This window comes from Butyrivibrio sp. AE3004 (genome assembly GCF_000703165.1).
In the GTDB taxonomy this organism is placed as follows: domain Bacteria; phylum Bacillota; class Clostridia; order Lachnospirales; family Lachnospiraceae; genus Butyrivibrio.
Genome location: NZ_JNLQ01000002.1, coordinates 113,149 through 227,449, shown reverse-complemented (window position 1 = coordinate 227,449; position 114,301 = coordinate 113,149). Strand labels below are relative to the sequence as shown.

Sequence of the window (114,301 nt, the reverse complement as noted above, 5' to 3'; positions counted from 1 at the left end):
GTAATAATATGTACTAAGTATCATTCCAGCAACGCATGATATCAGCAATAACAACGATGACAGGAGATACTCCTTCATGCTTTTAGCCATAAAAACATTCATTATGACAAATGCCGCAATAACTATCATCCATATAGGATTAATATCAGCTATTCCGAGCATATCCCTAATCACAAACATTACAAGGGGAATTAGATTTAACCACTTCAAGAACTTCACTTTTTTCCTCCGCCAACAATTATTCTTTAACAAAATATATCTCTACCATTTTACACCATTGCTATCATTACAAAAACTTACTTTTACCTATTTAAGGCATGCATATCCCAGACTGCCTGGAACATGCACACCCATTGTAAATAGCATATTAAAGCTTCAGGTACTTCTTAAGTTTTTTCAGAGCTCCATCAAGCGAAAGGGAAACCATCTGCTGTGATACACCCTCAGCTTTAGCGATTTCTTTTTCAGAAAGGCCATGATAAAAATACAGAATACATCTACGCTTTTGTGCAGGAGGAAGCTTGTCCAATGGCCGTAATCATTCATGATCCTCGTCCAGACAGCCCCAACTATTTTTCCGTCGTGGATCGCGACGAGGCAGTTGTCTCCAGACTTTGTACCGAAACCATCAGTGTATACGCGCAGTTCCGGTTTCTCTACAATATCTCTCGAAGGCGGCTCCACACCTTCCGGAATGAATATGGCTTCATATAAAAAGTCTTTGAGAAGGCCGAGTTCGTTTTCCCGAATACAACGGAACTCTATTGCGTTCTTCATACCATCTTTACACCTTATTTGGAATAGTTCTCAAAGCACCATTTTGCGATCCTTATGATCAGTGCTTCCGGTAAAGGCTGATCATAGGGGATCCGTATCGTGCCCTTGCTTACATCATAATCGGAGAGTTCCTCCGTAAATACAGCTGTAGCCTCATCACCGGGATAAATGCCCAGATGTTTCTTTGATGCTGCGAAATGAATGATATTACGACCTTTCCAATAAGTGGGCATCGACCAGGAAATCCGTTCCTCCGCGTCCGGCAGTGCATCACGAAGGATCTCCCGGATCTCCATTAATCTGGGCTTATATTTCTCATCCTGGGCAGCAATGTATTCATCAATATTCTGCGGTTTCACACAGTAATGGTCCTGGTTTTGTCTGCTGAACTCTCTGCCGCATTTCGGACATTTCCATGCCATGGCTTCACCTCTTCAAATCTCGATTTATAGACATCCCGACAAACTTGAATTTATATAAACGTATAACCTCTGAACCCGCGCACGGAATAGTACGAATCCGCCCCGTTATGGAATGTGAAAACCCTTCCGTAACGTCGTTCGCAGAACAATGCACCGCCCTTGTCGCGAATATCATCCGGCGTAGTGATCCAACTTGACGTTTTCAAATCAAATTCCCCGAGACTTTGCAGTCGGCGATAGAGTTCCTCCTTCATGATCAAAACGCCGATTTCTTTTGCTTTCCATTCGGCGCTGCCTGACGGCGGGTTTTTAGCACGCCCCTGTAATGCCTTTTCGTCATAGCACAGGTTTCTGCGCCCAGAAGGGGATTCCTTTGCGCAGTCGCAGAAAATTAGCTTTCCCGTCTTTTCGTCATAGCCGATGGTATCCGGTTCTCCGCCGCTCTCCTCCATCCTTCTCAAAACATCCATGGAGCCCTGATGCTCAAGCAAACGTTTCTCCACGTCAAGCCAACTCAGTTCCATATGAAGATTCTTATTAACCTGAAACCTCGCTTTTAATATTTCTAACATAGTTTCCCCCTCCAATCTCCGATTTGTCATACTCATTTATATTAAAAAATTAAAAAGAAAACATTTCCATGTAATAATCATAAGCCTTGTCACATTCATCAAATGATAATCCTGTCTCGTTCACTAAATAGGATACAGCTTCTTGCTTATCATCGAATCTTTTCAGCAGCGTGGTAGCCTCAGATATTCTTCTTAATGCATTCTGAAAATCATCAAAATTTATATCTGTAGGAGACATTTCGTACAGTCTATGTTCTAATAAACACAGCAGGTTGTCATCAGCTGCTTTCTTATAGTTTTCTTCGCAAAGGTATTCACCGGCGAACAATTCGTTGATTGAAATCTGTAATATATCACATAACTGCCTATACAAACTAGCATCGGGTAAGCATATTCCATTTTCCCAATTTGAAACTGAACGATCTGTTACACCAAGTTCTTCTGCTAGTTCAAGTTGTGTTAGTTTATGTCGCTTTCTACATGCTGCTATAAAAGCACCAATTTTCTTTAAATCCATTTTTCAAACTCCTTTATAGCAACATTATAAGCAATATTCATTAATAAAAACATGAAACAAAACTTGAATTTGTGCGATTAACTTCCGGTTTAACTTGTCACCTCAACAGGAATACACCATATTGTAATACTTCTAATCTGGTTGCTGACCATCATGCGCCTTCCATGCGCATTCAGTGATTTCCATATCTGTAAAAGCAGCCAAAAAAGATGACTCCTCGGCGCTGCATGCATAGATGCCGAAACGAATTTCCTTTGGAGCATTGAACATATGACATATCCTCATCTGTTTAAAATCTATTCCATCAAAAGAATTTTCTACACAGAAATCATCTTCCCTGCGACTTAGACGAAACCATACAGACTTTATTGCGGCGTCAACATCTGTAGATGCCCAATCAGAATAGCCATTATTTGTGACAACACTTCCTAATCTCTGAATCTTTTCATTTTCATATTCCATAGCAGCCTTAAGCCAATTGTCACTATCCAAGTACATGATTACCCCACTCTGATCATAGCGTACCTTGGAATCAAACTCTGTCCGTACCACAAACGAGAAAAATTGGTCTATTGTTTTCATTTGCAAGACAGGGGCATTGTCATTTCTGAAGTGATAATAGGTCCTCTGCCATAGATCAGTATGAGGTTCGGTCATGATTTCAACCTTATCCTTTGTGACCCGACATGATTTCGGTTTTCTAATCCATTCCATTGAACTTGCGTCAATCTTCATCACTTTTTCCTCCTGTCCTTAACCATACAAATTTGAAGTTGTCGGGTTAGCGGTCCGCATTCATCGATACCATTCTGTGATATGCTTCTTTGTGACTTTTTGACTCCTCATAAAAATCTGCCATATCATCACACGGAAAGTTATTGCAAAATGCGCAGAAATCGATCTCTTTTTCTTTGCAACACTTAACAGGCATACATATATCTTCTTCCGTCCACTGTGTATGCTTGCAGGAAGGACAGATTTTGTTAATGTAATCAGAACATGCAAAGCAGTTAACTCCGCAGTAGGCTATTTGGGTATTCATCACGCGCTCCTAAAATCCCGATTTGTCGTTCTGCATTGTTTTCCGGGAGAACTTGCTAACACTTCAGCCAGACCAATCTCATTTGTCACAAGTAGTTTACTCATGTATTTCCAAAGGAAGCCCGTCCGGGTCACGGAAAAACGTCATTTTTTCACCCGTGAAAGCATCCCGTCGTATCGGTTCACAAGGGATACCCATAGACTCCAATTCTGCGACGGTCTCATCTACACTATCTACACGGAAAGCAAGATGACGCAATCCGTAAGCTTCGGGAGAAGGACGGAGTGGATGATCCTTCATAATAAAAAGTTCAATTTCGCTGTCATCGAGCTTAAGGTCAATCTTCCAATCATCCCGTTCCGGTCTATAGTTCTCTCGCAGAATTCGAAAGCCAAGCTTATTATGGTAAAAGTTCAGAGCAGTGTCTTTGTCGGAACAAATCACCGCAATATGATGAATGCGATTTAATTTCATGAGGCGCCTCCTGTTTTAACCAGAAAAACCGATTTGTAGTTTTTTGGATTATCCTGAAATATTATACTACCATCAGCAATGTTCCGACTCCAATCAAGATACATCCTAAGATTCATTTTACTGTAAACTGTTCATGCAGGAACACGAATGCAAGCACCAGCGTAATCACCACACTGAGCTTGTCTATAGGCACTACTTTGGAAGCTTCTCCCATCTGCAATGCTTTGTAATAACATAACCACGAAGCACCCGTAGCTAAACCTGAAAGAATAAGAAATATCCAGCTTCTTTTACCGATCGTTGATAAACCGTTCTGTGCATGAGTTATAAAAACCATAATCCAAGCTATTCCTACCACTACCACAGTTCGAATGGCCGTAGCCAGATTAGAATCAACTCCTTCAATTCCTATCTTATCTCATCTATGAAAAGTATTGTCTTTCTTCCGTATCCACCCAGATTGTTCTTGGCTGTTTCAACTACAGACTCCATATCTTTTTTACCGGCTATCGTAGCATTGACCTGATGGAAGTCTGCCGAGGTAGTATTGGCAATCACTTTTGCAAGGGTTGTCTTTCCTACCCCGGGAGGTCCATACAGGATTATCGAACTAAGTCTGTCTGCCTTGATAGCACGATAAAGCAGCTTGTCTTCACCTATTATATCTTCCTGTCCCACAACTTCATCAAGTGTCTGTGGACGCATTCTTGCAGCTAAAGGCGCTTCTTTTTCTTTTCTGCCCTCAGCCATATATTCAAAGAGATTCATATCAGCATATGCTCCTTTGTTCAATTTCACTCTTTAAATTATATCATGCCTCGCACGCCCCATAAGCCATATCATGATTTACTTCAGCCTGGTAAAAGGCTCCCATTATATGGGCTGCTGTCCCTAAAGAGATAGCAAATGATCCCCACAGCTATACAGCCCCATATTCCTAGGACAATCTTCCCGATCCTGAACATATGCTGCAGCACAAATGCCAGAAGCGCAGTCACAGAGTTCAATTATTCTTCCTGCATAAGTAATTGTGTCAGATTCTTCCGTCATGGGATGAGCTTGTTCCTGGATAATGCAGTAGTCATATTTGCCATGAAGTATATTAAACCGTTCTGAAAAGTATTCCTCTCCCATATGCCATTTTAGTGATCTGGCCGAATATGCCAGCATGAATACTTCGCAGTTCTCGCCCGTAGCACTCTCTATCATTTCCCTGGTAAGCTACGGCATATCATTCATATATGTATGGCTATTACCAATAAAAAGAATTTTCATATGCAACAAACTCCTCTCAATCTGTCAGTGTTCTGACAAATTCATAGACCTTTTCAGACCATGCCCATATATCTTCACAGTCGTGGTCTATAAAATACATTTTACCAGTTAATTCATCCAGAACATGTGGTGCAAGCTCCCCTCTATATTCGGAAAGTGCCACAATAGCATATACCCAATCCTTTAATGCAACTTCATTTTTGACCTTTAGAGGAAGAACCCCCTCAAAAGTTGCATCAGGATGCCTGATTAGCTCCTCATATCTGAAAAAGAATCGCACTCCGGGTGTAAAACCAGTACTCAGATCCTTTGCAGCATTTCTGCTTTCTTTTTGTAACTGCAAAGCTGTCATATTGCGTGCACGCACCGGTGAAAGAAGGCTACCGCATTCCAGTATCTTAATGGCACTTTCCACGGGCGAAGTATGACAAACTAAATCCGTTAAGCAACCTTTATATTTGGGGCAGGCTGTGCATTCTGTTATCTTACCCGGAGGCGATACACGATACCATCCATCATATTTGTCCCTGTAATTTGCAATGTCACTTAGAATTGCATTATCTGCTTCTATATCACATCTACGCCCATTAGATGCTCAAGGATCCATAGCATCATGTTCTTCAAGTTCTATAATATGCTCTGTTACATCATTATTATCAGTATCATCTTCTACAGGGTGGTTTTCAAGTTCATCTTCCTCTCCTAAATCATAACCACCGGTAATTACAGGAACATAGATGCCATCACTGCCCCAAGGTTGAACCATGACGTAGCTTTCATAGAAAGCACCATCAGGGAAAAGCAGATTAATGACAACTCCTTGTTCTGTCTCCTCTTGAATCTCAATCTTAACTTTTGTTTCATCATCTGAAAGGTTGAGAAGATATCTTGCAGAAGCACTGGGATCAAACAACTTACTGTAGTATCCGTTTGTATCCTGCTTTGCGATTCCGTTAAGGATTTCACCAAGGCCGTTCTTAGTGTAATTAACAGCATTGAAATCCTCAGGATGCTCGCAATAAGCTTTGTTAAAATCCTTTACTGATTCGATATTTTCGCAGAAGTTCATCTCCTCGGAGTCCACCATTACTACACCTTCTCTGTCCTTGGCAAATTCCAAAGTCTCCTGCCATACATATACGTGAGGCTCTGAATCTGCAGCATAGTAGTGCACCTCTGCCTTATTATAATCATCTGTAACGATTATTGTTTTATTGGGAATTTCCTCACTTCCAAACATACTGGGCCATGGGCTTGAATATCCAAAGGATATGGATCCATCCGCATCAAAAAACAAAAGCTCCTCGTCCATCAGATTCTGCATTGCCTTCTCATTTGAATTAGAAACAATTGCATCCCCATTCCTGTCTTCGAAGTCATTAATCCAGTTAGAAAGCAGTTCATCATACGCCGCTCTTTCAGAGTAATCATCACTCTTTTCATTTCCACCAGAAGCACTTGTAAAGAAGCATCCATAGAGAGCAACGCTTACCGCGATCAACATTGTGATAAGCCAGAAGGAAGGCTTTCTATAATTGAATATCTGTTTAATTCTTGTTTTTACTCCCACCTCTCCAAAAGCAAGTGAATATGTGAGGGCATATCTTCTATGTGTACTGCAATTTAAGAGTGATGTAGCATAGGACTTCTTCTCTTCAAGTGACATATTCTTTATCACGCGCTCGTCGCAGGAAAGTTCAATGTCCTTACAAAACAGTGTAAAGGAAATCCACACAAGAGGATTAAACCAGTGAATTCCAAGAAGAATAAAGCCTATAAGCTTTCTAATGTGGTCATACCTTGCAATATGCGCTCTCTCATGTAAAAGCACATTACCGACAGTCTCCTCATCAAGACCTGAAGGCAGATAAATTGCAGGCTTTATAAATCCAAGAATAAAGGGAGTATCTATAGCATCACACACGAAAACATCATCATGTGCTTTCCCTGCTGCTTTTGCACCATCCCCACACTCATTGTTCTTACCAAGTTTAATAGAAACATTTATATCTTTTTTAATTGAAATAAAGCTCACAACTGCATATAAAGCCACTGCAAAAACGCCGATAATCCATACCATCCAAAGCCATGCAAGAATTTCACTTCTTACAGACAAAACCTCCAGCGCTCCACTATTTGCGCTGGTGGCTATGATCTGTTCATTTGGCAGATAGTCATACTCTGCATCAGAAGGCACTATCATATTATCGCCACCTATAGACGCAGCTCCCACTTCAGAAGCCGGAGTGTAGTCATGATAAGTAACCTCAGGCACTTCTTCATCTTTGTTATTTCCAAGCAAAAGAGATTCTACTGCCCCATTCACATCCGGGAAAATCCCAAACTGTGATTCAACCTGAAAAGGCATGATGAGCTTTAATGCTACAATAGCCCAAAGCACACCCATAAACCACTTAGGTGCCTTCTTTAAAGGAAACCTCAAAAGAATAACTGCTATCATGAGAAATGAGGCTGTTATGCTCATCTCAAGAATTTTAATAAAAACTGTCCCCATACATTTCCCTCCAATTTTCAAGTAATCCAGGTACTGTGAAAGCACCTATTTCTGTAATTCATTTATTTTCCTGCACCATATCCCAACAAAAGCAAGCATTTAATCCTTCGCCTTATCAATGATTTCCCTAATCTCATCAAGCTCCTTTTTTGAGAGCTTCTGACGAGAAGTGAAAGCTGCAAGAAAAGCAGGTAAGGATCCCCCAAATGTTTCCTCTACAAACTCCTCGCTCTTTCTCGTATAAAATTCTTCCTGTGAGATTTTGGATGAGACAACTCCATCCTCATTTTGAAATAAACCCTTCTCGCAGAGTTTCTTAAGAACTGTGTAGGTGGTAGATTTCTTCCACCCGAATTCATCGGTGCAAAGCTTTACAAGCTCTCCCGAACCAACAGGCTCCTTCTCCCATATAAGCCTGGCAAACTGCATCTGAACTTCCCCTAATTCAACTGCCATATTTACCTCCTTGGTCTATTCTGTGTAGACTTCATATTCTGAGTTTACTCTGAATAGACCAAGTTGTCAACCTTTATTCTCTATGGTTTATATGAAAAGATTTCCAGCCTTTTTAGATGAAGAAGTTATAAAAATACCCCAAAATAATACTCAGGTGCAAAAAGTGAAATTTCTGCGCATCAGTCTAGCCAGGAAGAAAAACGGCATCATTATCACCATCATTCCCATAACTGCTGTAGTTGGGGATGCGACCTTTTTATCAGAAAAAAGGTCGGCACTCCAAACAGTGCTGCAACACTGAAACAGATCAGCTGTCTTTTTGTCATATTGAACATCACCTTACTTTTGACCTTCGTGAGATCACGAGGCACCGAGATATATGATGCTGCCATGTTTGTTACCAAAAATCCTTTCTTTTGTTTTAGGGAACTTTTGTATTTATTTCTCCTGCATTTGTTCCCTATCAGTGTGCATGGAGAATTGATTTGGCAACTGCCCCTGTCTTAAAGAGCGTAAATGCCAATAGTATCGTGTAGCCCATGACTCCCCATAGAGAGCCGATGATATCTGTAGAAAACGTCACGGTCTGAATAAGAACCGCATATATTCCAACACATGCTGTCCACTTGTTACCTCCTACTTTTTTGCATTAAAAAGGACCATCCTTTGTTGAATGGTCCTGCACTACATCAATATTAAGTTGTTATAATTCCGACAGCTTTATCCTGTCATATGCACCATTTTTTGCATCTTCAGGATGTGGTTCCAACCCGATTATGGTTATCTCCTGCTGATCTGGTCCATATACCCAGTACATGCGACGCGCCCCGCTCTTTTTATTCTCAAGATATGACTGCCAGACTTTCATTCCATATCGTCTGGACAATTCAGTTATTTCATGAGATTTTAAGCCCGGGTACATAGGATCAAGGGATAACTTCTTCAAAGCATTACCCCATTTTTTATAAAGCTCGTCGTCTTTTTTACTGATAGTACCATCTCGGTACTGAGTCTGAAGAGAATTCCATAATTCCTCCATTTCAGGAATTCCCATCCTAATCGCATATCCCATCCAGGCAATTCCCCCCTAAAAATCAGACAGATCAATAGCGGGTGAAACATCTCCCATCTTGAAATTCTCTATTGCTCTATCCATATCTTTTAAAGTATTTGCCGAGATGCCATCAGGAACAGTTAGTTCACGCGGTTCAAGCATTATGCAACCATTTTCGTATTCTTTTACATTATAGTATTGATACAATGCACCTCTGAGGGTGATTCTCTTTTTGCTGTCAATGTGTACCGTATAATCTTTGATAGCTTCCATAAGGTCCACCTCCATATATGATAGGTGGGATATCCCACCTATCATTATAATACTCCCTAAGCGTCCTTATGTCAATGAGACATGCTTTTTTCCGATTCCTCCGGCAGATCAAAAAAGACCTGAAAGAAGAGGAACAAGTGTGGTTCCAATGAGGGCAACTCCACCTCCGGCCATGAGCTGTGTTATACCTAATTTGATGGAAATTTTTATGGTGTAGGAAGTAGGTAGAATAATAGCTACTTCCTACGTAGAAGTTATATAGAATTCATGATCACATAGCCTTTGCCACAGAATTGGCTGCAGCCATGTCTGATAGATTGTAAGTCTTAGATTCATCTGTTGGACGAAAATTATAGTGGATCTCCATTGAGATGTTCCTATCTCCGTCCTCTGTTATTTCCTCGTGAACAATGATTTTGTTGATAAGACGATTGAGAGTATCAGCATCAAGCTCTGTAATATCTGCATAGTCCTTGATAAGGTCTATCCACTTTCTGGCATTACCGCTTTCGCTGTCATTTTTTGAGAGACGCTTTTCATCTTCTGCAATCTGCTTTTCGAGATCTTCAGCTTCTGTCTTGGTTTTCTCGATCATTGATTCAAAGATATTCTCTGAGATTCTCCCTGAAAGAAGATCCTCATAGAGCTTGGATGTCATGCGGTCAAGAGTTTCAATACGGCTCTTTGCCTTCGCTATGTTCCGCTCCAGAAGCTCTTTCTGGTTCTCCCGCTCCTGCTCATAGGCATCTGCAAGGCTACGTGCAACCTCTTCCGCATTTGAACTGTTCCGGCCGTAACTGGCGGAGTTCATCACTGGAACGCGGCCAGGCAAAATGACCCTGTTCAACACGCTTGTATAAGAGAAGAAAACCATCACCTTCCCAAAGTAAGCCCTTGATTTTACTTGAGGATCTGCCACAGAAAAGGAAGAGTGTGTTTGGGACGAATAAATCAACCTTGTACTTTCTTTCGATTATGGCAGCAAGTGAATCCACGCCGTAACGCATATCTGTACGTCCGCATACAACGTATACAGCAGGGAAGTAATTGAAATCAGCATCTTTAAGCATGGCGCACCGCCTTTATGATGCTGGTTATAACATCATCAGATGCTTTTGAACCGATTTCTATACGGATATCTCCGAGGGATATGGAGATGGGTGATGATGTGGCGATTGTGTTGCGCGAATCGTGCGATGCGATACAAGGGAGATTGATCAACGATGAAGGTGAAGGGGCAACAGACGGAAGACTTGTTTGAGGAATTTCAGCTATAGGTACAATATCCGGCATCCGAAACAAAATGGAAATGCCATCCAACAGCATTGAGCCTGTCCATATATGCCGGGCAATATAATCCAACAACTGTCCCTTTTATATCAGTGTAATCAAAGAAGGTCTGATCTGTTTCAAGCACCTTTGCAAGAGGCTCATAAGGTTTTGTCTGAGCAAGTTCACTGCGAACATTCATTTCTTTAAATGTGCCGTCTATTCTGACCATGTAGAAGCGGTTGCTGCCAAATTCATTTACCTTCTGATCAAGAGCTCCTTTCAGAGCATCAATGTCCTGAACATCTGTAAGTGTTTGACTTTTATCATTATCAAAAAAAGTCACATCACAAAAGGGAATGGTCTCCGTATCCGGTACTGCTTCAACGCTTCCATCTCCGGCTGCTCTGTATATCACACCGTCTAACATTACAAGCTCACCATTAAGGCCATCAAAGGTGCCTATTCCAGTATCACCCAGAGCTTTCACTTCTTTTGCTGACAGACTTCCATTGTAATCACCAAATGTCAGCCCCTGTAAAAGAGATACCTGATTTATCGACTCTCTGTTATTAGTTTCAGATGTTCCTTGTTTTACAGCTTATTTAATTCTTTAAATGGAGAATATTTATAGAATTCACTGTTCTTGATATATTCAAGAGTATGCTCGGCAAGATTATACGAAATCAGTTTATTCCATAAATCTTCAAAGGTATCATCATAATCCGGCTTTTTAAAATAGTTCTTATTCGCAATGCCATCATTCTTGTTAGTTATTATGAATTTTCCATCAGCAGAAACAAACTGGATAAGTTTAGACTCATAATCAAACGTAACAGACTGATTGAATCTGTCAGAATATATAAAATGGACTTGATTGAATTCTCTCTTCTCATGATTGGTGTAATGCTGCTTCATTCTCTCAGCAACATTTGTAGACTCGCCAATATAAACCTTATTTCCATTTTCCAGGATATAAAGCATCGGCCAGTTCCCGAGATAATCATCATTCCCATAGTTGTCGCTTGGAAATCTGTGATTAGTTATGACATAAAGATTTTCTTTAGTTGTATCCGCGTTAACCATACAATTACTCCAGCCATCAACATAAACAAAACAACTATTTTAAGTATACTACAAATAGATTATTTCTAGATAATAACCCTTTACCTTTGTTATAGTGCTAAAAAAATCAGAGGCATATACAGCCCCTGATTTTATTCTCAAATAATCCAATTCTTTACGTGTCGCTATTAAATCACAATTTTTTCATTCCCTAATTTTATTTATGATGCATCTTGCTCCACCTCAGCATCCTCATCATATTCCTTATTCTCTTTTTTCTTACCACCACCGCTGGCTTTCACCGAATACAACTTACTCCATTGCAGCCCCGGTTTCATTCGTTTGTTATATACCACCAGCATTGCCTCCGCAAATCCAAGGGATCCTGGCCGCCGCTCCTTCGCATTCTTGGTGATATCCTTGACAGATACAACTCCAAGCTTTTCCTTGAAGGTGGTCTCCTTGAGTTCATCCCCAAAACTGTTCAATAGCCTTGCCACTCCGTTCATCATATTTGCTGAGAAGGACTTCTGCTCGCCTTCCCAGGTCATTATGATGAGTCTCAGCACTCGGTCCAGTACATCGTAGCCGTATTTATCATAGATATTTTCAAGAGCACCGACTGCACATATGCCTCCAACTCCGGCTGATGGAAGGATTTTAAGCTCATAGGACTCCACAAGCCCCTTGATCAGAAGCTCCTTATCATTACCCGCCTCGCAATTTGCATTGAATATTTCGTATGGCGACAAGGCTTTGACGTTCTTCATCTGATTAGCAAAGATATCTGCTTCTTCGTTGTATTCCAGATCATCATATATCATACACCAGACTGGTGTTTCCCTGCTCTCTGATACCATGGCTATTATTTCCGCAGTATGCTGTCCATTGAAGACATAGTTAATGCCATCTCTTCATCTTGCTGTAATCCTTGAAGGAGTCGATATCAAAATCAGGTCTGCTGTTAAGTGCGCTCTCTGCAAGCTCAGCAGCCTTGGAAGTAATGACATCAATATCGATTCCCTTTTCGTACTGCTGGTAAAGAGCTGTAGCATTGAGGTTAACACCGATGATGCTGTCCTCCGGCTTAACAGTGAGTGCCTCATATGAGGAATTCATCTTCTCCATTGTCCTGGCCTCGACCTCAACCTCCATTCCATACTTGGAATACATGATCTCCTTCACGCTGGAAGCAAGTTCCTCTTTGAATTGTTCAAAATCCATACATTTCCCTTTCTTCTTTGTTTTTTTGACATAATAAAAGCGCCACCCCGGCAGGAATACCGGAAGCAGCGCTTCACAACAGTTATTCTTTTGCAAAAGAAAAACCAAAGAATGAATCGATTTTGTTCTCTCGTTCATTCCTTGGCTCATTATAATAATATCATGCCCAAAACTGCATGGAAACTACCATTTGGGTGCCATTTGGGTGTCATCTGGGTGACATTTGGGGACGCTTTTTCAATTGGTAAATTATGCGCCAACCACATTAGTCATTTCTTCATTTGCGTTTCTATCTTCAAAAAGCTTTCTGATCCGTTCTTCCTGCTCTTTTTCAGACTGCTTTTCTTCTTTCTCCAGAAGTGCTTCGTGAATAGTCTCAAGTTCTTTATCAATGCTGTCCATGAGCTTATCCCATTCCTTTATGCTCATCTCCTGGCTGCCTATCTGGATTTTGATCTCAGTTTCATTATTGATGAGCTTGTAGTACAGCTCCATCCTGAACGCGCTGATCTGCTCTGTCAGTGCAATATTGTCCTCCTCTGACTCTTTCTCAGCATCAGGAGTTTCTGACTCTGCAGCTGCTTCCTCTGCAGTCTCAGCTTTCTCTTCTTCTATCTCCATGCGTTTTCTGGTGCAATGATTATACTCATGGATAGCACGCATTATGGCGTTGAGATCCTCTGGAGTGAACATACTCGCTGCCTTGGAGAGAGTATCAATGTTGTCCACGTTGACATGAAGGCTTCCACCACTAGGAAGGGCAATCTTAAGGACCTTATCCTTTTCATACATATTTCCGAGCGTTATGGCATTTTGCTTGTAATCACAGACAAAAGTAACTCCTTTGTACTGTATGACTCCATTCTTCGCCAGAAAGCTGTATGGACATTTTTTCTCAGTTTCAGCCTGTAGCTTCTGTCCAAAGCCTTCAGTCTCACTTATGACTGGAGTTGTCTCTTTTCCAGCTGCAGATCCTAATGGTCTTGTTAAATAATCATTTGCTATCGCTGCTATACCCATGATTGCCTCCAGATAACAAAAAACGTGCCCTTTCAAGGATGTTCATTCCATTGAAAAGACACGCATTTCCGTTGCTATCTTTTATATCGGCAATATTCTTTAAATGTTTATGGATAAAGTTAGATTAACTTCCGGTATAATGCTCATTCCAGCAAACTGGAATTGTTAGCACTCTGTCTTATTGCACCGGAGGCATAAAGCATAAAATACAATCGCCAGAAACTGTGATACCACAGACACAGTGACAAGATACACAGGATTCAAATCATACAGGGCACCGAGAAGCCAACTGCCCAGAAACCACGCAATACCAAATCCTGTCTCAAATATTCCGAAACCGGTGCTTCGCATGGAACGCGGGACGATTCCGCTGACAGCTGCTTTCATAATACTTTCCTGCGCACCCATTCCAATCCCCCACAGAATTATCCCAGCTCCGATCAACCAGGCATTTCCAGTCATAAAAACAAAATATGAGAAGAATGTGCTGCATAGTGTGGAAATGATCAGAGCCTTCAGCCCGACCTTATCATAAAGCCAGCCAAAGAATAGTGCAGCAAAGGCATCCACAGCCATTGCCCCAGCATATAGCAGGCTGAGCATGGATTCATTAAATGCTCCGGTATTAGCCGAATGAAGTGTGATCAGGGTGAAGTCTGCAAAGCCAAAAGCAAAAAAGCAGATGGCCGCCATGAACAGAACAAATGACTTCCTGAATTCAAAGCTTGCCGGTTTATCTTCCTGCTTTTCAAAGATCTCCGGATCAGGGTATCTTATCTTTGCTGTCAAAACAAGAGCTATGGTGATCATTGCAGGAACAAGCAGTATCGCAAAAGAGATTCTATATGTTGTAAAAAGGTCGTCTGTACCTTTTACAAGAGCTGTTACAAAAAGCAGTACTGGTCCGAGAAACGCGCCAAGCTGATCCAGAAACTCCTGATAGGCAAAGCCTTTTCCGGTTCCGATCTCGCTTGCCGCAAAGCTTACCAATGTGTTTTTGGCAGGCTTTTTTATCGCTTTTCCGATACGCTCCAGGATCACAAGACCGCAGGCCCAAATCCAGCCATGTTCAGGTACGAGTGCCAGTGCAGGAATCGCCAGAGCCTGTATTACATAGCCTGTGATAACAAATGTCCAGTATTTCTTCGTTTTATCTGCTATAAATCCGGATATGAGCCTTAGTGAATACCCGCACAATTCTCCTATACCGGACACAAATCCGATGGTTGCAGCGGATGCCCCTGCGAGGTTCAGATATTCGCCCAATATGCTTCTGGCGCCTTCATGAGTCATGTCCGAAAACAGACTTACGATTCCCATCAGGGTTATAAATATTATGGCGCCAGACAAAGCCCTTTTTTTATCCATGTTCTACTCCACTAATCCCGATTTGCTTATTTCATTATCCTGAAATTCAAAGTTTTATTATCGTCGCAAGTTTCTTTCCGCATAGAATTCCAAATATGCAGCAACAACAACTCAGTACCACATATAATCCGCCATTCATATATTGTTTCTTCTCAAACAAATTAAAAGCTTCAAGGGAAAATGTAGAGAATGTGGTAAAACCTCCACACACCCCTGTCTTCCAGAAAAGAATGGTATTATCAGATACACTTTCTCGGTTACTGGTAATTCCAACAACGAATCCAATTAGTATGGCACCGAGGATATTTGTAATCAGAGTTAATATCGGAAAATAAGTCTTAACAGGAATCAGACTTATTGCATATCGCGCTACTGCACCCAAGGCACCACCAAGTGCTACAAATAGAAAATTCATATCAACCTCTCTATTATCATATATACTGAAATATTATTTTCTTTTCCTAATCAAAACAACTCCTGCTGCAAGAAGTGCTAATCCCACAACAAGACCTATAATCAATGACCACGAATCTATTTTCCCTGCCAGAAATATTGAAGTAGGCCCGTCAGCACCACCTATAATTGAGGCAGAATGTGCCCTTCTTGTTAAAAGAGTTATTGCAACTACCACTATTCCAATAAGCACAGCAATTATTCCAAGCATTATAGTTATTGCCTTTGTAGCAATTCCTCTCCAAAGTAATACGCTTGATACTGCGCATATAACTATTCCAATCAAGAAAGGTACTGCTAAAACAAATGCTACTGATGGCGGCGCACTATTTCCATATTCTGCACCAGCTTCCAATCCCCGGTAATTATATGCCACCACAGCGCACATCCAGTCGGATAAAAGCACTGCTATTATTCCCAACAAAACAGATAATTTCTTCATACGTCCAAACACTTCCTAAATCTATCATTTCAGACAACTTATGAATAATCATACCTTTTTTCAGACAAAAATAATAGCCCCGGACAATTCCAGAGCTATCACTATCATCCCTCTTTTACTGCATCCAGAGGAAATGGTATTACATTTGACGGTTCGTGTTGCTGTGCAATCCACAGTGTCAGTTTCTGCTGCATGTTCATCCAGCTTTCTGCTGATGTATTGGTTGCCTTGCTTATTCTGATAGCCATCTCAGGACTCAGTGATGCTTTCTCATTAACAAACTCCGATAAAGCTTTTCTGCTGACTCCAAGCATTCTAGCCGCATCAATAACTGTAAGATTTAGTGGTTTCATCACATCTTCCAAGAATACATTTCCTGGATGTGTAGGTCTTCTAGTCATATATCTTTCCTCCTTCCTCAGTGATAATCCATATAGTCCACAAGATATGCATCCTGACCTTCAAAGTAAAAAGTCATTCTCCAATTGCCATTCACCGTGACAGACCACATATCCTGCTTATCTCCTTTAAGTGGATGCAATCTATAGCCTGGCAAATTCATATCCTGAGCACTAATGCTGGCATCCAATCGGTCAAGCATTCTTGCCAATTTGGGCGCATGATCTGGCTGAATCCCCTTCTTAGAGCCAGTTTCATAAAAATCCTTTAAGCCTTTATGTGCAAACGATTTTATCATATCAACATTATAACCTGTAACGTTACAGGTGTCAAACTTCCCTTTCTGAAAAATCTGTCCAATACTGCAGATTCCATATAGCAGCTATGATTGTTCCAATTGTAACCACGGTCATCTGCGCTGCCTTAGTGTCATAGTTCTTCCAGATTGAGCATAAAAAAGCAATAGTCATGCAACTGAAGACAGAAGCAAGTATCTTGGCAATTACAAACATATGCTGCAGTAAAAGCGCAAAGAACACTGTTATGCCGAAAATAATCCAGTTGGTTACTTTATCATAGCCCTGGTTTCTTACAAGAAATACAGGAATGGCTCCGATAAAAATGGAATTAGTGACATCAACTCTTCTGATCAGGTACATTGCTACCCTGAGAAGCAACATAAACGGTAATAGAAAAATATCTAGTACAGCTGCCATATTCTTATCCTCATTTTTTCAGCTTGTTAAACTGATTCACATAAACTGCAGCTCTGCAATAGAACTTGAGCTGCTCCTCTCCGTCTTTTATAGTTGTGGCTCTCTCGATTCCCTTGGCTGTGCCCTTCTTGACTGCCTCGTTGAACATCTTGCCAAGGCGTGCTCTTACCTGTGCAGGAGATTCCTTGATCTTGTACTCTACAAGGATCTCATTAACATCTGCAAAGGTAGGAAGATCTGCCAGAGTGAACTCTTTATCCATCTTCTTGGCTTCCTTGATCATCTCACCAACGGCCACTGTATAGTCGTAGGTAGTTCTTTTACCGAAGCGCTCTTCCAGCATCTCGCAGATAAAATAGTTTACTGTGATGTTCTGCTTCTTAGCTTCCTTCTCAATACAATCATACATATCCTGTGTAAGTGATAGATTTACTCTTGGCATGTCTTCATCCTCCTATGAGTGTTGAACAGTTATGTTATATTTTGATTATATGAGTGTTGAACATATATGTCAAATGCTCTACATGGCTCTGCATGCCTGATCATGACTTACCTCGGACTGATAGTAGCTGCCCATGGTGGTAGGAGCATTGAAAAGAGCTGAAAGCAGATAATTCTTTATATTCCGAACCTTGGTAGTATTTCCCCTCATGCAGTCCATTACGTACTCTAGATGCATGTGGTTGAGCTTAAGGAACTTGGACTTAACCAAGTTTGTAGGATACTCGTTCTTGGAAATCCAGATTGTTGGATTCTGGCAAAGAACTGTCTCAAGCACCAGATCATAGATTCCTTCGATGATTTCTGTATCATGAGGATATCTTTCAAGCATGGTATCAAGGCAGAGATTCTCCCTGATTATTTCGGAATAAGCGTTATACTCATCATTCAAATCGCTTTTCATCGAAGAGATATGATTAGTATTTATATTTCTTTTAGTATTATTAATATTAATATAATTAGGGTCGGATTCTCCGTGATCTAGAACCGGATTTTCGCTTGGTCTAGAACCCGAATTTTCCGTGGTCTTGACCCCGATATTTCCGGGGTCTGAAATTTCCATATTTGTTCCAGAACTTGGTTTTTCCAAGGTCTGAACTTCTTCATTTTCTCTTGAAGCAAAGTTCTTGAGATAGATCTTGGTAGGCTTCCCCTGGCCCTGCTTTTTGCGCTCTATGAGCCCATATTCCTCAAGACTCTTAAAAAGACATCTGATCTTATCTTCCCCACAGCCCAGCATTTCTGCGGCTTCCTGCTGTGCAAAGTATATATATGCCCTCTGAAGCTCATCAAACCAGCTATTTTTAAGGGATAATGACATTCTATCGAGCATAAGACCATAAAGAGTCTTAGCGAGCGCGTCAAGTCCGCTAAAATATGCGTTTGTGAACAAAAGCTTTGGTATTCTGTAAAAGGCAAGCATTTCTGATTCCTGACCGCTGAAATAGTCAAAAATGATTCTTTCGCTCACTCTTTTTTCCTCCCTTCAATGATTTTCTGTGACGTTCCATGGATTTAAGTGGTGCAATTTCTGCACTACCCAATCAGCTGAAATCTGCATCTACGATTGAAATTTTTGACGTAGATCTTGCTTGGCTTACCTTTTGCCTGTAACTTATATATAAGACCAAATTCTTCAAGTTCATTCATACAATCAATTATTGTGTGCTTGGAAAAATTGATATCTTCCTGAATCTTGCTTAACGGATAAATGATGTAGACTCTGTTATCATCATCAAACCAATTATGTTTCTTAGCTTCGCCCATGCGGTCCAAAAGAACTGCATAAAGCATTTTGGCCGAAGCCGACAGGGAAGAAAAGCTCTTCCCTGTAAGCAGCTCTCTTGGTATCTCTACAGAAGCAAATTGCTGTGCCTGGGCATTATAAAAATAGTCCATCATATTATTGTTCCTCACTTTCCTGCGATGCCTTCCATTGCTCCAAGAGACTTACGATAACTCTTTCAATCTCAGACTGTGAATAATAAGCAGGGAAGTACTTGTTGAGCTTACGTTCTGTAATAAGGATCTTCTTCCTAGTCTGTGGTGTGGATCTCTTTTGGATAAGAATGTCTATCATCTGTTCCTGTGTAAGAGAGTCATCATCACGATATTGACGAAGATCCATAAGCTGTTCCTGCTTGATCATGCCGTTTTCGTGGATGTATTCCCATATCCATTGCTGATACTTGTGATTCAAATACGAAATCTCAACAGCAACAAGAAATGACAACCTGCCTTCATCTACCATATCCAAAAGCTTAGGAATAAGTTCTGTAAGTCTGATATATCTAAATACTTGGGTTCTATTCAATCCATTTTCCTTTCCAATCAGATCTCCAGAATTTGACTTTGTTGCATCATGAAACAAAGTTCCTGTAACTTGCTTTCCCTGATGTTTAATCGCATCCATTTTCATCTTGAATACAGTCAATAATCACAAAATCATAAGTATTTCTGGCGTTATCCACATATTCTCTGAGAATTGTTTCCCTGCTGATAACTCCGGTCATGCTTATTTCCAAGCTTGAGAGCTCAATATTTCCCGGCATCAGATCAACACCTTCTGCATGGTGGATGATTCCTTTTGATACATCTACGGGCTCATCATTGATAATATTTACAAGTGCTGTGGCAAGAGAATAATCAAGTCTGTCCGGTTCATCGCATCCAAGACTTATTGACATGCTACCCTGAGGATCCGCATCTATCATGAGTACCTTGTAGCCTTCCCTGGCAAGCCCAATACCAAGATTCACACTTGTTACTGTCTTCCCTACCCCACCTTTTTGGTTTGCTACTGCTATAACTTTAGACATCTCTTTTCCCCCTTATTCATCAAATGACTCAATAAACGCGTCAATCTTTTCTGTGTTGCAGAGAACCACTCCCTTTACCTTTCTTGTGGCCTTGGCTTCCTTTGCAAGGCTTTCAAAAGTATGAAGCCCCATAGAATAAAGCTCTGCCCCTTCAGCGTACCTGACATATTTCTTTTTGCCTTCCTTAACGATTTCTGCTAAATCTTCGATTTTCTTTCTTCTAGCCATGAATACTTCCTCACTTTCATTTCCTTCTTCACAAAACTGTTCAATGTACTGTTCGATCAAGTCTAAATCCACAAGGGCTGTTTTCCGAAGCTTTATATTGGCCTTTGCTTCTTTTGCCAGAGTCACAAATGACCAATATGCCATGCTGTAAAGTCTGGCTCCGTCCTGGTAGGTGCAATATCGATGTTCTTTTCCGACAAGATACTTGTCTAAGTCAACTGGTGGGGATTTTCCACGATTCATCTGTAACCTCCGTTTCTGGTGTTACGAGATGCAATTAAGAAGATCAGAATTTTGGGTACAAAAAAACCACATCTTCTCTTCCTTCGAGAAATGTGGTCAAATATGTGATGTGTCTGAACCGATTATTCCTTTGACAATTACCCTGGGATAGAAACTTTTAAAAGTTCCTATCCCAAAATGCGTTTTTTTAGCAAGTAGAAATTGTCTTTTGACACACCACTGATGTCCTATTTATTTTAGATAAAAACTACATACAAGTCCAAATAGCTCCGTACTCGTCCAATGAATTCGTTGTAAAAATGTTGCATTTTTGGATAACATAGTACGTCTATGGATTTCAGTGATTCCTAATGAGTCCGTGTGTTACTTCTGTGATTTCAAGGTCGGGATTATTTCCGGTACCATCCTATCTGTTCTCACATGATACCTTCTCTTTCTTTTTTCCCTTTTTCAACACTCTTGTCTGGTGTTGCCTGCTGAAAAGCACGTGTTGCAAAATCGTTGTAACAAGATATTTTTTGTCAAATGTTCAGCACGAGGAGTCGCTTTTTAAAACAGATTGTCGAGCTTGCTTGCAAGCTTCAAAAACGATTCCTGGTTCTTTCTGCCAGTTGCCTGAGCATAAATGTTCATCGTTGTTTCGATACTCTTATGCCCCATTACTGACTGGATAACCTTGAGGTTATCCTCTGCTTCACACAGCCTTGTCGCAAATGTATATCTGAAAATGTGACATGTGATATGAGGGAGCAAGAACGGCTCTCTATTCTCTCTGGCTGCATTGAGCATCTCTTCGTGGTTGTAACTCTCAACTATTCTGCTTATGGTCTTATTAACCGACTGAGGATTAAGTACGTCTCCATAGCGATTCTGAAAAACGAATCCAGAAACACCATCAATCACTGTCTGGTTAAGCCCAACTGTTTCAAGCTGATCTTCTCTCTCCATCTCTAATGCGTCTTTTACTACATCGAGAAGCGGAATGGTTCTGATACCGGCTTTTGTCTTAGGAGTGTGGATATGATACTCAGATACTCTGGACTCTCTCTCCGGATAGTAGACAAGATTGTGATTAACGCTAATCTCATTGTTCTCGTAATCAATGTCCTTCCAGGTGATACCAGTGCATTCTCCGATTCTCATTCCGGTACCAAGAAGTACTGTGAAGAGCGGCCACCAATGATAAAAAATTGGATGAGATGCAACATAGTCCATGAATGCTCTCTGCTCTTCAACCTTAAGAGCGAATCGAAGTTCTTTATCATCATCAACTCTCTTGGTTACTTCTCGCATAACACCATGCGTGGGATTCTTCCTCAATATATCATCTCTCACTGCAAGGTCGAATGTTGGATGAAGCAGGCAGTGCACTGAATCAACAGTGGCCACTGCTAAGTTTTTCTCTTGTAAAAGATAGATGTAAAACTGCATCACATCCGAGCACTTGATATCAATGAGCCTCTTCTCTCCGAACCCGTCTCTCACATACCTGTCATAGGTATACTGATATCCGCTCATGGTGCTGTCCTTCAGCTTGTATTTAGTTGCCATGTACCTGTCAAAAGCCTGGTTGAGTGTTGACCTTCCAGCTGCATAGATATCAAGTCCATCCAACTGGTCTCTCATAAGTTTTTTCTCTCGTTCTCTGAGCCTCTGCAAATCCGTATCGTAAACATACCTCCTGCGCCCTAATGGATCCGTGTACGAATACATATACCGCATGTCAGATTTACGCTGGCATTCGCCCTTTCTCAGAGCACGTCCCTTATTATCTTTTCTTGATACTGCCATATAATCCCTCCATGTAAAAGGACCCGGCTTCTTATCTCGAAAAGCTCTCATAGGTACAATATTATTATCGCGCTTAAAGCCTTTCGGGGCAAGCATATTTTTGCTGTTGCCAAGTCCTGTACTTACCTTTCTTTTACTTCCTAAATGTCAACAGATATTCTTCAATTCGTTCTTTATCGAGCCAAACCATGTTGTTGTTCATCTCAATAACTGCCTCACAGTCGTTTGCTATTTTCATAAGCTTGGTTCTTCCTAATCCAAAGAAATCCATTGCTGCAGGCACTCTCATCAGTCTCATTGACTGCTGTCTTGCCAGTTTAATCTGCTCCTTATATCTCTCACTTGCTCTCATATCTTAAGCCGCCTTTCCCATTCTCAATTCTATAAGTTCTTTTGCCTGGATCTTCACCTTGCGGCGGTTTCGATACAGCCTCGATTTTACTGATTCATACAGGTTGCCTGTGGACTCGATGATGTCAACAATCGCCTTCTCTTTGTTGAGGACATCCTTAAGCTCATTCCTATCTTTCGGAGACAGAACACTCATAGCACTTGTGACTGTTGTGTAATCCCTACGCATGAGCTCCAATGTCTCAATCTCATCACGATGCCCCTCCGCATCATCTGTATATTCCAGAAGCTTATCAAGATCGCCTCTTCTGATATCAATGATGTTATCGTAGTGATTTGACGCCTGAGAAAAAGTCGGATCACTCTTTCTTGAGGTCTGGACTCTTACACCACACTCACCAATCTCAGCGCGTCTGTTGAACCTCTTTTCCTCAGTAATCTGATCACAGATGTTGTCTTCAAACATATCAACAAGATCAATGAAGTTTTCAAAATTCTTAAAGATAATCTCTACACGCTCATCAATTTGTGAAGAAGCATACCCCTGTACAAAACCATTCTTAGCTGCCATCGCACCCTCCTTTGCTGATGAAAACCAAAACATATTCTGTTGTCTTAAGACATTTATAATTGTAAATGTACGCACCCTGTCTGTGTTTCCCCACTTTAATAACATTTATCACGATTTGTGATAATACCTTGTTATCTACTCTCGTTTGCATTCCCTTTCTGCTCTATGGGGTAAAAAAATACCGAGCCTCCTATATTAATAGGAAGTTCGGCATTCTCTCTTCTCATCAATTACCAATCGATAACATCAAAGAACTCTTCAATATTGCTGTTTTTCTTATTCAATGCGTCCTCATCATAATCAGTCTTTTTGATGATGATATCAAAAGTCTTTTTCTTGATTTCATACTTATTTGAGACCAGCTTATCCTGCTTTCTGATAGCATCAAGTAAATTACTATATGATTTGTTACCGGAATTAAGGAACTCATAAACGTCCTCATTGCTTTTAAAAGCAGCTATATCCTTAAATTTCCAGACATTAGAAATAAAGTTCTTGGTGTCCTGTCCCTTATATTCGACATCATGCAGGCATGAAACATACTCAAAATCAGGATTATCAGCAATAAGGAAGTGAGGTGTATTTCCCTTATCATTCTGCAGCTTGCAGTATTCCAGGAGCTTAATGAAGTTCTCCTGCTCTCCAGGAATGGTCTTGATCCGGTCAGCGTCCACAATGATAAACTTTGCAAGATAGTTGGACTGAGCCTCCTTCTTGATCTGCCTCAGGAAATTGGAATAACCACCGCCATGCATATTTATCGGTTTCAGAACAAGTTCAACGCCCTGGTTCTTACGCATTTTATCGATATAGTTATACTCGGTATCGCCCTCGCAGAAAATGGCGTACCGTTTCTTAAGTACCCTCTCTTTCCTACTCAAAAGCTGTACCTCCCAATATTCCCTTCATGTAGAACTCATAGACCTTGGCAGTCTCATATCTTACCTCTGGAAAATCTGCAAGTGAATACAGCTCAGAAGTAAGACTATCCTTACTCTTTGTCACGAAATAGATCTGTTCCTTCATGTAGGTCTTCAGATTCAGATGAAGCACGTTGTGCGTGGAGAAGATAAACTGTCCTTTATGTTCCTCACCATTCACAAAAGCAACAACCCTGTCTGAAAGAATGGGATTGAGTACTCTGTCCATCTCATCAGCAAATACAACCCTGTTCTCATATACAACCCTGAATATCTGGACAGCCCATGCAAAGAACTCTCTTACACCGGTTGAATCCTGCTGAAGTTCTCTGCGTATTTCATTCCCATCTGCATCTTTTCTAATGATCAATGACTTACCATAAGGCTTGTCATTATCCACTTCTATACTGCAGATACTATAATCGACCATGCGGAATATATCCACAAAGCGGGGATCTCTCATTATCTTTATATCCTCATCCCTGCCTGCAGGATTTCCATCCTGGTCTTCCGGAACCGTACCCGGGAGAAGGATATTTTTGAACCAGCCTGTAGTCTCGATAGCATCCGCATTGCCAAGAAGAGCTAGCTTGCTGATAAAAAGACCATAGCTGTTGTTACTGTTCTTTAATGCAGTTCCAAGCTCAGAAGCTTTTCCTTCCTTCTTTTCATATTTCCCGGACTTATCCCTCATAACAGAAAAGAGACATGAGAAGGTTCCTTTCCTCTTACTCTGCTTATATAGTCCTTCACTTGTTATTCCATTAGAGTCTATTCCCAAACAATACTTGTAGATATGATTCTTTTCCGAAATGAAGCATATCTCAAATCTCTGTTCAGGATCTTTATCCGTAAGAAAACTGGATGCATTGACATATGCACCAACCGACTGTACCTGGGAATTGAAGTCTATAAGAGATTTCAAAAACTTAAGACTCCCGATAAAATTGGATTTACCACCTGCGTTTTCACCGACGATAACTGCTGTCTTCAGAAGATCGTAATCTACACCTGTAGAAGTATAGTTATCAGGATATCTCGTCTTAACCTTGCTGTTAGATGCCTCCATACTAAATTCGCTCTCAACATTGAATGAGCAGAAGTTATTGAATTTAAAGCTAATCAGCATCTGGCAACCTCCTTTTTAAACTGTTTCGTAGCTCTATTATAGCACAAAATCTTTTACCTAAACCATAATTCTGGTTTAGGTGAAAGATTTTCAGTCTCTTTTAGGTGAAAAAGATATAAAAACGCCCCAAAATAATACTCAGGTGCAAAAATGCGAATTTTCCACTTATCAGATTTTTTATTTCATCCCAGTATCGCAAGATTCCTTAGCTGCCTTATCGCAACCTGCCTTACTTCTGGTCGTCTGATACTAAGATACACCTTCTTAATCTCCTCCAAACCGCCAAGGCCATTCAGTCCCTTATCATCCTCTGATGTGGCAGGCTCACCCTTTAGGATCCAGTCAGTAGTAACTCTAAAATATTCTGAATACATAAGCAGCATCTCAATAGATAAGTTCTTCTTTCCGTTCTCATACATAGAAATCACTCCGTTGTGACGAACATGAAGCTCTCTTGCAAGCTCTGTCTGAGTCAGATCTGCATCCTCCCTCAGCATCTTAAGACGGTCTCCGATTGTTACTTCTTTTGTTTTGTTCATGGTATTTTCCATTCCTTTCCGGAATCCGAAAACGGAAAATGCCACAACTGCCTAGTGCTATATGTTTTCAGGACAACAAAAAAGAAAGCCTACAAAACGGTAATGAAAACAGACCATAAAATACAATGTTTATGGTATTTTCCGTTTTGCAGACTTCCCCTGCGTAATTTCAGCATCCAAGCACTAGGCAAACTCTTGGAACATGCATGGGCCGGTCAGTCAAATCCCATCACGGGATGCTATTTAGCACTCAAATGCAATGTTCCTCACAGTATGCAATTTTCAATCTCCCCAAATAAGAAAACCTTCAAACACTATGCAAGCGTTGTATTAGCAGAAGAACTCCGGTTTCTTCTAGCCTTGATCTGCATTTTAGCCGCATGGATGACCTCCATATGCCATCGCAGAATTGCACTCTGGTGGTAAGTACGCTTATCATCTTCAATAACAGTAACCTTGCTATCCTTGATGATTATCCTGTAAATCTTCTGGCAGTCATCACACCAAGCCCATCCATCAGCGGCAGTCGCTTCGTGTAACGGTATCCCATGATGAGGACACCAAGCAACAAATGTCTGTGCAGTTTCCATATTCAATTATGATTTTCCTCCCTCGTATTAAATGCTTTTCATCATACTTGTTTCCGAAAACATAGGTATTCTATCACATGAAAAAATAAATGGAATACCGAAAGTTCGTAGAGAGTTCGGAAAGAGTCCGCAGACAGTTCGTAAGTTTTTTGACACTTGCGTTAATTGAATAACAATTCTGTCAAAGCTCGTCTATTGGCGGAAGATCCTTGAGATTTTCCTGAGGCTTGGGAAGTTCTTTGTAAGGAATGATCCCGGCTTCCATATCTTCCTTCTGACGGCGAAGCGCATAAATCCACATGCTTATTCCAAAAAGTATAACTCCGATATCTCTTTTGGGATAAAAATCCGTCTTACAAACATCAAGCTTGGTGTAAATATCTTTATTAGTCCGGTATTCCTCATCAAAATAGCTCAATTTGACAAGCATCTTATACACATAGCCATTGCCGTTTCCTTTAAAATCCAGAACCTTGTCAAGAATATAGTCAATCTTGCCCCTAAACCATATCAGCTTGATAAGCTTATCAATAAGCTCCTTCTGCTCATCAATATTTTCCTCCGCAGGCTTAGTGAACAAATAAAGAAACAAATCCCGACACTCACGCTTACTGGCTTCAATCGCCTCCGGTGTCATCTCTTTAATCTCATCATCTGCTAATGCATTTAGGTATTTCTCCCGATAGGACTCACAGAGCAGCATACACAGCACATAAACTCGTCCTTCTGAAAAGCCTGCTTCCCTGCACTTTCTCGCTACCATTTTGTAGTCCTCTGATTTTCTGCCATTATACATATGAAAGCCCTCCTTCATAAGAAAATATAAACACAAAACCGGATCATATTAGGGATCTAATACGTCCGGTCTCACTTCTCATCATCATATAAAGCTTTTCGTTTAATAAATTCCGCCATATCTGCCATGAACAATTTGTACTCTTCATCAGTCAGCTCCTGCAAAATCCAATTGAATCTATGGCTCGGAGCAGTCCTCTCACCTGTGATAATGTACAGGATATTGAAATCTTTCGAATAGAGCTGGTAAAAACGTTCTCCAATGATTGACGTTTCACCACGCAGATACTTGTTCATCTGCTCCTTCTCAACCTTCCATTCCATGGCCATGCCTGTTTTGGAATAGGCAGATCTTTCCATGGCCTTCCTAAATCGCTCTGCAATTTTCTTAGTAATTTCGCCTTTCTTGTATCTCATACGAGTACCACCTTTCTTTAATTTTATAATTAAATGATAGGTAGTATCGGTACTTATTCGATTTTCAAAAATCCTTTTTGTTCCTAAGGTAGCAATGAGCTATGGTTCATATATCCTGGTTATTCCTATATCGAAATGGTCTCGAAGGCATAATAAAAAGACCGCCTTAGCGATCTTTTTACTCAATACTTTTTAGTCTTCTCTTCTAATAATCTCATCCAGCTCCTGCTTGATATAAATGATTCTTCCGTAATTAACAATCTCGGTAGTCTCAAGATGCCTTGCCAGGGCTTTTTTGAAATCCACCCATTTCCAGCCATATGCAGCATCTATATATTTACCTGCCGCACTGGCAGCTATGTAAACAGGATTGTCGGCGGCAAGAACTTTAGTAACATCCATATTGTATTTTATCTGGAGATTTACATTCACCGCTTCCGCAATTAGTTTGGGCAAAGTACAACAGCTCATGGCATAATGGTTTTCCTTCTTAGAAAACTCTGAATACCGTGTTGCCATAAAGTTCAAAACATTTTCTGTAAGGGATATTTTCTCAATTTCATCTTCCTTAAAAAGATAAACAAGAAATTTCTCATCTTCCTCACGATAAGGGCTAATAAGCCAGTTTTCGTTATACTCCTGCTTGTCCCTGATCATCTGCTCATCAATCCTATTGCAAGTATCAAAGAACTCATCTAAGTCTATCGCCCTTACTGCATCAAGAGAATTAACCAGCTTACTGTAATATGCCTTAGCTTTTTCCTGTCGTTCATGCCAGTCCTCAATAGCTTTTTTCTCGTATGGACAGTGGTATTTGTGACCATATAACAAAGACCACTTATCCCTGGAAGCGTCAGCACAGTCATACGTTATGCATTCATAATGATCAATATCTCTGATTATCCCTCCAGTTAAAGGGCAAACTTTCCGGCTCTCAGCATCAATATCAATATCGTTTTCATCTACATTTGCTATCATACCAAATCTCCATCAACTTTTTTCTTATTTCACCATATCGCTATATATCTGATCCACGACATTATCTACATTATTACTGCCAAGATACCCAAATGGAATCTTCCTCTCCCTGACTGCTGCAATGAACTTCTTGTAGCTGATATGGTTAATATAATCCGTGTAAAAGTATACCATATCTTTGTTCTCTAGCATCTTCCCATCCACAGTCTTATAGGCATCCGGAGATACGAACATCCAGTTAGGAAAAAGAGTTTTCAGCTTGTTTTGCCAGGCTACATGACCGCCCAGGATAACAATATTTTTATCAGCGATAGCAGCTTTCATATCCGGAATCTTATCTTCCTCTACTGGATCACTGTCATGTTCGGACTTATAAGCATACTCACGAAGAGCAATAAGTTCATCACGTTCTTCTTCATATTTCTTAAGAAGACCATTTGCTTCTTCAAAAGAGTTCCTTGCACTTCTGTACTGATCTCTAAGATATTTGTTTTCCTGTTCCTGCTCGTGGAGCTTTTTCCTGAGTTCAGCAATCTCCTTAAGATAGTCATCATCACTGACTTTACCATTACTTACTGGTGCTACATTTGTTAGTGGTTTCTTCTCCTCTTTCTTAGGAGCGTTCCTTACGGTAATTGCCTCCGGATGGAACCAGGTATCCTCATCCTCAAACTCTTCAACCTTATCGCCGGTTAGATAGCCGATCTCATACTCTACGCACTCCGCAATGTCCGTCATGGACGACACCAGATCATACATGTTGGTATACTGCTCGACTTCTTCAAATGTATATTCCTTGTTTGGATGCATGGTCTTTAATATAGCCAGAGTACGAGCCAGCTGTATACTGAGCCCCATGTTATTTTCCATGCACAGATATACGTAATCCTCTGCATATCCGCGGTTTCTTAAGCAGGCACCAACAAACTCGTTCTGCTCCCAGTATTTAGCATGCATCTTTTCGAAAGGAATCTTTTCCTTTTTCTTCTCATCAATCCATGCATCCACCTGTTCTTTACATGAAACGAACAGATCATGATCCCAGTCCATATATTCGCAGGAATCCTCTTCGTCAGACATCCACTCATCTCTGCGTTTTAAAAGAAGTTTGAACATTATGGAACAGTTCGGATCATATTCAATATGCATGAAAGGGCACATGCCCATTATCCTGCCGATTACCGGAAGGTCATATTCTTCATATTCATCTTCAGCAAGGCCAAAGATTTCCTGCGTTGTGATCTTATGAAATCTCTTAAGGCTGTTGTATTCCTTTTTATGATAAGTCTTGTACAGATATTTAATGAGTTCAACGCAATACTCATCACCAAGTTTTGCCCCGCTATAGATAAGCATCATGATTTTCTTATGCATGCACTCCAGCGTTTTTCTCGTCCTGTACTCTGTGGCTAGATAAATCCCTGCCTCATTGAACTCCTGGAGTTTAGCGCGGCACTTATTAAGAAAGTCCTGTTCTATCTCAGCGAAGTCCTGCTCCATGCTGCCGTTAATAAATTCCTGTAAAAAGAAGTAGTCCACTCCCGTAGTATCCGGAGCAACTACCTTCTCATCCTTATTTCTGAAAAAATCCTCAATCATGAGGCCTGCCAGTTCTTTTCTATTTGCCAGCTCAACCGGATCAAATCCATAATCATCAAACATATCTCCGGTAAAGTCTTTATCAAAAGGTGGTATCATAACATTCTTCTCCAATACTCGTTATTACGATGCACGTCTATATTGATGATAGCATAGAATCTGGCTATTCTTTTCCCTAAAACAGAAAGGATTATCACGATTTGTGATATTTCAGTTCCTCATCAGTAAACGGTAGTATTAATGTTGCACAAGGTGTTTCTTGTTTATGCTTTTTTTATTTTAAACTCATCTTTCTTTAGATTTTGCAACAGCTGAACATGCTATTATTACAGTAAAATCAGTTGTTTACGAGGATAACACCATGAAAAATATATTTTCCTTTGCTATTATTGCACTTATATTGCTTCAATCTATAGCATCCCCTTATACTTCAATTAATGCTTATGCCATTGGTTTAGATGATTTAAAGGATGCTGGTAATTCTTTACTAGACAATGCCCAAAAAGCCGGGGAAACGGCAAAAGATAATGCCAATAAAGCTGGGCAGGCTGCAAAAGAGGCTGTTGACAGCGCAGGCCAAACCATAAAAGAAAAAACTGATAGTGCTGGAAAAGTTATAAAAGAAAAAACAGACGATGCTAGCAAGGCAGCACAAGAAGGAGCCGAAAAAGCGAAGGAAAAAGCCACAGAAGCAAGTGAAGTGATATCCGAGAACGCTAGTAAAGCTTATGATTCTGCATCATCTAAAGCAAAGGATATTAGTGAGAACATAATCAATTATGTAACAAATATAGACACTGAAAAATTTGAAGCAGGTTGGGATTACGCATCAAAATATACTGGAACAGCCCTATCTTCCCTTATGGGAAAAGCTTATGTCAATTCAGTGCAATCTCAGATCGCAGAAACATCTAAAATGATGCAAAAAGAGCTTCGAGCCAAAGTCAAAGGAGGGCGCGGAATTCCTCAAGATGCCGGCTTTGCAGCTGAAATTTGGCATACTGATAGTTTTAATCTCGAAGCGGCACTCAATGGATCTGAATTTAGAGCCACTCGTCCTGATTCAAACGGTAAAGCTTCCCCTGATATCGTTATTTCTGGAAAAGATTATTCTCAAGATTATAGTTTAAAATATTATAAAAATGCTGATGAAAGTGCAAAGGCACAAGCAAAAACTTTCTATGAAGACTATCGGCAAAAGGTTTCTAAGGATACTAAAAACGGAAAGCCTCCCCTTAGTGCAGAAGAATATCTTGAACAGTATGATAAACCTTTGACCGCACTTTATGACTCTCTCTATGAAGGACAAGGCAAAATCATTCCTTCGGATCAACTCGATGACGCCAAAGATTACTTAAAAAGAAAAAAGGCAAAAAATAGTAATAGCACAAATCTTGAAAGACATAAGTTTTCTCCTGAGCTTCAAGAATCATTGGACACTCTTGCTGATAGAATAGAAGCTCCTGACGGTACAAAGTCCAGACCGCTTACAGAGAAAGAAGCCAAAGCACTCGTTGAACTAACCAGAGACGGAAAAGATCTTGATTTAGCTGATTTTAATGTAACCCCTTCACAGCTTATTACTACAAAATACATCCTAAAGCAGTCTATCAACGCTGGAACACAGGCTGCTGTAATAAGTACGGCCTTTGCAATTGGTCCTGATGTTTATGCAATCATTGTAGATGCGGCAAAAGAAGGAAAAATCGATGAAAAGAAGCTGAAAGAAACCGGGATAGAAGGTGTACTCGCTGGCAGTGAAGGATTCGTAGAAGGCTCAGTGAGTAGCGCTATTGTAATAGCATGTCAGTCCGGGAAGTTTGGCAGTGCATATACGAACATCGCACCTGAAACCGTTGGCACACTAACTGTACTCACAATAGATGCCATCAGATTTGGATATCAATTATCTCAAGGGCAAATTACAGAAGCCGAATATGCTGATCTTATGGCACAGGACATCATAATTGCCATAGCCTCACAGACATCCGGTGTTCTATTGCAAGCGTTATTCCCATTTATTCCTTTTGCCTATGTCGCAGGCAGTATGGCAGGTGCAATGTTAGCTTCAGCTGGATATGCTGCCGGAAAAGATATCATACTTGAAGTCCGTGGCGAAAATGGCTTTGAGACAGTAGTTCCAGAAGCGTTGGCTTCCGGGCAATCATTAGCAACAAGTTTCATGAGCAAATTAGATTTAAATGGAACAATCTCCGACTTTCAACATATGGCGGTAACAACCATAGGAAATGGAAAAATAAAAATATCGAGTTAAACGCATGCAGCGAGCTGTTTTTTGTATAGACAGCCCGCTGCATATATTAACAGTTTATTGTTGGTTCTCATTATTTGTGTTATTCTTCTCAAACCTTATTTCCATATCTCCCTTCGTTATATTTAGGCTATAGCCTTTATCCATAATATGATCAGGAATTTCAATAATCTGTTTAATGAATTCTGGGACACATGGAATCACGTACATCCCAATTAACCACCATATACTATCAGGAATTATTCTACCATTGGATGAGACACTTGTTTCTCTCAAATTTGTTTCCATATTGTGTTGAATCATAATACACCTCTTTCTCAGCATTACGCTCTTTGAATACATTTAACTGTTTCTTTACTCAAAGTATAGAAGTTTTTATATAATCCAACTAAGAAGAAAAATAGCGATTTTTTTATTTTTTATAATCGAATAGCATCTGTCCATATATATCCTTAGCATATCGAACCTTTTGCTTTGTCCAATGCTTTTCTGATACGAAGGCATCATTTATATCATAAGAATCAACAACACTAACCCAGTCTTCTTTATCAGTCTTTTTTATAAACCATTCCGCTAATGACATATCTTCAACCAAAATCGCAGCCTGAAAATATGCAATCCAATATACGCACTCAAGAAAAAGCGATTGTGCAAATTCGTACTTATTACCTCTTCCTCTAACTATATCATTAATGAACAATCTTCTGATTTTTACCGCTCTGCTGAAAACAGTTATTTCTGGCAAAAAAGAAAACGACGGGTCACATGATAACGCAGGTTTAATAGTTGGCTGATAGCAAAAAGCTGTGAATCTGCCTTTTATATCAGGAATGCTCTTGATATTATATTTTGACATGGCACAAACAACTTCATAAATAAAATCAAAATAGCATTGCCATTCCAATTCAAATTTCAGCAACCCATTGATAATTCTAGTTAATTCATCCTTCCCTTCATATACTGATAGTTTTCTCCATTCGGCTTCATAATTATCCGAACACTCCTGAAATACCTGGGCTGTATATTTATCCGAAACTATCCTTCTACTCAAAATTGCTTCAATGAGTTGTAAGTCAGGCACCTGAGCCAAATGCCCAATCTTTAAGTAATCTAGATTATTTAAAATATAATGCCCGTCTTCTTTGTCATACATCTTGTCTCGTATTTCTATAGAATACTCTTTTCTTACGTAATCAGCCAATATCTTACTACGACTATTCATTTTGTTAATTTTATCCTGAAAGCGCATCCGTTTTGCTGTTCCAACATCAGTATTATCAAAATCAGGATCATCAGCTTTTAAATGTGCCCACAAAGATTGCTTGTTCTCGTTTTCGTCATATGCCCTTTCGCAACACTCCATCATAATCTGGTCCACAATAAGACCTAAAGAAACTCTGGATTTTAACAGCACTTTGTATTTATCTGGAAAAAATACATCCATATACTCTATTATTACAGAATAAATTCTGTCCATTTTAGGCGTCATATTTTCATTTCCTCTACATAAATCCTATGAACCACTCAAAAACATATTATAAAAAGAGACAAGGCAAAACTACACCTTGTCTCAAGCTTTATTCATTCAGTCGGAATAGGTGGCATTCCATCTCCATTTATCTTTGGAATTGGCGGTGGAACTTGCCCCAATATACTAGCAAGGTCTCCTACATCACCTGCTTTTTGCCACTCAGCCATACCACTTGTCCATACAAGAGATTCTCTAACAAGTTCTCCAGAAGAAACCATCTTCGACAAAGTAGCAATATCAAAAGGTCCTGTGGGCTGACCATTTACAGCAACATTATAAAGTGCACCTGTAATCGGTGGCGGAGTTGTCGGTTGTTGAGGTTGCTGTTGACCGGCTCCGCCCATCATATTGCTCACCTTTCCGGCAATATTCTGTCCAATTGCTCCGCCAACTGCCATTCCAGCCATCATCGCGGCCGGATTAAATCCACCTCCGCCTAGGTTTCCCGCACCTCCAGAACCCATTTTTCCGAGACCCTCAGCACCAGCTACTCCAACATGCTCTTGGGCTTCTGTCTGATAAGCAGCAAAATTAGCAGACTGAGTTTGTTTATGTCTTGCGTAAGCGCCTTCCTTAATATCAACAAACGCTTTTCCAGCCCTTTCAAGGATGCCAAGTTTTTGGCTGTCTCGCATTTCTTTAATTCCAATCTCTGAAGTAGCCTGTATTTGAGCCGTGGTTATGTCTTGTGTTACAGCCTTAAGTTGCTGATATCCCTCGCTTTCTTTATCTACATCTATAGCTGATATATCAACACTGGAAACTGTAACGCCAAATTCTTCTTGAAGTCGGTTCTTTATCTTGGCCTCTACTATTTCATTTATCTGTTCTATTTTACGCTCTAACTGGACAACAGGTATGCCATTTTCCTCAGGAACATTAGATACAACTCCCTTAACGTATCGAATCACCGCATCCTTTATCTGATTTTGAAAATCCTCAACCGAAAAGGTTTCAAGTCTGTGAAGTGACACAAATTCCCTGTAGTCTGTAATTTTAAAACTGATAGTTCCTCTAACTGCTGTAGGAACTCCATAATCCAGGAACCTTGGGTCATATACATCAAAATAAGGTACAGCAAATTTAATCTGAATTATCTGAGCAAGATTAATAAAGTATATTTCAGCTTGAAAAGGGGTACCGCCTTGATATGCCAAGCCTACTATACTTGCCAATACCGGAAAATTGTTAGTTGCAATCACTTCATCAAAAGGCCCTTCAATATATTCTTGAAGTGTGCCATCATTTTGAGAATAAACAAACACAGCCACAGAGCCTTCTCTTACACGTAGTGAAGATCCCCACCGTATAGCATTTTCTCTAGTGTTGTTACCAGATTCTGAACCTGTCGGATGCCATTTCCAAATGAGATATGAAGGCTCATCACAACGAATCTGATCCATAAAGCCTCCATTTTTCCCACTAAAAAGTCCCATTTTAGCCCTCCTTATCATTTCCAATATCTAACAATAATTGGCGTATCAGGTGGCAACCATGCTCCTGAAGTATAATCTGTAGAACCGTTTACTGTTATTTCCTCAACTTCTCCCTTCGTTTCAATCATCTTATCTAACCAACCAGTTAGTAAATCAGTTTGCACAGGTTCCTGTGTAACGTTTGTAAAACCTGCTGCAGTTAGAATCGATACTACATCACTGACCTGTTTGCCAGTTAATGTTTGCGCTGGAAATTGCACTTTTCCAGCATTAGCTTCACTTAAACCTTCCTTCTTTGCCTGAAGATTTTGAATCCTGTTTATTAAACTTGCCCTTGTTTCTGACCAACTATTACTGTAGCTATCCGACATAGCATAAGCAGTAGTTAAAGCAGCGTCATAATTCTCTTCAGCTATATAGGCTTCAATTTGCTTTACTTGTTTTTCAAGTTTCTTTTCGCCACCGCCCAAGAGTAAGGGGAATCCGACTCCCATTAACACCATGAGTAAAATGAAGGGAGCCATAATTTTTATAAAATCGTTTCCGAAAATGCCACCAATTACTTTTTTCCCAACCGACATGGTTTTAGCATTTGAAAGCTCTTTCTTCTTATCAGAATAAAGCTTATTGATTTTCTCAAGATATGGATCATCAGTCAGCAAAATATTTGCCTTTTGCTGCGCTTGCTCAAATTTAGCCATCCATGCTTCGCTGACCTCTTGTTGAGAAACACCGCCTGAAACAACAGTAGCACCTCTTGTATATGAACCGGCATCAATATTTGATGAAGCAAGTATAGCAAACTCGAGAATATCCTCTCTTGTATTAGGTATAACAAAAGTCCGGATTAGATCTATTTTTTTTGAGTTATTAGTTGCACTTGCATAGCTCTTGCTAAATTCTTGAACGGAATTTGCACTTGCAGCCCCTCTCAATTCATATCCGCACTCAGGACAACTCTTAACAAATGATGATAATGTTGCTCCACAATTTGGGCATTTGTGAATTTCACCCTCGTAAACAGTTTCTCTTTTAGTAATGCGAGACGATGCTTTGGTTTCAGCAGAATCTGATGATATATTAGGAGCAGAACTACTGGACATCTTTTTTCCACACTTGCCGCAAAATTTTGCTCCATCTTCCACATAATTACCGCAGTTAGTGCAATATGCCATAATTATTTTCCTCCTGAATCAAAGAATTTCTTTCTTTTTTGCTTCAAATTCTTCTTGGGATATAACTCCAGCATCAACTAAAGATTTTAGTTTTTGGAGCAACTCGATCTGCTGATCAACTGCAAGAGTTCCTTTGGGTGGAACATCAACTGATATATTGGTAGTATCTGCAGATTTTTCAGTCGTAGTAGAGGCCACCAATTCGGTTCCACACTCTGTGCAAAATCTCAAGCTTGGATCTAGCTTTTTTCCGCAATTAGGACATATTATTTCTTGTGGAGTAACTTCAGCTGGCTTTTTTAATCCAATCGCAGCGCCACATGAAGGACAAAACTTTGCCCCTGCTGTTATAGGATTTCCACAGGCAGAACACTTTAATCCCGTATTTATTCCGTTTGCTGCAGAGGTATTACCATTATTATTTACACCTACTGTATTTTTCTTTTTGAGTTTAAAACCAAACTGTTCAGCTATTTCTCTTCCAACATCCTTGAACTCTTCGCCAACTTCCTTGAATGCGCCCAATACAGTATCATCATCTGCCCCATTCTCTGAGCCGCCCTGAACAGTTTCTATTCCAAATAGTTTATTGATTTCATATATCCACGTAGATATGGTTTTTTTGTTTTTTGTTTGAAAACTAAACTGGTCTTCTCCGTCTACCATATACACATCTAAAGTAGCCGTGCCATTAGAGTACTTTCCTTGACGTACTTGTGGCATACCATTGAACACTTTTATTTGATCGAGCGGATAATGATATATTTTTTTTGTACCACCAAACATTCCCTTACTTATACAGATAATTTTCTTATTAGTTAACACAAGCTCATCTGTATACATTGCCATGACACCGCCATGGGCAACACTTGTTTCCTTTAATATAACTATCTCGTCGTAGTCCAAGCCCAAATTATCTGCCATTATTATGTCTCCTTTGCGATACATTTTTTCATGCTTTGTTTAAGCCACGCAGATTTACTTTTTTACAATATCAGGTCTTTGTCTATGCAAACCAGTTTTATAGTATATATGTTTTAATATGTCTGATAGAGTTCATTTTTTCTAATAATCTGATTATTATTATACCGCTAATCGTAAATCCAAGCCACATAATAATAGCCACAAAACCCATGAAAACGCGCAAAAGAGCCATAATCGCAATTCCAAAAACATTAATTTTTTATAAACTACAATTTTGTATATTAAACCAATTAGTTTGTTCCAGAATCTCCCATATTACCAACCACAGTCAGCATTTTTTGTGTACATCTTGTTGTAACCTCAATGTAGTAATTTGCATCAGCCGTGGACATTGATTTCGAATCGTAAGAGTTAACCTTTTCCGCAAAATCAGAATACTCTTGCATTATGCTTGCATAATCCGCTAACAATGATAAGTCGGTTGGGTTCTCAGAATATTTCTGCATGAACTCACAGTACTTATCTACGAAATCCTCATATTCATCCAAGAATGCCACAAGATCTGGATTCACACCTGCTGGAACTTCTTTTCTATCGAAATCCGATTGAGATACGTTTGTTTCATTCTCGCTGTAGACACTTTTAGCTGCATCCATCTCTTTTTCCAACGCATCGTAAGCAATAACATAAGTCAAAAAGTTTACAACAGAAAGAACAATGGCCACAATAGCAAATCCATACAGTTTGGAATGTTTCGACAGACAGATTATTCCGAGCACAAGTGCCGCAATTCCCAATGCTACTGACGGCCATGTAACATGTAAAACTATACATGCTATTCCCAGCACCATTGCAATGATTCCCCAAATTAGATGCATCCTCTTTTCAGGTGTAACATCAGTACTCACTGTCTGCGCATTATATGCCGGAACTGGTGCCGCATTGGCATCCATGGCATTATCCGTTTGAATCGCATCCTGCTGTGGAGCCGGGATTCCACATGCTGTGCAAAAATTACTCCCAGAAGGGATCTCCTTACCACAATTTGAACAGAAAGCCATACCTCAGCCCTCCTTTAACTTCTTAACCTTCTTATTAGCAATTATGAATCCTATGCCACAGAGAATAGCTGTAACTGCACCAACTATACATGCTACACCTATATCTCCGAACATCATCATTCCCATAACAATACCTATTGCGCCCCATATTATCAGTATTATTCCAATAGCAAACATCCTGCTCTCCTTCCTGTTATATCAAGTAGATTACCAATCATTACCCTGAATATATACTTCTACTCTGCTTACCTTTTTCGGATCATAATCTCTTGATAGAATATCTCCAGAGATTTCAAAAGCCTTGGTTTGTCCTGCATCAAATGATTCTATTCCATAGCAAAAGCCCATAACATTGCCATCACTGTCAAAGAACACCGCTCCAGGTTCTGCCAATGAATGATCTTTATCAGTATTATTTGTTCCACGACCTATAACTTTGATATCCATTACAGATCCAACGCTAAAACTCGGATCGCTCACTTCTATCTCGTAGAAATTCTCTGCTTCCCTGGTCTTACCATCTGGCTTAAAGGTAAATCCGTTGGATAGATCTACATCATCAATGCTGTGGTAGTAGGAATAAATATATCCCGTCTGTCCTGGTTTAATTGCCTCGGGGATACAGTTAAGATAATCATCTACCGACAACAGTTTCCCATCATCGTCAACATATTCAAAACGCATATCCGAAAAAGTTATGTTTATGCTGCTGTTATTCTTAATTGCCATATAAGCACTGACATATTTACCGCCATAGCCACTATCAAATACTTCCATTCCAGCGTCAACAGCCTCTATTTTATCCAGTTCCTCTTCAACATTTACTTTTGATGACTCATCCTTTGTTGCCTGCGCAACATTAGTGTTTGTCTCTCCCGCTGCTGAACTATCATCTGTCTTCGTATTCTCTTCAACAGAACCCTTATCGGTATTTGCAGAAGCGCTTGTTATAGTACTATCGCCTATGGTTCCGTTATCAATCTTTTCATATTTTATAAACCATGAACCTAATGAACTTGTTATTTCTGTTACCTTCACATCAGCAGTTGACCCTTCCTTTATATCTGGGTTTCTCGATGAGATGAAATTCAGGTGTTCGCCAGCCCATATGTTATACCCCATGGCAGAGTCAGGATGAAGCTCACTTGCATAAAACCGAACTGTCTTTCCCTCCAGGTTTTCTCCCGCATTAAGAGCTGCCTCAAATGATTCTGCATCACCATAATCAAGCACAACTGATGACTTGCCACAACCAGCAATTACAAGTACAACAAACAACAAACTACAGATAACGCCTTTTATCCTTCTATTCATAGATTTTCACCCCTCTCTGAAAAATGTGAAAGCCATGCGTAATGTATTGTTAATCCTGCATACCGCTTGATCTAAGTGGTTTCATCTTATTAGCCAAAAGCATTTCGTTTATATCAATTATGCTTCCCGGATGTTCGTTAAAGAATGTCATAAGCAATGCATCTCTTGGATCCCGGGCATAAAGCGTATCCATGTGATAAATCTTCAATGCCTGTTGTGTTTCCTTCAGAGTAAATTCAGCAGCATAACATATTCGCAAGATAATATCTCTCTGCTTCGTTACCTTTTCCTCAGAAAGCAATTTGTATCCATATCCTTGTGATATATCTGCTTTGAGGAGGATGTCCTGCTTCTGGAGTCCTTTTTCACGAAACTTCTCATTCATATATTTCATGAAGTCTCGATTACCATCCAGAAGATCCTCTTCATTCTTCTCAACAAACTCTCCGATATTCTCCGGATGAGTATGCTCTAATATTTCTTCCAATTCCTTAGTATTCTTTTTGTACATTGATATCCCCTTTACTGTGCTATACTTTTAATAACAAGCGAGGTATTAGTATGTTTGATAGTTCACTACCCATTTCCTTCTACAAGGAAATAGCTCCACTCAGCGAAGAGCATCAAATTTATATCGTTCAGCATATTGAAACCAAGAAGGTTTATCTAAAGAAGACCTTGAAGGTATACAATCTTGCTGTGTATGAACAACTCTTCAAACATCCTGTCAAGAATATTCCTCGCATTTATGCTATGTATGAGCATGATAATCTTCTTACCATTATTGAAGAATATATCTCCGGTGATACACTGCAGGAAGTAATCGATCTCTGCGGTTCTGTCTCAGAATCCGATGCAATATCTTACTCTATAAAACTCTGCGATATTCTTATTGCATTACATTCCCAAACTCCTGTACTAATCCATCGTGACATCAAACCTTCAAATGTTATTCTTACTGAGGATGAGCGTATTATACTGATTGATTTAAATGCCGCCCGTCAATGCATCAGTGAAAAAGAACGGGACACAAGACTAATCGGCACTGAGGGCTATGCTGCTCCGGAGCAATTTGGTTTTGGCAATTCATCATGCCAGACTGATATTTATGCAGTGGGGAATCTTATTAAGGCACTACTAGGTCTTGATAACAATTCCATGAAAGTATCACCAAAACTATCATCAGTAATAAACAAGTGCTTGGAAATGAATCCAAAAGACAGATATCATTCAGCCCTGCTACTGAAGGCTGCTTTAGAGAAAATATAACGTATTCCCTCCTCACAGGTACATTATAGCAACTACAGAAATATTTACTCCCACCGTAGCAGTGGGAAAATTATAAAAATTTGGAGAACTTTTTATGAAGCTTATCAATTGTCCTGTATGCGGAACCAGATGCTCAGCTGATACTGAAAGGTGCCTTGAATGCGGGTTTGAGATAAAAGAATACTTTTCTGAAAAGAAGCAGATTCAGCCAAAGAAACGTAATCTGGCTGTTATTATTGTGGGAGTTGCATTGCTTACTATAGTTGCTGTATTAGCGATCAGTTTTTCAGCTCAAAAAAAGATCAATAGCCTCAAACATAGCGAAAATACAGAATCATTAGAGGAACTGTTTCCCTCATCAAAATCTACAGAAAAAAACGCTTCCACCATTACTACTGATAGCTCCGGCATTGATGTCAGTGGTGTTTACAGTGGAGATGACCATGAAATACTCGTACTCAATTCTGATGGCCTCGCTTACTATTACTGTGTTTCCATAGAATTCACTGAATTACAATGTCCTTGGTATTTAAAGGGCGGAAATGTTTATATAGATTTTTCAAGGCTTCATTGTACAGTCGAAGCTAAAGCCGATGAAAAGGAACTTCTTTTCAAATCAGACAGCGCAAATTGGAATACTGAACTCTTTACGAGACTTGATGTATCACCAGAGCAATACCTTACAAAAAAGCTTTCAACCTATGACAAAAACGCCACACTGAACTATGATGGCACACTAACATATGAGCTTGACGGTATAACTTACGTCCTTCCCAAAAGTTTTATAGATATGGAAGATGATTTCGATACCATGGAAGACACTTCCGCTTTTATAGATCAGGATGTTCAGCGTAGTTATCTTTCTTCCGTACTCTTTCAAAAAATGCCTGGAAAGGCCTTAGATGCGGCATCTTCAAAAGAAGTCGTATCTACTTTTGTCTCCAGTTTCTACAAAGACATATCTGTATCTGATTGCACCGCAACAGAGGTTGCCGGAAATCCAGGATATATATGTGAAATAGGTGGCTATCTAAACAAAGGTTTTAGCAGTTTAGAAAATTACGAAATTACAGGTTTTGTTGTTGTCTTCTACAATGAGAAAACGTCTAACAATAACTTCATAATGATGGTGCAGAGTTCTAATAGAGACATTGATAATACAGATGTTTTCGGTGAGATTCTAAAGTCAGCACATTGACCCCATAGATGTAAACAGCGATGAGCTCCAAGCCCACCGCTGCATTTATCAATTACAATGATTTAGCTAATTCCCTTATCTCATTCATCTTAGCTTCAGATTTATTCTCATCACCATTTGCGGTAATAACACCTGCTGCCTCGATACCTGCATATCCCATATATGCCTTATACTGAGCAATCGCAGCGTCATATACTCCGGGTGATCCTGAGCTGAGTAGAAGAACAGCCTTCTTAGCAGCTGGCTTACCAATGCAATAAACTCTCTGGATGGCTGCCTCCATCTGAGCTGTCATCGTGAAATAATAGATTGGAGAAGCAAAAACAATAATATCTGCCTCTTTATAAGCAGGCATAATCTTTTCAAGATCATCCTTCTGCACACATGTACCTTCGCCCTTTGTGTGGCAATACTCACAGCCAAGGCATCCGGAAATCTTCATTCTACCAACCTGATATTCTTCTACTTCATGCCCTGCTGCTTCAGCGCCTTCGCGAAATGCCTGAACCATTGCCGATGTGTTCTCTTTTCGCGGACTTCCGTTAAAAATTGCTACCTTCATCTCCTACCTCCTTATTGTGTGTTATCTAATTGACCTTGTATATCTGCACCTGGGATATCCGCTGCATCCCATGAATCTTCCATTTCTTCCGTTACGCTCAATCAACCTGCTGCCGCATTCAGGACATATATTAGGATCATACCTTTGTTTTGCTCTTTGCGGAATCGTTATCTCTACCGCAGCTGCCGGATTGTTCCTTGAACATTCTACACAGGTACCAAGATTGATATGATTAGGCCCACCATACGAAGAAAACTCTTTGACCGGAGCAATCTTTCCGCAGAATTCACATTTTATCCATCTAACACCATTCTCATCCTTAATCTGTGTTTCCTGTTGTTCGAATCCTGCTGCCATGTTTCGGGCAAATTCTTCTGCAGCCTTACGTTTTTCAGCTTCGGCAGCCTCTCTCAGCCGCTTCTGTTCTTCCTGATACTCTCGCTGCTTACGTTCATACTCTTCTTTAAGGCGCTGCTGCTCTTCCTGCTTTCTTTTACGTTCTGCTTCAGCTTCTTCCTGCCTTCTTTTACGTTCTGCTTCAGCTTCTTCCTGCCTTCTTTTACGTTCTGCTTCAGCCTCTTCCTGCTGTCTTACCCTTCGGTCATGCTCCCGGTCCTGCTTTTTGCGGAATTCAAACCAGGCTCTGTCGTACATAGAATCAAGAAGCTCACCATGCAATATGAGATTGTTATCTTCATCAAAATCATATTCACTGAGCATACCATCAGTAACCGGTACCTCACACCACAGTCCATCTATATCCTGATCATACAGCACAGCTTCAAGTCTGGCTTTTTCATAATCGACACCATCAATAGATAATAGAAGGCAGAAGCCCTGTCTGCTCTGTATCTTCATCAGCCATTCTGGGAATTGACCTTCTGCTCCTCCATTCATGATGTCTGTTATATAAATCAGCTTTATATCCTGACTGTTCATATCCAGAACATCTAGCTTCTCATCAGTGATATTTGCTCTATCCCGGAAATAGCTGACTGCTATCTTCTTTTTCATCGACAGAAATGAAAACTCATATTTCCTGTCTATATCATCTATCGCATTAATAGGCACACGAGTATCAACATCACCAGTTGCAAGCTTATCGTCAAGCCAGCATTTCAAAACAATCTTTGATTCAATGGACGTTTTGCCCTCTGTGACAGCTGTACATTCAAGTTCCGTATCAGAATCCTTTATTCTGAAATGCTGCTCCCGTAGGTTTTTATCACCCGCAACAAGAATAAGATTAGCACCACAACCACAAGGACAGAACAGTTCATTATGCCTGCTCTTTTCTCTTAGCCAGTTTAGCTTATCAGGAATATTTATCTGTTTGCCATTTATCACGGTAAAAATAGACTCAATTCCTATCGTTTTCCCATCACAAATCGCTTCTGTTCTCTGTGCCATAAATTACCCCTAATTTTGTCACCTCTCCATCATCAAGCCTTAATATAATCTGGCGATTTATAGCACTATCCAGCTCTATAATTCGCCAAAATACTTTATCACAATGTATTTTTGGCTATTTATGAATGGTTTTTGCATCTTGCAACAAACATCCCAAACTCACCATTCTTCCAGCACATATCAGAACTCCTCTTTTGCTGATGTTTATTGCAGTATCTTCTTACTGAAAAGATCAAGCTTAAGGTCATTCTCTTCAGACGGCTTTTCTTTCGGGTCTATGAAAATAGCTGTCTCATAGAAATCTTCAATCTCAAGCAGAGCCTTCAGTTTTGAAAATGCCTTTTCTGCACCTGCGCCACTCTGGCAGGCAAAGGCTGATATCCTCTTTCCTTTTAGTGCTTCAAAGTTATCCGACACAAATGTTCTTATCGGAGGTGTGATGTTTCCAGCCCACACAGGAAAACCGATAATAACCTCATCTACATCGGCATCAAAAGTATATGGTTCCAGCTCCGGCTTCTCAGCCATGACAGCAGCTTTTCCTCCCCAGAAAAACTTGGCAAAGCCTTTGTCCGCAAAAGCTTTCATAGGAACCAGCTTAAGTTTTTCTGCTCCGATCTTATCAGCCAGCTTGTTTGCAATATATTCAGTATTTCCCTCAAGGGAAAAATATACTATCAGTCTTTTCATGCGCTACCTCCAATCCACTTATACAAACGGCCTTTCGTGAACTGTCTCAATCAATCCAGCCTTATACAGCGCATTCTCAACTTCAGCTGCGCCTCTATATGCTATGCCGGAAACCTTCCATTCCCAGCGTTCCTGCCTTGCAAGAAGAACAAGCAGTCCCACATTGGTAATGCCCATCTTGTTCAGACATCTGACATTTACCGCTGAAATGCCCTTTATGCTTCCTATCTCATCCCATACAAGCTTTGCCTGTTCATATTTTCCGCGGGACTCATATTCTACCTGAAGTGCCACAACTGCTTTCTTATTATTCTGGACTGTAGCCTCATAGCCGTCCCTGATCCATGGAAAAATAAGCTCTCTCTTTAGCCTGCCTGTGGCAACCTTGCCAAGCTGTCCGCCTCTGCCATCAGAAACACCGAACTTCTCAGCCATCTCTCTATAGGTGAGACCGTCCTGGTATCTGTACTTAAGTGCCTCCTGATCTCTGTCCTTAAGCATGGTGATGCTATATTCCAATCCCATAATCTGATCTGACGTAGGTTCTTCATCAAAACCAAGTGCCTTGAAAAGATTCTGCGGATATTGCACTTCCTTTTTCTTTTTAGACTTGACCTCTGCAGCAACTACACCACCTATCAGCTTTCTGATAGCATCAGCTCCGGCAATTGGATAAAGATCCATGATATGCTGAGCGATAGCTTTACCAGAATCAGTAGGATTCTCGCTGTATCTTGATGTCACATGTTCATAACCCCATATAGACTCAGGCATAGAATAAACAGCTATTGGCCAGCCATAAAACTCGCCTTTCTTGTTTTTCCTCTGACGGAAATCCCTGACCGTAAGATAAGTCTTCATCTGAAGCTCAGTTAAAGTGCCTTCAAAGCCCTTTTCTCCACCTTTCCCAAAGCCAGCCTTTGTCTTTATCTCATTGGAATATATCCCATCCTCAGCCTCAAAGAGATCCATGATCTTCTTCTGTCTTCTTGAAGCCTTCTCATCATCCCAGAGAGCATCAAAATCATATCCATCACGCCTGTAGTTAGCAAAGTATGGCAGCCATTCTTTTGATATAAAACCGGCTTTCCTCTCAAAGAACTTGCCATATGCCACCTCACCGCTCCTAGCGATCAGCTCACGCCATTCCCATGGATCCACTTCCGGATCTCCACACCACCAATACCCGGGAACAGTTCTTTCTTCCAGCGAAAATCCCGGAATATCATTCTTGAAAAGTGGCAAAAAACCTATCTCGTTTATGTAATTTATCACATCCTGTACTGTATGCAGACATTTGGGATCATCCCACTCAACCCCATACATAATCCAGGTTCCATTTTCATTCCCCATCCATATCCTCGCTCAGCAGCTGGTTGTCATTTTTAGTCATTCGGTTTCTTCTGATAACCATAGAAATCATTAATATAGGAACCGTAAAAAAGCTGATGAGCCCCAAAACAGTTCCGTACTTAACTTTCGAATCAAATAGTTCCAGGAAATGAGCCACGAATTCAGCCAGAAGGCACAGAATAACAGCTACGATCAACAGAATTGTATAGCCCACTCTCCATCCTTTTGTATATTCTTCTGTATTTTTTGATAGTACAGAAGAATGCCATTTCCACAGCAGCAAACAAGCCGCGATATCAATTGCAATCCCTAATACAAAGAATACCGGATTCACCTCTACTACACGTGATGACCATGGCAGGATAAATATCCATGTGATCTCAGTATCAACAGTCTTTACGTCAAAATATTCAATGAATATAGTACCAAAAGAAACAGCTATGATAGCAAGATAATATAAAACACTGAGGCCAAAAATAGCTTTTAAACTGTACTTATTGCTATCTTGCAATTCCTTTAGCCTCCCTTCGATTCAGTACAAGCATTACAAGCCTGCACACTACGCCCAAAATAAGGATCTTAAATCCATTCCTGATCAGCGCATCACCTATTCCCATGTTAATCGCATATTGTATCCGAAGCTCCTCGGTAGGATCCTGATATGGAATCCCAGCCTTTATCATCCAGTAATACAGTCCTATGACCAAAACCATAACTCCGGCAATAATCATGCCATTTAATATATTCTTTATCGCACTCCCCAATCTGCTCATACTGTAATCTCTATCTGATTCTCCTTCTGAACGTTCTGAACTTTAAACTCTTTAGTTCGTTGTTCATCACTTTTTTACAATTTATTAACAGCTCATTTAGGTTGGGTTAATGTTCGGTCGGTATTATAAGTACATCAAGAGGAACACAAAACCTCCTGATACCCCACAAACAAAAAATTCTTTTTCATAACACCTCTCCAGTTCAGAACTGGAGAGTCCTCCCTAAAACAACGCCGTGGCTTCACACTGTCACGGCTTAATATATGCTTATTCTTTCTACATCCATGTATCTTTTGTTACCATGAAATTCCCTTAATTTACGCCGAGATACTTCATCACTGTTTCAAGGCCTTCAGTCGGAACGCAAAAAGTTCCATCCCTGTGTTCACAGCCTTTTACGACATCCTCCACATCAAACCATCTGACTTCTTCAACCTCTTCAGTCTGAAGTACAAGATTAGTTTCATCCACGGGTTTTTCATAAACATAAACAAACGCAACTTCATTGTCCCTGAACATTTTGCCGTGAAACTCCATGGCATAGTTGATATGAAATTTTCCTGCATAGGTAAGGTCTCCCTCGTTAGCCTTTATGCCAAGTTCCTCAAAAAGTTCTCTCTGAGCTGACTCAAGCGGCTCATCTCCAGCCTGGATATGCCCTGCAGATGAGGTATCATACATAGAGGGAAAAGACTCTTTCTCGGCACTTCGCTTCTGTAGCAGTACCTGATAGGATTGACCGCCCTTTCTCACAATCCAGATATGGGCTGTCCTGTGCATGATACCCTTTTCATGGGCTTCAGATCTTGCGACTGTCTTTCCGGTCACAAAGCCATTTTCATCAGTTATATCAAAAATTTCTTCTGATCCCACTTTTTATTTCCTCACTTGCTTATAGTCTTTTTGTATGCAGAACGACCAACGAAAAATCCTGCCAATCCAAACAATGATGATATTGCCAGCAATATTGCTGTTACAATCCATTCCCTTTTAGTATCATTTTTCATATTCATCAGCCTCTGTTTCATATCAAGTAACCCATTTTTAAAACAGGAAGAAATCATCATCATCGTCATTAAATCTGCGGCACTCTTCCTGCCAGTCTGCCATCTCTTCCTTGAAAAGAGTACACAGTTCCTTATATTTTTCTATGCTTATCTCACCGTGATCTGCCATACACTTGTAAAACTTCTTTATGCTGGCTCCGGTAGTCTTAAGATTATTAGGTGTGGACCACATACACTTGTGGATGTAATAGTATCCAAAAAAATCCCGAAGATTAAAGGACTCTGCTCCAGCTTTCATGTCCGTGCATTCCTCATCTGTAAATGGCAGATAATCCGTCAGATAAAAATCAACGTTATCCATATGATTCTGTATGGTCTTAGCAGAAATCCCTGAAGCCTTCAGGTCTTTTAAAAACATGTCCAGATACTTTTTGTTCTCTTTTCTGGCTTCAATGGCTTCATCAGGTTCTTCATCATAATCATCGTCATCTTCCCAGTCGTCATAATCCGGGTACTGTTCTACACTACCCTTTTCTTCTGTCACGTGAGCAATCACACGTGTCTTTTCATCATGGATATCCTGCACCTGAATCTCAAATACCCAGTCATCTCCAAAATCGTAATGCAGGATAAACTTCTGTCCTTTTTGAAGTCCCAGCTTATCAAGCTTTGTATCAGTCGATGGCTGTCCTTTATATTCCGGATCACAGGAATAATTGTCATCCGAGTATAGTTTCCCAGTCATACTAAATTCATACATATGCTCATGGATAAAATCAAAAGCTGCAAGGATCACCTCACATAATCTGTCCAGGGTATCATTCCCCGATATCTCTATCACCCTGTATGTTTTTCTTGCCTGTCCCTGCGGATAGACCTTCAAAGTATATTGTTTCATTTTGTTATCAACTCCCCTTACTCTATTTTTAAAATCCCATTCTCCACACTGAGTTATTCCCATCTATGCCAAAGAGAATATACGCAGTAAGCTCATCGCCATCAAATTTGTCTTCCAAAAAGTATTCTGGAAGGATATTCAATACCTTTTCATCGATTCCACTTTTCATTGTTCCAGGACAATACAAATAGTATCTCGATCCTCCATTATCAAATCCCGGAACTTCTATAAAGTTTATGGTTGAGACAGAGCCCTTGGTGTATTCATGTGTTTCACTTGTTCCAGCTTCGTAGGCCAATGCATACTCGGATAACTGCAGCTCATATATCGTGTCTGCTGGCTTTCCCACAACCGTAAACTTTCCTGTAAACTCATTTCTATTAGTAATACTGCTGCCATCAGCATCATTATATTGCCAGTCACTGAAGCTTCCACTTATGCTTCCATCCGCGGCTATATTCAGTGTTGTCTGTTTGCCATCTTCAGATGTAAGCCAGAAACTGATAGGGAAATACTCCCTCTTTTCAAGGAAATTATCAGCATTGTATGTTGCGATATAAGGTTCAAACGTGTAATCAAGAGTCTGCCACTCTATGTTTTTCCCGTTCTTTATATCCTCTGTAAGACCTTCCGCAGCTTCTTTGTCCGCTATCATCTGGTCTATCTCTTTCAGAGTATTAATCTGAAGTCCTTCCTGATCAAAGAACTGCTTTAGAGGATGTGTGTCTGCATAGATAGAATCGTCATCTACAAGCTTGGCATAAAAATATCCGCGGAATCCATTCCCCCACTCATCTTCTGAATCTTCATCAGCAAGCTTTGCATAAGTATAGTAATATTCGGAGTCATCATCAGGGTCATTATTAAAATCAAACTGCAAAAAGCAGTATTCGCCATCAAGCAGTGTACCCTCCGGTACCATGTGAGATTCACCATTAAACCACAGATCTCCGCCATAGCCACCAGGCACTATACCGGCTGTGGATGAATCAGAATAGATAAAATGCCATTTACCATCAGCATCTATGAAACTCTTATCGTATCCGTGATAAGCAGCCCCGCCTGAGCCATCACCAAAGATATAGCCATATTCATTCATGAAGATCGAGCTTCTTGACCATGCCACATCGGAATAGATTGTCTGGAGCGTACCATCAATATCTTTTATAACAAGATGCTGCTCCCATCCTTCCATGCTCATGGGTGTATAGATGATAAGAGCCAGCTCCTTATTTCCATCATTGCCACAGTCTATATAAGAGTATTCTATTCTGTCGAGCCATATCTTAGAATCGGGATTGTCAGCAATATATGCTGCAATGATTGTATTTACAAGTTCTTCAAGGGTTAAGTCCTGATCCTTGACGCTCTCGAAATTAAAATAATAACCAAAATCGCTCTCTGTTTTTATACGGACAGTAGTCTCATTGTGCAGAAAGCTCTCATAAAGAGCTTCTGAAGATACTTTTTCAGTTTCTTCCTTCTCTATCTCGCCAGTCTCTATATCTCCAGTCCAATCGATAATGCCGCCAAACTCATAGACATTGGAATAACCCATGTCTGCCAGCTTCTGAGCTGCCTCTTTACTCCTTCTCCCTGAACGGCAATACACAAGGATTATTTGGTCAGGATCAGGAAGCTCAGCAGGCGGTTCAGTTTCAATACTCTCGTTAGGAATCAGGATTGCTCCAGGTACGTGTCCTTCATCATACTCATCCTGCCTTCTGACATCCACTATCACATGTCCGTCATCCTGTGCCATCATCTGTTTAGCTTCTTCCTGAGTTATCTGCGTATACTGCTGGATGTTAAACATTCCGTCACCATCCATGACCTGCCCTTCGCCCCGATTACATCCTGAAAAAAGGAGCGCAACCATTACTACGAGAAACGTAATCAGCTTTTTCATAGATACTTCCTGCCCTTTTGACATAACTACAGTTTCAGCTTTGTCTTATTCCATTACAAAAATGCTTCCTATTTTCATACTTTTGAAATCAGACTATTCTTCACACATATTCTTAAATCAAGCGTTTTCTCCATAGTGTGTACAGATTTACGCTTACCGTTACCAATAACAAATTTTACTGTAACCATGTTATTTTTCTTAGAAACTATCTCGCCTATACCAAATTTGGTATGACTTATTTTGTCTCCAACCTTGAATCCTATGACAGCCGACTTAAGTTTTCCAGGCTTGTCCGCCTTTGTTGATTTTGAATTCTTCACCCGAAGCAACTGTGCTTTTTTCTCATCAATATGAGTTGCATTCTCATCAAGTTCAAAAAACTTACATCCACGCCATGAATTATATCCATCCTCTGGAAGATATAATGGACGTTTACTACATGATTTATCATCGGACATATAGTACTTACAGTCTTTACATGAAATCTTTCTTTTAAGACCATCTATATGCTCAATTGTAAATGAATTCTCATATCCCCATGCCATATTATTCATCCCCATTAAACAAATTATATAATTACAGTTAGTCACTATTTGAAAATCCTCTATACTCAAATAGGGTAAACATTTATTATTCCTTCACAGACTTTCAATAATAGTGTTTATCCATCTCCACTTTTTTTACCGAAAACATCAGATCATTTCTGTATATTCGCATTCAGGAAATGCTGAGCATCCAAAGAATTGTCCAAATTTCCCTGTTCGTAGTACCATTTGCTCACCGCACCTTTTACAAATTCTTGTTTTTGTTAGCATTTTCTTGGTGACTTTTCTCTTCATTTCAGGATTATGTGAGATAATTTCCTTCTCTTTCTTAACATATTTCACCGGTTTATTATTTGTAAACTTTTGTTCATTAAAATGTAATTTTGTATGACAATCATCATGCAATATAACAAGATTTTGCATACATTCCTCAAAGTCCTCTCCATTATGCCATTTGCAATACTCGCAGTTGGGAACAGGAATTGTTCTATTAGGCTTTTTATATGTTGGTTTACTCTCACGGATCAACGATTTCTTTGATGAATGTAAAACGCAAAGATTCAAATAACTACGATGATGAACAATATTGTAATAATCATTTTCATATAAAGCGCGTCCACAATATAAACATTTTCCTTCTTGTCTTCTAGATAGATAGTTCTTCACAAATGAACTCGCCTGCATTAAACATGCAAAAATCACCCACCGTTCATAGTTCTCTGTATTCTTAAAAGCATTTCCATATACATACTTGGGATACTTAGGAACAAATTCATACTCTCCGCCATCTTTGAAGATTGTACTACTTTCCATACTATTAACACCTTAATGGTTCTCTTCTCTGTGCCAAAACTATTTACAACACATATGAAATCAAGTCTTTTACTATTTTATTGAAAATTATATTTATATTCTTATTTCCAAGATATCCAAACGGAATACCCTTTTAGATAATGTGCTCATCGGCACTTAATCTAACGGCTCCAAATACTCAACATCTTTTCCGTGTGCCAAAGCATACTCTATCTCAGACCGAGTGCTGCTGCCGATGTACCCGCCGACATTTATAACATATATTGAGTCCGCCATATCGATCTTACGTTTATGCATGTCATCCAACATTTCCTTGGTCTTAGTCAAGGTTCCTTCGTCCATGTTTTCCCAGACTTCCTGATCACCTGAATGCCCAAACAATCCTACGCTTATCACAATGCATCCCTGCAGAGTCAGCCTCTTCTGAGCTTCCATGAATTCATTCTTAAAGCGCGTACTTCCACATAAAGTTACCACTTTGTATCCGCCAACCATAGGACCTTCTCCTCCGTAAAATCACATAACAATATTATAAACCACACGGACATATTTCTTATATGCAAATTGAGCCGGGATGCCTATCAAAACACTTCCCAGCTCAATCAAAAATCACATTATTCACGCATCCAGTCCAAAACCGCCACTGGAGTTTGTTTACCATCACCAATATCATAGGGCAATATCTTAACCAGATCACCTTCATGAACTCCCATAAGATTATTATAGGGTTCATTTAAAAGCTTTGCTATTATGCCACCATCTTCAGACCTACTCTGCTCAGTAACCCACATCTTTTCAACCTTTTGGTCAGGTGCGATAAACACAGCAATAACATCATTGGGATATGCCGGATGTCTGAACTCATCAAATAAAATATCTTCGCTAACAGCTGTCCTATCTTCTAAATAGCCATAGGATTCTTTGATTTTATCTGCAAAGTCGGCAAATGACGGCATATCCTTTTCATCAAATACTGCCGCATCACATTCCAGGCCACCTTCACGTATGATCAGTGCAGCTGTCATCTCTCTTTTATTCTTGTATTCAATATTTCCATCTTCTGACACAGTAGCCCAACAAACTGCATGGTAACTGAGACCACACTGATTGTCCAAATAGCAATATGTCAAAAGAGCATTATCTTCTTCCTGTCCCTGTAGCGTCTGCTTGAATGCCTTAACTCGGTCATTAGGCAGATTATAAAAGAGTACAAAATGATACGGAAGATCCTTAGTATTATATAATCTGATATCCATAGTCACCCTCAAAAATCATCTCCAAAGCCACCATCGAAATCATCAACATCATATCCGGCATCTTCAAGTGCTTCCCGGCGCTCATCAGCATCCATAAACTCCAGCTCATCCAGAAGCTCTTCTTCCTCATCTACTTCAGTATTTTCGTCTTCGGAAAAAATGGTGCTGTTGATAAATGCTGTCTCGCTGGCATCAATCTTTCCATCATGGTTTAAATCAAAAGGTGTATTTCCAAATAATCTATCAAAAGGTCCTGTCATAGTTCACGTCCTCCTTTCACAAATCCCATCAATAATTGTCGTTCCAGTAATCCTCAGCTGCATCATAAGCTTCATCTTCATCATCGTAGTCATCTTCGTAATCGTAAAACTCTTCATACTTGTCATCAGCAAAATCCTGCGCTGACTTGTAATTGTGAACATCGTAGGAGTCATAGGTCTTCTTGGAAGACTTATAGCTCTTGGAACTACTCTTTTTCGTGGTGGACTTGTTCCCTGAATACGTGGAAGTACTCTTCTTTGTTCCAGAACTTGATGATTTCTTCGTCTTGCTACTTCCGCTTGAATAGGACTGTTTGTGATCCTTACAATATTTGCTTGTCCCATCTACATCCATGTAGCAGCTGCTCACAGCGCATTTATGAGCGCTGCAGTATGAATAGTCATTCATTCTCTTATTCGTGCAGGATGCATGATGACATCTATGTGCAAAACAGTATGAACAGCCCTTATCAGCATCGTGTTTACAGCCGCTCACACTGCATTTGTTTGCTGCTTTTGACTCTATTGTGACCGGATTAGAAAATAAAAAAGAAGCAGCTACTGTAAGTATGATAAAAGTTTTTATTATTCTCTTCATGATGATTACCTCCATTTCCCAGGTAAAAGGCTTCTATCCTGTTTTAACTATAACTCTGGATATTGCCAAGATATATATTCGCTTCTGCAGATAAGGCATCTGTAAATTGCTAAAACTGCGGTTCAATGTTGTCTGCTCCTATCTGATGATTCTATTGTGCCACATTACCTATCCAATAAATCTCCCTGTAATATCGCACATCAGTTTGCCCATTTCCATCAGCCGTGTTTCCTGGCATTCAGTATCATCACTTCCCTAACATAGCCTTCTCTTTTCTCCTGTGGGAGTGCATTGAACTGGTATAAAAAGAGTTTTTCCATTATTTCCCTGCAGCTTTTTGAACCGCAGTTCTTGATCTTACCAATTTCAACTCCACCGGCAATTGCCTCCGCAAGCTGTCCTATGTTGGAATAACCAGCTCTTTTCAGGGAATTGTATGCCCTGACATTCAGGTCAAGTGCCTCGATTGGCGTATCGCTCATTTTCTGGTTAAGGTAAAAATTGAAGTAGAACTTTCCTCCTTTTTTCTCGTGAACCCTGTATCCTGCAAGGGTTTCAATTATCTGTGTTAGTGTCCGACTCTGATCCTGGTTCATATTTGATTCCTCCATAGACATCCTTGATGACATCCTGGACCTGGCGAACATGGAACTCCTTGAGATCGCCTTCACAATCCTTGTCTATCATCTTGGCCAAATACTTAAGATTTTTGGGCGAATCAGATACTGCAACCATATGGATATGATTTTCTTTATGCGTAGTAAAAATCTGACGGACATAGGCTGTACGTGTAGCGACATACTTCAGAACCTTTTCAAAACTCTCATCCGTGGTAACTATATCCATCAGCATGGTGATCTCATCATCACGCTTGATATAGGTGTTATAGCCACGGATAATGCCTGCTGCCTCAAGCTTATCAATCCGCTTCTTGGCTGCCACACGTGATATCCCAAGTTCATTGCCAATTTCCTGGTAGCTCATACGGGCATTACCTTTGATCATGTCCAAGATTTTCTTATCTGTTCCATCCATAAATCTCTGCTCCTATCAGTGTCGACTCTGATTAAGCTGATTATATTCGGCAAAGGATTTCTGCGCAATATAAAAGGTTACGAATCGCAACCAAGCGGTTTCTTTTCGTAACCCCAACAGTCAATCACGCATATAAACATCAATGTAAATCTCTATCCAGGAGTCGTCCTCATCCAGATCGTCACCTATATCGCCGCCCTTAACAATTCCAAAGAGCTCCTTCCCGGCATCCATAAGGTGATAGAGCACCTCATTTTTACGGCGCGGTATATATCCCAGCTTCTTACCCTTCGGGTCCAGAACTAAAATAGCTTTCTCATCATATTTATTCTTTGGTTCTAGCCGGAGCGTAACCTTATCACCTTCCTTAAGTGCCTTGGCAAGCTTATAAATGGTCTTAACATGCATAGCTCCATTTATCATGGTGTTCATCAAAAAAATATCTCTTGAAAACGGTAGCTGCGTATCAATACCATGTTTACTAAGAATACTGGACGTTAAAGCATCATTCTGGATATTTGTAAGTTCATTATCTGCCATGGCTGCTCTCCTATGACTTCTTTCTCTTACGTTTCTCTGCTTCTTTCTGATTCTTTTCCGCTATTTCACTAAGTTCCAGAATCTTTTTCTGTAATTCTATGATCTTATCAGCACAAACCCTGTTAAACTCAGCTATTTCATCCTGCCTCTTGGCGACAGCCTCCTCATCGGCGAGGAAGTCCTTTTCGTTATAAGGGAAGCTGTTCTTTATTTCCTCTATATGCTCCATGAGGACTTCAACTTTCTCAGCGAGTTTTGCACGGAGCTCACGGAGCTTGATAAGATCTTCCGGTGTGTCGCTGTATTTCTCAGTCAGTTCTGTATCATCCAACTGGTCTGCTATTTCACGGAGAGTCTCAAGGTCACCTTCAGAATATGCCTTCTGTGCTTTCCGAAGCAGTTCCATCTCCTTCTCAGTAGCATCCGGGTTAGCATCGGGATGGAGCTTTTTAACAATATATCTGTATAGGCGCTTCAGCTCCTGCTTTGGAGTCTCATTTACTCTTTCAGCCCCTAATCCTTCTGATTCAGCCCTGTCTCCATCAGTACTGGAATCATTGCTTTTTTCCTCTGAGTCTTCCTTTGGGGGCTCTTCCTCTTTAGCTTTACCCTCTTCGGATTCATTTTTATCAGACTTTTTGCCCTTTTTCTTTGAGGAATCCCTTCCAGCCCTACGCTCTTCTTCGGCTTTTTCCTCGTTTTCCTGATCTTTCTTGGCACGACGCTTTGCATACTCGCTGTCCCGCTTCATGTCCTCAGCTTTTTTGTGAAGATCTTCTTCGTATTCCTTGTACTCTTCTTCAATCCGCTTTTGGACATCCTCATATTTGGCAGCTTCCTGTCGATTGATAGCTGCCTGCAAGAGCTCAATCGCTCGTTTGAGCCTGGCTATCTCCAATCTATAGGCTTGCGCCTGATACTCAAGATTGCCCACTTTCTGGTCGTACTCTGCCCTTAGTTCAACGCAAACATGGTTTTCAAGATCGTCAATCTCTTCTGCAAGAGCCGCGAGCTTAAGTTCCAGCTCAAGAATCTCTTCCACAAGCTTGTCGTATTCACTTACTACCGGAATTATTTCTGCAGATTTCATTTTTCTTGCCATCAGAACATTCTCTTGCCGGTCTTAGCCAGAATATATGCTTCGTCATAGGTACAGTTATTCTCCCGGGCGAACTGGATAAGAGCTTTATCCAGATATGGGTATTTCCTGGATTTCACAAATCCCCGGTCACATTCCAGCCAAGCTCTGTGATATAAAGCTTTCAGTTTTTCTTCATCAACATCAAACAATCCCATAGCTTCACCTCTTCCGGTTCAGTTTGTAACCAACAACAGCACCTATGATGCAGTCTACTATATGAGTCCGATTTGAAATATTGCCATTTATAACCCCACAATTGGAGTATCATCCTTATAATTCCCTTTTCTAAATTCAAAAAAGGAATTAAAATCTACGCTGTTCTCTGCTTTTCTTGATATTTCTACTTCTTCTCGGTGAAGTTTCTCCCAAACAGAATACTGCTCAGGAGTCAGTTCATCCTTCATACCGTCATAAACCGCCTGATTTCTGGCAATCAATATAATCCCTGAGCACCAGCTCCCTGCTCATGACATTTACAAGTGCTACCTCCGCCGTGGAAAGTCCTATGTTAGAAGGAAGTACATCAATATTGTCGCTGTGATGGATAATTGCAAAATTCTCGGGAATCTCTTCCTCATTTACAAGCTTCTCGATAACATCAACTACAGTCTCATCGAGATTATCCGGTTCCATACAACCCATGCATATTGACATCGATGCCTGCGGATCCAGGTCTACCAGGAGAACCTTTTGACCCTGGGCTGCCAATCCAGCCCCCAGATTCACTGCTGTTGTGGTTTTACCCACTCCGCCTTTCTGATTTGCGATTGCTATTACCTTGCCCATCTTTTCCTACCATCCTTTCCATGTTTTCTAAGATAATCTTCAAAAATCTCTCTTTTTATCAGCACTCTCTTATGAAGTTTGTAAACGGCTCCCGCTTTCCTTGCGGCATTGGTAACCGCCTTGATGCTCATGTCATAATAATCAGAGGCCATGTTGTAGGTTATGTATCTTCTCTGTGCAAATAAAATATCTTCATCATCAATCTGATCTGAGAACTTCCAAATCGTTCCGTACATTACTTTCCCTCTCTCTGTGCCAAATACTTGGCTTCAATATTTCCATACGCGTCATACTGTCCAGGCGGAAGATGGAATCTCTCGAGATATTGTTCAAAAATCTCCACGTTTATCCTGACTATGTTCCCATCCCTGTAGATTGCACCGCACTGGTCAGCAAGTTCCAATATCTTTTTGTGGGTGAGACTGTAAACCAGTTCAGCCTCTTTATAACTCAGGTACTTTCTCCGCAGCACCCTTGCATTTTCTCTGATCTCATCAAGCTTCTCGTCATTGTAATAATTTGTCTCATGTACTTTCATTGGCGACCTCCTCAGAACGATGTGGCTTTTCTGAATGACAGGAGATAGTTCTCAAGCACCTCTCTGTCAATCCAGACCATGTTGTTATTAACTTCGATAACAGCATCGCAGTCATTTGCGTACTTCATCAGAGTAGTTCTGGCCAGTCCAAAGTAATCCTCAGCCACTTTCACCCTAAGGAGGCGTGCTCCCTGTTCCTTCGCCAGTTTAAGCTGTTCCTTGTAACGCGCTCTGCTTCCTTCTCTCATCTTTTTGGTCTCCCTTCGACTTGTGGTTCATTCCTTTTGCTTAACAAATATTCCTCAACCCGCTCTGTATCGATCCATACCAGGGATTTGCCCATTTCAATCCTGGCACCGCATTTAATGGCGATCTTCATGAGTGTTTTCCGCTCTACGCCAAAATACTCCGCAGCAAAATCCGGTCTTAAGAGCCGAGCTGATTTCTGCTTTGTCATCTTGAGTTTTTCTCTGTAAGCCTCACGATCCATTACTACAGTCTCCCTTCTTTGGTTTTTGTACCGATGAGAGAACCTTCCGAGGAAACCAACAAAAAAAGAGCCGCTTTTTAAATTTCTTTAAAAAGTGACTCTTTGTATTCTCGTGTCTGTTATTATTCAATTGACGGTAATATCTTGTCTGTTATCGTACTTTTTCGCCTTTTCACAACCCTGTGTTGCAAAATCGTTGCAAATGTACGACCCCAATGCCGCAAACCCGCATGGTTGGAGCCTTTTATTTGCCGAGTGACTTGAGTGTCGGGATAATTAGAGTGGTCTCTATCATCCACGACCATTACTGTCCATACACGTCCACTTGAAATCTTTCATCTCAATTTTGAGATACCACACAAGTCCACCGAAGTACCAGAAAGTGTTGTAAACTGCGTGGCAGGCCTCATTTTTATTGGATCTGTGTGGACACTCACCAATGAAGCCCAAATGTATGTAGTAGTCATCCAATGAGGACATTTTGACTACACATTTCACTACATTACATCTCATAAATTCTATGAGTGATGTTTTATACTCATATTATAATACTCCATTTTAATCCATTCAAGAACTTTTTCAAATGATGATCTTACCCTCCAAATGAGCCATGATTTCCTGCTTCTTTTCCTTGGTGGCATCAGCATAGATGTTCATGGTGGTGGTGATGTCCCTGTGTCCCATAAGAGACTGGATCACCTTGATGTTACTCTCGTTTTCGCAAAGTCTTGTACAGAAGGTATGACGGAGAATGTGGCAGGTGATCTCTTCAGGCAAAAGAAATGGTTCTCTTCCCTCATCAGCTGCTGTAGCAACCTCATGTTCATTGTACCAGTCTACTGCGCTGTGTATTGCGCGATTCACTGCTCCGGGCAGAAGAACGTTCTGATTGCTGGAGATAAAAATGAAATCCTTGAATCCATCAATCTCTTCATTGCAGAATCCCAGGATCTTCTGGAACTCGTATTCCATAAGGAAAGCATCAAATACTTCCTGCACCATGGGTATATCTCTTGTACCTGCATCAGTCTTGGTAGTCTGGATACGCTTCTTGCATTCTCCGAATTCATCAGGTCTGTCACTGAAGCTGCGGTTCACATGAACAATACGGTTCTCCATATCAATGCTGTCGGTCCAGGAAAGCGCTAATGCTTCACCTATACGAAGTCCGGTTCCGAGCAGAACTGTCATAAGTGGGAGCCAACCATGAAACTCAGGATTGTTCCTGAAGATATCCATGAAAACCTGCTGTTCTTTTACAGTCAGAGCTTTTCTGTCCGGCTTCTCCCAGAATCTGCTGCGCTTGATCTCAGCCATAACATCATCCGTAGGGTTAGTTCTGATAAGTCCATCTCTTACAGCCATCTGGAAGGCGGGTCTTAAGATCGTATGTACATGATCTACTGTCGTTGCCTTGAGGCCACGTTCTACGATTAGGCCGTAATAATACTTCTTGATATCAGAATACTTCACATCCACGATCCTGTGCTTGCCGAAGTCATTCTTGATATACTGGTTGTACATCTTAACGTAAGTACCCTTTGTAGTAATCTTCAGATTGTGCTTGGTAGAAAGATAATTCTCAACCATATGGTTCACTTCAATGTACTTGGATTTTACCGGATCAAGTCCGTCATCGTAATCTCTGTGAAGCTTTTTCTCAGCCTCCCTCAGCTCTACCAAAGACTTACGATATATGTAGTGTCTTTTGCCCATACGGTCTGTATAGGAATATGTATATCTACCGTCCTTTCTTACGCTCTCGCCGGTGTTAAGTCTGTACCCCTTTGCGTCTTTTCTGTACATGATCATGTCCTCCTTCTATTAATAAAGAAGAGGAATAATCGGTTCATATGTTAATTATAATCCGCGACATTCCTCTGTTTCAATCCATTTTTATCCTTGCAAACCGCCTCAAACCCGCATAAATGCTGCTATTTGGATTTCATTGGACAGCATTGGATTCCTACGGTTATCTATTTGAATCACAAAAATTTTCAAGATATTCATTGACCTTCAGAGTATTGACCAATACCCTTCTCTTGATGTGGTAAACAGCTCCTGCATCCCTAGCCAGATCCTGGAAGGTGTGAAGTCCCATGGAATAGAGATCTTTACCTTCCGCGTATGAAACAAAAATCTTCTGGCCTCCCGTAACAGCCTTTGATACATCTTCTATTGCACTTATTCTCTTTGGCATTTCTCATTCCTCCGTTTTTATCTTTATGCCTCTCCTTGCTCTTATCAGGCAGATCGCTCGTTTCCTGACTTTTCCACGGCTCCGTGTAAGACGGTGCTTGGTGGCATCGTAGCCACTGTTGCTGTCTTCTGCTACCTTGCTGATATCCTTTACTCCGTTCAAAATGTCCTTAAGCTCTGCTCTGGGCTTTGGCTTTAAAGTCTCAATCGCCTTTATGATGTCTGAGTAATCACTTCTCATCATCTTCAGGGTCTCTATGTCATCCCGGTGCTTCATATCTTCATCTGCGCCTCTCATGACTTGCTCGATATTGCCTGACTGAAGATCCCTTGCAAGCTGGACATTATTTGTTGCTTCATTTCCTGTCGGATCTCCTGTACCTGAAGTCTGCACCCTCACTCCAGGATCTCCTCTCTCAGCTCTCTTGTTATAAAGCTTTTCTTCTTTCAATGTGTTGCGGAGGTCTTCCTCAAACAGATCTATCAGCATGATAAAATTATCAAAATGCTCGAGGATAATATTGATTCTTTCCTTGTCCTCCGCCTCTGCATAAATCTTTACAATACTTTCTTCCGCTGACATTTTTCCTCCTTTTCAAAGTGTTGCCTTAAGACACTTTAATGATAAAACAGTGAAAGTGCCGTAGCCGTCGGTATCTGCGAACTTAGTTCGATATTTGCGACGAGCTGGTAAAAGAGCTGTCATAGTATTGAAAGCGCTCTTATCTGCTCAATTGCAATCTTCCGGGCTCTGGGATTTCTAATGGAGTAGAAAGCCTGCAGCATCTCATCAACTTCTGATGCATATTCCCTCTTTTCCTTATCTCCGGCTCCAAACAGGATCCAGTCAGCAGAGACATCAAACAAAGATGCATAGTCGATCACATTTACTGATGAAAGAGATCTTTTACCGGATTCATATTCTGAAACCATGCTCCTGCTTCCAAGATTAAGGCGCCTTGCAAGTTCCTCCTGACTCATTCCCTTCTGAACTCTTAATGTTCTGATTCTCTCTCCAATCTCTCTTGTGTTATTTCTTGCTTCCATTTTTCCTCCGATCCGGAGTCTTCAAACGGAAGCAACCGCGCCAAGAGCATATAAAAAGAGCCTGCAAAACTTTAATAAACCGTAGGTTAAAAACCTTTCGGTATACTTCCGTTTTGCAGACTCCTTCGATGTTACGTGTTGTTAGTTACACGACTCTTTAAGCTCTTGGCAAATCTTTAGGCAGGTGATGCTGTTCCTAGCTCGGTGGCTCTGCACTAGTCCATCATCTGCCGCATTAACATATTAAGTTGTATATTGGCCAGAAGCTTCCAGCCGCATCAGTTGGTCAGTAGTGCCAACTCCTTCTGATACCTGAGCATCCTCTCTGTAAAGGACTGCTCATCACTCTCTTCATCATTAACTATAGTAGTAACAAAACTCTTGGTCACACATATCGTTATCAGGTTGCCGCACTCTTCACATATCTCATCTACATCGGCACGTCTGGCCTTCATGATCTTATTACCACAAACCGGGCAGTTAACCCAGCGTTCTCCCTCCATGGATAACTTCGCTCTTTTCAAACTCTTCACCCCCAAGCGAACAAAACCAATTGTTGATAGTTACAATTAACGGATTAGGGAAAGAAAACCGTTAGCTGATCTCTTTTATAGCTCCGCGGTTGCTATACTCTAATTATAGTAGTCTGAATAATAAGTCACAAGTAGAAATCGAACAGTTGTTCTGTCCTATTTTTTGTACACATTTACCAATCATCTGCTCCCTCTGCAGGAATTGGCTGTTTCCAAAATGTTGTCCCCGTTAGAACAACAACGATTTTACCACATAAATCCTGTCTTAACGTCCCTTTTTAGTTCTTTCTTTATCCGTGCTCTTTTCGCAGAAAGCCCTTGCATTGTTCTTACATTGTTCGCAGTTTGTTCGCATCATGTCCGCGCAATACTTTTAATCAATAATACCGTTATCACGGTCCTCCTGTTCCCTGCTCTCAGCATAATTCCAGATCAATATCCCAAACAGAGTAAGCGCTGCCTCACGCTTCTTGTAAAAGGCTGTCTTTCTGAGATTACACTCATTAAAAAGCTGAACCTCTGTCTTGTATTCTGACAAATAACTTGCTTCCAGTATCTTCTTATACAAAGCTCCATCCGGAGGGAACTGCTCCATTTTGTTCATGATCATGGTGATCTTCTCATCAATCCAGGGACACGCCAGAGCATCCCAGACAAAAGCCTTCTGTTCCTCAAAAGAGTCCTTGATCTGATGCCTTGCAATATCCAAAAACTCTCTTCTCATCCTTCTCTTCTGCTTGTCCTCTTTCTCTTTACTTATAGGACTTTTCCAGGGATTACCTGCAATCTTGGAATCCTGATAAAGGGTAAAAAGAGTCTTCGACAGCAGGCACACCTCTTTTGGGTCCAGCTCAGCCTGCTCACACATAAAACAAATCCTTTTGTACGGATCAATCTGCCTCATAAAAAACCTCCTTCCATGGGCAACATACGTTATGTAAATGCAGGGCCTGTTTCTGCTGATACCATTAGAACATATAGGCTGTCCCATAAAATCCCCTGTCCAAAGGCGCACAAATAGGCACTTTGTTGTCCAAGGAAGTCCAAATAGCAGAGTATATCAAGGCTGATTTTTTAGGTTGTTTGGAGGCAGAAAAATAGCGCCTGCTGGGAATCCAGAAGGCGCTGGTGCTACTTTCAATACATATTATTATTTCTTTTTCTTCTTTTGATAATCAGATGATAAATTCATCATTTTTTTGAAGTAAGTATCTCCATCAATTTCCTCTTTATCATACTGGTTCATCAGTTTTTCAATCTTGCCCTTTAATTCCTCTCTGTCATTGTCCTTTTGCTTTTTTCCAAATAATCCCATATGTAACACCTCCTTAATATAAGTAAACTATTACTATCATTTCATGCATCAGCACTTATTCGATTTGGCAAATAAAACAACTTTCCTTCCCTTGCAATCAATCTTACATCTTCTTGATACAAATCTTCATCCTCAGCTATTTTAAAAGTAGAACAGCTATCTGCCTGATGCTCGATTCTTGCGATTGTACCTTTCGATATCTTTTTATAGTTAAAATCATCGTTAAACAATCCCAACGCTCCCATAAAGAAGCCTTCGACACCCTGTCGCTTTCTACGACTCTCTTCAACACTTATCTCCAAACGATTAACATGCTCATCATGCCACTCATTGAGTTTCGCAAGTGTTCCCTCAGACTGCTTTGCATATGGCAAATATAATGCGAAACTATTTTCTCTTGATATAGCTCCTAGATTCAATGTATAGGTCAAATCCGAAATCTTAGACATCAATTCCAATAAAATCTGCTGATACTTAAACCAATTTTCTGCTTCCACAATCTTCTTCTCATAAGTATCAAAATCCAGCCCTTTCTTCTCTGTTATTTCCTGAAGAGATAGATTTGCTTGTCCTAAAAGCTGTGCGCATTCATGCTCTAATGATTTCATATGTATGAGTTCCCGATTTCGTAACTCATCATTTTCCATCGTCTCTACCTGAAATGTTGAACTAGCCTGAACTTCAGCAACCAGCGCACAAACTTTGCTCTTAAATTCATTCTGTTGGAAATCCACAATCTTTTCTATTCCTGCATTTATACCATCAAGCTGCTCATTTATCTGAGACATGTAGTACTGGCCTACCACCATAGATGCAACGTTCATTACTGCATTTGCTGCACCTACAGCCGCAAGATTATTTGCTGCTTTGTTATCCACCGCAACCAAATTGGCATTTCCTTTGATGCTATTTGCAACTTCTCTATAAGATGCTCTATATGCACCTTCCATTGCTCGTGATTTATCCAACACTGCTCCACGCGGAATTATAGCCTGATATAATTGACCTGTTGCTTTTGCTGCATCTTGATATGTCTTTACTGCTCCAGTATTGGCAACAGCTTGTAATGTTCCTGGTACAGCATTATCTATCCTTGCTAATAATTTACTGTCCGTCACTTCAACTAATGCAGCTTCCTCTTGTTCAGTTAATTCAGAAAAATCTTCAAATCTTATAGCTAACTCATCAACGGGCTTTACTGAAAGAGAATTTTTCTTACTGTTCAAACTAAAGCCCAATTCCAAATTATTACTATGCTTTATCTTAACCACTTTGATAATCATAAAAGCCACTGCAACCGCGATGAGCAGTATGCATAGCACAATTATATATGGTGCCATTCTTATAACATCTCCATTTCATCACTAAATACATAACAATCAGGGCAAATGAAAATATATTTCCATGCCCCAATCACTTAATCTTCGACGCATCCATAATAGTACGCTTCCATGCATCATGCAATCAATCTTTCGCCAAATTCCAACCATGTTCTCTGTGAGGAAGATTAATTGGAAATCTACTATCTATAGTCTGAACAAGCTCTATATGTAACCAGTATATCCTGTCAAATTCAGGAGAATTATCCCAATTAAGCCTATCCATTTCTTTTTCCATCTCACGAGCCGTAGATCTCAACTCGTCCTCGGAAGCTTTTCTCATCCAATTCTTATTTACGTAATCGAATTTCATATAGCTGGTCTCCTTTTTCTAAAATAACAAATTTATGTTTCACCTAATATTCCGATCAAAATAACAATAAAAACAGCAGAAGACATTGGTGAAAAATATATCATCGAAAAAACTGCTGTCGCCATAATTAAAGTTAATAACCTCTTTGCGGCCAAACTCATTATTGTCTCCCCTCTTCAAGCAGATTTATTACCAGTAGTATATGACTCAACCCAAGTTTGCCCTGGCCCAAGGGTATAACCATGATCCGCTGCGGTCTCGGTCTTTTCTTGGGAAGCATTCCATCCAGGTGGCAAGTTACGAACATGTTCAGAAACATCATGCGCTGCTCTCTCGGCTTTTTCATGGACCTCACTATCAGATTCCTCAAATTGTTGGATGCATATCAAATCAGATGACATCAACTCGCCAGCAGCATTCTCCACTGTACAATCTTCTCTATCAGCAGAAGACAATGCCCACCATATGCCTCCTACTATGGCACCGGCTCCTACTACCCAAGGTGCATATTTTTTTATTTTCTCCTTAGCCCTTTCTTTAAAAGGCTTTTTCTCTTTTTCCTCGCTCATATATGTTTTTCCTCCTCGTTTATTTCAGGTTCTTCTTCATCAGGTGATTCTGTTTCATCTATCGCTCTATGGATACCCTCAATCAACTCAGCCTCTGCCTGTTTAACTTCAACTTCCTGGTCTTGCAGTTCTTTGCGCTCACGCTTATCTTTTATTGTTGTAAAAGCTTTATATCCTGCATAACCTAAAAGACCAAGTCCAAATGTAATCCCTTCAGCGATCAACACCTCAGCTCTTCCTTCAACCTTGCCTTCAAGTTTTCCTGCTCGCCTACTATTATCGCGGATCAACTCTAAATATTTTTCCGGTCCTCCATTCATTTTTGCATTATGTGCCATCTTTGAATAATCCCAGTTTTTTCCCATTATTTCTCTCCTAATCTAACAATACCTTTTGATAACGCTTCTTGATCTAATCCATTAACAAATTTTCTGAAGTTAATGTAAATACAATACAGTTCTTCTTCATCTACAAAATAATCCAAAGTAAATTGGAAAAAATGGTACATCATATCTCTATAGACATCACCTGCTCGCTGATCAAGTTCATCAGTAATAGGATCTATATTTTCATGTATCAAGTCTTCCATTATCTTGCTTTTGTTACTCAAATACTCTTCCACTAGTTCCTTTAGGAAATCTTTGATTTCATCATCACTTTCTACAGGTGTACTTGCCATTTCTGTAAATGCACTGACTAATTCGTCATCATCAATCTCTGTACCAGACATCCCCAATATCTTCTTGACTATGTCATACGCCGCAAATGCACGTTTTAGGATGATTTCATTATCAGTTTTAAAACTTTCTTTCTGACTTAAAAAGTCCACAATAAACACAAGCTTTATATAATCCCAAAATGCGTCAAAGTACTCTTTACTCCCGAACTTTGGGAGGTTCGTCTTCTCGGCCGATACCACTCCTGTGGCAACCAATTGTTTCTGGCTAAGTGAACTTAACTCTTTTATGTCAGAACGCATAACCCTTATGAATTCAAGCATCTGTATTCTTTTTTTATAGATATGAATTTGCTCTGCAATCCCTTCATCCGAATCATATTCTTCTGTTATGATCTTTTTCATGTCAGATATTCTATAACCCGCTAACAGATAAATCTTTATATCAAGCAGCCGATTCATATCTTCTTCTCCGAACTTGGAAACTTTTCCCTGCCCGTTCTTTTCTGGTTTTAGCACGCCATCCTTTTCTAGGCGTCTCACGTCATCCCTATCTAAGCCAAATATTTCTTGTATTTCAGAAGATGTTTTATCAATCATATCTGTCCCTCCTCTTACACTATAAACTTGGGAATTATTCCCAAGCAATAGCAAAATAAAAAAATATTTAGCTTACCTTGTTTTCTCTCACCCAATCTCCCATACTACAGTAACGGTATCAGAAACATCGATATCATCCGGTTCGATGTCCATATCAAAAGAGCTGCTTCCCTCTGTCATTACCGCATTGCAAATCATATCCCTGCGCATTGGTGCATATTCAAATTGAATCTCACCCCAAGAATAGTCAATATTCTTGATATCCTTTAAGCTCACACCTGCAGCCATAGTAAGAACTTCGGCCTTAGCCTTGGCATCTGCTACAGCCTTACCCAACAACTCATTCTTGGATGCTTCCGGATCTTTTACCGTGTAGCTGAGTCTGAAATCAGGATGTATTTCTTTTGCGTTAGCCAGGGCGTAAAGTATTTTGCCGAGCCTTGTATTGTCTGAATCAAATTCCACCTTAACTACATGTTTGAACTCATAGCCCACAAAGCGCTCTCTCCAGCTCTTATCTTTGGTCTGATAGCTCTCATATCTGGTATCTACATTGAACAGAACAGTCTTAACATCAGTTCTATTAAAGCCCTGTTTCTCTAGGATATCCTTCAGAGCTTCAGTATCATTTGAAGACTGCTCAAGAGTCTTATCGTATTCCTTATTCTGTCCCTCCAGAGTTATTGTAATTCTTGTCATATCAGGTCTTATCTTAAGATTTCCCTTGCCAGTTATCTTTATCATTCTCTCGTTTGCCATAATTACTTTTCCTCCTTTGACATCTCTACAATTGCCTTAATAAGGTCTTTTCTCAGTAAAAAATTCTCACTCCAAGGATTTATCATGATTCCTGCTTCAGATATATCCCCTGCAAATCCTTCAAGCAACTGCTCTATATCCATAACTAATGTATCTGAGCCTGCTCCCTTCTTGTATTCTTCACGAGATGTGAATGCCACTGCCCAAACAGCTCCTTCATTGTCTTCAATATGCTGGAACTTAAAGGACAGATCCTCGTCGGTACTGAACTCATCTCCAACAGCCAAATGATTCAAGTCCAGCTTTTCTGTCAAAGCCTGTGGTGCTATCACAGGAACTATAAACCTTCCATCTTCCTTGATTCTCTGGCAAAAAGCCTGAACCACGTTTGCCAGATTCTCGTGTGTAGTATCCGCACGGAAACTCTGAATTGCGGAAAAGATAATAAAATTACCCTCAAGATTCTGATCATCAGATGCTCCGCCATTTCGAAGTTCATTAAAAGCCTGTACAACATCAATCATGTCATCACCAAGTCTGTCACAGGTCTCCACCATCATCTTTACAGGGATACCATAAAATGCCTCTGCCATTCCACCGGCAATGCAAGTGAGAGTATCACAGTCTCCGCCAAGAGAAACCGCTGTTCTTATAACATCCTCAAAGTCCTGACCTTCAAGAAAAGCGGTTATTGCCTCCGGTACTGTCTTCTGGCATGATTCATTATGATAATATCCAGGTCTGATTTCATCGCAGGTCCTGCTAAGATCATAACCAAACTCTTTTACGATATACTCTTTTATCTCATCCTTAGTCGCTCCGGTCCTTGCCATGAATATCGCTACCGCTGTTGCCTCAGCTCCTTTGATTCCTTCAGGATGGTTGTGCGTAACCTCAGCTGTCCATCTGGCAACTTCTCTTGTCTTTTCTATGGTATCGTACAACCATCCCACTGATGAAACTCTCATTGCAGAGCCATTACCATAGCTTCCATATGGCTTTGGTTTTCTGCTTCCGAGCCAGTGAACAAATCTTCCGCCATAACCGGAATTGGGATACTTTCTTCCCCAAGCCTGCATCCTCTTAACCAGCTCTTCCTTGATCTCTTTTTCTCCGGAATCTTTACCTGCTGTCAAGATTGCATCTGCAACAGCTATTGTCATAACAGTATCGTCCGTGAAACGAACTCTTCTGTTCCACATCTCGAAATCCTTACTCTTATTACCTCTGTCAAATTCATAAGGTGCTCCAACCATATCTCCAAGAATCGCTCCGTACATATCTGCCTCCTATCCGCTTGCGCTATTTGCTCTCTTGTTATGAGATAAGTATAGAAAAACGAAAAGGAGAAGTGGTCACTTGGCAGGTGACTTTTCACTTCTCCTAAAAAATCCTTTATTGTAGGGCTCCCAAACACTCTTGTTTGTTCTTAAACAGTGTCAGGTTTATCTCCATCATGTCATATATTCCATGGCTAATATAGTATCCGACTATCAGATCAAACTTGCTGCTTGGTGATAGGGCAATTCCGGCTCTTTGCAAAAGATCTGTCGTCTCATCCATAGAAAGTTCAAGCGCTATAGCAAATGCTACGGCCGTCTTCTTACTTGGCTTATAATGCTTCTTAGTCTTGATATCGGAAAATACCTTCTTCGTTATGTTGGCTTTCTTGTAAACCGATACATCATCCAATCCACTCTTATCAATCAGTTGGAATAACTTTTCCTGAAAACTCTCTGACGGAGACTCCAAAAGCTCATCCAGGCTCATACCTTCAGGATTGGCCATAGCCATCAGCTTCATTTCAGGCGCGCCATCTTCAAATTCATCTAAGGCTCCTGTGTTGGCGCAAGTCTCACATTCATCAACACTTCCTATCTCATCAAGATTATATCTTGCACGTAGTCTTACGTTCCTTACTCCTCTGTCGCCGTATTCTCGATGATAGCTGCGCTTCACATAGTACTCATCAATATAACCCTGAACATCAGAGTATACCTTACCGGATAATTTGAAAGCTTTTCTATCAAACACAACCAAGATAATAGACATCTCGTGTTCAAAAAGGAACTGCTGTATAACAGATGTCGCTATCTGAAGCGCCTTATCCTTAGGAAATCCATATACTCCGGTAGCAATAAGTGGAAAAGCAATACTATTGCAGCCATTCTCCAAGGCTAAATTCAAGGACTTCTCATAACAGCTTCTAAGCACATCGAACTCACCTTTATCGCCGCCTTCCCACCATGGGCCGCTGGCATGGATAATGTATTTCGCATTCAGATTAAATGCCGGAGTAATACCTACTTCACCAGGTTCAAGTCTTCCAATCTTTTTTCGTTCAGCAAGAAGCTCCTCTTCCCCTGCAGCTTTATATATGGCAGAATCAACGCCACCACCAACAGCCACTTCCGGATTAGCAGTGTTTACTATGGCGTCAGCTTTTACTTTTGTAATATCATTCCTGATAATTTGAAATGGCATTTAGTCCTCCACAAAACCATCACTCTATCGATTCGATAATTATCTTTTTAATTGTATCCGATGTTTCCTGACACACTTCCATCAATTCCAGAAGTTTCTTATGGTTATTCCAGTGTTTCTCCCAAAGATCTTTTCCTACGAGTTCTTCAAAATTAACCTTTTTAGGAATAAACCTCTTCTCATACTCCTCAAGCCTCTTTACCCGCTCTTCTATATTACTAATTCCGCGTGTCTTTGGAGAAAGGGATGCATCACTATTAATCCATTTTCTCCATTCTTTATTGCCCTTACTCTGATTACACTTACCGCATGCCGGAACCAAGTTATGTATTTCAGATATATATCCTGTTGGACTCTTATTAACAATTAGCGGATGAAAATGATCCCATTCAGTATAAGTATCACCACAATATGCGCAGCAGATAGTGTCCCTTGTCATTCCAAGTACATCAAGCGCCTTGTCTATCTCTTCATCACTTGGTTCAATCACAGGAATGATTCCGTTCACAAATGCATTCGTAATTGTTGATGTCCGCCCTATTATTTTCACAGGCGTTGGCATTCTAAAAACATTTTTCACCATTATTCACTATCCTCATCCATCGTTTCAATCAAAAAACTCACCGGCCTAAATCCGTCATTACAGGAAATCATCGCGGACTTAGGATTCTTCATCCAGCCATCATAGAAGTTTTCTCCGCCATGGGCTAAAGTCATTACAAAAGGCGAAACTGTCCCCCAGGCGCTTTCACAGAAACCTTCCGGTCTTTCCCATCCATTGCAGACAAAAGTCTGTCCAAGTTTCATGGAGCAGGCATGTTCTATTGGATTCTCATACTCAGCCATAAGATCCTCATATCGAGCTATCTTCTTAACAGTGATTCTCACTTTCTTCATAGCGACTCCTATCTAGTTAAAATTATCAACATCCCTCTAATATGTCCTTGTAAATCTGAACAATATTCTTTTCGATATTTACCTCACCATTCATATATCCAAAAGAAACGTTATCTTTCCTCAGAGCCGCCACATATCTGTAATAATCCTTATGGCTTATGAATCCAGTAAAGAAGTAAACTCTGTCATAGCTTCCAAATTCTCCAGCAATATAACGTGATGACTCGTTTATTTGTATGTAGCTCCAATCTGGGAATACCCCAACGAAATCAATACCATCTTCATATACTTTTAACTCCCCTAATTATATGCAAAAAAGGACTCTGGCGCTATATGAGTCGTCAGAGTCTATCTATGGTAAATCCCCATAATGTATCAGGGTTATTGTAGGGAGGAAGGCTACGAACATTTTGGCGTAGCCCTTATGTGTTATGAAAAAAGTGTGTGGGGTTCAAGAAGTGTTTTGTTCTTCTTGATGTATTCATGATATGATCCGAACCTTAAAACTCCCTTAAAGCTTTTTGAAGAAAATGTGCATTTTCCTAACGCTGCTCTGTTCTCATAATTTCAATAATTTAATCTGCTGTTTAGAAATATTTCAATTCAATCATGGTAAAATAGAACCACTCCATGTAGGAACGAGAGCCTCCTACATATCATAAGAAAACGAGGGGCGTCCATGGTCTTGGATACGCTCCTCGTTATGCGTTATGGGTTATTACAAATTAAAAATCATCTCCGAAATCGTCCCCAAAGTCATCATCGAAATCATCCGTATCATATCCGGCATCTTCAAGGGCTTCCCTACGTTCCTCTGGGCTCATGAACTCCAACTCGTCTTCAAGATCTTCGTCATCGCCCCAGTAGCGAGACTTGGAATCAATTCCTTCTGTCATCATTTCATACATCATATCGTCATGAACTCTTCTGCAGTTTTCCTCGAAAATGCTCATTTCTCCGTCGTGATCAAAGTCCCATCTTTCTTCACCGCCATCATATCTTTCCATTCCCATATGATGAAATTCATTAAAAGAGATACCCATATTTTCTTCCTTTCCGGCAATCATCAATAATTGTCATTCCAATAATCTTCAGCTGCATCATAAGCTTCATCTTCATCTTCGTAGTCATCTTCATAATCGTAGAACTCTTCGTATTTGTCATCAGCGAAGTCCTGTGCTGATTTATATTTATGTACGTCGTATGGATCATACGATTTCTTTGTTCCTGACTTTTTTGATGAACTCTTGCTTGTATATGATTTGCTTGATGATGTTGATTTTTTAGTAGTGTACCCACTACTCTTATTTGAAGACTTGGTAGTGCATGTCTTTTCAGCATGAGTGGAACAATACCTGGTTCCCTCTACTACCTTACTTGTGCATTTGCTATTACTACATGTATGCTTTGAGCAATAGCTACTGTCTTTAGTTGCATATCCCCAGCATCCACTTGCTGCACATGCTTTATATCCCTTTTCTCTTGCATATTGAGCAGCGTGTGTATCACAAAAAACTGTTCCGTTGGAAGTGTTCTCAGCATTGCAGCCATTGTATCCACATCTGTCATATGCCTTGGATTCTATGGTTCCTGTTCCTAATACTAACAATGCCACCATTATTGTAGCTATAATTCTTTTCATAATCGATACCTCCATTTCAGGCGAAAAGTGCTTTTTCCTGTTATAAGCTTACTGCCAAGTGCCTATGTAATACATGATTACTTCAGCGAAATCCTTGGAGTTATTTTGCTAAAACAGTACAAAACGTATTGCTTTCTTCTGATGATACTATCCTGCCATATAAGAAGTCCTATAATCCTCTCTAGATAGGCGCTCAGATGTTCTGATTCAGACCTATACGTATACCGTATACCTATGCTATACGTAATGTGCTAAACCTTGAAAACAAGTCCACATTTCTTTAAATTTCTAGCCATTATGGCACCAAGATTCTTCATGTGCGGAGTAATCGGAGATCCATCTCTTCTTTTTCCGCTGTTTACTAATTCTATAAATTCTTCTTCGGTTTTATCTTCAACTTCTTCCAAATCCTTGAATCCTGCGCATATAAGGTAATATCTATAATGAGGATGCATTGGCATTCCATCAAATGTACAGCAACTATTATCATCAACAAATCTGATTCTAGTTTTCTGTTCTTTATTCATACGCGCTGCCTCCTTATGATGTTTTTTTCCTTACAGCGTTCAACTCAACAACTTCCTTCACATATCCAGCTCTTTTTTCCTGTGGAAGTGAACTATACTGATATAAAAAGAGCTTCTCCATGATTTCTCTGCAACTCTTGGTGCCACAGTTTCTGATCTTACTAATCTCTGTTCCGGAAGCTATTGCCTCTGCCAGTTCTCCAATAGTGCTGTAACCAGCTCTTTTCAAACTGTTATAGGCTCTTACTCCCAACTCTAGTGACTCAATCGGCGTCTCACTCATCTGAGAATTCAAATATATCTTGAAAAAGAACTTGCCGCCCTTCTTCTCATGTACGCGATCCCCGGTTATCTGCTCAATTATCTGTGAAAGTGCCTGACTCTGATTTTCGCTCATATTCAATTCCTCCGTACACGTCCTTAATAACCTCTCGGACTGTGCGGGCATGATATTCTTCAATATCATTGATGCAAGCCTTTCTGATTATCTTGGCCATGTAGTTGATTTGCTCGGATGAATCAGATACAGCAACAAGGTGAATATGATACTCCTTCATAGTGGTAAAAATCTGTCTCACATAGACCGTTCTTGTTGCCACATACTCTAGCACTCTGTCAAAGCCGTCAGGTGTTGTGATAATATCAATCAGCATCGTGATCTCATCATCGCGCTTAATGTAGGTGTTGTACTGACGAATGATTCCCTCATCCTCAAGCTTTTTCACCCTCTTCTTGGCTGCCACTCTTGATATCTCAAGCTTATCTCCTAATTCCTGATAGCTCATACGAGCATTGCCTTTGATCAAATTCAAAATCTGCTTATCTTTCTCATCCATGTTTTTAGCTCCTTATCAGTAGTCGACTCTGATTACGCTGATTATATTCAGACACAAAAATTTACGCAATAGAAAAGGTTACGATTCGTAACTTTTCAGTTTCGTTTCGCAACCTTGTTATACCTCATTGCACCATCGTTGTCCGTTGTGTACCGTTGTGTACGCGTTGTTATACGTTGTCGTCGTTGTACAACTAGCATCCGTTCTATTTAATCTGAGAAATCATATAGATTTGTTGTTATTACCCTGTCCTTTGCATTGTAAGTAATTGGAAGCGTATCAAACAAATGCATACCTACCACTTCAAATTTGTACCCTTCACCATACGGAATTGTTCCACGGCACGTAGAACCTTTGCCTATCTGACTAGAACTTTTAGCTTTAAAAACCAGCGGCTTTTCAAAGAAAACATCTGTGCTAGAAGCAATCATTCTGCTGAACTCATCCCTGTTTGGATACATCTTATGAAGAAAAGACCTTAATTGATAAAAATCCCCATTCTTAATATCTGTAAAGGTAATATAATCATCTCCATATGTAGAAGTTCTACTCACGTAAAGAGTCACCTTATAGTATTTTTCATCGTGACTGAAAAACAAAGCATATACTGATAATTTCATCAAGTCATATTTTGTTTGATCATTTTCAAATGACATAAACTCATCTATAACGTGTGTAAGTGTAGTAGTCTTAAAGACTGTGACATCGTAGACTCTTTCCATATTTTGAAGTATAGATTTGTCAAATAATTCACTCATAATCAATCTCCCTTACATGAAAGATTAGGCCATATAGTGACGATCATAACAACTGTTTTATCTCTTCAAATGTCAGTGTTGCCAAATGTGATAGCTTATTTCTTGCTTCCTTAAACCTCTTTAGCTTTTCATATTCGTTCTGATTTAATACTAAACTTCCACTTCCAGCCATATAAATCAAAGTTCCCAATTCAACATCCTTAGGATCGCTATATATTTCTCCATAGGGCGCTTGAATCGGAAGTTGCCTAGAGATAGCATTTGCATGTCTTTGAACAAACTCTTCTCGATACTCCTCCAAATGCGGATATATTGTTTTTATCTGAGCCAACCATATTAAATGGTTTACCTCATCTTGAGCCATGTCATAAGAATACTCTGAGCCATCGCTCCTTGTCTTTGATTCTAATACAGTTTTAATATATGCATGCGGATCCTTTAAAAACTCCTTATATCCCATTACACACTCAGAACAAAGCTCAATATCATTTCCGGTCGTATTTATCGCAAGCTCAACAAGGTAGTTCTTTAGAAAAATATCTTCTTTTATTGAGGAAGATGCCAACACTGCAAAAGCCAACCTATCATACTCACCGATATAATCATCAAAAGAGTATACTTTAATGCCTTTCTTTACAGGCACTTGGCCTTCCTCAGCCCATTCTAAAATGAAAACAGCCCTATTGCTATTCTTTCCACGTTCCTTAATATACTCTGAGGCAAATGACAACCATTTCTCAAGACATTCTTCATCGTCAATCTCAATCCATAGATATCTGTCATGAAGGACTATATCTTCGCTCTCTGCAAAAAACTTTGAATATCCCTTTGATGGTCTATATTCTGCACGCTTCTCCTTTTTGCAAAACTCATTAAGAAGGTATTCTCCTGGATTTGTAACAGCAGGGACTTCTACAAACTTTTTTTCAGAGTTCTGAAGCTTTACAGCCTCTTTAACACTGTCTTCAAAACACTCTCGCCACGGCATACTTGATGAATACTTGAGGAGAACACTCTTCTCCTCAAGCAAACTTTTCTTTATTTCAGAAACATACTGGACTGCATTGGTAACTTGGTTCCACCAAATATTCATCATGGCTTATCCCTCCATATACTCAACAAGTTTGTCATCAACTTCCGAACTTGTTCCCATCATCTGGAAGAATGAATATCTGGTAAAGAGATAATGATCACTGTCGGTTCCTCTAAGGACGTTCAGTTCTTTAAGCTCTTCCATGAAAGCTGTTAGTTTATTATTATCCAAGTTGGCAATCTTGGCGATTTCAAGTTCTTTACCTACACTCTTAATATCCTCTACCGAATATCCGTCAACGCACTCTCTATTGTGATACATATATGCCATGAGAAGCGCAATCAGGTAATAATAGTTATCTTCATCCAGCTTAAGCGTAATAACAAACTTCTCCTTAATCTGCTCCATAAATTCAGGATCTGCAAGAACCTTCTTTATGTGTTCCTCACTGATTTCATAGATAGGTGTGTCAGCTTCTGTATATCCTGCATAGTCCTTGCTTCTCATTGAGGAAAGCAGTTTTGCACAATACATCTGAATCAAGCCGGGGAAATAGTTGGTAGAAGCAAGAATCAGTGTAATAAGGGATTCATTATCCTTAGGGAATTCTAATCCCAGATAATGGAGTGGCACCTCCATCAGTTCTCGTGCCTCATTAGTCTGGAATGGTTTTACTGTCATAGCCTCCAAATGAGTAAGAACACTATTATTTCCAAGGGCGGCATCTCTCTTAAATCTGACAATATTCCTTAATCCGGCTATAACAAATTTAAACCTGCCTTCACCTATACTCTGTATTTCTTTTAAAGCATCAAACGGTCTGTAGCTGATTGCCTCGCAGCTCTCGATAAAGGCATCTGCCTCATCAAGAAGTAGCAGCAGATATGGTATCCTGTTTTTATCACTTTGCAATCTTTTACGAATTGCACGTGATAATTCATCCCAATCTGTAGTTTCAATGTCCTGCTCTAATACACCTTCATCATATAGCGCATGGCCTATCTTTTTTGCAGCATCCTTATAGTCTAGGTATTTAACATCAATCAGAACAGCTCTATTTCCGTTTTCATCCTGATCAATATCAGATTTTGCCTTTTTCAACAAAGCAGATTTACCAAGCTGACGTCCACCATAAACTATGTTGGCACCTGTAGGAGACTCGATGCTCTCCAACTCATGTTTTCGTCCCATGAATATTTCAGGCGGCATAACATTTGAAGACTCCCAAACATATGGCTGGTAGTATCCAAACGGAACAATTAGTGACATCAGCATTCTGGTTGCTTTGGTCTCATCGTAATTCTTTACCATGTACATCATTACTGTACGGTCTATTACAACAAAAAGCTTATCTCCTAATTCTGACTTACTCTTTCTAGCCAAGATTCGTCTTTCAGGCTTATCAAGCGCAAAGTCTAGAAGGATCATTGTATGCTTAGCATTTCCAATCTGCTTCATAACATCAATAAGCGTCTGTGCTTCATACTTACCATTAAGGCAGACTACCCTGAAGCCATCTCTCGATGCCGCTGATCCAAATGCAGCAATGGGATGTGTATAGTTTTCTCTCTTACCACCTTTTGCTGCAATAGTCTTTACATTATAGTTTTCAAAACGTCCTATCGGAGACATCTGCTGTACAGAGCTATCATCTACATTAAAGCCGAAGCCTGATAACAATCCGAGCAATCTTTCCTTGCCAAGATTACTTCCTCCCGGAAGCCAGTTGTCTGCAAGACGACGACCTCCTCTTTCTCCTTTATTACGCGTTCTATAACTTACAAGTGTTGCAAAACTTGAATTTCCTGTTACAGGCTTATAATAATCAGAATAGTCTTCAAGGAAATCCTTTAAGAAATGCTCTTCAATAATATTTTCATAATCATCATCTACCTGTGATGCACGAGCAAGAAGATCCTCTGCAACAGTGTAATTCTGATTATTGATAGCAATCTGTATCTTAGTGATTTTCTTTTCTTTCTCTTCTGTAGACAATCCAGAAATCACAGTATCTTTGAATGCCTCAAGTTGTGCAAGCAAATCCTTTTCCCTTGACTTGGCCTGTCTCTTAATTTCTTCTAAATATGCGTTCATAACTTTGGCAAAGAAACCATAGTTCGAACTTACACATGCCCACTGATACCATACATCCACAATCTGAAGAATCTTCTCTTTTTTGTCCTCAGATGAATTGGAATTATCAATCTGGCCAGAAACATATGCCAACTCAAGATCTCCAATGAACTGCGTTTTCCTTAAATCAGCAGTTTCTTTCACATACTCTTCGCCATCATTTATATTCTGATTAAATCCATCAACTATGAGATCCGGCGCAGTTTCTCTAAGATACTGAATTATCAGCCTAGCGCTACCATAGTCATCTCCACCATCTTCCAAAATCTCCTTTAGTCGATTAACTGGTTCAACTGGCTTGGCTTTCGCAAACTCCAAAATACGATACTCTGGTTGCAGCTCTTTAATATCTGATAACCTAGTATCCAAATCCGGGCAGAAATTGTCATCCAGAAGAATATGATCCGTCATCAAAAAAGGTGCATAGAAAAATCTATGTTCATATTCCTCATATGTCCCATTTATGCAGCGTGACAATTCATCTAACGATGATCTTATTGCTTCAAGACCTGCAAGCTTATCCTCTTCAAAGGATTTGCTCTCAATATCCTTAGTGATAGCATTCATTGCATCTTCAATGTCTGCCAGAAGAGGCTTTCTGATTTTCTTGTATGCTATAGAACTACTATCCTCAGTCTGATCATTTGACATTTCAACGAGATTGCACCAGCGTATCATTATCTCGAGTGCCTTTGTTGTTACATTAACAATATTGCTTCTCAAATGGCTCATGAGATCAGCTCTGATTCGATACATCATCTTATCACCAGCCTTATCCCAATATTCCATTATAAAATCCCACAATAAGTCTGCATCAATATTGTTTTCAGATAGTGTATTTCCCTCTTTGATGAACTTTTCTTGAAGGAATTCAACAACAAGTGGCTGCAATTCCTTATCATTATCCACCACTATCTTAATGTTTTGACCAATCTCACTTCCTTTATCCAACAAAAGTTTCTTTGTCTCAAGGAAACGTCTCTGACTTGCCTTCTCTGACTTTTTGGCTATGATTGTGCTCTCATAGAACAATTTCGCATCTTGCTGAACTTTCTTAATCTCACCATCAAGCTGTGCAATACTCTTGGCATGATAGTCTGCATAATAGTCCATTCCTCTGTTCTGTTCATCTTTAAACTCAACCAATTTATATAAGACACTACTCAGAGCAGGGTATTCATCTATTACTTCATATGCCTTGATTGCATCATAAACCCCTTTGATATTATAGTCGTAGCGAACCTGGTTAGAGAAAAATGTCCTCATTCCGATAGCAGTCATAAGAGACTCGGAGAAATAGTTATGGACATCCGGAACCATGTCAAAGACAGTATTTGCAGAATAAACGCAATGTCTCATAGGGTCATTAAAAGCAAATGCCAGTAATTCATATAAATAGTTATATTTAGAATTCTTATTAGCAATTGACTTTGCATAGGCTGTTGTGCAGTAATACTTTCTGTTCAATATGAATCTATAAACTATCTTCTCTGCATTGTCTGAATCCTTACTATCATCATTTTCAACAGATAATACTTCGGATTTTATTTCAGAAGGCTTCTTTACTTCATCGTCTGCACTAATCACTTCCTCAGGTGCAGTATCATGTTTTTCAACATCTGACTCTTCTGTTAAATCGTCTGAATCATTCTCTTCCTCTTGATTCTTTACAATATTCCATAATTTCTCAGCACTTATTTCCTCATTTGTAGAGAAAATTTTAAAGACGTCCTCATCTGCTCCATAAATATATACAGCAGAATCATCTAGTCCATTTATATGCTGATCTGATACAATCTTCGCAATTGAACGGCCTTTTTCTACATTCGCTGCAGCAAATATTATTCGAGACACTTCCATTCCTTGGCCGGCAAATTCTTTTATTGCTTCCAAAACCAAATCACATTCACTATATTCAGTCCAGAATGCTCCAACAATAATATTGCATTTTGCCTTTAAATTAGCATCATATGACATATAGGCGAATGATTCAGTGAATACCCTGTTTTGAGCCGAAAATGATTTGATATCATTCTCATAGTACCCGTCATTATCATGCATATACAGTTTTAACATCGCGACTCTTGCAGCTGCACTCGATGCTCGATCTTCAATTGGCTCTCCAAACTCCTCTACACGATGCTGCCTGATTTCGACAAATTTGCTAGCTTCTTTGTAAGTAAGAGCCTTTTCTAATCGCATTGTTGAACAGTAAAAGTCACCAACCGGATTGAGTTTATATTTTCGCAAATAGCCCTTACGTAAAAGGAACTCCATGCTCGCCTCAGCAATATTCTCAGGAATATTAAATCTCTTTTCCATTAATTCAGTAGATATATATGGAAATTTATCAACCATCTGAATGATGCTCTTAAGGGCTTTGACATTACCCTTTCTTAAATCACCAGTAAATACACTTGCTGATAATTTCTTCGATTCAGCATCGCTCTTATCACAAGACAATAATCCGAAATCTTTTTCTTCAAGCGCTATTCCTTCATTTTTCGCAGCCAAAGTAAACGCAGATTCTACCTTTTGTTCTTCTGCGATGTCATCTTTCTTGTGCTCTATCTCTTCACTAACCACTTCATCAATCTCAGTTGATTCGACTGTAGCAACATCTATTGAATCATCTTTTCCAGAGTCTTCAGAGGCTTGTTGAATAGCAGATGTATCCTTCACTTCCTTTGCTAAATCTTGCTCATCACTCTGCTCATCTTCATTATCATCGACATTATCCGGTATAAAATAACTCTTTCCTGATAATCCACGGGTAATCCTTGATGGATAGCTATAATGCTCCTCAAGTGAATCGAGAATATCAGTTCCCTCGTCAGTATTTAAATCCTCATACTCCAAAGCTTTCATGAACAGCTGTGGACCAGCTATTTCTTCGCTTATCTCATCAACAGAATTAACTTCTCCAGAATTGATCCTTTCCAGTAATGCTTCTGCATCTTTCTGAAATGGCTCCAAAGCCAGAGCAAGCTTAGATACAAGTGACTGAACAGAAATATATCTCTTCAATTGTTTTTTTACATCATTGAGCTGACTCTTTAGAACTGCAGATTTACTATTCTTTAGTGCTTCACAATAGTCATAAAAAGAACTGTTACTATCAGGTAATTCTTCATCATCCAGTTCTTTCTCGGCAAATTCACATACAGTCTCATATTTTTCGCACAAGCGATCGATTATTTCATCAAACTCCTGGCGTTCTATTGTACTTGGAACTTTTCCTTCGGAAATCAAGGCAAGCATACTTTCAAGCTTGCTCTTTGAATTTTCTGCCAATCTGTTAAACTCTGCCAAAAAAGCCTCAACATTAAGAACACCACCATCTTTTATATCAATCCTTTCCTCAACATCAGGAAGTTTTTCTATTTGGTGGGTTAAATTGACACAATCATTCTCTGATAATAGCTCTTTATTTGCTAATTTTTCCTTGATAGCTACTACATCCTCTTTTATATTGTCATACTGTGTTTTCTTAGCCATAGCCATACCCCTATTTAATAATTTCATATCTGATATTTGATAATGCTTTTGTATTGAGGCCCTCTCCTTCTAAAAGAGCCCTTCCATCCTCTGAACTATTTAGAATTATAATTTGATCAACAAGGCCAGAATTGGCTATTCCTTTTAACTTGGAAATATGTTCATCAATTTTTTCATCAAATATTCCAGCAAAAACATAATTTACATCTGCAGAACCATCTACTTCACACCCAAACACCATATCCTTAGAATTATCCAGTGAAAAAATTATATGCTCGGCGTTCCCCCTTAACCTTTTAAAATACTCATTTATCATTTCTACTCGCCTAACATATAAATTGCTCCACTTGAATGATTCATTGACAACCGCTTGAGGAATGACAGAAGTCGACAAATCCTTGCGGATTTTAGAAAATAACTTTTTGCTTTTTAGTGTCTTCTCGCCCTTATTACTTAAAACATAATAATGCGTCTCCTTTGAACCTGTGACTATCTCATCCAAATAACCTTCATCAACAAGAAGACTATCCTTTCCATCACTTAATTCAGCATCATCAACTGGTATCATTTTTTCCCAGCCAATTCTAACGAGTTGCTTTAAATACTCTTTCTTTTCTAATAGCTCAGATATAATCTCTTCTTCATCGAATTTTCTTTCAGAATTATCTCTCACCTTGGAAAATGCCTGCATTTTCCGCGCCTTAAAGCCAATCAATGAATCCAGATACTTATTCAGCATGTAGAGAGCATCTGCTTTTTCCGGATCTCCAGGAATCACACCTTCATCAAATTTCTTTATAATTGCATCAAGGCTTTCAATGAGTTGCATTATCATCTCATCGTTTTCCTGGCGGAATATTTCTGCTTGATTATTCATAATAATATAAACCTCCCATCGCTCTAGTACATGCTACGACCTTTTGATTCTTTGTCATTCCATTTGCATATACAAATACTTCTGGGAACTCCAATCCTTTAGCGGCATATATTGAGTAACATTCTTTTACATCATCCTCTGGCTTTTCAGATGTAGTATCAAGATATACGATATTGCCCAGGTCTAATCCAGTGTTCTTGCAAAGCTTTTCAAAGGCTTCCTTGTCCTTAACAATTATAACCAGATTCTTGTTAACAATAACGTCGCGCGCTTCATTCCAATCAGAAATAACAACTGGATTTTGGCTTTTCTTAACCTTACCCAGGTAATTCATCTTTACGCCAAACTGCTTATTGCAGAAGTCTACTATTGCAGCTGTATTTCTGTAGTTTGTTTCCAGTGGATAGATCTTCTCTATACCAGTTTGAGCCTTCCAATCACTTATTCCGCATGATGCATGTAAAACCTGATCTACGTCTCCAAAAATATTAAACACAGCCTTTGGATATAATCCATGTAGAATATCATAATCTGCTCTATGAAGATCTTGACCTTCATCTATGCAAATCAGATTGAATTGAGGCAAACTAAAGCTGGGATGAAGCTTCATATATATCCTTATGTAGAACAGTAAATCTGCCTTATACAGAATCCTACTCTCTTTGCGTTTTCCGTCTGCCAGTTCTTCAATCTCCATAGTTTGAATACTGTATTTTTCTTTAACTGGAGCTAATGCGTTCCAAACTTCTTTCTCAAAGACAGTGCTCTCAATACGTGAGAGGAAATACCTTGCCTGCTGCATCTCTGACCGTAGCAATGTACTTTTAGCTTCTTGTCCATCATGTTCATTTGCGACATTCCTTAGCCATTCAGCATATTCTTCCATCTTTGTAGAAATATCTTCTACTTCAACACCTAAATTCTTGATATTCTCATTTATCTCTTCCTGGCGCTTTTGGTATCTTGTAATTACATTCTTTGGCTTTTTATCTCTTGTTATGTCCTGAATCTCATTATTGGCAAGGCCAATCAGTTCATCGTAATAATCAAGTTCTTCTACAAAAGCAGAGTAACTTTTTCCTTCAGTAAGATCTTTTACAATAAATATCTGTTTCGCATATTTAGCGGGTGCCTGTAAATCAGTACCTCTATCAACTTTCCTGCTTATAGTTTCAAGTTCTGCGATTGCATTGCTAACCTGCTTCTCTCTTAAATCTATCCACTCTTGTTTTTCTTTTTCAATATCTTCAAGACTCTGAATGGCCTTTGCAAGTTCTTCCTGATTATTTATATTCCTAGCCAGTTCATCTTTATTTCTTTGAAGTTTTCTTTGCGTTGATTCTAATGATTTAACGAGTTTTTCATACTCTGATCGCTTATTTTGGTACTCCTCATTTTCTTGAAGAGACTTTTCTCTCTCATCAAATACAGTTATAGCTTCATCTAATTTTTTTACAATATCGCTAATTACGCTTGATGATATTCTTGCAGGAATCTCGATTCCAAGTGCATCACACCCTGCCTTGACATAACTATTTATAGCTTTATCTATTTCAGATTCAATACCACTAACGTTTGCCTCATCATAGATTTCATGTAAGTATTCATCGGGAAGATACTCCTCTGTCGTCTGAAAAACATATTGACGATCCATGAAACGATCATCATATTTTCCCAACATTTCTATGTACAAATCTGAAATCGAACAGTCATTAATACTAGTTAACTGATACCTCTTCATCAGTCCTGATGAATAATGTCGGAAAAGCTTTGATGGGGTAATAAGCAAAACCTTGTCCCAACCATCTTTAGCCAAAACTGCTCTAAAGAAGAACAGTCTATGAATCAAACACTGTGATTTACCTGATCCAGCACATCCTTGAACAACAAAGTTCTCACTTACATCCGATCCAATAATCTCAAACTGTTGAAGCTGCAGCGTAGATATGATATTTCTAAGTGAAGGGTCACTACGATTTTCATCAAGCCTTGACTCCAGCAACTCATCTGCAGTAACCTGTGTTGTCTCCGGTTTTGGATAATACTGGTTAACATTCCTAAGTACTCTGCTCTCGATATCGGTATCGCAGATTAATTGAGCAATAAAGCTAAATACTTCATCGTTAACTTTGTATGATGCCCTTTTTCCATTTTTTGCTTGGTAGCATGAAAACAAAGCTCCAGAAATTGGCCTTCTATCATCCTGTTTAAATGGCAATAACATTCCACCATTTTTTATTGGAACGGATTCATCCAATGTCTCGCAATCAGATAAAAAATAATCATCTTCGTATCCGTCACCATCATACTTCACCTTGACATGCGCAAAGTAAGGCCTATCGTACAGCATTCCAACCAAACGTTCCGTCTTATGCCTTCTTTCCCTCGCTCCTGCCAGTTGCGAATTTGGCACAAAAGCATCTTGATCCTCGAACGCTCCATGATCTAATGTTTTCTTGGCAGAAGTAACATCTCCAGCTGCTTCCTCTTTGCGTCTGTCTAATTCCCCATATACTTTCTCTTTAAGTTTTTCTTCATCCTTAAATAGATTGACCTGAGTAACCGCCATATTATTAGCTCCATATAATCTTTAAATATGAAAAGCGAGGAAACAACGCCCCCGCTTCCAATATTATAGCATCATTTGATGCTAATTTTGGGCCATATTCCGTGTTTGTTATGCTATTTTTATAGTTCCATAAATATGCTCCAGCTATAGATTCTAAATGGTCCATTATTTCTTTGAAAGTGCATCGAGCATTTCTCTTCTATAATCCTCTTTTCCAATTGTATAAGAATAATGCTTTACCTTTACTATCTCATACTTACTATCCACATATGACGTTAAAATCTCATGAACTTTCCCACCAAGCGCCACCAACACCGGTTTTGTCCCCAGTATTTCTATTTCGCGTTCAAACAACGCAATGTTTTCCTCAACCACTTCAGGATGACTGCTCAAGAACCTTGACACCTTACTTGAATCCACTTCTGCGTGATGCTTAATGATATCAGTTATATATCCGCCCCAATAAGGAGTGTCTTTGAGGGCGTAACGAAGTTTATAATCATGTTGCCTTCTGTTATCAGTACTATGGAAATTACCCCAAATTCTAACTGATGGAGATCCAGGCTTTGGAATATGTGTACTGGAACAATTGAGACCTACAAAAACATAATTCGGATTCAAAACATCCAACAGATCACTACTTTCGAACACGGAAAGATCTCCCACTCCAGACTTGGGACTATCTACAGCAGGAGCCCAAACAGCCCAACTTGATATCGTTCCAAATTCTTTTTTCATTGTTTCATATCTCTGTTTTGAAATCATAGCAGTCCTCTCCCCTATCTGCGAATCACTTCTTATGACAATAGTATCTCATATCACAGTTGGCACACGACTTTTTATCCTTGGCCTTATGACTAAAGTCTTTAGCATGGATATGATCAACAACATCGTCAAATTCCCGTATTGTTTTATCCAGACTATCCTTAGATTTGTCAAAAGAAACTAATGGATTACCGGATTCATCACCTGTATAATACAAATGCATCTTACTGACTTTTCTTCCGGTCTTCTCCTCTACAAGATATGCATAGACTTCCAATTGCTTTCTGTATCTTTCAAAGAGTTCATTCTCCATCGTGTTATCAGGCTTCTTCTCGGATTTGAAGTCAACAATCTCGACAGTATCTCCTTTTCCCCTGATAAGATCCACTTGACCCATGAGGATATAATCTGGTTTTACCAATGATACTTCTACCTCTGCCTCCTGAATTCTGGACCAATCAGGGCCATTTTTCTGCACATACCTTAGAACCTGCTTATATGCTGTTTCTATCTGCTGTTGTCCCAAATACGAATGTTCTTTCTTAGACAACGTATTGTAATTTGTATTAAGCCAATCCCTGATGTTGTCAGCATCTATCACATCTTCCTCATTGCGAAGTGCAGCTTTATGAACATCTTCAATAGTCTCATGCACAAGAGTTCCAAAGAGTGTCGCACCTATTCTCTTTTGCTCAAAGCCCAATTCTTTAAAAAATTTGTATTGAACAGAACAATTCTCATACAATGCGATGTGTGATGTAAAAGAGAATGTGTCTTTTAAGTTTACAGGCTTTACTTTATCAAGCTTAATCTTTGTCAAATCAACATCTTCATATGATTCCAATCGATCATACATACCTTTAAAGGCCCAACTTGGTGTACGCCAAAATCCCCTCGGAACTTCAGCGCAGGAAAGAACAAGCATATTCTGCGCCCTTGAAAAGGCTGTATAGTATAGCCGCCAGAAATCGAAATATATGATGTCATCATAGTGTTCAAAAGTCTTCCTGTGATAATACTTGGACTCGACCTTTCTTAGTAGCATTGCCAAATCCCGTTCTCTGGTATTTTCTCTGGGATAAAGATGAAGTGAATCAACAATTACTACCGGAAATTCCATTCCTTTGGACTGATGAATAGTCATAAATGAAACGCAACCACTTGGTGCATATTCAGCATCATCTTCATATTCTTGTATTCCACCGTCATGAAGAAATCTGAAGAATGTATTGAATAACCACTCCACATCTCTTTCTATGCTCTTCCCTGACAAGACATCAATTCTATGAATATACTCATAATTCCCCAGAACTGAAGAAAGCATTGCCAGATTGCGCGCTGGTCTCTCATCGACCACACCAGATTTCATATCTATTCCGATATAATCACTGAAGGGTTCAAATTGTAATAGTTGATATAAAAGATCCACAAACGCATAATCTGTACTCTTGCCAGCCAAAGTACTATGCACTTTCTGTTTCTCATCAATCCACTTTTTCAACGGATTCTTTCTATCAGATATCAGCTCCTGTGCACAATAAATACATTCGTCATAATACTCATATAGCTTGTCAAAATCATATGCGAACTGTCTTTTTTCAAGCTTATTCGCATAATCCGGAAAGCAAAGCATTAAACATCCAAGTACTTCCATAACTTCCTGGCGTGCAAAAAACATATCCGATCTTGGCGAATATACCTGAATACCATTTTCTTCCAGATAATTGATCAGACCTCGTATCTTGTCATTCTTAACAGATTTAGTCAGAAAAGCTATCTGATTAAGATCAGTAAGCTGCTTCTTCTTTTTCAATGAAGTTATAAAGGCAAGGACATTTTCATGCCAGTCAGTAGGATCATTGCCTGAGCATTTGAATACAGATGTCCCATTATAACAATTTGCTTTCTCCGCCTTTATGATCTTATCGAACCTGAAATTCCCCCAATCAAAGAAATGATTATAATCTCCTGTTTCATGCATCCATTGATTATAAAAATCTATTATTTGAGCTTCCGAACGATAATTATTAACAAGTTTTACCTGCTTACACTTATTCTTAGGAAAATGTGACGGAAATTCCAGGATGTTTCTGATGGTCGCACCTCTAAACCTATAAAGGCCCTGATCATCATCACCAACCACACAAATATTCTTTCTTTTTCCCGCAATCATAAATACCAGTTCTTCCTGGATGAAGTTAGTATCCTGGTATTCATCAACCATCAAATACTTTATCTTCTGCTGCAGTTCTTCCAGAATTTCATGATGCTCATTGAACAACCTGTATGTTTCCGTTTGCAAACCAGAAAAATCAATATAATTCTCCTCTTCAATAATTTCCTGGTACTTTTTTACAATATGTGCAAGGCCTGAAATCTGCGGATCACGATCTTTAAGCATCTTGTCTACATCTACTAATTCTTCTACCAGTGAATTTACATATTTAACAATCTCACCCGCCGGATTCCATGCGCTGTCTTTGGTAATAACCGCATCATAATTAGGCAGTCGTCGGAATTGACCTATTTTCTGAAACACAAGATACTGCTGCTCAAATTGATCAAGTGCTCTGTAATTCTTTTTTAACCTGGTATACTCAAGATGCTCCTTAAGAATGCGCAAACAAATAGAATGAAATGTGCCGATGTACATCTCATTGAGATCAATAGAAACTCCAACTGCATACAACTCATTAGTTACACGTGTAATAAGCTCTTTAGCAGCTTTTTCCGTAAATGTTGCAACCATTATTTCTTCTGGATGCACGTTCTTTTCTGTAATCAAATATACAACTCTCTTAACAAGAGTATAGGTCTTTCCTGTTCCGGGACCTGCAATTATCAGCAATGGTCCTTCAGTAGTCTGTATTGCCTCTTTCTGTGCATCATTAGCATTCCCAAAATCAAAGCCTTTCCTTGAGCTCCTGGTTTTGGGCACTGCTTTTACTTTTTCTTCCATAGCAGTGGTTTTAGGTATCTGATTGCCATAATTGGACATATCGATATTCTCTCTGATTATCTTATATGCCCAATTTGTGACGCGTTTACTTTCAGAGACTACAAATTCCTGACCACGGCCAACAGATTGAAAATATCCTTCCTTCTTGAAGCAATCCTTATCATGCATGGAGATGTTTACATTTTTAAAGCACGCAGGCAGCAACCATCTTGATCTGGATTGCCCTGGCATTGTAAGCTGCACCTTCTCAGAAAACTTGAATACGCCATACCCCGGTAAGCCAGTGTCTTCACCATCGATTATCAGTTTCTCTGAAGCTATATACATAGTATTATCAAGACTCACAGATTTTGCATGTGGGTGCCAACTGTATCTTCCACAGGCCGGGCCATGGACAATACTTCCTATCTGAAGATATCCATATAAGGCATGAATATCCCTGCCACCTCGCTTGTACTTTATGTTTCCATCTACTTCCTCGGTTTCGCGGAACCACCCAAAAAACATAAACAAGTCGCCTCTCTCAACGCCTTGGTTCTCCAGGTGTTTCTCCGCTATGCTGGCTTGACCAAAAATGGGTACCCAATTCTCAGGAAGCTCTTTCCTTGCATTAGGTCTTAAATCCGGATCCAAATGGCAAAACTTTGCAAACTCAGTTTGTCCGGGTTTCAATTCCTTCCATAACTTCGAATATGTTGTTTCACCATAACGAATCTGGCTAAATCTTAAGCCACTTCCACCCTGAGGAATAGGAAAAGAAAGCATGGTCCCATCCGGGAGTATAGGACTAGCTGTTCCACCGTTGTCAGCATCAAAACCTTTTCTGGAAAGAATTATCTTCATAGCACTCCTCTACCAAATATGCTTGTTTTGTCTATGATATTCAATAAATGGCACATTCTCTTCTGTAAGTTCAATTTTCATGTTTTCATTTATGCCAAGCAGCTCGTAATTCTCTTCATCGATAAGAGATGAAATAAGTATTGAGCCATCATTTTCAAATGCAATATACCCCTGATCAAAAAGTTTATCGTGATTAGGGCATAACAGAAGTCCATTTTCTACCGAAGTCTTCTCCTTTGCAGCACTTTCAACCCAAGGCTTAATGTGACTGGCCACCAAAAGTTCTTTCATATTCATTCCACAAAGTGCACACTGGCCATATCTATCAATAAGCTTCTGTCTGAATTTTGACTGATTAACTCTGGCTTTCGTTATTACTTCACGCTCTTCTCCAAGGATTTCTTCCTCTTCTATTTCACTATCATCAAGAACGACTTCATCAGTCTCTAAAGCAGCTTCGTTAATGATAATTTCATCCTCACTGAAGTATTTGAGTATATTATCATCAACATCAATCTCATTAAAATAATCCAGTGCTTCTCCGGTAATAGTTCTTGGAGTTCTTATCTGCCCCAAAATCCCATGTTCTTCAAGAGCCTTTGCACCAAATAGATCAGACTCAACAAACTCCTCAAGAATAGTTAATCTCATTGTATTTCCATATGACACAGGATCATAATCCTGTATTTCATCATCTGTTACACCGGTGATATATTTCCTATCATCTATTTCAGAATAAGGCATATCAGCTTTGACAACCTGACACTTAACCCTGACCTTCTGTATTGGCTTCCCAAGATAAATATATACAATATCTCCTTCTCTTAGCTTATAAACACCCTGATTCCAATCCAGTGTTCCAAGCTCATTAAAAGCCCTGACTGTGTCAAATGACTTGTTTGCTGAAATAAGCCACTTCACAGGCTCATGCATCTCAGCTTTTACATTTTCTTCCTCAAGCTCGTCAGCAGTATTAAGCGGGTTCTTCTTTAGAATCTCAATTGCCTTATCAATCTCAGTTCTTTCAATCTGAATTTTGTAAGGGCGAGTAGATTCACCATTCTTGAACCATTCTTTGCCCAGTTCAGAGCAAAGACGATCTCTGTCCTTGCCGTCCTTGTAACAAGTAATCAAGTATCCGTTTACACCGTCATCTGCATCTTGGCGATATATTACAGAAGACTTTCCTCCCATAATTGCATACGCCTTTGACAAATCTCCTTTGGAATAATCAGAAGAAAAGACTATACCATTTTGCTTCATATGTTCCACTAAAGCGCTTAGCACATTTCGTTCGTCAGAAGCTTCAAGATTTCTCTTTCCTGGCTTTGTATTTGTTCCAAATCCTGATGCTAATGCCAATAAGACAGGTTCTGCCTGGCTAATTGATCTAAAGCGAAGCGCTATCTCATATTGAGAATGTTTCAAATGATTATCAAAGAATTCTTTTCCAATTCTCTTAACTTCATTGTAAGCCGGAGTGTCCTCACCAACATACACTTGGATATCCAGTCTCTTAAGTACCACCTCTGCTCTAGTAGCAGGACTTCCCGTTCCAAGCCTCCAAACACAAATAGTGTTTTCTTTCTTTCTATAATTTGCTTTTTCATTTATTTGCAGTAAGTTTTGTATATGATCTCTATCATTTTCATCAAATCTCGGTTGCATATGAAATCTCTCCATTTTCCGCCAAATATTAGCTAAATATTTTAACGATTCAGAAGCCCATGTAAGCGAGCACAAACCCACATGATAATTATATCACGGCTCATTTTTACGTGTTCTTAATATCGATAATCGCTATAAAATAATAAACTGCAAAAGGCCTATTCTCTGATACTCATTCCAGAATTATCTTCTGACTTATATGAGTGTAGATAATAGGTTTTCTTTCCATTTTCATTCTGGATCATGAAAATCTTTTCAGAATTCATCATCATACATTCATAATTATCAAAATCCGTCAAATAAAGCCTATGATCTGAGCGTTTCTCAAAATCAAGATTTAACAGTGATAGTAAAACGATTACTACATTGTTTTCTTCCGCTAGCCGTCTCAACTCACGAATAGAATGCTGCTCTGAAAGCTTTTCATCTTCAGTTTTTACAAGCTGAAGATAATCAACGACCACAACTCCTATATTTTTCTCTTTAATCAGTTCTTTAGCCCTCTTCACAAGATCATCAAGCCTATTGCATCCATCCTCAAATATAATTGATGCCTTATCCAACTCTGATTCTGCTCCTGGGCACAATTCATACATCCTTTTCTTTGTCTTATCTGCTCCTTCTGCAAGTGATACGTACAATACAGGCATGTTCTTATTTATAGCTATCATTGCTGTGGTCTCCAGCGCATATGATGTCTTCCCTGCAGCAGGCCTTCCTCCAATGATATTCAATGTTCCTTGTCTGTATCCCGGTACTAATGAATCTAACTCTTTCACTCCTGTTGTTATTATTCTTCCTCTTTCCATGTAATTACTCCTTCTTATAAAACAAAACCGATTTACAATATGCTTCTTTTTGTGCCACTACTAATCTTTCTGCTCTCCATTAAAGCTGTTACAAAAGGGCACAGGGACGAAAAACAGTACATGACCATTCCCCGCCCCAACTTATGTTGTAAGAACATTGACTTTGTTTACCTTACGCTAATATATTACTTTTTTATGTGTCCAATATTCTCCCCTTAATAAACAAAATCCAAAGCAAAATCCAAAAAAACCAACCTATAAAAAATCAGCAAAGGATCCATCTGGATTTCTTTGCTGATTCTATCTTTTTTACTGTTTATTACTTCGTTTGTCTAGTGAAACACAACTGTACTTAGTAAATCAAGAATTTGCTCCCATTATTCGTCTTGCATAGAGCAGTTCTCTTTCGACTATAGAATCTAATTTTTCACGGATGTTTTCAAATTCTACATTTAAGTCTAAATTATCAATACCGATATGATTATTCCCCATCATGTAGTCCGCCTTAGCTTCAAGCTCTTCATCAGTTTTTGCATACAATAGCAACCCCGAAACATTACCTGTGTTATCGTTATCATAGTTCTTCACGTATGTATAAATCTGATAAAGATTTCCAGACATTATTGTCTGTTTATCAAACTGCTTTTGGAAAGAACTTTTTGAATAATACTTAGCATCGATTATTAACGTCTTAGGTTTATTATGCAGCACAATATCCGTTTGCATTGTAGGTAGCAATGTCATATCTGTTGATTCCGGTACATCCCACGGTATCTGCGGTGAATGCGGTCGCAGTTCCGGATAGTGCTTTTTATAATATTCCAGAATGAAATTCTGGAACAAATGCCACATCTTCTGATCATCAACAAATGTTGCAATTTTATAAATGCCCTTATCAGTTGTAATAATCATCCCTTCAATCATAAGCTGGCTAATTCCAAGTAATAGCCTATAGCTCTGATTATTACGCTGAAATCTAATAGATGACCATTGTATGTTTTTCAAATCAGCAACTTCATCAATAGTTGAAAAAAACAGCAAAGATTTCTTCATTTCCTTTTTATACTGTTCCTCAACCTCACTACTGCTCAATAGCAAAAGCATAGAAGACTTAATAATCTGATTGAATATGTTATTCTCCGATAACTCATCAAAGTCACACGTTACAAGTTTTCTTTTTTCAATCTTATTTCTAATTGTACCCTGAAGATTAATCTTCCCATGTATGACTGACAAATCTTCTGTTTTTTCAACATATTCTTTATAAAGGCCTTGTTTAAGCTGGAGGTTTACACCCCTGCTCAGAATAGCGGCAAACATATTTTGAATATTATCAAATTCCTCTTTAGCGACGTTTTGAAAGCCTTCATGATTTAGGGAACTGAACGCATAAGAAAGCATATGATATATGTTTTTTATCAATATCCTTCTATCTCTTGTCATTGAAATACCCCATGTAAAATGTTTTCCCATTTCTGAAGTTTTGTATTGTCATCAAACCAATATTCACTAAGCATAGGAATAATATCAAAATCAACAATATCTTTCAGAACATCATCTGTACACTCATCTATATTGCAGAAATAACTATGTCCAATGCAGAAACCTTTTCCCAATGATGGATCTTTTAAAATATCTCCATTTAGTTCCTTTATCTTCTCTACCAAAGTATCAAATGTTGCACTATTAAAGCCCTTTTGATAATTTAAAAATCCTTCTGAGTCAAATCCCGGTTCCATATCAAAGAAACTAAACCTTCTACGAAGAGCATAGTCAATCATTGCAAGGCTTCGATCCGCAGTATTCATCATGCCAATGATATGCAACCGCTTGGGCACCGTAAACTCTAATCCGTTATAAGCTAAAGTAGCCTTTTTATCGCGGTAATCAGCCTCAATAAGCATAAGCAATTCTCCAAAAATCTTGCTCATATTACCACGATTGATTTCATCAATTATAAAGAAGAAATCTTTATCCGGATGATTTTCAGCTTTTTTGCAAAATCTATAAAAAATGCCAAATTTAAGCTTAAATCCCTCGTCAACAGGCTTATATCCCATCATAAAATCTTCATAAGAATAATTCTGATGGAATTGAACAAACTCAATGCGATCCTCATCTATTTCTCCCATAATTGAATAAGCCAGTCTTTTTGCTGCAAAGGTCTTACCAACACCAGGAGCACCTTGAAGGATTACATTCTTTTTCTTTTTTAATACAGCAGCCAATCTATCATACTTAGCTTCTGTCATATAAACCTGCTTAAGGAAATCATCTTTTGTATATGGAGTGTTGCCTTTTGTAGCCGGAGCAGGGTTTTCTTCTCGTATCATATCGAGAATAAATTCATATTCTCCTTTTGTAAGCTTAAAAAGGCTACCTTGCTGCATACCAAAGTACTCCATTTTTTCAAGTTCAGAGCACTCTTTAAGCGTAGAGAAATCTATAGGAGAAGTCAGGCCTTCTAGTTTCTCAAAGTATATTTTTTCGCCATCTTGTTCCGCACTTATTCTAAGAATGGCTACAATCTGCTTTACCGGTGTAGATTCATAACCGATCACCATGTCTCCAGCCTTAGCATCAAGGAAGTTTTGGAAAATGCGCCTCTTATTACCATTATCATTGTAAAGCGTATAATCCTGTACCTCTCCTACAGGCATGCTTGACATACTCCAGATCTTAGGATTTGCATTTAAAAACCAATAATTCATGCCAGAAGTATCACCTTTTAGCAAATCGTCTTTAGTCACACCAAAGTATGGCTTTAATATGTTTTCCTCAAATAATGCATAATCCGCTTCAGGAACAGGAATACATGTAGAATTGAAATTAGGTGTCCACCACTTCTTTTCTCCCGAATATGCATTTTTATCTCGTGATTCTGCAATTACTGTATAGCTTCGTTCGCACCAGCCATCTTGCTTTTCCGGATTTTCTTCAACTTCATCCGTATCAATTCTTCCGAGCAGTCTTACACTATTACCACGGCACATATAGAAGAAATCGCCTTTCTTCATGTTTGCAGTAAAATCTTCTCCCTGGCTAACGCTTGATTTTGCCATAGCCGCAGTATCTTTATGAACCACGATAACTCTTCTTTTATCGAAAGTTATCGCCTCTGCATCGGTAATACAATCATTTCCGTGACTAATCTTCCAAAAACGGGGAGCAAGATTTGCATAAAGCTTTACCTTTGATAAATCTACTCTCTGAAGTGCTTCGAGTAACTCATCTCGTAGTTTCCAGACATATGCACCTTCTTCATCTTTCTTTGCGGTCTTTCCGACGTAAAGAACAGGCCAATATCTACTATTTTCCTCATCGCGAGGCATAATTGGACACCCTGTCTTCTGTACTATTCTCTTTGCCAATGCGGACGATCCAGAATTATAAAAATTCTTGCTTTCACCATACTTTATTGAAAGCTGGGTACATGTAGCTTTTCCGCCATAATCAAGCATTCGCTTCATTATTTCCAAACTACTATCAGTAAAAACATCATTATCATTCAATAACGCTTCCCAATCATCAACAGAAAGGGCTGGCGTATAATCTTGAGGCCACCATTCATCTGTAGATGCAGACTGATTATCACTACTTATGTATCTGCTAATATAGAATCCAACATCAATCGTAAGAGTCCTTAACTCCGGATCAGGATAGCATGTACCAGTTAGCTGAGATGCTAACATATTCCTCAGTTCATCATCCTGCTTAATCTCATCGCAGATTTCATTGTAGAATGATAGGAAATTACGAATATTGTCAGCATAAGCACCTTTTTTAAACTGATAGTCACTCTCTAACTCGTTTGAAACAGCCTTTATCTCTGTTAGCTTAAAAATGTAATATTTATCCGGATATCTGAGCCATAAGTATGTAGTAATCGTGTTCTCATACTGGTAGTGCTGTGCTGCGCCATTTCCATATCGCTCTAAGAGGCTGTTTGATTTCTGCTTAAAATCATCAATTCTCTGATAAACATCTTTACTTTCATCGTATAAGCTTATAAACATAGCTCGTACTTCTTCTGGCACTATTTCCGCAAATTTGATGATCATCTTTGCCGGAAAATAGTTATTAGATGCCAAAAGATTTCCTGTCTGAGAAAGTGCCTTGGTTAACATCTCATAGAAATTACCGGCATTTATCTCCCAGTTAACCTGAAAACATTGAACCGCTTCCCACTTGTATTTTTCATCTTTCCAGCGTGTTTCAAAGCTCTTTTTATATTCAGTCAGTGCTGATTTTAAGCGATATTTTTCAAACATTGCGCTAGTACCTCCCAATTTATGCGTTTCTTAAGCTCTTATATATTTCATCTGAAAATATACCAAGTACTTCTCTTTTCATTTCTTCATTTGAAAGCATCAATGAGAAGAAATCCTGATTTTGTGACAAGCCCTCAATCAGCGCATCATCAATATCATCGAAGTAAGAAAACTCGAAGTCTTTTTGAGTGTTATTCTTAGCGCTTGTCTTTAATTTTTCTGATTTCATCAGAATATCTCGAATCTGAAGCATAGCTTTAACTACAACATCATTGTCATAGTTTTTACCTGTTCTACTGTTAATCTCGTCTATTATTTCAGAAAGCCTTTTCTCTTTGTCTTCCGTTAATCCAAAATGTTCTGCTATCGGTAATTTCATTATCGGATCAGCTACGAGTTTCGGTTTTGTATGCTCTTCACCCTTTTTCTGAACAAAATTTGTAGCTTTAATTTTTCCATCCAAATTAAAGCCTCCACCCGGATGCTTGATGTTTATATATGCAAGCAAGTATGCTACGTAATTGTATTTTTTGTGAAGTTCTGTATCTTCAAAGCTTGATACTTGTAATAAGAACTCATAAAATCTAACAAAACCACGCATTACAGCTACACAATTTCTTTGCTCTTCATAATCAAAGTTATCAAGCAACTTCTTGCTTTTCTGCAGGAAGAATGTCAAACGCTGCTTATCTTTTCCAGATACTTTTTGCGAATACAAAATCTCATTTGCCGCATCAATATCTGCAGGATCAAGAATTGAATAAGCATCAATTTTGGCTTCAAGATCGTATACTGCACTCGGAGTTACAGAATTAGACAATAGAGTCGTCGTGTAATAAGGTGCAAACGCGGCTTTTATCTCTTCATATGTATTAACAAAGTCCAATACAAATGTCTTTTTATCATACGGTGCACATATACGGTTAAGCCTTGATAAAGTCTGTACAGCATTAACGCCTTTAAGCTTCTTCAGAACATACATTGCACAAAGTTTAGGCTGATCAAATCCTGTTTGATATTTATTTGCAACCAATAGAACTTGGTATGCATCCGTATCAAACTCTCTCGTCAATCGATCTTCAGAAAATCCGTTCATTGATGCCTCTGTATATTCAGTATCATCATCCGGTAATTTTACTTTTCCCGAAAATGCTACCAAAGCATGAATGCCTTCATATCCCTTCTTTGTAATATAATCCTCAAATGCCTGCCTATACTTCACCGCACCTTGACGAGACGCAGTAATTACCATTGCCTTGGCCTGTCCACCAAGTTCTTGCATTACAGATGTTCTAAAATGCTCGACAATGACTTCCACTCGTTGTGCAATATTAGTGTCATGAAGTTCGATAAAACGAGCAATCTGTCGCTTAGCTTCATTTGTCTTACACCTTGGATCTTCTTCTATCTCCTTGTTGAGTCGATAAAAAGTAGAATACTCAGTATAGTTTTGCAATACATCAAGAATAAAGCCTTCTTCTATAGCTTGCTTCATTGAATAAACATGGAAAGCTTCACGTTGTCCCTTTTTATTTAATCTGCCAAACAGTTGAATAGTAGTCGGCTTAGGTGTAGCGGTAAACGCAAACATAGAAACGTTTGCCTGTTTTCCGTTGCGTTTAATCTCGCTTGAAATTAAATCCTCAACATCAGCTTCAACCTCTTCACCAGAACCCAACGCCATCGTTACCGCCGCCATATCTTTTCCGGCAGTAGATGAATGAGCCTCATCAATAATCACCGCAAATCTCTTATCTTTCAGTCCAGAAACGCTATCTACGATATAAGGGAACTTCTGAATAGTAGTAGCAATTATTTTGGTATTACCATTTAACGCAATTGCCAAATCCGCCGAATTACATTTATCATCCATAACACGAATCAATCCGGCTTTATGTTCCATGCCCATAATAGCCTTTTGCAACTGGCGATCGACAACAACTCTATCTGTAACAATCACAATATTGTTGAATATTATTTTGTTGTCTGCATCATGAAGCGATGTAAGTCTGTGTGCCAACCAAGCTATTGAGTTCGTTTTTCCCGAACCTGCACTATGCTGAATTAAATAATTCTGTGCCGTTCCATTTTCTCGAACATCTGCCAAAGTTTTTCTTATAACATCAAGCTGATGATATCGAGGGAATATAAGATTTTCAGAACGTTTGATTTTTCCGGTAGTTTCATCAACTTTTTCTTTGGTCTCTATAAAAATAAACTTACTTATCAAATCAAGCACAGTATCCTTGGTTAGGATGTCTTCCCACATATATGACACACTGTACTTATCTTCAAAAACAGGATTACCTGCTCCGGCTGCTACGCCTTCACCATTTCCCATATTAAATGGCAGGAAGAACGTTGCATCTCCATCAAGCTTAGTTGTCATATATACTTCTTCGAGATCCATAGCAAAGTTAACCAAAGTTCCTGCTTTGAACATGAATAATCTTGTCTTAGGATTTCGATCTGTACGGAATTGATATATAGCATCTTGATACGACTGGCCTGCAGCATTGCACTTTAATTCAAATGACATTATCGCTAAGCCATTCAAAAAAATAACAACATCTATTCGTTCCTTATCACTAGCCCACACCTCTTCCATTACTGAAAAAATATTCTGTCCGTATTTCTTTGTAAGTTCAGGATTAAAAGACGTTGCAGGCTTTGTATACATCAAATCGAGTTTCTGATTTGATATTTCAATTCCGTGCTTAAGTACCTCTATCAAACTTCCACGAGTTTTAGTTGTTTCTGTATTAATAAAATTAACAATGGTTTCTTCCAAATCAGCCTTATATATCTTTCTTAAATATTCCATAGTATCAGGCTGCGTATTATTCAAGAAAGAAAAAAGCATTTCTCTATCAATAGCAAAGTAACGGTCAAAGTTCTTCGCATCTCTTATGATATAACCATTGTCCCGTTCCAATCTTTCGAGAAGATATTTCTGAAACTCCTTCTCTGACAGAATCGAAGCGTGATGAACAAGCAAATCAGCATATTTAGCGATTCTCTTTCCAGATTCAGCCGCTCCATCTGTTGAATCAAGGAAATCAACATCTGTCTTTTCACCCATTTGCATTGTCCTCCTTCCTTATAAATTCTCCTGTATCAAGTTTTATAAATTCGCTTAATTTGATTTTTCCTTCAAAATCTGCACCATACTCTCCAGCACGAGTCTGATCATCAAATTTAAAGCTATTGTTATAATATCTCCCAGTCTTTGTCTTTCTTATCAAATCATGATCAAGCATGAATTTGATAACTCTAAAATGATTAGCAATGTCATCGCCATTTAGATAAAAACAGATAACCCCTGTATCAACCATTTGCACTTCCATATTTGTGCACTTGCATTCATAGCATGCACCCGATTGAATTGCTGCTTCACAAATCTGTTGCGCAAAAGTCTGATCATCAAAGAAATACATCCATTTGCCACATCTATGCTTTTCGAGCTTTTCCTCTTCACCAGAAAAAAACCAATACCAACCGCCCATATCAAGCATTAACGGGGACCCCCTTCTTTCCTGTTACATATTCATATATAATTGTTTTCTTATATGTCTCAAGAATATCCAATTGCTCTTGCTTCTTCTCTATAGCTAAGTCGACCTCCTGGCACACATCATCCAGATAATTGCATATTCTCTCTTGCTCACTTTTAGGAGGTAATGGTATATAAATATCCTTTACCTTTTCCCAACTTCTAAAGTCACTTGTATTTCCTCTTACGCCATTAGAAATGAGTTTATATACACCTTGGAATGCCAAATATTGCATATAATATACGATGTATCTTTTATCTTCTGAGCTATCGCAGACGTGAACAACTCTAGTGATTTTCCCGTCCATATCGGACAAGGCAATTGCACCATGCCAAGTATCCATTCCATGTATCGCAATGTCTCCTTTTATGATTCCTTGCATGGCATTATCTTCGCTTACCATTTTTCCAGTTGCGTTTTCATCACGCGGTAATACTTTTCCCTTATTTGAGCAAACAACTGCCATATCCTCGGGGTTAAAAGCTCTTGTTAGCTTTGTACATGTATATCCTATTTTTGAAATTCCCCAAAGACTGTTTATTGGTCCCATATAAAAAATGCCACTATCTTTTAACTCAGCGTTTAGATCTAATCCCTTTGTGACAGATTCCGAAATTACAGATTTCTTATACGCTTCTAATGTATCTATCTCTCTTTGAATATTACTTATCAAAGAATCTATTTCCGCACACTTTCCATCTAAATAATCTGAAATAGCATGCTGTTCCTCACGTGGTGCTATAGGTATATACAATCCGCCAAATTTGTCCATCGGTATTCTCATTCGAATAGTGTTTAATTTTCCATTACCAGATTCCTTAATAAGAATTCCATTACCGAGGCCAAACAGACTACGCTGAAACATCGTGGTTTGAAATATGTAATTGAAGAAACGAACATCATCAGCTTCATCTTTAGGACGCAGCATGTAATATACAGGGCTTACGCAGCCAAAATAATTTGACAAACCAACAGAACCCGAAAGTATATTCATACTATTCATTACAATATCACCGGGATAAGCTAATCTATATGCAGAAACATCCTCTTTAGGTTTGTTGCCTCCTCCTTCTTTTTCATCATACGGAATTACCCCTTGTTTTGCCGTTAAAGATAAAATAAAAGACGTTCTTACTGGGTTATTCTTTTCAATTCTTTCTCGTAACACATATTTGATTTTTTTCAATTCCCACGAGGAAGGTATTGAGCCAAGCCACTGAATATCAGTCTCTTTATATTCAATCATCAATAGCTCCTCCTTATCCAAATAGTTTTCCTATACTTTTTGAAACTGATTCTTCTAGTTCTACAAATCGTTTTTCAAGTTCAACGCTTGACTCCGGAGCTTGATATTTGTAGAAAGTCCTTGTGAAAGGTATCTCGGCTCCAGTTTTAATAACAGGCTTTTTAGCTCCAAGATTTTCTTCAAAAAACGCTTTTGCATCTGGAACATATGGAAGCACTTCTCTTTCCATATACTGATCAATGTTTTCTTCAAATTTTATAAGCTCAACGTCCTTTGATTCCTTGTCATAAATAATATTGCCCTTTTTGTCCTTCTGTATTTCAGCAGTTTTATCCATTTCAGATAAACCGTAAGCAATTTTAGCAATCAACTTCTTATCAGATATAATTCCATCAAGTACGTCTGATAACACTGGAATGAATTGTTTTTCTGATAAATATTTTTTATCAGAAACTGCGTTTTCTAACGTTTCAATAATCGAATCATATGTTGGTTTATTTTCATTATAATCATCTAATTTTTTCTGATCTTTTCCTGAAAGTTCCTCCGAGTCTTCTAACTCATTAACTTTGGCTTCATCATACAATGAGCTTAACGAGCCAGACTGAAGCATATATTGAATTCGTTCATCGGTTATAGCATAGCTTCTCTGCAGAGGTTGCATAACAGAATACTCTTTATATATAAAGTCTTCATTTTTAAATATTCTGCTATCCTCTGATTCAGTAAAATCGGAATACAGCTTAGTAATCACTTTTCTGTCATCCGGTGAAATCTCATTCTTCTTCTTTCCTAAAGCTTTTCTTAGTTTATGATATATGTTTGAAGCATCAATGAGCTGAATCTTCCCTCTTCGTTCATTTCTTTTATTTTTTGAAAGCACCCATATGTAGGTTGCAATTTCGGTATTGTAAAATAATTCAGTAGGGAGAGCTATTATCGCTTCTACTAGATCATTTTCTAATACCCATCTTCTTATCTGGCTTTCACCTGACGCTGTACCGCCATTAAATAACGGACTACCATTTTCAATAATCGCTGCCCGCCCAACAGTGTCGTCCATTTTATCTATTGCAGATTGCAAAAACAAAAGCTGCATGTCGCTCGTTCCGGGAACACCAGCTCCCCAACGTCCATCAAAGCCTTTGGCATACTCATCATTAACAGCCTGTTCAACTCCTTCGGCTGCATCTTTACCGCCCCATGGTGTTCCAAAAGGAGGATTTTCAATGACAAAACGCATTTTAGTATCAGCGAATCGATCTTTCTTCATTGTGTCCTGATAGCAAATATTATCTGCATTTTGTCCCTTGATTAGCATTTCTGCCAAACAAATCGCATACGACTCTGGATTGATTTCCTGTCCGAATAGTCTTACATCAGCAGTTGGATTGTATCTCTTAATGAAGTTATAACTTGTCGAAAGCATACCACCGGTACCACATGCCTGATCCAAGACAGTAATTACTTTTCCATCATCAAAAATATCATCACAACCCTCTGCGAGCAGTATGTTAACCATCAGCTTTATAATGTCACGTCCTGTGTAGTGATCACCTGCCTCAGCATTTTCTGAAAATCTTCTGATAAGATCTTCAAAGATATATCCCATCTTTACATTGTCTATGGTTCTGGGATCTAAATCTAATTCTGAGAAGGCTTTTACAACGCTTAGCAAGCGATTGTTTTTATCCATTTTGTCAATCTGCTTATAAAAGTCCAATCCTTTTTCTGCAGATACGATTATTTCCTGAACATTTGGAGAAAAACTCTGTAAGTACGCCTTAAAGTTTGCAGCCAAATTATCTGCATCATTAATTAATTCAGCAAGGCTAAACTCGCTGGTGTTATAAAACTGAAATCCAGAAATACGGTACATCGCCTTAACTGGATAATTAGGGTTTGCCTTAAAAGTATCAACTACTTTCTTCTTAGTTGGCTCCAATGCACACTCAAATCGACGGATAATAACCATCGGGATGATTACATCCTTATACTTATCACTTTGGTATGTGCCACGTAACTTATTAGCGATAGACCAAATAAAATTCACCTCTGTTGAAACGTCAATCGGGGAGTCATCCCACATTGCATCAATTTGTTGTCTTTCTGACATATTCTTTTCCATCCTTTTTCTCGCATTTATGCGTTTATTATCATAATTATTGTGTTTTTTTTCAGAAAATCACATCATTCATTAGTATAGCATCGTTGTCAGATATATTCTTCATCTATTAACTGCTGTAGTTTTTGTCTGAAACTTGTCTTTGTAATCTTTAATTCCTGGCCGCTTATTAGTCTTTCCACCCTTGGGTAAGCCTCTGTCTTTTCCAATTCAGCAATGATGCTACTGCTATCTTCTTTGCCATGACCGCTATGTGGTGTTGGGCCGAACAAGATTACTCTATATTGGGGAGCATATTGCATTTTTTTGAAATCATATTTCTGCGCTTCTTTATAATCCAAGCAGAACTCAAAGCGTTTTTTATCAATGCCCAACTGCTTACCTATTGCCGAAAGCACTTCTTCTTTAACTTCAGTTCCACCTATTACCACTATTTTGCCATCCTTGAATGATTCAAACCGATCATCACTTCCAAGCAAATCAGACAGTCCCATTATTCTCAACAGTTCATCCAGTTCTCCATTCCTATTAGCCCTGGACAAAATCTGTGTTATCTTATCCGGCAAAACTTCCATTATAGCATCTTCAAGATCGGATAATTCTTCGATAGATAACATGTTAATCCACCTCCCCGAAAATACCTCTCAACTCGTTTTGCGCTTTCTGGATCTTTAATTGAAGAACTTTTATTTCATCCTGTTTTGCTTGATAAAGATTGGCAATTTCATTCTGTTTTTCCATTGAAGGTAACGGGACAATCAGTTTCTTTAAAGATTCAGCTGAAATATTGGGAATGGTAGCGCCTACAGTTATAGATTTAAGCACTGATGCACCTACCTCACTATCTAAAAAAGCTTTTATGAAATATGGATTAACCTTCTCCTCATCTAGCTCAATGATGAATAAATTGCCATTTCCTAATATTTTTCTTCCTTCCTCTATTTCAGCAACTGCAACCTTAAAAGGTGCACCATTCTTGGAAAGTAATAAATTTCTATGACCAATGCAGTATTTATCAAGCTTCGAATCGACCTCCTTAAGGAAAGGTAGATCCTCTGAAATCATTCCATTCTGGATGTTTGCTAACATCAAGTATTGAACGTCAGTCGGTTCTTCTGATACTAATGCATCAAGCTCACTAGCTCGTAAAGGAGCACCTCTTGTGATTCGCTTCATCAAGCTACCAAACTCAACTCCATCCTCGATAGAAATTGTTTTTTCTAAATATCGTGAAGGATTTAGAACAAAATCATTCTCCTGGAAAGTGCTAAGATTCACAGTTATAGTTTCGCTACCATCTTCATTCAGTAGTCTAACGATATTATCAATATCTGAATCACTAATGATGTTTTGTCTTCTTCCCTGTTCGCACAAACTGGTAGCATCAACCATCTTTACAGTTTTGTTACCCTTACTTATTACTATCATTGTAGTTGCTATTGCAGTGTGCTCAAAAATCTTTGCAGGAAGCGCAATAACCGCCTCTATAAGCCCATTTCTAATGAAGAACTCTCTGATTTTCTGGTCAATGCTGTTCCAAGTGCTTCCATTAGTCATAATAGCTACTGCTCTACCCTTGTCAGACAAGTGATCAAATATAAGTGAGTTGAAAATCCAGTCTGATGATGTTGCTTTCTTTATCTCAGGCATCCTTTTATGAAGCTCATCAATATACTCAGTGCCTGTCTGAAGATGAATTAGTCTCAATCCAAAAGGATAATTCGAAAAGATCTTATCAAACTTCCTATCTTCACGGATTGAAAACATATCCCCCAATTCAATTTCGGCATTTGGTGCAAATAACTCCGTTCTTATTCTTGAAGCTTCACAAATATATGTATGACGTTCAACTCCATATAAAGCTTTTTGTTCTGCATTTTCGGCAGCTAAAGTAATAAAATCACCTAAGCCACTTCCAAAATCTGCAACTCTATCATCTTCTTTAATATCAAGTATTTTCAGAGCCAGTTTTGAAATAGACTCAGGGGTCTCATAGACTCCCCCATCTCTTCCAGCATTCTCTCTAGGTAATACATACAGATACGCCAAAAGATCATTTTCACTGAAAGCCTTTGCTATCTTGATAGCGATTCCAAGATTCTCTCGAGCTAACTCTTTTATAAACATAGCTCTTTGTTCTGATATTTTGGTTTCAATGAATGAAATCAATTCTTCTTTATCCTCTATGTTATTCACTTGAGCTAGGTATGCAGAGTATACCAGGACATAATATAGCAATGGATCGGCAGGAGCCATACCTCTAATATAGTTTGATATATTCCAACCAATCTCACTTACTACCTTCTTATTTATTTTCTTCAATTCTGTTCTATCTAGCATCTGTTACCTCCTTGGTTATTTATAACCACATCTATTTCTGTAATCAAAATATATCACAGCAAATCTTGGTTGTCAATAACCAAACTTTGGTTTTTAATAACCATACTTGTTTTCTAATATAACTCTCCTTTTTTATTATGTACACACAGCCTATCCAATAAAAAGGACACAAAAAGGAGATGGTAACAACAAGGTATTGTTCCATCCCCTTACTTCATTTGATCTTTCATCTGAATTCTTTAAAACTTATCTAATTTATCATTCAGTACTTGAGCCTCACTGTCAGATATCATTCCATTAATCTCTACCTGTTTACTCGTATCGTCATTGTTATCAACAATAAGGCTGACAAATATGTTTATAAAGCGATATGTACTGCAGACGTAAAATACAAGAATTATAAGTAATAGGCCAAACAAAATCATTTCAATGCTTCTTGGAAGAATATCGCATATAAGCAAAAAAGCACTTACCATTATTGTCAGGATTCCACTAATAAGAATTCGTTTGAAGTCTTTTTTATAACGTTCTTTGTCAATGTGGCTCCAAAAATAATCTGAAAAACTATTCTTTCTTCCAACCACAACTGGAATAAAAAAACCGTAAACGCCTAAAATAATTGATGAAAATTCCGCTATAGCCTTACACATTTCTGAAAAGCCCTTGCTATCTGCCACCCATGGTATTAATGTCGTACTTCTTAATACGCTGATTGCATAAACAAGATACAAAACTTCAATAACAATCGGAATTATAAACTGATAACAATTTAGCCAAACTCGTCTCGCCTTTTTCATGCCAAAACTCCTACTTATAATTTTCTACCATTGCCTCCGCGATAACCTTGTAACCAATTTCTCCTTTAGAATCTGTTTTTAACGTTAGAATACAATTCTTAACATTCTCAAACAGATTATAGAGAGCTGAACCTTGTTCATCTTCCATTTTAACTCTAGCTATTGATACTGCACCCATGTTAGAAAATGCATCAGAGATAATTGTTCTCACAATATTGGCATCAAGATATTCATTCTTCTTTTTGCCCACGCTAAATTCAAAAGACATCGTTTGTGCCGACATATCCCTTGCATTTCTCAATACATCCTCATAAGGAGCTCCTTTAGACGCCGAATAGTCATCAACGCTAGAAATTTTAATTTGTATTTTCCCAAACTTATTTGTTGATTTGGTAAAGTTCTTTTCCAATTTAACCGGTTCTAGTACACATACCGGTTTATCATAAAAAGAATTAATATAACTTGTTACTGTACTTGCTGAAAATCCTCCCTGATTAGCCATCAACATTAGTACGGATTTAGTAGCATCGTATATTGCTACAGTATTCTTCCCAATATACTCGTCCTCATCTACTGAAATATCAACATGTTTCGCATTTTCAGCTTCCTTAACTATATACGTTGAACTATAGTCTTCCATTCTAACAAAATTCATTGCATAGAAGTTTTCACGAACATTAATACTGTCAAGTCTCCCCTTTGAGGATCCGCTTAATAATCTGATTCGTTCTGGTAAAGTATAATCAGCAACCATGCCAATCCAGCTTCGTAAATCAAAAAGTTTCTGCTGCTCATCATCGTTTTCGGAATATGTTTTTACATAAAAGTATCTGCATGTAATATGTACTGTTTTTGCCATCGTAATCTCCTCATTGGTATTATGATTTGATTTTACAACAACAAACATACACCATCAATCCAATGACAAGCAGCATTCTACCCCCACCTTATAACAAAATCATAAACTTCTTTTAGCCCCATAAAAATGACAGCATTTCATTCAGTATCCATACAGCTTACAGCAGATTCAATACAAAAAGCGGGGCAGCCCATGACTTTTGATTAGTCACAGAACTGCCCCAACTCTCATCTCGCAATCTCAGGTGTTTTCACTTTATTCTCTAAAGCCCTCTCTACCTTTGGCTGCGAACTCACAATATTCAATTTGGACTTCAGCTTGTCCATAAGGGATGCTTTCTTGTCACCAACAAGCTCCTTTTTCTCTGATCCAGCAGCACGACCTCCTACCTCATCTGCAGCCATAGTCACATCAGCTTTCTCAACTTCCTGCTGTTTTTCCAAGGCAGATTCCAGCTCAACAATCATCTTTGACGCAGTAACCCTAATGGTGTCCATTGAAGCTTTCAGCTCTTTGGTTTCCTTACCAGAACTCCATCCGGCGATGTAGCCGAAAGAATAATCCGATGTATCAATTCCAAAGTGCTGGCAGACAACATAGGCGATGGACTCAGCTTCTACTTCCTTTGTGTTCTTGGTCTTTGGATCCTGTACCAGGTCCGGATTATCTGTCTTGTCATGAAGAAGTGCATGTGCCATCTCATGAATGATTGTCTTTACAGTCTGGACCTCAGACATGCCACTCTGAACACAGATCTTATGCATATCAGGTGAAAAGAATCCTTTTGCTCCGCTGGTCACAAGGCCATACTCGACAGGGACCTTTGAGGTTTCCTCTAGCGCGGTTTTCAGTTTCTCATAGCCATCAACTGAGCCCATGAGCTCATTCACTCCAAGAGTCGGAAGCTCTTTTCCCTCAGTATCACTGACATCAAAAACTGTTGTTACCCTGAAGTTTGTGTATTCAACTTCTCTGGTTGTCTGAGCAATACGATTCTCATAATCTTCCTTGGTTTCTCCAGGAGCATAGACCGGAATCTTGTCTCCATTATCAACATAATAGTGATCGCCCACTACCTTCTTTTTCACCTTGTAGGGAGCGATTATCTTTATCCCCTTTGCACCTTTCTTAACGTGCCGATCAAACTTATCCTGCCAGGCATCATAACCGGCAACCAGAGTTGCATCCGGTCTCTGCATGGCTATGAGCAGCGTGTTATTTACGCTATAACTATGGAACTTGGACATGGTATTCAGGTATGTCTTGTATTTGTCAGAATTAAAAAGATCGCCGATTCCTTTCTCAAGTTGCTCAGCGATCTCGTCAATCTTAAACTTGTTCTTTACCTCTTCCACGGCTTCATCCTCCTCAATTAAAAGGCATGCTGTCATCAAATCCGTCTGGGATATTAGAAAACCCATCACCAGAATCTCCGGATCCTTCCTCAGAAGATTTCTTGCTCTCGGCAAACTCGATTCTCTCTGCTATGACATCTGTGGTGTAAACGCGACCACCATCCTTTTCATAGCTGCCGGTCTGAATGCGTCCGATCACTATGAACTTCACACCCTTCTTGCCAAACTTCTCAAGAAAGTCTGCCTGATTCTTAAATCCGACAATTCCTATGAAGTCAGCATTCGGCTCTTCTCCTTCCTTTTTGAAATCTCTGTTTACTGCAAGAGTGCATCTTGCTACCTTCTTGTCAGAGTCAGCATTCCTGATCTCTGCATCTCTTGTAAGTCTTCCTGATAATAGTACTTTGTTCATGTGTTTATCCTCCTCTTTTTCTTGTAAAATCAAGGCGCCGCACCGCTTCTGAAGAATCCCTACGAGGGCTATAAAAGAAGTGGCAAGCAGTGCATTTGTGGGACAAATGCTCTTGCCGCTTGTTGGAGGCGTAACGCCCCAAGCCCCATTACACCGTGGAATACCGGAACGGCGCTATCGCTTATTAAGTGCTTTTCCTGTTACCTTACAGGCTGTGTTCTCTGCTTTTGCTTATCTGCTTCTTTGTTGTCCATCTGAAGGAACATCTCAACATTCCTCTTAGCTTCCTGAAGACTCTTGTTGTCATCACGTTTAAGGTAATACTCCTTGTAAAGAGCTTTCTTATCATGCATAAGCTGGTCTATTTCTTTATTGATTTCTTTTACAGTGGGAAGTTTTTGGCCATATTCGTTAAAAGCTTTTTTGGCAGCTCTGTACTTGGTGATTTCTTCACGATGGGCCTCAAAGAATGCTTTGCTGTAACGCTTTTTCTTATATTCCTCGAAAACTGCTTTTGTCTTACTGAAGGCCAGGATATGTTTTCTGAGGTTACTGAGTTTATCAATTCTTCCTTCAACCGCTTTTAAGTTGTCAGTAATCTTCTTAAAACTTGCTGATGAAGTATCTGCCTTATCTTTTAATTCTGCGTAACTCCTGATTCCTTTATCATTGAGATATAGCAGAGTCTTCATCATAGCCTTGTTGTTGAATTTCTGACTCCAATTGATATAGCCTTTACCTTTTCCCTGACGGATTTTCTCCTGAATATCAATGAGCAAGTCAAAGGGCTTTCCTTTTCTGGAATCTTTGGAAATCTCTGAACCTTCGAACTTAGCTTTGAGTGCTTCAGCAGAATAGTCTTTTCCAAGAGAATCGAATCTTACGAAGTTCTTTCGCCCAGGACTTTTAATAGCCAGGTGCTTTCCTTCCTTTATTTCAAAGCCCGCTTTCTTAAGTTCTGAAATGAAGGATTCAAAGTCTTTGGGCTTTTCTGCAAGAATCTTATCGATCACATCTCTGATAACCTGACGATAGCTCTTTTGATAAACAGGCTTCTTGCCTTTATGTTTGTACGGCTCAATAACTGATAGTCCATGCTCAAGACATATCATGTCAGAAAGGGTTCTTAAGCCAATTCCGCAGAACCATGAATCTCTGAATTTCTTATCACAGTGAAGATTGACCGAGTTATATACGATGTGGTTGTGAATATGCTCTTTATCCACATGAGTGCAGCACACGAACTGATGCTGTCCTCGGGTAAATCTCATGGCAGTTTCGTAGCCAATCGCATTAGCTTCCTCTGGCGTAACTTCTCCAGGTTTGAAGGATTGTCGGATCTGATAAGCGATGATATCGCCCTCATACTGCCTGCCGGTGATCCTGACATATTCATTTCTGGAATCCATAAATTCTTCCTTTGCAATAGCCGCATTGCAGGCATAAGAAGTTATATATTTACTTTTCTCTTCCTCTTCATCCTCGTTTCTTTTCCGTGTCTTCTCCTCATCCGTGACATAATCCAATCGGGCAGACAGACACTGCCCGATAGATTTGCCGGCATTCTGATGCATTGCTATTAGCCTGGTTGCTGCCATTTCCATTTACCCCGTTACAGCTATTCGATGTTGTTGAACCTCTGAAGCAGTTCTCCCAGCAGTCGAATCAGCTCTTCGTGCGACTTCTGAAGTTCCTTGATATCCGCTTTGTAGATACTTCCTGTTTCATTTGCCCTCCTGGCATATTGGTTGAGGTTGTTACTTTCAATACTCACCAGCCTTCTGATTTCCCTAAAATCTGACATATCAACTTCGATCACATGGCCGGTAAGCACAAGTCTTCTGAGGTAGGCACTAAGGTTTTTAGTGCCTACACTCTCCATCCTGTCATGAATGATCTGCCACTCTTCAGGAGTAAGCCTGAACTTTGCATAAATCTTACGATTACTCATCGTCTCCAGCGTCCTCTTCATCAGAAATCTGATTCAGATAATCAGCCTCTTCATCCACATAGTCAGCATCCGGATCAGGTTCATCCTTTGGCTGCTGTTTCTTTTTCTTAAGAGCAAAATATCCAAAGATTATTCCAATACCCATGATCGGAAGCGTTACTAAAAGTAATGTGTAATCTTTTTTCACAGGCTCCGGTTCAGGTGTTGGCTCTGGATCAGGTTCCGGTTCCGGAGCTGGTTCAGGCTCTTTTTCTGAAATGGATGCCATATACTCTTCTACCTCTTCATCTTCCATCAGAGTTAAAAGATCTCTCTCATCCACCATGTTCAGGAAGTGAACATTCTCATTACCATCATCATCTCTGTCGATAATGATGTAGAAGTAATGGCCGCTCTTAGTCACAACAGTGATGAACTGTTTGCCTCCACACTCTAGAGTTCCGTAATCGTCCACAAGTTCCATGTTGCCATCCGGCGTAAGAGGACCATATTCCTCAACAGGAGTCTCCTCAGGAACAATCTCCGGAACAGCTCCTTCACAGTCGTTGTAGTCCTTACTGCAAACAGGGCATTCCTCATTGATATGATCCTCGGTACATCTTTCCTCACATATGCACTTAGGTGCATTTGCAAAAACGGGTATAGGAGTCATTCCAACAAAAAGAGCTGCAGCTCCAGCCACAGCCCTCAAGCAAAGCTTATTTATTTTAGTTTTCATCGTCTTCATTTTCCTCACTTTCATCGTAATCAAAATCCACTTCCAAAGATTCTTTTTCCAAAAGATCTGCGCTTGAATCCTTGGCACTAACTTCTACCGGCTTTCCCGATAAAAGAGCCTCAAGCTGCCCGTCAGTAGCAAGCGCAAGGAGCTGTGCCACCTGTTCAGGACGAAGCTTTCTCTTAGCGACCTCTGCAATAATCTGATTGTTCTCAGCCTCTTTCAGCTTACTTTCACAAAGTCGCACTCTTGCTTCAGCCTCAGCTCTTCGCTTCCTGGCACGTTCAAGATCTTCTCTAAGTCTGTCTATTCTCTCGTACATTTTTCTCCCTTCTCAGCCGTTGATCCTGCCATATGTATAAAAGTGTTTACGCCAATAATTGGTATTAACCGATGTGTACTGAATCGGATTTCCGCAGTGAAGCATCATGCCATCTCCAACATAAATGCCAACATGACTTGCTCCCTTAACATCATAGGTTCCTTTGAAAAAGATAAGATCTCCGGGCCTCGCCTCTGATACAGGAACTCTGGTACATCTCCCCAGAAGCCCGTTTGCAGTTGTCCTTCCAACATTCCATCCATTGCCGCAATGATTGATTACCCAGCAGACAAATCCTGAGCAGTCAAAAGAGGTTGATGGCTTGCTTCCTCCCCAGACATAAGGATAGCCAAGATATCTTTCTGCTTCTCTGATCATGTTGGCAAAACGGGTATCAGTAAGGGCTTCAGGAGGAATGTCATAATCTTCATATCTGCCAGGATCCACAATGGAATAAATATCATCATCGAAAAGATATTTCTTGTTGCCATAAGTCTCAAGAAGAACATCGTATCTTGCCAGCTGATCAGAAGAAAGTCCAAGTTCTCGGATAACAGTGTCAAGAGTGTGATTAACAAGATTAACCTTGAGAATCTTGTACTCATATTCCTCTGTGTAGGTATACTCTTCCTCGTAACCGCCATCTGGATGAGAGTCGTCATCTACCCATCTGGTACCTGTAACTTCTCGCTCTCTTGTTTCTGTGACAGGAGTAAGTGTCAGCTCATACTGGCGCTCAAAGATGTCTTCGATGGTGTCCTGCACTTCATCCTCTTTGTACTGTTCAAAGATAACTGTCAGAACAGCAGCCAGCTGATACGGATTATGAGCGATATTATCCAGGTTATACTGATAGTCATCGTAATCCGGATAGTCATGCTCTATGTCATCAATCGTATCCTGAAGCTCCTCTTCCATCTCTCTGTAGTCGTCTTCTACAGCATAGATATCCTCATCATCTGCGGTATAGCTTGTAGTTATCCCCACATGTGAGGTTCCGTTAAAAGCAGCGCCGCAGGAAGAAAACATTGAAGCCACCAAAAGAATCAGCACAAACACTATAAGGATTGTTGCCACCTCCTGAAAGTGCTCTTCAATAAACTCAGCAAGTTTTCCAGTAAGATCCTCTGCCTTATCCACAAACTTCTTGCTGATATCTCCAACCTGATTTGCTGCTTCTTTGGCACTTCGCTGCTGATTCTTTCTTTGTATTTCCTTTTTTATCTGGCTTTTCTGCCTGGCCTTTGATTGAGGATTAGAATCAGATTTCTGAACTGCTTTATCCTCCGCCTTATGCTGCAGAATCTTTTTGGCAGTCTGCTTTTTGCTGTAGTTGTACTTCTGAAGCTTTTCCGCATAAACCAAAGCCGTAGAAGTTGCAGATGCAGCTCCTTCCAGACTCTGAGCACCAACATTCTGATCCTCACCACCGCTTTTTGACTCCCCTTCCGCAGCATCATGGACAGATGATATAACCTTAACTAATCCCTGTTCCGCAGCGACCTTTTGAGCTGCTTTCCTGCCCTGCTTTCTTATCCTTGCAAGCTCCTTCATTTCTTCCAGGGTAAGTGAGTTA

131 protein-coding genes and 7 pseudogenes (2 of these 138 running past the window's edge) are annotated in these 114,301 nt (G+C 39.4%); 4 read left to right on the top strand and 134 right to left on the bottom strand.

Annotated elements, in window-relative coordinates; translation table 11 throughout:
• From BV60_RS0103550 to tnpB, 21 genes and pseudogenes are all read right to left on the bottom strand, one after another.
• Nucleotides 1-219 carry the 5' portion of a hypothetical protein gene (locus BV60_RS0103550; RefSeq protein ID WP_029319543.1) on the bottom strand. The gene continues 153 nt to the left of window position 1, outside the view, so only the first 219 of its 372 coding nucleotides appear in the window; the start codon lies at nt 217-219; its stop codon lies off the left edge, out of view.
• Nucleotides 220-367: 148 nt separating this feature from the next.
• Nucleotides 368-529, bottom strand: coding sequence for a sigma factor-like helix-turn-helix DNA-binding protein (locus BV60_RS24475; protein ID WP_081846568.1), 162 nt, complete (start codon nt 527-529; stop codon nt 368-370).
• A gap of 262 nt (nt 530-791) precedes the next feature.
• On the bottom strand, nt 792-1,199 hold the full coding sequence (locus BV60_RS0103540) for an iron chaperone (protein WP_022762558.1): 408 nt from the start codon (nt 1,197-1,199) through the stop codon (nt 792-794).
• 50 nt (nt 1,200-1,249) lie between these two features.
• A complete protein-coding gene (locus tag BV60_RS0103535; protein WP_035777057.1) occupies nt 1,250-1,771 on the bottom strand; it encodes a DUF4256 domain-containing protein in 522 nt (173 codons plus the stop codon).
• 49 nt (nt 1,772-1,820) lie between these two features.
• Nucleotides 1,821-2,288: a helix-turn-helix domain-containing protein gene (locus BV60_RS21650; protein ID WP_051656495.1), complete on the bottom strand. Its 468-nt coding sequence runs from the start codon at nt 2,286-2,288 to the stop codon at nt 1,821-1,823.
• A gap of 132 nt (nt 2,289-2,420) precedes the next feature.
• Nucleotides 2,421-3,023, bottom strand: coding sequence for a DUF1349 domain-containing protein (locus BV60_RS0103525; protein WP_029319539.1), 603 nt, complete (start codon nt 3,021-3,023; stop codon nt 2,421-2,423).
• Between the two features lie 46 nt (nt 3,024-3,069).
• A complete protein-coding gene (locus BV60_RS0103520) occupies nt 3,070-3,330 on the bottom strand; it encodes a DUF3795 domain-containing protein (protein ID WP_026511866.1) in 261 nt (86 codons plus the stop codon).
• Nucleotides 3,331-3,426: 96 nt separating this feature from the next.
• Entirely contained in the window at nt 3,427-3,804 is a 378-nt protein-coding gene (gloA2, locus tag BV60_RS0103515) for an SMU1112c/YaeR family gloxylase I-like metalloprotein (protein ID WP_022767537.1), read from the bottom strand.
• A 112-nt stretch (nt 3,805-3,916) separates the two neighbouring features.
• Nucleotides 3,917-4,219, bottom strand: a pseudogene (locus BV60_RS20830) (EamA family transporter); the annotation flags it as partial.
• Nucleotides 4,219-4,572, bottom strand: a pseudogene (locus BV60_RS0103505) (AAA family ATPase); the annotation flags it as partial. The pseudogenes BV60_RS20830 and BV60_RS0103505, both read right to left, overlap by 1 nt.
• Before the next feature lie 123 nt (nt 4,573-4,695).
• Nucleotides 4,696-5,013, bottom strand: a complete 318-nt coding sequence (locus BV60_RS20825) for a hypothetical protein (RefSeq protein WP_051656494.1) — start codon at nt 5,011-5,013, stop codon at nt 4,696-4,698.
• A gap of 82 nt (nt 5,014-5,095) precedes the next feature.
• A complete protein-coding gene (locus BV60_RS0103495) occupies nt 5,096-5,431 on the bottom strand; it encodes a hypothetical protein (RefSeq protein WP_156035949.1) in 336 nt (111 codons plus the stop codon).
• Nucleotides 5,432-5,674: 243 nt separating this feature from the next.
• Nucleotides 5,675-7,594 (bottom strand): M56 family metallopeptidase, encoded by a 1,920-nt coding sequence (locus BV60_RS21645; RefSeq protein ID WP_051656493.1) that lies wholly within the window; start codon nt 7,592-7,594, stop codon nt 5,675-5,677.
• A 99-nt stretch (nt 7,595-7,693) separates the two neighbouring features.
• Complete coding sequence (locus tag BV60_RS0103485) at nt 7,694-8,050, bottom strand: BlaI/MecI/CopY family transcriptional regulator (protein ID WP_026511612.1); 357 nt, start codon at nt 8,048-8,050, stop codon at nt 7,694-7,696.
• Between the two features lie 186 nt (nt 8,051-8,236).
• Nucleotides 8,237-8,442: pseudogene (locus BV60_RS22580) on the bottom strand (PrgI family protein); the annotation flags it as partial.
• A gap of 71 nt (nt 8,443-8,513) precedes the next feature.
• Nucleotides 8,514-8,666 (bottom strand): annotated as a pseudogene (locus BV60_RS24470) (VirB6/TrbL-like conjugal transfer protein, CD1112 family); the annotation flags it as partial.
• Nucleotides 8,667-8,753: 87 nt separating this feature from the next.
• A complete protein-coding gene (locus tag BV60_RS0103480) occupies nt 8,754-9,122 on the bottom strand; it encodes a hypothetical protein (protein ID WP_029319535.1) in 369 nt (122 codons plus the stop codon).
• A 15-nt stretch (nt 9,123-9,137) separates the two neighbouring features.
• A complete protein-coding gene (locus BV60_RS0103475) occupies nt 9,138-9,377 on the bottom strand; it encodes a hypothetical protein (RefSeq protein WP_026509152.1) in 240 nt (79 codons plus the stop codon).
• 108 nt (nt 9,378-9,485) lie between these two features.
• Nucleotides 9,486-9,566, bottom strand: a pseudogene (locus BV60_RS23665) (Maff2 family mobile element protein); the annotation flags it as partial.
• A gap of 82 nt (nt 9,567-9,648) precedes the next feature.
• Nucleotides 9,649-10,188: a DUF4368 domain-containing protein gene (locus BV60_RS0103470; RefSeq protein ID WP_029319533.1), complete on the bottom strand. Its 540-nt coding sequence runs from the start codon at nt 10,186-10,188 to the stop codon at nt 9,649-9,651.
• Complete coding sequence (gene tnpB / locus BV60_RS0103465; protein ID WP_029319532.1) at nt 10,133-10,447, bottom strand: IS66 family insertion sequence element accessory protein TnpB; 315 nt, start codon at nt 10,445-10,447, stop codon at nt 10,133-10,135. The genes BV60_RS0103470 and tnpB overlap by 56 nt, the downstream gene beginning before the upstream one ends.
• 14 nt (nt 10,448-10,461) lie before the next feature.
• On the opposite strand from tnpB, the gene BV60_RS23015 reads away from it, so the two are divergent.
• Nucleotides 10,462-10,638, top strand: a complete 177-nt coding sequence (locus BV60_RS23015; RefSeq protein WP_156035947.1) for a hypothetical protein — start codon at nt 10,462-10,464, stop codon at nt 10,636-10,638.
• 6 nt (nt 10,639-10,644) lie between these two features.
• Here BV60_RS23015 and BV60_RS0103455 read toward each other — a convergent pair whose 3' ends face one another.
• The 28 genes and pseudogenes from BV60_RS0103455 to BV60_RS0103315 form a co-directional block, all read right to left on the bottom strand.
• The gene (locus tag BV60_RS0103455) at nt 10,645-11,205 is read right to left on the bottom strand and encodes an acetolactate decarboxylase (protein WP_081846565.1); all 561 of its coding nucleotides are present in this window, start codon (nt 11,203-11,205) and stop codon (nt 10,645-10,647) included.
• Nucleotides 11,206-11,240: 35 nt separating this feature from the next.
• Complete coding sequence (locus tag BV60_RS0103450) at nt 11,241-11,732, bottom strand: GIY-YIG nuclease family protein (RefSeq protein ID WP_029319528.1); 492 nt, start codon at nt 11,730-11,732, stop codon at nt 11,241-11,243.
• Nucleotides 11,733-11,932: 200 nt separating this feature from the next.
• A complete protein-coding gene (locus tag BV60_RS20820) occupies nt 11,933-12,571 on the bottom strand; it encodes a DUF6551 family protein (protein WP_051656491.1) in 639 nt (212 codons plus the stop codon).
• Between the two features lie 40 nt (nt 12,572-12,611).
• Nucleotides 12,612-13,073, bottom strand: a complete 462-nt coding sequence (locus tag BV60_RS24160; protein ID WP_029319527.1) for a DUF5688 family protein — start codon at nt 13,071-13,073, stop codon at nt 12,612-12,614.
• A gap of 111 nt (nt 13,074-13,184) precedes the next feature.
• The gene (locus BV60_RS0103435; RefSeq protein WP_029319526.1) at nt 13,185-13,955 is read right to left on the bottom strand and encodes a hypothetical protein; all 771 of its coding nucleotides are present in this window, start codon (nt 13,953-13,955) and stop codon (nt 13,185-13,187) included.
• A gap of 165 nt (nt 13,956-14,120) precedes the next feature.
• Nucleotides 14,121-15,323 carry an MFS transporter gene (locus tag BV60_RS0103430; protein ID WP_029319525.1) on the bottom strand — a complete coding sequence of 401 codons (1,203 nt, stop codon included), beginning with the start codon at nt 15,321-15,323 and terminating at the stop codon, nt 14,121-14,123.
• A 46-nt stretch (nt 15,324-15,369) separates the two neighbouring features.
• Nucleotides 15,370-15,738, bottom strand: coding sequence for a fluoride efflux transporter CrcB (crcB, locus tag BV60_RS0103425; protein WP_013282473.1), 369 nt, complete (start codon nt 15,736-15,738; stop codon nt 15,370-15,372).
• A 33-nt stretch (nt 15,739-15,771) separates the two neighbouring features.
• Nucleotides 15,772-16,218, bottom strand: coding sequence for a sodium ion-translocating decarboxylase subunit beta (locus tag BV60_RS23655; protein WP_242840934.1), 447 nt, complete (start codon nt 16,216-16,218; stop codon nt 15,772-15,774).
• 104 nt (nt 16,219-16,322) lie between these two features.
• On the bottom strand, nt 16,323-16,619 hold the full coding sequence (locus tag BV60_RS0103415; protein ID WP_029319523.1) for a HigA family addiction module antitoxin: 297 nt from the start codon (nt 16,617-16,619) through the stop codon (nt 16,323-16,325).
• A gap of 17 nt (nt 16,620-16,636) precedes the next feature.
• Complete coding sequence (locus tag BV60_RS0103410) at nt 16,637-16,915, bottom strand: type II toxin-antitoxin system RelE/ParE family toxin (RefSeq protein WP_029232985.1); 279 nt, start codon at nt 16,913-16,915, stop codon at nt 16,637-16,639.
• Between the two features lie 31 nt (nt 16,916-16,946).
• Nucleotides 16,947-17,333, bottom strand: coding sequence for a hypothetical protein (locus tag BV60_RS0103405; RefSeq protein ID WP_026517651.1), 387 nt, complete (start codon nt 17,331-17,333; stop codon nt 16,947-16,949).
• A 10-nt stretch (nt 17,334-17,343) separates the two neighbouring features.
• On the bottom strand, nt 17,344-17,775 hold the full coding sequence (locus tag BV60_RS0103400) for a hypothetical protein (RefSeq protein WP_026517650.1): 432 nt from the start codon (nt 17,773-17,775) through the stop codon (nt 17,344-17,346).
• Nucleotides 17,776-17,853: 78 nt separating this feature from the next.
• Nucleotides 17,854-18,804: a DUF6017 domain-containing protein gene (locus BV60_RS0103395; protein WP_029319522.1), complete on the bottom strand. Its 951-nt coding sequence runs from the start codon at nt 18,802-18,804 to the stop codon at nt 17,854-17,856.
• Nucleotides 18,805-18,869: 65 nt separating this feature from the next.
• Entirely contained in the window at nt 18,870-19,235 is a 366-nt protein-coding gene (locus tag BV60_RS0103390) for a replication initiator protein A (protein ID WP_029319521.1), read from the bottom strand.
• Nucleotide 19,236: 1 nt separating this feature from the next.
• Complete coding sequence (locus BV60_RS0103385) at nt 19,237-19,767, bottom strand: hypothetical protein (RefSeq protein ID WP_197029518.1); 531 nt, start codon at nt 19,765-19,767, stop codon at nt 19,237-19,239.
• Nucleotides 19,757-20,152 (bottom strand): annotated as a pseudogene (locus BV60_RS0103380) (ParA family protein); the annotation flags it as partial. The gene BV60_RS0103385 and the pseudogene BV60_RS0103380, both read right to left, overlap by 11 nt.
• 12 nt (nt 20,153-20,164) lie before the next feature.
• Nucleotides 20,165-20,623 carry a DUF6462 family protein gene (locus tag BV60_RS24465; protein ID WP_330370187.1) on the bottom strand — a complete coding sequence of 153 codons (459 nt, stop codon included), beginning with the start codon at nt 20,621-20,623 and terminating at the stop codon, nt 20,165-20,167.
• Between the two features lie 549 nt (nt 20,624-21,172).
• Complete coding sequence (locus BV60_RS0103365) at nt 21,173-22,414, bottom strand: site-specific integrase (RefSeq protein ID WP_029319518.1); 1,242 nt, start codon at nt 22,412-22,414, stop codon at nt 21,173-21,175.
• A gap of 133 nt (nt 22,415-22,547) precedes the next feature.
• Nucleotides 22,548-22,766 carry a DUF6462 family protein gene (locus BV60_RS0103360; protein WP_029319517.1) on the bottom strand — a complete coding sequence of 73 codons (219 nt, stop codon included), beginning with the start codon at nt 22,764-22,766 and terminating at the stop codon, nt 22,548-22,550.
• A gap of 3 nt (nt 22,767-22,769) precedes the next feature.
• On the bottom strand, nt 22,770-23,336 hold the full coding sequence (locus BV60_RS0103355; protein ID WP_029319515.1) for a hypothetical protein: 567 nt from the start codon (nt 23,334-23,336) through the stop codon (nt 22,770-22,772).
• A 230-nt stretch (nt 23,337-23,566) separates the two neighbouring features.
• Complete coding sequence (locus tag BV60_RS0103350) at nt 23,567-24,217, bottom strand: RloB domain-containing protein (protein ID WP_029319513.1); 651 nt, start codon at nt 24,215-24,217, stop codon at nt 23,567-23,569.
• Entirely contained in the window at nt 24,210-25,385 is a 1,176-nt protein-coding gene (locus tag BV60_RS0103345) for an AAA family ATPase (protein ID WP_029319511.1), read from the bottom strand. Before BV60_RS0103345 ends, BV60_RS0103350 begins: the two co-directional genes overlap by 8 nt.
• Nucleotides 25,386-25,567: 182 nt before the next feature.
• Nucleotides 25,568-25,924: a helix-turn-helix domain-containing protein gene (locus BV60_RS21640; RefSeq protein WP_051656488.1), complete on the bottom strand. Its 357-nt coding sequence runs from the start codon at nt 25,922-25,924 to the stop codon at nt 25,568-25,570.
• Nucleotides 25,925-26,238: 314 nt separating this feature from the next.
• A complete protein-coding gene (locus tag BV60_RS0103335) occupies nt 26,239-26,520 on the bottom strand; it encodes a hypothetical protein (protein WP_156035945.1) in 282 nt (93 codons plus the stop codon).
• Between the two features lie 175 nt (nt 26,521-26,695).
• Complete coding sequence (locus BV60_RS0103330) at nt 26,696-27,310, bottom strand: hypothetical protein (RefSeq protein WP_029319508.1); 615 nt, start codon at nt 27,308-27,310, stop codon at nt 26,696-26,698.
• A 71-nt stretch (nt 27,311-27,381) separates the two neighbouring features.
• Entirely contained in the window at nt 27,382-27,726 is a 345-nt protein-coding gene (locus tag BV60_RS0103325; protein WP_029319507.1) for a hypothetical protein, read from the bottom strand.
• Nucleotides 27,727-27,918: 192 nt separating this feature from the next.
• A complete protein-coding gene (locus tag BV60_RS0103320; RefSeq protein ID WP_029319506.1) occupies nt 27,919-28,704 on the bottom strand; it encodes a hypothetical protein in 786 nt (261 codons plus the stop codon).
• A 24-nt stretch (nt 28,705-28,728) separates the two neighbouring features.
• Entirely contained in the window at nt 28,729-30,402 is a 1,674-nt protein-coding gene (locus BV60_RS0103315) for a hypothetical protein (RefSeq protein WP_029319505.1), read from the bottom strand.
• Nucleotides 30,403-30,664: 262 nt separating this feature from the next.
• Between BV60_RS0103315 and BV60_RS0103310 the strand changes: the two genes are divergently transcribed.
• On the top strand, nt 30,665-32,578 hold the full coding sequence (locus BV60_RS0103310) for a hypothetical protein (protein WP_029319504.1): 1,914 nt from the start codon (nt 30,665-30,667) through the stop codon (nt 32,576-32,578).
• A gap of 54 nt (nt 32,579-32,632) precedes the next feature.
• On the opposite strand, the gene BV60_RS0103305 is transcribed toward BV60_RS0103310, so the two are convergent.
• The 9 genes from BV60_RS0103305 to BV60_RS0103265 form a co-directional block, all read right to left on the bottom strand.
• Complete coding sequence (locus BV60_RS0103305; protein ID WP_197029517.1) at nt 32,633-32,863, bottom strand: hypothetical protein; 231 nt, start codon at nt 32,861-32,863, stop codon at nt 32,633-32,635.
• Between the two features lie 124 nt (nt 32,864-32,987).
• On the bottom strand, nt 32,988-34,019 hold the full coding sequence (locus BV60_RS0103300; RefSeq protein WP_156035943.1) for a hypothetical protein: 1,032 nt from the start codon (nt 34,017-34,019) through the stop codon (nt 32,988-32,990).
• 137 nt (nt 34,020-34,156) lie between these two features.
• Nucleotides 34,157-35,542 carry an SPFH domain-containing protein gene (locus tag BV60_RS0103295; RefSeq protein WP_051656487.1) on the bottom strand — a complete coding sequence of 462 codons (1,386 nt, stop codon included), beginning with the start codon at nt 35,540-35,542 and terminating at the stop codon, nt 34,157-34,159.
• Nucleotides 35,543-35,556: 14 nt separating this feature from the next.
• Complete coding sequence (locus BV60_RS21635) at nt 35,557-36,717, bottom strand: zinc ribbon domain-containing protein (RefSeq protein WP_051656486.1); 1,161 nt, start codon at nt 36,715-36,717, stop codon at nt 35,557-35,559.
• A gap of 18 nt (nt 36,718-36,735) precedes the next feature.
• The gene (locus BV60_RS21630) at nt 36,736-37,641 is read right to left on the bottom strand and encodes a zinc ribbon domain-containing protein (protein ID WP_051656485.1); all 906 of its coding nucleotides are present in this window, start codon (nt 37,639-37,641) and stop codon (nt 36,736-36,738) included.
• A gap of 290 nt (nt 37,642-37,931) precedes the next feature.
• Nucleotides 37,932-38,702 carry a DUF6591 domain-containing protein gene (locus BV60_RS0103280; RefSeq protein ID WP_029319498.1) on the bottom strand — a complete coding sequence of 257 codons (771 nt, stop codon included), beginning with the start codon at nt 38,700-38,702 and terminating at the stop codon, nt 37,932-37,934.
• Between the two features lie 3 nt (nt 38,703-38,705).
• A complete protein-coding gene (locus BV60_RS23440; protein ID WP_197029516.1) occupies nt 38,706-38,879 on the bottom strand; it encodes a hypothetical protein in 174 nt (57 codons plus the stop codon).
• Nucleotides 38,880-38,909: 30 nt separating this feature from the next.
• Nucleotides 38,910-40,016 carry a hypothetical protein gene (locus BV60_RS23435; protein WP_197029515.1) on the bottom strand — a complete coding sequence of 369 codons (1,107 nt, stop codon included), beginning with the start codon at nt 40,014-40,016 and terminating at the stop codon, nt 38,910-38,912.
• A 49-nt stretch (nt 40,017-40,065) separates the two neighbouring features.
• On the bottom strand, nt 40,066-40,527 hold the full coding sequence (locus BV60_RS0103265) for a hypothetical protein (protein WP_029319496.1): 462 nt from the start codon (nt 40,525-40,527) through the stop codon (nt 40,066-40,068).
• A gap of 50 nt (nt 40,528-40,577) precedes the next feature.
• Between BV60_RS0103265 and BV60_RS0103260 the strand changes: the two genes are divergently transcribed.
• Both BV60_RS0103260 and BV60_RS0103255 read left to right on the top strand, forming a co-directional pair.
• On the top strand, nt 40,578-41,285 hold the full coding sequence (locus BV60_RS0103260; protein ID WP_029319495.1) for a serine/threonine protein kinase: 708 nt from the start codon (nt 40,578-40,580) through the stop codon (nt 41,283-41,285).
• A gap of 94 nt (nt 41,286-41,379) precedes the next feature.
• Complete coding sequence (locus tag BV60_RS0103255) at nt 41,380-42,483, top strand: hypothetical protein (RefSeq protein ID WP_029319494.1); 1,104 nt, start codon at nt 41,380-41,382, stop codon at nt 42,481-42,483.
• 52 nt (nt 42,484-42,535) lie between these two features.
• Here BV60_RS0103255 and BV60_RS0103250 read toward each other — a convergent pair whose 3' ends face one another.
• From BV60_RS0103250 to BV60_RS0102875, 76 genes and pseudogenes are all read right to left on the bottom strand, one after another.
• Entirely contained in the window at nt 42,536-43,045 is a 510-nt protein-coding gene (locus tag BV60_RS0103250) for a flavodoxin family protein (RefSeq protein WP_029319493.1), read from the bottom strand.
• 21 nt (nt 43,046-43,066) lie between these two features.
• Complete coding sequence (locus BV60_RS0103245; protein WP_029319492.1) at nt 43,067-44,455, bottom strand: topoisomerase DNA-binding C4 zinc finger domain-containing protein; 1,389 nt, start codon at nt 44,453-44,455, stop codon at nt 43,067-43,069.
• 204 nt (nt 44,456-44,659) lie between these two features.
• Entirely contained in the window at nt 44,660-45,145 is a 486-nt protein-coding gene (locus BV60_RS0103240; protein ID WP_029319491.1) for a flavodoxin family protein, read from the bottom strand.
• A gap of 18 nt (nt 45,146-45,163) precedes the next feature.
• Nucleotides 45,164-46,498, bottom strand: a complete 1,335-nt coding sequence (locus tag BV60_RS24150) for an AlkZ-related protein (RefSeq protein ID WP_330376183.1) — start codon at nt 46,496-46,498, stop codon at nt 45,164-45,166.
• Nucleotides 46,488-47,009, bottom strand: a complete 522-nt coding sequence (locus BV60_RS0103230; protein ID WP_029319488.1) for a hypothetical protein — start codon at nt 47,007-47,009, stop codon at nt 46,488-46,490. Before BV60_RS0103230 ends, BV60_RS24150 begins: the two co-directional genes overlap by 11 nt.
• On the bottom strand, nt 46,999-47,271 hold the full coding sequence (locus BV60_RS0103225) for a hypothetical protein (RefSeq protein ID WP_029319487.1): 273 nt from the start codon (nt 47,269-47,271) through the stop codon (nt 46,999-47,001). Before BV60_RS0103225 ends, BV60_RS0103230 begins: the two co-directional genes overlap by 11 nt.
• Nucleotides 47,272-47,583: 312 nt before the next feature.
• Nucleotides 47,584-48,144 carry an NUDIX hydrolase gene (locus BV60_RS0103220; RefSeq protein WP_029319485.1) on the bottom strand — a complete coding sequence of 187 codons (561 nt, stop codon included), beginning with the start codon at nt 48,142-48,144 and terminating at the stop codon, nt 47,584-47,586.
• An 11-nt stretch (nt 48,145-48,155) separates the two neighbouring features.
• The gene (locus tag BV60_RS0103215) at nt 48,156-48,299 is read right to left on the bottom strand and encodes a hypothetical protein (protein WP_156035941.1); all 144 of its coding nucleotides are present in this window, start codon (nt 48,297-48,299) and stop codon (nt 48,156-48,158) included.
• A gap of 16 nt (nt 48,300-48,315) precedes the next feature.
• A complete protein-coding gene (locus BV60_RS22570; protein WP_081846755.1) occupies nt 48,316-49,176 on the bottom strand; it encodes an IS1096 element passenger TnpR family protein in 861 nt (286 codons plus the stop codon).
• Nucleotides 49,177-50,668: 1,492 nt separating this feature from the next.
• Nucleotides 50,669-51,085: pseudogene (locus tag BV60_RS24460) on the bottom strand (rhodanese-like domain-containing protein); the annotation flags it as partial.
• Nucleotides 51,086-51,159: 74 nt separating this feature from the next.
• Nucleotides 51,160-51,630 carry a hypothetical protein gene (locus BV60_RS0103200; RefSeq protein ID WP_029319466.1) on the bottom strand — a complete coding sequence of 157 codons (471 nt, stop codon included), beginning with the start codon at nt 51,628-51,630 and terminating at the stop codon, nt 51,160-51,162.
• A 147-nt stretch (nt 51,631-51,777) separates the two neighbouring features.
• A complete protein-coding gene (locus BV60_RS0103195; protein WP_029319464.1) occupies nt 51,778-52,443 on the bottom strand; it encodes a topoisomerase DNA-binding C4 zinc finger domain-containing protein in 666 nt (221 codons plus the stop codon).
• A 156-nt stretch (nt 52,444-52,599) separates the two neighbouring features.
• A complete protein-coding gene (locus BV60_RS0103190; protein WP_029319461.1) occupies nt 52,600-52,938 on the bottom strand; it encodes a hypothetical protein in 339 nt (112 codons plus the stop codon).
• Nucleotides 52,939-53,057: 119 nt separating this feature from the next.
• The gene (locus BV60_RS0103185) at nt 53,058-53,699 is read right to left on the bottom strand and encodes a hypothetical protein (protein ID WP_029319459.1); all 642 of its coding nucleotides are present in this window, start codon (nt 53,697-53,699) and stop codon (nt 53,058-53,060) included.
• Between the two features lie 8 nt (nt 53,700-53,707).
• A complete protein-coding gene (locus tag BV60_RS0103180; RefSeq protein ID WP_029319457.1) occupies nt 53,708-53,959 on the bottom strand; it encodes a hypothetical protein in 252 nt (83 codons plus the stop codon).
• Between the two features lie 28 nt (nt 53,960-53,987).
• Nucleotides 53,988-54,557, bottom strand: coding sequence for a hypothetical protein (locus BV60_RS0103175; protein WP_029319455.1), 570 nt, complete (start codon nt 54,555-54,557; stop codon nt 53,988-53,990).
• Between the two features lie 218 nt (nt 54,558-54,775).
• The gene (locus BV60_RS0103170) at nt 54,776-55,153 is read right to left on the bottom strand and encodes a DNA-directed RNA polymerase subunit alpha C-terminal domain-containing protein (RefSeq protein ID WP_029319454.1); all 378 of its coding nucleotides are present in this window, start codon (nt 55,151-55,153) and stop codon (nt 54,776-54,778) included.
• Nucleotides 55,113-55,592 (bottom strand): Lrp/AsnC family transcriptional regulator, encoded by a 480-nt coding sequence (locus tag BV60_RS21625; protein WP_029319452.1) that lies wholly within the window; start codon nt 55,590-55,592, stop codon nt 55,113-55,115. Before BV60_RS21625 ends, BV60_RS0103170 begins: the two co-directional genes overlap by 41 nt.
• 120 nt (nt 55,593-55,712) lie before the next feature.
• On the bottom strand, nt 55,713-56,132 hold the full coding sequence (locus tag BV60_RS0103160) for an HIRAN domain-containing protein (RefSeq protein ID WP_029319450.1): 420 nt from the start codon (nt 56,130-56,132) through the stop codon (nt 55,713-55,715).
• Between the two features lie 10 nt (nt 56,133-56,142).
• Nucleotides 56,143-57,234, bottom strand: a complete 1,092-nt coding sequence (locus BV60_RS0103155; protein WP_029319448.1) for a J domain-containing protein — start codon at nt 57,232-57,234, stop codon at nt 56,143-56,145.
• A complete protein-coding gene (locus tag BV60_RS0103150) occupies nt 57,234-57,428 on the bottom strand; it encodes a hypothetical protein (protein WP_029319446.1) in 195 nt (64 codons plus the stop codon). The genes BV60_RS0103155 and BV60_RS0103150 overlap by 1 nt, the downstream gene beginning before the upstream one ends.
• 87 nt (nt 57,429-57,515) lie before the next feature.
• Nucleotides 57,516-57,677, bottom strand: a complete 162-nt coding sequence (locus tag BV60_RS23005; RefSeq protein ID WP_156035939.1) for a hypothetical protein — start codon at nt 57,675-57,677, stop codon at nt 57,516-57,518.
• 4 nt (nt 57,678-57,681) lie between these two features.
• Entirely contained in the window at nt 57,682-58,059 is a 378-nt protein-coding gene (locus BV60_RS0103140; RefSeq protein ID WP_051656484.1) for a ParA family protein, read from the bottom strand.
• Complete coding sequence (locus tag BV60_RS0103135; protein WP_029319442.1) at nt 58,047-58,295, bottom strand: DUF6462 family protein; 249 nt, start codon at nt 58,293-58,295, stop codon at nt 58,047-58,049. Before BV60_RS0103135 ends, BV60_RS0103140 begins: the two co-directional genes overlap by 13 nt.
• Complete coding sequence (locus BV60_RS20805) at nt 58,295-58,597, bottom strand: DUF6462 family protein (RefSeq protein WP_035777053.1); 303 nt, start codon at nt 58,595-58,597, stop codon at nt 58,295-58,297. The genes BV60_RS0103135 and BV60_RS20805 overlap by 1 nt, the downstream gene beginning before the upstream one ends.
• 11 nt (nt 58,598-58,608) lie before the next feature.
• On the bottom strand, nt 58,609-58,845 hold the full coding sequence (locus tag BV60_RS0103125; RefSeq protein WP_029319438.1) for a DUF6462 family protein: 237 nt from the start codon (nt 58,843-58,845) through the stop codon (nt 58,609-58,611).
• Nucleotides 58,842-59,087: a DUF6462 family protein gene (locus BV60_RS0103120; protein ID WP_029319436.1), complete on the bottom strand. Its 246-nt coding sequence runs from the start codon at nt 59,085-59,087 to the stop codon at nt 58,842-58,844. Before BV60_RS0103120 ends, BV60_RS0103125 begins: the two co-directional genes overlap by 4 nt.
• A 291-nt stretch (nt 59,088-59,378) precedes the next feature.
• A complete protein-coding gene (locus BV60_RS23000; RefSeq protein WP_156035937.1) occupies nt 59,379-59,585 on the bottom strand; it encodes a hypothetical protein in 207 nt (68 codons plus the stop codon).
• Between the two features lie 81 nt (nt 59,586-59,666).
• Complete coding sequence (locus BV60_RS0103115) at nt 59,667-60,893, bottom strand: tyrosine-type recombinase/integrase (protein WP_242840933.1); 1,227 nt, start codon at nt 60,891-60,893, stop codon at nt 59,667-59,669.
• A 166-nt stretch (nt 60,894-61,059) separates the two neighbouring features.
• Nucleotides 61,060-61,287: a DUF6462 family protein gene (locus tag BV60_RS0103110; protein WP_026653326.1), complete on the bottom strand. Its 228-nt coding sequence runs from the start codon at nt 61,285-61,287 to the stop codon at nt 61,060-61,062.
• A 3-nt stretch (nt 61,288-61,290) separates the two neighbouring features.
• Nucleotides 61,291-61,869: a hypothetical protein gene (locus BV60_RS0103105; protein ID WP_029319432.1), complete on the bottom strand. Its 579-nt coding sequence runs from the start codon at nt 61,867-61,869 to the stop codon at nt 61,291-61,293.
• Nucleotides 61,870-61,988: 119 nt separating this feature from the next.
• On the bottom strand, nt 61,989-62,333 hold the full coding sequence (locus tag BV60_RS21620; RefSeq protein ID WP_051656483.1) for a helix-turn-helix domain-containing protein: 345 nt from the start codon (nt 62,331-62,333) through the stop codon (nt 61,989-61,991).
• A 278-nt stretch (nt 62,334-62,611) separates the two neighbouring features.
• Complete coding sequence (locus BV60_RS0103095) at nt 62,612-62,857, bottom strand: hypothetical protein (protein ID WP_029319429.1); 246 nt, start codon at nt 62,855-62,857, stop codon at nt 62,612-62,614.
• Nucleotides 62,858-63,239: 382 nt separating this feature from the next.
• Entirely contained in the window at nt 63,240-63,770 is a 531-nt protein-coding gene (locus BV60_RS0103090; protein WP_029319427.1) for a hypothetical protein, read from the bottom strand.
• Between the two features lie 246 nt (nt 63,771-64,016).
• On the bottom strand, nt 64,017-64,181 hold the full coding sequence (locus tag BV60_RS23430; protein ID WP_197029514.1) for a hypothetical protein: 165 nt from the start codon (nt 64,179-64,181) through the stop codon (nt 64,017-64,019).
• A gap of 41 nt (nt 64,182-64,222) precedes the next feature.
• Complete coding sequence (locus BV60_RS0103080) at nt 64,223-65,521, bottom strand: hypothetical protein (RefSeq protein ID WP_029319425.1); 1,299 nt, start codon at nt 65,519-65,521, stop codon at nt 64,223-64,225.
• A 124-nt stretch (nt 65,522-65,645) separates the two neighbouring features.
• Nucleotides 65,646-65,873 carry a hypothetical protein gene (locus tag BV60_RS0103075; protein WP_029319423.1) on the bottom strand — a complete coding sequence of 76 codons (228 nt, stop codon included), beginning with the start codon at nt 65,871-65,873 and terminating at the stop codon, nt 65,646-65,648.
• A gap of 176 nt (nt 65,874-66,049) precedes the next feature.
• Nucleotides 66,050-66,442, bottom strand: a complete 393-nt coding sequence (locus tag BV60_RS0103065; protein WP_029319421.1) for a hypothetical protein — start codon at nt 66,440-66,442, stop codon at nt 66,050-66,052.
• Complete coding sequence (locus tag BV60_RS0103060; protein ID WP_029319420.1) at nt 66,439-66,807, bottom strand: hypothetical protein; 369 nt, start codon at nt 66,805-66,807, stop codon at nt 66,439-66,441. The genes BV60_RS0103065 and BV60_RS0103060 overlap by 4 nt, the downstream gene beginning before the upstream one ends.
• Nucleotides 66,807-67,718, bottom strand: coding sequence for a MerR family transcriptional regulator (locus BV60_RS0103055; RefSeq protein WP_029319418.1), 912 nt, complete (start codon nt 67,716-67,718; stop codon nt 66,807-66,809). Before BV60_RS0103055 ends, BV60_RS0103060 begins: the two co-directional genes overlap by 1 nt.
• 87 nt (nt 67,719-67,805) lie before the next feature.
• Nucleotides 67,806-68,477, bottom strand: coding sequence for an SIMPL domain-containing protein (locus BV60_RS0103050; RefSeq protein WP_029319415.1), 672 nt, complete (start codon nt 68,475-68,477; stop codon nt 67,806-67,808).
• Nucleotides 68,478-68,479: 2 nt separating this feature from the next.
• Nucleotides 68,480-69,757, bottom strand: coding sequence for an ADP-ribosylglycohydrolase family protein (locus BV60_RS23425; protein ID WP_081846560.1), 1,278 nt, complete (start codon nt 69,755-69,757; stop codon nt 68,480-68,482).
• A gap of 115 nt (nt 69,758-69,872) precedes the next feature.
• Nucleotides 69,873-70,961 carry a macro domain-containing protein gene (locus BV60_RS0103040; RefSeq protein WP_029319412.1) on the bottom strand — a complete coding sequence of 363 codons (1,089 nt, stop codon included), beginning with the start codon at nt 70,959-70,961 and terminating at the stop codon, nt 69,873-69,875.
• 19 nt (nt 70,962-70,980) lie between these two features.
• Nucleotides 70,981-71,544: an HNH endonuclease gene (locus BV60_RS0103035; protein WP_029319410.1), complete on the bottom strand. Its 564-nt coding sequence runs from the start codon at nt 71,542-71,544 to the stop codon at nt 70,981-70,983.
• Nucleotides 71,544-71,858: a TIGR04076 family protein gene (locus BV60_RS0103030; RefSeq protein WP_029319408.1), complete on the bottom strand. Its 315-nt coding sequence runs from the start codon at nt 71,856-71,858 to the stop codon at nt 71,544-71,546. Before BV60_RS0103030 ends, BV60_RS0103035 begins: the two co-directional genes overlap by 1 nt.
• Nucleotides 71,859-72,583: 725 nt before the next feature.
• On the bottom strand, nt 72,584-72,901 hold the full coding sequence (locus BV60_RS0103025) for a hypothetical protein (protein WP_156035933.1): 318 nt from the start codon (nt 72,899-72,901) through the stop codon (nt 72,584-72,586).
• Between the two features lie 23 nt (nt 72,902-72,924).
• Nucleotides 72,925-73,500: a hypothetical protein gene (locus tag BV60_RS0103020; RefSeq protein ID WP_029319404.1), complete on the bottom strand. Its 576-nt coding sequence runs from the start codon at nt 73,498-73,500 to the stop codon at nt 72,925-72,927.
• A 251-nt stretch (nt 73,501-73,751) separates the two neighbouring features.
• The gene (locus BV60_RS0103015) at nt 73,752-74,027 is read right to left on the bottom strand and encodes a hypothetical protein (RefSeq protein ID WP_029319402.1); all 276 of its coding nucleotides are present in this window, start codon (nt 74,025-74,027) and stop codon (nt 73,752-73,754) included.
• 13 nt (nt 74,028-74,040) lie between these two features.
• On the bottom strand, nt 74,041-74,424 hold the full coding sequence (locus BV60_RS0103010) for a DNA-directed RNA polymerase subunit alpha C-terminal domain-containing protein (protein ID WP_029319401.1): 384 nt from the start codon (nt 74,422-74,424) through the stop codon (nt 74,041-74,043).
• Complete coding sequence (locus BV60_RS0103005) at nt 74,384-74,863, bottom strand: Lrp/AsnC family transcriptional regulator (protein WP_051656481.1); 480 nt, start codon at nt 74,861-74,863, stop codon at nt 74,384-74,386. The genes BV60_RS0103010 and BV60_RS0103005 overlap by 41 nt, the downstream gene beginning before the upstream one ends.
• Before the next feature lie 209 nt (nt 74,864-75,072).
• Nucleotides 75,073-75,621 carry a hypothetical protein gene (locus tag BV60_RS0103000; RefSeq protein WP_029319398.1) on the bottom strand — a complete coding sequence of 183 codons (549 nt, stop codon included), beginning with the start codon at nt 75,619-75,621 and terminating at the stop codon, nt 75,073-75,075.
• Nucleotides 75,622-75,664: 43 nt separating this feature from the next.
• Nucleotides 75,665-76,717 carry a hypothetical protein gene (locus tag BV60_RS0102995; protein WP_029319397.1) on the bottom strand — a complete coding sequence of 351 codons (1,053 nt, stop codon included), beginning with the start codon at nt 76,715-76,717 and terminating at the stop codon, nt 75,665-75,667.
• 3 nt (nt 76,718-76,720) lie between these two features.
• Entirely contained in the window at nt 76,721-82,285 is a 5,565-nt protein-coding gene (locus BV60_RS21610; protein WP_156035931.1) for a hypothetical protein, read from the bottom strand.
• Nucleotides 82,286-82,295: 10 nt separating this feature from the next.
• The gene (locus tag BV60_RS0102985; protein ID WP_029319395.1) at nt 82,296-83,162 is read right to left on the bottom strand and encodes a hypothetical protein; all 867 of its coding nucleotides are present in this window, start codon (nt 83,160-83,162) and stop codon (nt 82,296-82,298) included.
• Nucleotides 83,155-85,731 carry a hypothetical protein gene (locus BV60_RS0102980; RefSeq protein WP_029319394.1) on the bottom strand — a complete coding sequence of 859 codons (2,577 nt, stop codon included), beginning with the start codon at nt 85,729-85,731 and terminating at the stop codon, nt 83,155-83,157. Before BV60_RS0102980 ends, BV60_RS0102985 begins: the two co-directional genes overlap by 8 nt.
• Nucleotides 85,732-85,896: 165 nt before the next feature.
• A complete protein-coding gene (locus BV60_RS0102975) occupies nt 85,897-86,496 on the bottom strand; it encodes a hypothetical protein (RefSeq protein WP_029319393.1) in 600 nt (199 codons plus the stop codon).
• A 25-nt stretch (nt 86,497-86,521) separates the two neighbouring features.
• Nucleotides 86,522-90,298, bottom strand: a complete 3,777-nt coding sequence (locus tag BV60_RS0102970; protein ID WP_197029513.1) for a UvrD-helicase domain-containing protein — start codon at nt 90,296-90,298, stop codon at nt 86,522-86,524.
• 9 nt (nt 90,299-90,307) lie between these two features.
• A complete protein-coding gene (locus BV60_RS21605; RefSeq protein WP_051656479.1) occupies nt 90,308-91,966 on the bottom strand; it encodes an HNH endonuclease in 1,659 nt (552 codons plus the stop codon).
• 158 nt (nt 91,967-92,124) lie between these two features.
• The gene (locus tag BV60_RS0102960; RefSeq protein WP_029319388.1) at nt 92,125-92,775 is read right to left on the bottom strand and encodes a DnaB-like helicase C-terminal domain-containing protein; all 651 of its coding nucleotides are present in this window, start codon (nt 92,773-92,775) and stop codon (nt 92,125-92,127) included.
• A 360-nt stretch (nt 92,776-93,135) separates the two neighbouring features.
• Complete coding sequence (gene mcrC, locus BV60_RS0102955; protein WP_029319386.1) at nt 93,136-94,218, bottom strand: 5-methylcytosine-specific restriction endonuclease system specificity protein McrC; 1,083 nt, start codon at nt 94,216-94,218, stop codon at nt 93,136-93,138.
• Entirely contained in the window at nt 94,215-97,046 is a 2,832-nt protein-coding gene (locus BV60_RS0102950) for an AAA family ATPase (RefSeq protein ID WP_029319384.1), read from the bottom strand. Before BV60_RS0102950 ends, mcrC begins: the two co-directional genes overlap by 4 nt.
• Before the next feature lie 19 nt (nt 97,047-97,065).
• On the bottom strand, nt 97,066-100,128 hold the full coding sequence (locus BV60_RS0102945) for a type I restriction endonuclease subunit R (protein WP_081846557.1): 3,063 nt from the start codon (nt 100,126-100,128) through the stop codon (nt 97,066-97,068).
• The gene (locus tag BV60_RS0102940; RefSeq protein WP_029319381.1) at nt 100,121-100,561 is read right to left on the bottom strand and encodes a hypothetical protein; all 441 of its coding nucleotides are present in this window, start codon (nt 100,559-100,561) and stop codon (nt 100,121-100,123) included. The genes BV60_RS0102945 and BV60_RS0102940 overlap by 8 nt, the downstream gene beginning before the upstream one ends.
• Entirely contained in the window at nt 100,554-101,846 is a 1,293-nt protein-coding gene (locus BV60_RS0102935) for a restriction endonuclease subunit S (protein ID WP_029319379.1), read from the bottom strand. The genes BV60_RS0102940 and BV60_RS0102935 overlap by 8 nt, the downstream gene beginning before the upstream one ends.
• A gap of 13 nt (nt 101,847-101,859) precedes the next feature.
• Complete coding sequence (locus tag BV60_RS0102930) at nt 101,860-103,974, bottom strand: type I restriction-modification system subunit M (RefSeq protein WP_242840932.1); 2,115 nt, start codon at nt 103,972-103,974, stop codon at nt 101,860-101,862.
• A gap of 86 nt (nt 103,975-104,060) precedes the next feature.
• Complete coding sequence (locus BV60_RS0102925) at nt 104,061-104,588, bottom strand: hypothetical protein (RefSeq protein ID WP_029319375.1); 528 nt, start codon at nt 104,586-104,588, stop codon at nt 104,061-104,063.
• A gap of 1 nt (nt 104,589) precedes the next feature.
• The gene (locus BV60_RS0102920) at nt 104,590-106,311 is read right to left on the bottom strand and encodes an N-6 DNA methylase (protein ID WP_029319373.1); all 1,722 of its coding nucleotides are present in this window, start codon (nt 106,309-106,311) and stop codon (nt 104,590-104,592) included.
• A 239-nt stretch (nt 106,312-106,550) separates the two neighbouring features.
• Entirely contained in the window at nt 106,551-107,108 is a 558-nt protein-coding gene (locus BV60_RS0102915; protein ID WP_029319371.1) for a hypothetical protein, read from the bottom strand.
• A 10-nt stretch (nt 107,109-107,118) separates the two neighbouring features.
• Nucleotides 107,119-107,967: a DUF6731 family protein gene (locus BV60_RS0102910; protein ID WP_156035929.1), complete on the bottom strand. Its 849-nt coding sequence runs from the start codon at nt 107,965-107,967 to the stop codon at nt 107,119-107,121.
• A 227-nt stretch (nt 107,968-108,194) separates the two neighbouring features.
• Entirely contained in the window at nt 108,195-109,322 is a 1,128-nt protein-coding gene (locus BV60_RS0102905; RefSeq protein ID WP_197029512.1) for an ArdC-like ssDNA-binding domain-containing protein, read from the bottom strand.
• 13 nt (nt 109,323-109,335) lie between these two features.
• Nucleotides 109,336-109,734, bottom strand: coding sequence for a single-stranded DNA-binding protein (locus tag BV60_RS0102900; RefSeq protein WP_029319366.1), 399 nt, complete (start codon nt 109,732-109,734; stop codon nt 109,336-109,338).
• Between the two features lie 200 nt (nt 109,735-109,934).
• A complete protein-coding gene (locus BV60_RS0102895; protein ID WP_029319364.1) occupies nt 109,935-111,332 on the bottom strand; it encodes a relaxase/mobilization nuclease domain-containing protein in 1,398 nt (465 codons plus the stop codon).
• 20 nt (nt 111,333-111,352) lie between these two features.
• The gene (locus BV60_RS0102890; protein ID WP_034467612.1) at nt 111,353-111,706 is read right to left on the bottom strand and encodes a plasmid mobilization protein; all 354 of its coding nucleotides are present in this window, start codon (nt 111,704-111,706) and stop codon (nt 111,353-111,355) included.
• On the bottom strand, nt 111,678-112,403 hold the full coding sequence (locus BV60_RS21600) for a DUF4366 domain-containing protein (RefSeq protein WP_051656476.1): 726 nt from the start codon (nt 112,401-112,403) through the stop codon (nt 111,678-111,680). The genes BV60_RS0102890 and BV60_RS21600 overlap by 29 nt, the downstream gene beginning before the upstream one ends.
• Entirely contained in the window at nt 112,393-112,725 is a 333-nt protein-coding gene (locus BV60_RS21595) for a DUF4315 family protein (protein ID WP_051656475.1), read from the bottom strand. Before BV60_RS21595 ends, BV60_RS21600 begins: the two co-directional genes overlap by 11 nt.
• A 12-nt stretch (nt 112,726-112,737) precedes the next feature.
• Nucleotides 112,738-114,301 carry the 3' portion of a C40 family peptidase gene (locus BV60_RS0102875; RefSeq protein WP_029319358.1) on the bottom strand. It continues 116 nt past the right edge of the window, so the window shows 1,564 of its 1,680 coding nt (coding positions 117-1,680); the start codon falls outside the window, past its right edge; the stop codon is at nt 112,738-112,740.

Excerpts from the sequence above, each read along its gene's own strand:
- BV60_RS0103540 (WP_022762558.1), bottom strand. The coding sequence starts at position 1,199 with ATGGCATGGAAATGTCCGAAATGCGGCAGAGAGTTCAGCAGACAAAAC.
- BV60_RS0103535 (WP_035777057.1), bottom strand. The coding sequence starts at position 1,771 with ATGTTAGAAATATTAAAAGCGAGGTTTCAGGTTAATAAGAATCTTCAT.
- BV60_RS21650 (WP_051656495.1), bottom strand. The coding sequence starts at position 2,288 with ATGGATTTAAAGAAAATTGGTGCTTTTATAGCAGCATGTAGAAAGCGA.
- BV60_RS0103525 (WP_029319539.1), bottom strand. The coding sequence starts at position 3,023 with ATGAAGATTGACGCAAGTTCAATGGAATGGATTAGAAAACCGAAATCA.
- BV60_RS0103520 (WP_026511866.1), bottom strand. The coding sequence starts at position 3,330 with ATGAATACCCAAATAGCCTACTGCGGAGTTAACTGCTTTGCATGTTCT.
- gloA2 (WP_022767537.1), bottom strand. The coding sequence starts at position 3,804 with ATGAAATTAAATCGCATTCATCATATTGCGGTGATTTGTTCCGACAAA.
- BV60_RS20825 (WP_051656494.1), bottom strand. The coding sequence starts at position 5,013 with ATGATAGAGAGTGCTACGGGCGAGAACTGCGAAGTATTCATGCTGGCA.
- BV60_RS0103495 (WP_156035949.1), bottom strand. The coding sequence starts at position 5,431 with ATGACAGCTTTGCAGTTACAAAAAGAAAGCAGAAATGCTGCAAAGGAT.
- BV60_RS21645 (WP_051656493.1), bottom strand. The coding sequence starts at position 7,594 with ATGGGGACAGTTTTTATTAAAATTCTTGAGATGAGCATAACAGCCTCA.
- BV60_RS0103485 (WP_026511612.1), bottom strand. The coding sequence starts at position 8,050 with ATGGCAGTTGAATTAGGGGAAGTTCAGATGCAGTTTGCCAGGCTTATA.
- BV60_RS0103480 (WP_029319535.1), bottom strand. The coding sequence starts at position 9,122 with ATGGGATATGCGATTAGGATGGGAATTCCTGAAATGGAGGAATTATGG.
- BV60_RS0103475 (WP_026509152.1), bottom strand. The coding sequence starts at position 9,377 with ATGGAAGCTATCAAAGATTATACGGTACACATTGACAGCAAAAAGAGA.
- BV60_RS0103470 (WP_029319533.1), bottom strand. The coding sequence starts at position 10,188 with ATGAACTCCGCCAGTTACGGCCGGAACAGTTCAAATGCGGAAGAGGTT.
- tnpB (WP_029319532.1), bottom strand. The coding sequence starts at position 10,447 with ATGCTTAAAGATGCTGATTTCAATTACTTCCCTGCTGTATACGTTGTA.
- BV60_RS23015 (WP_156035947.1), top strand. The coding sequence starts at position 10,462 with ATGATGCTGGTTATAACATCATCAGATGCTTTTGAACCGATTTCTATA.
- BV60_RS0103450 (WP_029319528.1), bottom strand. The coding sequence starts at position 11,732 with ATGGTTAACGCGGATACAACTAAAGAAAATCTTTATGTCATAACTAAT.
- BV60_RS20820 (WP_051656491.1), bottom strand. The coding sequence starts at position 12,571 with ATGGTATCAGAGAGCAGGGAAACACCAGTCTGGTGTATGATATATGAT.
- BV60_RS24160 (WP_029319527.1), bottom strand. The coding sequence starts at position 13,073 with ATGAACGAGAGAACAAAATCGATTCATTCTTTGGTTTTTCTTTTGCAA.
- BV60_RS0103435 (WP_029319526.1), bottom strand. The coding sequence starts at position 13,955 with ATGGGTATAGCAGCGATAGCAAATGATTATTTAACAAGACCATTAGGA.
- BV60_RS0103430 (WP_029319525.1), bottom strand. The coding sequence starts at position 15,323 with ATGGATAAAAAAAGGGCTTTGTCTGGCGCCATAATATTTATAACCCTG.
- crcB (WP_013282473.1), bottom strand. The coding sequence starts at position 15,738 with ATGAATTTTCTATTTGTAGCACTTGGTGGTGCCTTGGGTGCAGTAGCG.
- BV60_RS23655 (WP_242840934.1), bottom strand. The coding sequence starts at position 16,218 with ATGAAGAAATTATCTGTTTTGTTGGGAATAATAGCAGTGCTTTTATCC.
- BV60_RS0103415 (WP_029319523.1), bottom strand. The coding sequence starts at position 16,619 with ATGACTAGAAGACCTACACATCCAGGAAATGTATTCTTGGAAGATGTG.
- BV60_RS0103410 (WP_029232985.1), bottom strand. The coding sequence starts at position 16,915 with ATGATAAAATCGTTTGCACATAAAGGCTTAAAGGATTTTTATGAAACT.
- BV60_RS0103405 (WP_026517651.1), bottom strand. The coding sequence starts at position 17,333 with ATGGCAGCTGTACTAGATATTTTTCTATTACCGTTTATGTTGCTTCTC.
- BV60_RS0103400 (WP_026517650.1), bottom strand. The coding sequence starts at position 17,775 with ATGCCAAGAGTAAATCTATCACTTACACAGGATATGTATGATTGTATT.
- BV60_RS0103390 (WP_029319521.1), bottom strand. The coding sequence starts at position 19,235 with ATGATGGACTATTTTTATAATGCCCAGGCACAGCAATTTGCTTCTGTA.
- BV60_RS24465 (WP_330370187.1), bottom strand. The coding sequence starts at position 20,623 with ATGAATCGTGGAAAATCCCCACCAGTTGACTTAGACAAGTATCTTGTC.
- BV60_RS0103365 (WP_029319518.1), bottom strand. The coding sequence starts at position 22,414 with ATGGCAGTATCAAGAAAAGATAATAAGGGACGTGCTCTGAGAAAGGGC.
- BV60_RS0103360 (WP_029319517.1), bottom strand. The coding sequence starts at position 22,766 with ATGAGAGCAAGTGAGAGATATAAGGAGCAGATTAAACTGGCAAGACAG.
- BV60_RS0103355 (WP_029319515.1), bottom strand. The coding sequence starts at position 23,336 with ATGGCAGCTAAGAATGGTTTTGTACAGGGGTATGCTTCTTCACAAATT.
- BV60_RS0103345 (WP_029319511.1), bottom strand. The coding sequence starts at position 25,385 with ATGCTGATTAGCTTTAAATTCAATAACTTCTGCTCATTCAATGTTGAG.
- BV60_RS21640 (WP_051656488.1), bottom strand. The coding sequence starts at position 25,924 with ATGAACAAAACAAAAGAAGTAACAATCGGAGACCGTCTTAAGATGCTG.
- BV60_RS0103330 (WP_029319508.1), bottom strand. The coding sequence starts at position 27,310 with ATGTATAATGGCAGAAAATCAGAGGACTACAAAATGGTAGCGAGAAAG.
- BV60_RS0103325 (WP_029319507.1), bottom strand. The coding sequence starts at position 27,726 with ATGAGATACAAGAAAGGCGAAATTACTAAGAAAATTGCAGAGCGATTT.
- BV60_RS0103320 (WP_029319506.1), bottom strand. The coding sequence starts at position 28,704 with ATGATAGCAAATGTAGATGAAAACGATATTGATATTGATGCTGAGAGC.
- BV60_RS0103315 (WP_029319505.1), bottom strand. The coding sequence starts at position 30,402 with ATGATACCACCTTTTGATAAAGACTTTACCGGAGATATGTTTGATGAT.
- BV60_RS0103310 (WP_029319504.1), top strand. The coding sequence starts at position 30,665 with ATGAAAAATATATTTTCCTTTGCTATTATTGCACTTATATTGCTTCAA.
- BV60_RS0103305 (WP_197029517.1), bottom strand. The coding sequence starts at position 32,863 with ATGGAAACAAATTTGAGAGAAACAAGTGTCTCATCCAATGGTAGAATA.
- BV60_RS0103300 (WP_156035943.1), bottom strand. The coding sequence starts at position 34,019 with ATGGATGTATTTTTTCCAGATAAATACAAAGTGCTGTTAAAATCCAGA.
- BV60_RS0103295 (WP_051656487.1), bottom strand. The coding sequence starts at position 35,542 with ATGGGACTTTTTAGTGGGAAAAATGGAGGCTTTATGGATCAGATTCGT.
- BV60_RS21635 (WP_051656486.1), bottom strand. The coding sequence starts at position 36,717 with ATGGCATATTGCACTAACTGCGGTAATTATGTGGAAGATGGAGCAAAA.
- BV60_RS21630 (WP_051656485.1), bottom strand. The coding sequence starts at position 37,641 with ATGGCAGATAATTTGGGCTTGGACTACGACGAGATAGTTATATTAAAG.
- BV60_RS0103280 (WP_029319498.1), bottom strand. The coding sequence starts at position 38,702 with ATGGCTTTCTGTTCAAATTGTGGTAAGGAGATCCCTTCTGGGAGTAAT.
- BV60_RS23440 (WP_197029516.1), bottom strand. The coding sequence starts at position 38,879 with ATGTTTGCTATTGGAATAATACTGATAATATGGGGCGCAATAGGTATT.
- BV60_RS23435 (WP_197029515.1), bottom strand. The coding sequence starts at position 40,016 with ATGAATAGAAGGATAAAAGGCGTTATCTGTAGTTTGTTGTTTGTTGTA.
- BV60_RS0103265 (WP_029319496.1), bottom strand. The coding sequence starts at position 40,527 with ATGTACAAAAAGAATACTAAGGAATTGGAAGAAATATTAGAGCATACT.
- BV60_RS0103260 (WP_029319495.1), top strand. The coding sequence starts at position 40,578 with ATGTTTGATAGTTCACTACCCATTTCCTTCTACAAGGAAATAGCTCCA.
- BV60_RS0103255 (WP_029319494.1), top strand. The coding sequence starts at position 41,380 with ATGAAGCTTATCAATTGTCCTGTATGCGGAACCAGATGCTCAGCTGAT.
- BV60_RS0103250 (WP_029319493.1), bottom strand. The coding sequence starts at position 43,045 with ATGAAGGTAGCAATTTTTAACGGAAGTCCGCGAAAAGAGAACACATCG.
- BV60_RS0103245 (WP_029319492.1), bottom strand. The coding sequence starts at position 44,455 with ATGGCACAGAGAACAGAAGCGATTTGTGATGGGAAAACGATAGGAATT.
- BV60_RS0103240 (WP_029319491.1), bottom strand. The coding sequence starts at position 45,145 with ATGAAAAGACTGATAGTATATTTTTCCCTTGAGGGAAATACTGAATAT.
- BV60_RS24150 (WP_330376183.1), bottom strand. The coding sequence starts at position 46,498 with ATGGGGAATGAAAATGGAACCTGGATTATGTATGGGGTTGAGTGGGAT.
- BV60_RS0103225 (WP_029319487.1), bottom strand. The coding sequence starts at position 47,271 with ATGAGCAGATTGGGGAGTGCGATAAAGAATATATTAAATGGCATGATT.
- BV60_RS0103215 (WP_156035941.1), bottom strand. The coding sequence starts at position 48,299 with ATGAAACAGAGGCTGATGAATATGAAAAATGATACTAAAAGGGAATGG.
- BV60_RS22570 (WP_081846755.1), bottom strand. The coding sequence starts at position 49,176 with ATGAAACAATATACTTTGAAGGTCTATCCGCAGGGACAGGCAAGAAAA.
- BV60_RS0103200 (WP_029319466.1), bottom strand. The coding sequence starts at position 51,630 with ATGGCATGGGGATATGAGAATTCATTTACAATTGAGCATATAGATGGT.
- BV60_RS0103195 (WP_029319464.1), bottom strand. The coding sequence starts at position 52,443 with ATGGAAAGTAGTACAATCTTCAAAGATGGCGGAGAGTATGAATTTGTT.
- BV60_RS0103190 (WP_029319461.1), bottom strand. The coding sequence starts at position 52,938 with ATGGTTGGCGGATACAAAGTGGTAACTTTATGTGGAAGTACGCGCTTT.
- BV60_RS0103185 (WP_029319459.1), bottom strand. The coding sequence starts at position 53,699 with ATGGATATCAGATTATATAATACTAAGGATCTTCCGTATCATTTTGTA.
- BV60_RS0103180 (WP_029319457.1), bottom strand. The coding sequence starts at position 53,959 with ATGACAGGACCTTTTGATAGATTATTTGGAAATACACCTTTTGATTTA.
- BV60_RS0103175 (WP_029319455.1), bottom strand. The coding sequence starts at position 54,557 with ATGAAGAGAATAATAAAAACTTTTATCATACTTACAGTAGCTGCTTCT.
- BV60_RS0103170 (WP_029319454.1), bottom strand. The coding sequence starts at position 55,153 with ATGAACCAGGATCAGAGTCGGACACTAACACAGATAATTGAAACCCTT.
- BV60_RS21625 (WP_029319452.1), bottom strand. The coding sequence starts at position 55,592 with ATGGATGGAACAGATAAGAAAATCTTGGACATGATCAAAGGTAATGCC.
- BV60_RS0103160 (WP_029319450.1), bottom strand. The coding sequence starts at position 56,132 with ATGGCAGATAATGAACTTACAAATATCCAGAATGATGCTTTAACGTCC.
- BV60_RS0103155 (WP_029319448.1), bottom strand. The coding sequence starts at position 57,234 with ATGGCAAGAAAAATGAAATCTGCAGAAATAATTCCGGTAGTAAGTGAA.
- BV60_RS0103150 (WP_029319446.1), bottom strand. The coding sequence starts at position 57,428 with ATGGGATTGTTTGATGTTGATGAAGAAAAACTGAAAGCTTTATATCAC.
- BV60_RS23005 (WP_156035939.1), bottom strand. The coding sequence starts at position 57,677 with ATGAAGGATGAACTGACTCCTGAGCAGTATTCTGTTTGGGAGAAACTT.
- BV60_RS0103140 (WP_051656484.1), bottom strand. The coding sequence starts at position 58,059 with ATGGGCAAGGTAATAGCAATCGCAAATCAGAAAGGCGGAGTGGGTAAA.
- BV60_RS0103135 (WP_029319442.1), bottom strand. The coding sequence starts at position 58,295 with ATGTACGGAACGATTTGGAAGTTCTCAGATCAGATTGATGATGAAGAT.
- BV60_RS20805 (WP_035777053.1), bottom strand. The coding sequence starts at position 58,597 with ATGAAAGTACATGAGACAAATTATTACAATGACGAGAAGCTTGATGAG.
- BV60_RS0103125 (WP_029319438.1), bottom strand. The coding sequence starts at position 58,845 with ATGAGAGAAGGAAGCAGAGCGCGTTACAAGGAACAGCTTAAACTGGCG.
- BV60_RS0103120 (WP_029319436.1), bottom strand. The coding sequence starts at position 59,087 with ATGGATCGTGAGGCTTACAGAGAAAAACTCAAGATGACAAAGCAGAAA.
- BV60_RS0103115 (WP_242840933.1), bottom strand. The coding sequence starts at position 60,893 with ATGTACAGAAAAGACGCAAAGGGGTACAGACTTAACACCGGCGAGAGC.
- BV60_RS0103110 (WP_026653326.1), bottom strand. The coding sequence starts at position 61,287 with ATGCCAAAGAGAATAAGTGCAATAGAAGATGTATCAAAGGCTGTTACG.
- BV60_RS0103105 (WP_029319432.1), bottom strand. The coding sequence starts at position 61,869 with ATGTCAGCGGAAGAAAGTATTGTAAAGATTTATGCAGAGGCGGAGGAC.
- BV60_RS21620 (WP_051656483.1), bottom strand. The coding sequence starts at position 62,333 with ATGGAAGCAAGAAATAACACAAGAGAGATTGGAGAGAGAATCAGAACA.
- BV60_RS0103090 (WP_029319427.1), bottom strand. The coding sequence starts at position 63,770 with ATGAGGCAGATTGATCCGTACAAAAGGATTTGTTTTATGTGTGAGCAG.
- BV60_RS23430 (WP_197029514.1), bottom strand. The coding sequence starts at position 64,181 with ATGGGATTATTTGGAAAAAAGCAAAAGGACAATGACAGAGAGGAATTA.
- BV60_RS0103080 (WP_029319425.1), bottom strand. The coding sequence starts at position 65,521 with ATGGCACCATATATAATTGTGCTATGCATACTGCTCATCGCGGTTGCA.
- BV60_RS0103075 (WP_029319423.1), bottom strand. The coding sequence starts at position 65,873 with ATGAAATTCGATTACGTAAATAAGAATTGGATGAGAAAAGCTTCCGAG.
- BV60_RS0103065 (WP_029319421.1), bottom strand. The coding sequence starts at position 66,442 with ATGAGCGAGGAAAAAGAGAAAAAGCCTTTTAAAGAAAGGGCTAAGGAG.
- BV60_RS0103060 (WP_029319420.1), bottom strand. The coding sequence starts at position 66,807 with ATGGGAAAAAACTGGGATTATTCAAAGATGGCACATAATGCAAAAATG.
- BV60_RS0103055 (WP_029319418.1), bottom strand. The coding sequence starts at position 67,718 with ATGATTGATAAAACATCTTCTGAAATACAAGAAATATTTGGCTTAGAT.
- BV60_RS0103050 (WP_029319415.1), bottom strand. The coding sequence starts at position 68,477 with ATGGCAAACGAGAGAATGATAAAGATAACTGGCAAGGGAAATCTTAAG.
- BV60_RS23425 (WP_081846560.1), bottom strand. The coding sequence starts at position 69,757 with ATGTACGGAGCGATTCTTGGAGATATGGTTGGAGCACCTTATGAATTT.
- BV60_RS0103040 (WP_029319412.1), bottom strand. The coding sequence starts at position 70,961 with ATGCCATTTCAAATTATCAGGAATGATATTACAAAAGTAAAAGCTGAC.
- BV60_RS0103035 (WP_029319410.1), bottom strand. The coding sequence starts at position 71,544 with ATGGTGAAAAATGTTTTTAGAATGCCAACGCCTGTGAAAATAATAGGG.
- BV60_RS0103030 (WP_029319408.1), bottom strand. The coding sequence starts at position 71,858 with ATGAAGAAAGTGAGAATCACTGTTAAGAAGATAGCTCGATATGAGGAT.
- BV60_RS0103025 (WP_156035933.1), bottom strand. The coding sequence starts at position 72,901 with ATGGGTATCTCTTTTAATGAATTTCATCATATGGGAATGGAAAGATAT.
- BV60_RS0103020 (WP_029319404.1), bottom strand. The coding sequence starts at position 73,500 with ATGAAAAGAATTATAGCTACAATAATGGTGGCATTGTTAGTATTAGGA.
- BV60_RS0103015 (WP_029319402.1), bottom strand. The coding sequence starts at position 74,027 with ATGAATAAAGAACAGAAAACTAGAATCAGATTTGTTGATGATAATAGT.
- BV60_RS0103010 (WP_029319401.1), bottom strand. The coding sequence starts at position 74,424 with ATGAGCGAAAATCAGAGTCAGGCACTTTCACAGATAATTGAGCAGATA.
- BV60_RS0103005 (WP_051656481.1), bottom strand. The coding sequence starts at position 74,863 with ATGGATGAGAAAGATAAGCAGATTTTGAATTTGATCAAAGGCAATGCT.
- BV60_RS0103000 (WP_029319398.1), bottom strand. The coding sequence starts at position 75,621 with ATGAGTGAATTATTTGACAAATCTATACTTCAAAATATGGAAAGAGTC.
- BV60_RS0102995 (WP_029319397.1), bottom strand. The coding sequence starts at position 76,717 with ATGATGAATATTTGGTGGAACCAAGTTACCAATGCAGTCCAGTATGTT.
- BV60_RS21610 (WP_156035931.1), bottom strand. The coding sequence starts at position 82,285 with ATGGCTAAGAAAACACAGTATGACAATATAAAAGAGGATGTAGTAGCT.
- BV60_RS0102985 (WP_029319395.1), bottom strand. The coding sequence starts at position 83,162 with ATGAATAATCAAGCAGAAATATTCCGCCAGGAAAACGATGAGATGATA.
- BV60_RS0102980 (WP_029319394.1), bottom strand. The coding sequence starts at position 85,731 with ATGGCGGTTACTCAGGTCAATCTATTTAAGGATGAAGAAAAACTTAAA.
- BV60_RS0102975 (WP_029319393.1), bottom strand. The coding sequence starts at position 86,496 with ATGATTTCAAAACAGAGATATGAAACAATGAAAAAAGAATTTGGAACG.
- BV60_RS0102970 (WP_197029513.1), bottom strand. The coding sequence starts at position 90,298 with ATGAAGATAATTCTTTCCAGAAAAGGTTTTGATGCTGACAACGGTGGA.
- BV60_RS21605 (WP_051656479.1), bottom strand. The coding sequence starts at position 91,966 with ATGCAACCGAGATTTGATGAAAATGATAGAGATCATATACAAAACTTA.
- BV60_RS0102960 (WP_029319388.1), bottom strand. The coding sequence starts at position 92,775 with ATGGAAAGAGGAAGAATAATAACAACAGGAGTGAAAGAGTTAGATTCA.
- mcrC (WP_029319386.1), bottom strand. The coding sequence starts at position 94,218 with ATGACAAGAGATAGAAGGATATTGATAAAAAACATATATCATATGCTT.
- BV60_RS0102950 (WP_029319384.1), bottom strand. The coding sequence starts at position 97,046 with ATGTTTGAAAAATATCGCTTAAAATCAGCACTGACTGAATATAAAAAG.
- BV60_RS0102945 (WP_081846557.1), bottom strand. The coding sequence starts at position 100,128 with ATGGGTGAAAAGACAGATGTTGATTTCCTTGATTCAACAGATGGAGCG.
- BV60_RS0102940 (WP_029319381.1), bottom strand. The coding sequence starts at position 100,561 with ATGCTTGATATGGGCGGTTGGTATTGGTTTTTTTCTGGTGAAGAGGAA.
- BV60_RS0102935 (WP_029319379.1), bottom strand. The coding sequence starts at position 101,846 with ATGATTGAATATAAAGAGACTGATATTCAGTGGCTTGGCTCAATACCT.
- BV60_RS0102930 (WP_242840932.1), bottom strand. The coding sequence starts at position 103,974 with ATGGAAAAGAATATGTCAGAAAGACAACAAATTGATGCAATGTGGGAT.
- BV60_RS0102925 (WP_029319375.1), bottom strand. The coding sequence starts at position 104,588 with ATGTTATCTATCGAAGAATTATCCGATCTTGAAGATGCTATAATGGAA.
- BV60_RS0102920 (WP_029319373.1), bottom strand. The coding sequence starts at position 106,311 with ATGCTAGATAGAACAGAATTGAAGAAAATAAATAAGAAGGTAGTAAGT.
- BV60_RS0102915 (WP_029319371.1), bottom strand. The coding sequence starts at position 107,108 with ATGAAAAAGGCGAGACGAGTTTGGCTAAATTGTTATCAGTTTATAATT.
- BV60_RS0102910 (WP_156035929.1), bottom strand. The coding sequence starts at position 107,967 with ATGGCAAAAACAGTACATATTACATGCAGATACTTTTATGTAAAAACA.
- BV60_RS0102900 (WP_029319366.1), bottom strand. The coding sequence starts at position 109,734 with ATGAACAAAGTACTATTATCAGGAAGACTTACAAGAGATGCAGAGATC.
- BV60_RS0102895 (WP_029319364.1), bottom strand. The coding sequence starts at position 111,332 with ATGGCAGCAACCAGGCTAATAGCAATGCATCAGAATGCCGGCAAATCT.
- BV60_RS0102890 (WP_034467612.1), bottom strand. The coding sequence starts at position 111,706 with ATGAAGAGGACGCTGGAGACGATGAGTAATCGTAAGATTTATGCAAAG.
- BV60_RS21600 (WP_051656476.1), bottom strand. The coding sequence starts at position 112,403 with ATGAAAACTAAAATAAATAAGCTTTGCTTGAGGGCTGTGGCTGGAGCT.
- BV60_RS21595 (WP_051656475.1), bottom strand. The coding sequence starts at position 112,725 with ATGTACGAGAGAATAGACAGACTTAGAGAAGATCTTGAACGTGCCAGG.